The organism is Nonomuraea recticatena, assembly GCF_039533245.1.
Classification (GTDB): domain Bacteria; phylum Actinomycetota; class Actinomycetes; order Streptosporangiales; family Streptosporangiaceae; genus Nonomuraea; species Nonomuraea roseola.
Genome location: NZ_BAAATE010000002.1, coordinates 112,084 through 222,287 on the forward strand (window position 1 = coordinate 112,084; position 110,204 = coordinate 222,287).

Sequence of the window (110,204 nt, forward strand, 5' to 3'; positions counted from 1 at the left end):
CCAGCCGTCAGACGAAGACCGCCGCCGACTACTACGCGGGCGGCCGCTCCTTCACCGGCTTCCAGAACGGCCTGGCGATCGGCGGCGACTACATGTCGGCCGCCTCGTTCCTCGGCATCGCGGGCATCATCGCGCTGTCGGGCTACGACGGCTTCCTCTACTCCATCGGCTTCCTAGTGGCCTGGCTGGTGGCTCTGCTGCTGGTGGCCGAGCTGATGCGTAACTCGGGCAAGTTCACGATGGCCGACGTGCTGGCCTTCAGGATGAGCCCGCGCCCCGTCCGCACCGCGGCGGGTGTCTCCACGATCGTGGTGAGCATCTTCTACCTGCTGGCCCAGATGGTCGGCGCGGGCGCGCTGGTCGGCCTGCTGCTCGGCGTCACCGACCCGGCCCAGAAGAACCTGGTCATCGTCGGCGTCGGCGTCCTCATGATCATCTATGTGGTCGTGGGCGGCATGAAGGGCACCACCTGGGTGCAGATCGTCAAGGCGGTCCTGCTGATGGGCGGCGCGGCCCTGGTCACGCTGCTGGTGCTGGGCAAGTTCGGTTTCAACCTGTCGGCCCTGCTCGGCGACGCCGCCACGCAGAGCGGCAAGGGCGAGGCCTTCCTCAAGCCTGGTCTGAAGTACGGCACCGAGGCGCAGGGACTGGCCGGCAAGCTCGACCTGATCAGCCTCGGCCTCGCGCTCGTCCTCGGCACGGCGGGCCTGCCGCACATCCTCATCCGCTTCTACACCGTGCCCACCGCCAAGGACGCCCGCAAGTCGGTGCTGTGGGGCATCGGCATCATCGGCACCTTCTACCTGCTGACCCTCGTCCTCGGCTTCGGCGCCGCCGCCGTGGTCGGGACGAAGGCCATCACCGCGGGGGACAAGGCGGGCAACACCGCGGCTCCCATGCTGGCCCAGCGGATCGGCGAGGACATCTTCGGCCCCATCGGCGGCACGATCCTGCTGGCTCTCATCGGCGCCGTCGCCTTCGCCACCATCCTCGCGGTGGTCGCAGGACTCACCCTCGCCTCCTCCTCCAGCTTCGCCCACGACCTGTACGCCCACGTGTTCAGGCGCGGCACCGCCAGCGAGCGCCAGGAGGTCGTGGTCGCCAAGGTGTCGGCGTTCGTCATCGGCGCGGCCTCCATCGGCCTCGGCATCCTGGCCCAGGGGCAGAACGTCGCCTTCCTGGTGGCGCTGGCCTTCGCGGTGGCCGCCTCCGGCAACCTGCCCGCGATCCTCTACAGCCTGTTCTGGAAGAGGTTCAACACCGTGGGGGCGGTGTCGGCCATCTACGGAGGACTGGTCTCCGCGCTCATCCTGGTGATCTTCTCGCCGGTGGTGTCGGGCTCGGCGACCGCGCTGTTCAAGGACGCCAACTTCGCCTGGTTCCCGCTGTCGAACCCGGGCCTGATCTCCATCCCTGTCGGCTTCTTCTGCGGCTGGCTCGGCACCGTGCTGAGCAAGGAGTACAACGCCGCCAAGTACGCCGAGATCGAGGTCCGCTCGCTGACCGGTGTCGGCGCCGAGCAGGCGGTCAAGCACTGACCGTCGCCGCCTCGAAGGGCCGGGCTCACCGCGAGCCCGGCCCTTTCGCGTATGTCAGCGCGAGGCCCGGTCGAGCAGCGCCAGCTCGTCGGCTCCGAGCTTCAGGTGGACGGCCTCGAGCAGCGGCTTGAGCTGCTCGGCGTTTCGCGCGCTGGAGATCGGCGCGGCGACGGTCGGCTGGGCCAGCAGCCAGGACAGCGCGACCGTGGCCTGCTCGACGCCCCTGCCCGCGGCGACCGTGGCCAGCGCCTCCAGGACGCGGGGGCCGCGCTCGGTCTCGAGATACTCCGCCGCCTTTCCCGCGCGCGGGCTGTCGACGGCGGCGCCGCCGGCGTACTTGCCGGTCAGGAAGCCGCGGGCCAGGCCGTAGTACGGCGTGCTCGACAGCCCCTCACGGGCCACCACCTCGCGCAGCTCGCCCTCGTAGCCGCGCTCGACGAGGTTGTAGGGCTGCTGGAGCGCCATGTAGCGGGCCATGCCCTCGTCGTCGGAGATGCGCAGCGCCTCGGCCAGCCGTGCCGCGCCGTAGTTGGAGGCGCCGAGGTAGCGCACCTTGCCCTCGCGCACCAGCGCGTCGAAGGCGGCCAGCGAGTCGGCCAGCGGCGTGTCCCGGTCGTCGACGTGCGCCCAGTACAGGTCGATGCGGTCGGTGCGCAGGCGGCGCAGGGAGTTCTCCACCGCGGTGCGGATCGTGGAGGGCGACAGGCCCTCGAGGCCGGCCAGCATGCCGACCTTGGTGGCCAGGACGATCGAGTCGCGGTTGCCGCGCTCGGCCATCCACTCGCCGATGACGATCTCCGAGGTGGACTCTCCCGTGGCCCAGCTCGGGTACACGTCGGCGGTGTCGATGAAGTTGCCGCCGGCCTCGACGTAGGCGTCGAGCACGGCGAAGGAGGCCTCACGGTCGGCGGTCCAGCCGAAGGTGTTGGTGCCCAGGCACAAAGGGAACACGGACAGAGCCGTGGTGCTGATCGATCTCATCCGGCTATTATGCGCGGGTCTCATAAGGAGGCCCGATGGCGGCCAGGGTCCTGGCGGCGGGCGGCCTGCTCGCGCTGGTCGTGGCGGTCGCGGTCGTCCTGCTCCTGAACAACGGCGGCCGGCAGGAGCGCGGCCCGCTGAACCGCGACGTCCCCGCCGAACGCGACGCGGAGCCCGCCGTCACCGAGCGGCGGCTCGACGACCGGCGGATGGAGCTGACGATCGAGTCGGCGGCGCTCGGCGCCACCACCAGGGTCAGGCTGCTGCTGCCCAAGGGGTGGTCGCGCGAGGCCGACCGCACCTGGCCCGTGCTGTGGCTGCTGCACGGAGGGTTCGACAGCTACACCTCGTGGACCTCGAGGACCGACGTCGACGATCTCACCGAGGACACCGGCGTCATCGTGGTCATGCCCGACGGCGGCAGGTGCGGCAGCTACTCCGACTGGTGGAACGGCGGCAGCGGCGGCCCGCCCCGCTGGGCGACCTACCACCTCAAGGAGCTGCTGCCGCTGCTGGAGACGCGCTACAGGGCGGGCGGGCGGCGCGCCGTGGCCGGCTACTCGATGGGCGGGCAGGGGGCGATGCTCTACGCCGCCGAGGGCCACTTCCAGGCGGCGGCCTCCTTCAGCGGGGCCGTCCACATCCTGGCGCCAGGGGTGCCGCAGGCGGTCATGGCGGGCACCACGTTCGGCTGCCCCGGCACCGACTGGAAGCGCGTCTGGGGCGACCCCGACGAGCAGCGCGCGGTTTGGCGCGCGCACAACCCCTACGACCAGGCCGAACGGCTCAGGGGCGTCCGCCTGGTCGTCGCCTCGGGGACGGCCGAGCTGTGGGAGGACCCCGCCGAGCACCTGGCGGGAAAGGCGGGCAGGGCCTTCGCCGCCAGGCTCGGCGAGCTGGGCATCGAGGTGGAGACGCACTTCTACAGGGGCAGGCACGACCACGCCCACTGGCAGAGGGAGCTGCGCCGCGCCTACCCCACGCTGATGCGCGCTATCGGTGCTCGGTGAGGCTCAGCGCGCGGGGGGTGAGCCACCACACCGCGACGCCGGCGACCAGCAGCAGCGCCGCTCCCGCGGCCCCCGTGACCGCGAGCGACTCGGTGAAGGCGGTCTGCGCCTGCCGGGCCAGCTCGGCCCCCGTGGCTCCGGCCTCCCGCGCCGCCTCCAGCGCCGAGCCCAGGGACTCCTCGACGGCCTGCGCGGGCATGCCCTCGGGAACCGTCAGCCGCGACCGGTAGAAGGCGGTGGCGAGGCTGCCGAGCACCGCGACGCCGAGCGTGCCGCCCAGCTCGTAGCTCGTCTCCTCGATGGCGGCCGCGCTGCCCGCCTTCTCGGGCGGTGAGCCCGCCATGATCACCGCCGACGCGATGGCCAGCGAGCCCATGCCCGCTCCGACCAGCAGCAGCGCCAGCGCGACCGCGCCGTAGCCGAGCGGGCTCGGCGCGACGAACAGCACCAGGAAGCCCGCCCCCGCCACCAGCAGGCCGCCCGCCAGCACGGTGCGCGCGCCGATCCTGGCCGCCAGCGCGGGCGCCAGCGGCGACAGCACGAAGGCGCCGAGCGCGGTCGGCAGCATCCGCACGCCGGTCTCCAGCGGCGAGTAGCCCTGCACCAGCTGCATCCACTGCGCCAGCAGCAGCATCATCGCGGCCATGGCGATCGAGGTGGTCAGCGCGGCGACCGTGCCCGCGCTGAAGGACGGGCTGCCGAACAGGCGGATCTCCAGCAGCGGATCCTTCCTGGTCAGGCAGCGCCTGACGAACCAGCCCAGCAGGACGGCCGCCGAGGCCAGCGCGACCCAGCCGCCCACGTCGCCGGCGTGCTTGACGCCGTAGACGAGGGCGACCATGCCGGCGATCGACAGCAGGGTGCCGAGCGCGTCCCAGCGGCCGGGGTTCGGGTTGCGCGACTCGGGCAGCAGCATCAGCCCCGCCACGATCGCGAGGGCCATCACGGGCACGTTCACCAGGAACGCGGCGTGCCAGCTGAAAGCCTCCAGCAGCAGCCCGCCCAGGATCGGGCCGAGCGCGGCGCCGAGGGCGGCCATCGCCGACCAGATGCCGAGCGCGGTGGCCCGCTCCCTGGGGTCGGTGAACAGGGTGCGGATCATGGAGAGCGTGGACGGCATGATCATCGCGCCGCCCACGCCGAGCAGCGCCCTGAGCGCGATGAGGGCGGCGGGATCCCTCGCCCACACCACCGCCACCGAGGCCGCGCCGAACAGCGCGAAGCCGCTGATCAGCATCTTCCTGCGACCCCACCGGTCGCCCAGCGCGCTCACCGTGACGAGCAGGCCTGAGACCGCCAGCGAGTAGGCGTCGACCATCCACAGCAGCTCGATCGCGTCGGGCCGCAGGTCCTCGGAGATGGCGGGCAGCGCCACGTTGAGGATCGTCATGTCCATGACCACGAGCAGCAGGCTCACCGACAGGACGGCCAGTGCCGCCCACCGCCGCCTGCGGCTCAACAGGCCGCTGTCCTGCAGCTGGGTCATCGGCCCATGCCCTTGAGGAAGGTGTCGACGAGCAGGCCGGTCGCGTCCCTTCTGGCCACGTCACCCCTGCGCAGGCTCTCCCTGACCGCGACCAGCAGGCCGTACACCGCGTTGCCCACCCACCGCACCGGCAGCTCGGCGCGCAGCACGCCGGCCCGCTGGGCGGCGGCGAACAGCGCCATCTCGCGCCCCTCCAGCTCCTCGAGCTTGCGCAGCAGATCGGGGTCGACCTCCATGGCGGGGTCGGTGAGCGCGAAACCGTGCTCGTCGGCCATGTCCACGAGGTTGACGAGCAGGTCGCGCAGCGTGGCGGCCAGCCGCGCGGGGTCGCTCTCCTGGGCGGCTGAGGTGAGGTCGAGGGCGTCCTGCACCTGCTCCCAGCGCTCCAGCGCCCGCCTGCCGAGGGCGACGAGCAGGTCGTCGCGGCTGGAGAAGTGGCGGTGGAGGGTGGCCCTGCTGACCCCCGCCGCCTCGGCCAGCTCGGCCATGGAGGCGGTGGGGTGGGAGTTGAGGTGGTGGATCGCCGCCGTGACGATCTGCTCGGCGGTCACTGCCATGATACTTCCCCGTATCTTTTGCGACATTTATGTCTCAAACTATACACGAGTCTCTCATGAACGGTGATCTCCCCTTGACGGCAGGTCCTGCACGGCGAGGCCCCGGCTATCGTTCGGCTGTGGACCAGACCTCACCGCACCCCGACGAGCCAGGCCCACCCGCCAAGGAGTTCGCAGGAGGCGACTCCCGCACGCGGATCCTCGACGCGGCGGAGGAGCTGTTCGCGGGTGGCGGCTACGCCGCGACGCCCACCTCGCTGATCGCCAAGCTGGCCAAGGTCCCCAAGGGGCTGCTGTTCCACTACTTCCCCCGCAAGATCGACGTCCTGGTCGCCCTGGTCGACGAGCGGACGCTGGTGGAGGAGGGGCGTGAGGTCGAGGCGGTGCCGGGGGACGCGGCCCGCACGCTGTCCAGGCTCGCCAGGCGGCTGCCGCTTCGGGCCTCGCCCGCGATGCGGCGCATCCTGTTCAGGGAGGCCGACACGCACGGCTCGGTGCGCGAGCGGCTGGGGCGGCTGAACGGCGAGCTGATCGGGCGCTCCAGGTTCGCGCTGGAGCTGGCGCTGCCCGGGGCCAGGGGCGACAGGGCGCGGCTGGAGGTGGCCGCGGCGACCTTCGCCGCGGTGCTGCTCTACCAGGAGAACCTCTGCCAGCTCACCGGGCACCAGATCGACGCCGACGCCGTGGCCGACCTCATCGCCCACTCGCTCGCCTGACCGCCCCGCCCCCTCGCTAACCGCCGAGGTGCGGAGCGCGCGCGGCGGAGGAGCCGTCCCTGACCAGCTCGCCCGTCAGGTTGCCGTTGGCGCCCGAGCCCAGGAACACCACGATCCTGGCCACGTCGTCGGCGTCGGAGAGCCTGCGGGTGGGCGTCGCGGCGGCCAGCGCCTCGACGACGAACTCGGGGATGGGCGGGCGGCTCTCGGTCAGGGTGAAGCCGGGCGCCACGACGTTGACCAGGATCCCGTCCCTGCCGCCGTTCCATGCGAGGCTGCGGGCGAGCCCGTACAGGCCCGACTTCGCGGTGCCGTACGGGCCCGGTCCCGGCAGGCCCTCCTCCGCGACGCCCGAGGAGATCAGCACGATGCGGCCCCAGCCCTTGGCGCGCATGCCGGGAAGGACCGCGCTGACGGAGGCGGCGGCCCCGACCAGGTTGGCGTTGATCATCGCCTCCCACTCCTTCAGCGGCACGTCCTCGAACCGGACGCCCGGCTCCGGCGGTGCGTCACCGCCCCAGCGGACGGCGTTGGCCACCAGGACGTCGACGTCGCCCCAGTGCCCGGCGACGGCCTCGACGGCCCTGGCGACGCTCGGCAGGTCCTCGAGGTCGAGCCGCACGACGTACGCGTGCCCGCCCGCGGCCTCCACCTCGGCCGCCACCTTCTCGGCCTTGTCCCTGCCGCTCCTGTAGGTGATCGCCACCCGGGCGCCCTCGCGTCCGAAGGCGCGGGCGGTCGCCGCCCCGATGCCGCTCGACGCGCCGGTGACCAGGACCACGCGATCCCTGAGTTCGGTGTCCACGCTGATTCCTCTCAACTTCAGATGATCTGAGATTGAAATCAATATAAGCCCAGATGGTTTCAAGTCAAGATGATTTGTTCTTGCTATCATGGGCGTCATGACCGCCGCCCCCGCCGCCGACGACTCGCCAGGCAGCTGGCTGCACGAGGACCTGCACTGGTCGTTCGCCAGGTTGAAGCAGGGCCTGTCCACCGCCGAGAGCGCGGTGGTCAGGGAGCACGGGATGAGCCTGTGGGGCTACACGGTGCTGATGGCGATCGTCGAGGCCCCCGCCCGCACCCAGCTCGCCCTCGCCCAGGCGGTGTCGGTCGACAAGAGCAAGCTGGTGGTCATCCTCGACGAGCTCGAGGGCGCGGGGCTGGTCGTGCGCAGGCCTGATCCCGCGGACCGCAGGGCGCGCATCATCGAGGTCACACCCGAGGGCGGCCGGGCGCTCAAGGCCGCCAGAGGCGACATCGAGGCTGTCGAGGAGCGGCTCCTGGGCGGCCTCGACACCCAGGAGCGGGCCGTGCTGAGGAAGGCGCTGCGCCATCTCGTCGGCGCGCCCATCCTGGCGATCGAGGACGGCAGGCAGGCCGAGAGCGCCTGCCCTCCCTCAGGCCCCTAGACCGGCGCGAGATCCCTGGTGAGGAAGGTGAGCTCGTCCATCGCCGTGCGCAGGTGGTGCATCAGCCGCCACACGTCGTCCACGCGATCGGGGCAGGCCACGACGCCGAAGTCGAGCACGCCGTCGTAGGAGAAGCAGGTGATGTTGACCCCGCCGCTCAGATCCGTCAGCACCGACAGCGGGTAGTACGACAGCACCCGCCCTCCGCACAGGTACAGGGGGAACTGCGGCCCTGGCACGTTGCTGATGATCAGATTGATCGGCGGGAACGCCACCGAGGCCAGCCTGAAGACCGCGGGGGTCAGCGCGGAGACCGGCGAGGGCAGCATCGCGCACAGCTCGTGGAGCCAGGTCGCGGGAGACATCGCGAACCTGCGCTTGGCGGTGCTCATCGCCTCGGCCGTCGCCCTCAGCCGCTCGCCGGTGTCGGCGACGTGCGTGGCCATCGGAATGATCATCGCCGAGATCTGGTTGCCCGCGCAGTCTCGCGCGCTGGCCGTGCGCACGGCCACCGGCACCGCGGCGATCAGCGGCTGGTCGGGCAGCGCGCCGCGCTCGTCGAGCCAGGCGCGCAGCGCCGACGCGCACAGCGCCATGACGATGTCGTTGACGCTCATCCCGTAGCTCTTGGCGACGTGCTTGACCTCCTTCAGCGGCACCGAGCCGTAGGCGAACCTGCGCTCGGCGCTGATCGGCCCGTTGAACGGGGTGTGCGGGACGGCCAGCGAGGGCAGGTCGGGCCTGGAGCGCTCGTCGCCCGTGACGAAGCGGGCCGCCCTGGCGATCAGCCTGGAGCCCGGCAGCGTGGCCACCACGGGGATCGCGTCGAGGTCGCCTGCCGCCCTGACCAGCGAGCGCACCGCCCGCGCCGGGTGTGTCACCGTGCGCACGGCGGCGCCCGCCAGCATGTCGAGCACGTGCGGGGCCTCGGGCGGCGGGCACGAGGGCGGCTCCACCGAGCGCGGCTCGGGGGAGAGGTCGAGCAGCGCGGCCAGCGTCTCGGCGCCCGAGACCCCGTCGATGGCCGCGTGGTGGACCTTGGTGTAGACCGCGACCCTGCCGCCGGACAGCCCGGTGATCAGGTGCATCTCCCACAGCGGATGATCGCGGTTCAGGTGCCGCGCGTGCAGCCGGGCGACGGTGTCGGCCAGCTGGGTGTCCTCGCCCGGCGCCTCGAGCTCGGTCTCGAACAGGTGGTTGTCGATGGAGAAGTCGGGATCGGGCGCCCAGTAGGGATGGTCGAGCCCGAACGGCACCTCCGTCACCCGCAGGCTCAGCGCAGGAGACAGGTGCATCCGCTCCAGCAGCAGGGCCGCCAGACGCTCACGCGTGATCGTGCCCGAAGGTGCGCAGCTCGGGTCGAGGACGGCCACACCCGCGACGTGCGCGGCGGTCGTGGCGGACTCGGCGCTGAGGAACTGCGCGTCGAGCGCGGTCAGCTGCGTCATGGGGCCTCCCTTTCCGCGGTGGTGTCATGGTGACCCGCCAGGATTGCGAGTACGTTTCTGCGAGAGTCTTTCAGATGAATTCCAGAGCGCTTCCCAAGATTTCGGCTGACTTTTATGATGGTGCAGCTCAGCCGTCCGAAGTGATAATTCCCTATCCCCGGGTAACCATGATCGGATGTCTGACCACGGCGTCGAAGTGGTATCCGAAGGGGTGGCGCGCGGTACGCGGGGGCTGACCCGCGCCGGTCTCGTCGAGGGCTCTGGCGAGCAGGACGTGCGGCCCCACCTGGCGCGGGAACCAGGCGACGCTCCAGGTCAGCCAGGCGTCGCGCCGAGGACCCCGACGCTCGGCCGGGTGCCAGGTCGCGCCGTTGTCGGCGCTCGCCTCGACGTGCCCGACGCGCCCGTTGCCCGACCACGACCTGCCGCGCAACACGTGCGGCCGCCCCGCTTCGAGCACGGCCGGCCACGGCAGTTCGAAGGCGCTTTTCACCGTCATGGTCGTCACGCCGGGGTAAAAGAGGGTGTTCCACGGCGTGAACAACTCCGTGGTCGAGACCTCGAGGTCGCCCAGCCATTTCACCGAGGCGATTCCCGCCCACCCGGGAACGATGAGACGCGCGGGAAAACCGTGGTCCACGGGAAGAGGCTCGCCGTTCATCTCGTAGGCGACCAGGACGTCGTCCAGCGCCTTGCGCACCGGGATCGGACGGCGCACATGCCCGAGGTTCTCGCCCTCGTGGACGTAGGGCGCGTCGAGCCCGGTGGCCAGCACGTCCACGGCGCCCTCCCTGAGCCCCGCCATGGTCAGCAGGTCCCTGAGCGGCACGCCCCGCCAGCGCGCCACCCCGACCGCGCCGAGACCCCACTGGATGCCGGGGGCGGGCTCGTGCTGCTGGATGTCGTAGAAGCGGCGGGCGTTGCCCGCGCACTCCAGCGTCACGTCCACGCTGCGGGCGGGCATCGCGCGCAGCTGCCGGTAGTCCACCTCGACGGCGCGGCGCAGCCCTGGGCCGTGCAGGAGCAGCCGCCAGGTGGCCGCGTCGACGCGGGGGGTCGCGGTGTGGTTGCGGACGAAGAAGCGGTCGTTGGGCGTGTGGTACCCCTGACCCGCCATCGCCTCCCAGCGCGTCTCGGCGTTGCCGTCGTGGAGGGTGAACAGGTGGGAGGGCAGGGGTTTGACGATGGACTCGGTGGCCAGCCTCATGTATTCCCTATTCCCTACCAGTTAACCATCTAATCGTGGGTCAGCGCACCGCCACCAGGATCACGTCGTCGCCCATCTGCCAGACCGGCCCCACCTCGCCGAACCCCGCCTGCCGCAGCAGCTCACGATGGGTCCGCAGCGGCAGGTGGTGGTCGCCGCCGTGCGCGCCGAGCCTGCGCTCGCGTTCGGCGACCAGGTCGGCCAGCGCGGGTTCGGCCTCGACCGCGCGCCACCACGCCGACCAGTCCTCGCCCCCCGCCGTCATGGTGCGGCGCAGCGCCGTGGCCAGCGTGGCGACGGCCGGCTGCTCCTCCAGGACGTTGTCGGCGTTGACCAGCACCCCTCCGGGCCGAAGCAGCCCTCCCAGCTCCGCGTAGAGCGCGCCCAGCTGCTCCTTCGGCAGGTAGTGCAGGGCGGTGGTGGACACCACCGCGTCGACCTTGCGGTCGAGGCCGAGCGCGGCCGTCCAGCCGGGGGCGCGCAGGTCGGCGTCGACCAGACGGGAGATCTCCGGGTAGCCCGCCCTGCCGAGGGCCAGCAGCAGCGGGTCGACGTCCACGCCCACGACCTCGGCCGACGGCAGGCGCCGCGCCAGCCGTACCGACAGCGAGCCGGGGCCGCAGCCGACGTCGAGCACCAGGGGAGAGCCTGGCACCGCCTGGGCCACCACCTCCCCGATCGCGGCGAAGCGCGCCTCCCGATCGGCGACATAGCGCTCCTGCTGGGCGTCCCAGCGCTCCAGCCACACCTGGGCGAGCTCGGGTGTCATGACGATCCCCTCAAGTGGAAATGGTTTTCACTTTCGGGGAGCAGTCTAACGGCCGAAGAAGGCCAGCAGGCGCTCGAGCGGCCAGGTGTTGATCACGTCGTCGCCGGTGAGCCAGGCCCGCTGGGCGATGCCGATGCCGAAGCGCTGGTTGTCCAGGTGGGGGATGGCGTGGGAGTCGCTGTCGATGGAGAACTTCACCCCGTGGTGCCTGGCCAGCCTGACCAGGTCGGAGGGCAGGTCGGAACGGTCGGGGTAGGAGTCGATCTCCATCGCGGTGCCGGTGCGGGCCGCGGCGCGGAAGACCGCCTCCCAGTCGGCGTCGACAGAGGGGCGCTTGCCGATCTTGCGGGTGGTGGGGTGGCCGATGATGTCGACGTGAGGGTTCTCGCAGGCGGCGATGAAGCGCCTGGTCATCTCCTCGCGCGACTGCGTGAAGTGCGAGTGGACCGAGGCCACGCACACGTCGAACCCCTTCAGCACCTCGCCAGGCCAGTCGACCGACCCGTCGGGGGCGATGTTGAGCTCGGTGCCGTGCAGCAGCCGCATGTCAGGGTATTTCCGCTGCAGCTCCAGCAGGGCGCCGCGCTGGTCGAGGGCCTTGTCGAGGGTCATGCGCTGCATCGCCAGATCGGGCGCGTGGTCGGTGACCGCGTAGTAGGAGTAGCCGCGCGCGTGCGCCGCCGCCACCATGTCCTCCAGCGAGGCGATGCCGTCGGTCAGGTTGGTGTGGGTGTGGAGGTCGCCGCGCAGGTCGCCGAGCGTGACCAGGGTGGGCAGCTCGCCGCGCAGCGCGGCCCGCACCTCGCCGCCGTCCTCGCGCATGGCGGGCGGCACCCACTGCATGCCGAGCGCGGCGTAGATCTCCTCCTCGGTCCGCGAGGCGATCACCCGCTCGCCCTCGAACAGGCCGTACTCCGACAGCTTCCAGCCCTTCTTCACCGCCATCTCGCGGATGGTGACGTTGTGCTCCTTGGAGCCGGTGAAGTAGATCTGCGCCGCGCCCCACGACTCGGCGGGAACCCTGCGCAGGTCGACCTGCATGCCGCTGGTCGTGCGGATCGAGGTCTTCTTCTCGCCCGCCGCGATCACCTCGGCGACGTACGGCTGCGCCCTGAACTCCTCCATGATCGACTCGGGTGCCACGGCGAGGATGTCGATGTCGCCGATCGTGTCCTTCATCCGCCTGAGCGATCCCGCGTAGGCCAGCCGCTCGGCGCTCAGCGACGCCATGACGGTCTCGGCCAGCGACATCGCCACCCCGATGTGCACCCTGCGGCCCGACTGCTCCAGCTGCTCGACGCCCTTCACCAGGTTGGCGAGGGTCTTGGGGCCGAGGCCCTTGACGCCGTCGAGCCTGCCCGCGGCGATCGCCTCGGCCAGCCCTGCGGGGGAGTCGATGCCGAACTCCTCGAACAGCATGATGGCCGTCTTCGGGCCCAGCGACGGCACGCGGGTCAGCCTCCGCACACCGTCGGGCACCCTGCCGCGCAACGCGTCGAGCTGGCGGAAGCTGCCCCGCTGGAGGAACTCCTCCATCTTCAGCGCGATCGCCTCGCCCACCCCCGGCACGCTGCGCACGTCGACCTGCGAGATGTCCTCGGGGAAGCCGGCGATCGCCTTGGCCGCCTTCTGATAGCTGCGCACCCTGAAGGCGTCGCCGCCCGTGAGAGCGAACAACTCCGAATATTCCTGAAGGGCGGCAGCCGCCTCGTCGTTTGCCCGTGCCATGGGGCCAGCGTAGGGGAACGCTCTGACACTTCCAGATCACGGATCGGCGTGGATTGGATGTCACCCCTTGTGCCGCGTCGGGTGCGATCAGTACGAACAGAGCGTGCGCTTACGTGTCGTGATACCGCTGCTGTCCGTCCTTCTGCTGCCCGGCGGCACGGCCGCCGCCGACCCCACGCCCCCCGTACGCGACTTCGGCAACGGAGCCGACCGCAACGAGGAGGCCGCAGGCGTCGGCGAGTCCGCCGCCAAGACGCTGCGCGAGAGCGCGCCCGAACTGTCGTGGCGCCCCGACCACACCCGCGGCTACCCGCGCAGGACCACGCTCCCCGTCCCGCAGGAGAACCCCGCCGACGCCTCCATCAAGCTCGGCCTCGTCCCGCACCACGCCATCGCGGCCAAGCTCAACCAGCTGCAGGCCGTGGGTGACAGGGTCAGCGCCGAGGTGGTCGGCCGCTCGGCCGGCGGCAGGGACATGTACCTGGTCACCGTCACCGCCCCCGAGAGCGCCTCGGAGACCCGCAGGCAGGAGCGGCTGCGCCAGCAGATCGAGAACGGCCACCGCATCCAGGCCAGGACCTACAAGGCGCCCGTCTTCGTCAACGGCAACATCCACGGCAACGAGTGGGAGGGGACCGACGCCAGCCTGCGCGTCATCGAGGAGCTGGCCACCAGCACCTCTCCCCAGATCAAGGACCTGCTCGCCACCACGCGGCTGTACTTCAACATCACCGCCAACCCCGACGGCAGGGTGCTGGGCCAGCGGCCCAACGGCAACGGCTTCGACCTCAACCGCGACTTCGTCACCGCCTCGCAGCCCGAGACGCGGGCGATGCGCCAGATCATGATCGACAACCAGCCGGTCGTCATGATCGACCTGCACGGCTACGTCAACGGCACCCTGGTCGAGCCGACCACCCCGCCGCACGGCGCCAACTACGAGTACGACCTGTTCATCCAGAACGCCTACGCCAACGCGCTCGGCATCGAGCAGGCCATCCTCGCCCTCGGCTACACCTTCGAGAAGGACGGCACACACCCGCCGCAGATCCCCTTCCGCGACTCCGCCGAAGGCTGGGACGACTGGCCGCCGATCTTCACCCCGCAGTACGCCCCCTTCCACGGCGCGGTCGCCTCGCACACCATCGAGTTCCCGATGCGCGTCAACGGCACGGACTACACCACCCTGCCCCAGGCCGAGCTGCAGCGGCGCAGCCGCATCAACGTCGACATCGCCGCCGCCTCCATCAGGGCCACCTACACCTTCGTCCAGAACAACAGGGAGAGGCTGGTCGGCGACCAGATCGAGGTGTTCAGGCGGGGAGCTGCGGGTGAGCCCTCCAAGGAGGTGCCCCTCGGCATCGTCCCCGGCTTCGGCCCCGAGGACGTCTACACCACCACCTTCCCCCGCGCCTACGCCATCCCCTCGGGCACCCCCTCGGCCGCCACCCTGGTGGACTTCCTCCTCGCCAACGACGTGAAGGTCGAGCGGGCGCTGCTGCCCTTCCGCGCCGGCGGCAGGACCTACCCGCAGGGCACCTACGTCGTGGACATGCGCCAGCCCAAGCGCGGCCTGGCCAACGTCATGCTGGAGCCCGGCGCCGACATCAGCCCGAGGGTCGACGCCATGTACGACATCTCCGGATGGAGCCACGCCCTGCTGTGGGGCGCGGCGGTCGAGCCGATCACCGAGCGGCGCCTCCACGTGGTGGCCCAGCCGGTCAGGCTCGCCTCGCCCACCGGCCACGTGCCGCGCGGCGAAGGCCCCCTCTCGCTGAGGATCGACGACGCCAAGGCGGTGCGGGCCGTCAACGACCTGCTCGGCCAGGGTACGGCCGTCACCATGGCGGCCGACGGCAGCGCCGTCGTGCCCGCCTCGGCCCGGCAGGCGGCGAAGACGGTGGCCGACAGGTACGGCGTGCCGTTCACCAGGGCCGCCTCGACCGCGGGAACCCCGCTGTCCCGTGTCAGGATCGCCGCCGCGCTCTCCGCCGACGAGCTGTTCACGCTGCGCGAGCTGGGCTTCGCCGTCACGCCCGTCTCGACCACCGTGCTCAACAACGGTTTCGACTGGAGCGGCGTCGACGTGCTCTACGTCTCCAGCGGGCTGTCCTACGCCGCGCTCAACACCGCGGCCAGGACGGCGCTCGACGCCTTCATGACCAGGGGCGGTGTGGTCACCCGCGGCGGCACGGGCGCCGCCTTCAACGCCGCGGCGGGTCTGCTGACCGCCACCGCTGTGGCGGGCCGCTCCGACGCCAACGGCGTGGTCAATGTCTCCTCGGCCACGGGCCCCGTCGGCTCGGGCTCGCCCGCGCACTCCTTCGTCTTCTCACCGCGCTGGTTCACGGCGCTGGGCCCCGAGGTGCGGGTCGAACAGGCCTACGCCACCGAGGGACCGCTGGTGGCGGGCCACTGGCGGCCCAACCCCAGCGACGGCGGCGGCGGCCCCGAGGCCGCCAGAGGCCAGGCCGCGGTGGTCAGCGGCAGGGACGAGCGGGGCGCGGCCGTGGTGCTCTTCGGCACCGAGCCGATGTTCCGCAACCATCCGAAGGGCCTGTTCCCGCAGGTCGCCAGGGCGCTGTTCTGGACCTCCTCCACCGCGGACGTCCTGACCCCGTAGACGGGCTGCGTGGGCGTCCCCCCTCGCCCACGCCGCCAGCTCCGCGCGAGCCGGGCCGCTCCCCTCGAGCGGCCCGGCTCCCGCATTCCACCGGCTAGAACCGCACCTCACGGGCGCGGTACGGCTCGGCGAGGTAGTCGCGCTCCTTGTCGGTGAGGGCGACAGAGACCGCGGCCACCGCGTCGTCGATGTGCCTGTCCTTGGTCGCGCCCACGATCGGGGCCGTCACGCCCGGCTGTCCCAGCAGCCACGCCAGCGCCACCTGCGCGGCGGGCAGCCGGCGCTCACGTGCCACCTCGGCCACCCTGTCCAGGATGAGCGCGTCGTTGTCGGGGTCGTACAGGTAGTCGATCCTGCCGTCGGAGCCGCTGCGGGCGGTGCCCTCGCCCGACTGCCCAGCGCGGGCCAGCGTGCCGCGCGCCAGCGGGCTCCACGAGATCACCCCGACGCCCTGGTCGGCGCAGAGCGGCAGCATCTCCCTCTCCTTCTCCCTGTAGAGGAGGTTGTAGTAATGCACTTCATGCTAGATGTGGTCCATGACGCCGACAGCATCCCCCATCCCCGTCGTCTCCTACGCCCGCATCTCCGCCGACCTCAGGCGGGATGAACACGGTGTACAGGATCAGCACAAGGTCAACCGCCAGACAGCCGCGAGGTACGGCTGGACGGTCGTCCACGAGTTCACCGACAACGACCGATCGGCGGCCAAGGCGGACATCGTGCGGGTCGGCTCAACGAACCCTGGCTCGTCGCCGTCGATGACCATCCCCAACTCAACGACGTCGGCAGCCAGGCGGTCTGGATCGGTGCCCTCACGATAGCGGTAGCTGGACAGGCCGAAGGTGGTGATCAGGCGGCCATCCTCGTAATAGGCGAAGTCGGCCCTATTGATCGTTACGTGTACGGCTGCTGCGGATGAGCCTTCAGACAGTATGTCGGACTTGTTGTGGACAATGCCTCCCCAGCCGTATTCGATCAGGACTGTTCCTCCACGTGCTGGACATGCTGCGACGCCGAATCCCTCTCCGACCAAGGGGCTGCTGGGGATGACGTCGATCCGTCGCAAGGCTTCTTCGGGGGACATGTCCCGTACGAAGCTGACGCAGAGCCAGGTCTCTCCCACGCCATCTGTGAACTCCTGATAGAGCCACTCGTAGGTTGCCGCTGTCGCCTTGCTCATGGACGCGAGCCTCCCGTAGTTGGACAATCTCGACGATCTTTCCAGGCGAGTCCGACAAGTTCCTCGCCCGGGATCCGCCCGCACTTCACCTGTCTGATCGTCCCGTCACCGTCGTCCCACCCGTCAGGGAAGCGGGCCAGGGGCCAGAGGCGAAGGTGGAGCTCCCCACTGGAAGAACGACCTTCGCCTCTGGCCCCTGGTGTGCTGGGCTTGTCCTGGGGCGATGGTGACGGGACGATCAGGCTTCCACCTCAGCCACTGACAGCCTGACGCTCGTCACGATCATCCTTGATCCCGAGGCCCCCGCCGGAGGCTCTGTTTTGAGCGGCGTGCCATCACGCTGGCGACCCAGATAAGAAAGACGGCGGTCGGTAGGAGAAGGACGGTCCAGACGACGATCTGGCCGAAGAGAAGCGCGGCACCGCCGGGAAGGTCGATGTAGGCATCGTTCTCGTCCATGACGATGACCCTAATGGGCTGATGGAAGCCGGCGCCAAGGGCAGGCGCGGCCCGAGTGGCGGGCGCGCGCGAGAACGGCCCCCAGGCCGCACGCGCAGCGTGCGGCCCGCAAGCTCGGGCCGCGTGGCGGCGTGGAGCGCCGCCCTTGATTCCTATGAGCCCAATTCGGCAAGTTCGCCGAGCGCCAGAACGGGCGGATGCAGGGCGTAGGGGTGGCGGAGGGTGCGCGCGGCCTGGCCGGTGGTCAGGCGGATAACGCTGGTTCGGGGGGTACGACGGCGCGTCACTAAGCGGCGTCCTTTCCGGCCTGGGCCTTGCTCGGGGCGATGTGGCGGGGGGCGCGCATCTCGCGGACCTTGATCGAGTAGGCCAGACGGCCGTTGCCGTTGACGTAGGGCGTGACCGAGACGGTCTCGAACTCCACGGGCGTGAACGGCAGGCCCGGCATCGGCGCGGGCGGCACCGGCTGCACGGGGCTGAGGATCTTGACCGCGACGGTCTTCTGGGCGGGCTTGAGGGTCGGGTCACCGTCCATGACCGCGACCTGCCAGACCAGCTCTCCGGTCTGCTTGTCGCGGGCCTGCACGAACCGGCCGTTGGTCGAGGCGTCGAAGTCCTTGACGGGCTCGACCTCGCCGACGATGTAGCAGCCGTGCGGGAAGACTATGGGGAAGGTGACGGGGATCGGACCTTGCAGAGCCATAACGGCTCCCTTCTTGAGAGACAGTCACTTAACCTATCAAGTGATGCTCTGAGATTAACCCCGCGAAACTTGGTAGGTCAAGTGACTAGGAGAAGGTGACAGCCGTGTCACTGATCCGATAGACAGTCACATCGACACAGGGGGCTTCCATGCGGATCTTGACGGGATGCCTTACAGTCGCGGTGCTCGTTCCCTTAGCCGGAGTGCTCTTCCTCTTCGTGCCACCGATCTGGGAAGAGAACGCTCGACTCGACGAGTTCCACAACCGCGTCTCTGCATACCCTCTCCCGCCAAGGACACAGGTCAGCGACAGTGACACGGCGATCGGCCGGGCGCCCACCAACGGCGACTACTGCGAATACATCGTGCGCCTGACGCTTCAGACCGAGCTGTCGCCGGCAGACATCCAGGGTTACTACGGCAAGGCCGCCATTGTGGGAGTCTCCAGCCCTGCGCATATCTCTGCGGAGTCCCCCGCCAGCGGGTCCGTCGTTGTGGAGTTCTCAGACATCGACTCCAACCCCTGGGACCTGCGCTGCACATAGGCGACTACGCAACCGGGTAGGCGTCTTCCAGCTCGTGACGGTCGGCCGGGAGAAGAACCTCCACCACGACGAGAGGCCGGCCGGACGCATCCCGGACCGCCCCGAAGACCGCCAGCAGCGGCGTGTTCTTCGGCATGGCGAGCTTCTTGGCCTCATCCGCCGACGGCATGCGCGCGGTGATCTGCTCCACGACGTGATCGAAGCGGACGCCCTTGCGCGCCTTCAGGTGCTCGCGCAACCCCTGCGCCAGCGGCTCACCACTGGTCAGGTCGGTCCCCTCCGACAGCTCCAGAGGCAGCCACAGCGACACCAGCTCGGTCGGCCCGCCGTCACGGGCGATCAGCCGCCGCCGCAGGAACGCCTTGGCCTTCTGCGGCACGTCGAGCAAGGCGCCGATCCGGTTCGGCACGCCTACCGCGCCCGCTTCGAGCACCTCGCCGGGGGTGTCGGCCTCGGGAGTGGTGAGGTACGCCTGGCCGGGACGGTTGGATTCGACCGAGGCCATCGCCGGGCGGCCCCGCACGAAGCGGCCCTTGCCCTGCTGGGAGTCGATCCAGCCTTGCTCGCGCAGCATGCGCAGCGCGGCTACCACGGTGGGACGCGAGACGCCGAACTCTTGGATCAGCTGGTTCTCGCTGGGGAGGAGAGACCCTGGAGGGTAGTCTCCCGCCTCGATACGCCGTTGAAGGGTCTGCACGAGCTGCGCATACTTCGGCGGCACGGACTCTAGTGACATCATGACCGTCCTGCACCCAACAGGTTGTTTTACCAAGTGCGAGCGTAGCCCGCTCCGATGCGCATGTCCATGTGGCGTCCTCGCCAGAGCAAGAGACCCCGGTAGGCAGACGACGAGGCACCGCCGTACAGGCGTGGGATGGGCCACGAGCTGCCTACCGGGGAGAAAGAGGCGCGACGAGGCGGGCACCCGGAACATCGCAGGAACCCCTCCCTGCGGCTCAACACCGCCTCGCCGCGCCCGTCCTAGCGGCTCTTGATGTGGTCGGCCAGAGCCCCAGCCGCGCCTTCCGGGTCATCGACCCTGTGGCGCTTGTTGGCGTTCTGCCACGAGTAGTAGAGACCGCCGTACCCGACGAAGACCATCACCGGCAGCCCCGGCTCAGGCGTGTGCACCAACAGGGCACTGTTGCCGTCTCGCAGCTCGGCATTGATGCCGCGATCGATGAGGTGATCACGCAGTCGAACGAGCTTGTTCGTCTCGTCCTGCTTCGCCAGATCACCCATCGCCATGGCCATGGCCATGGCGATGGCGATGGCCATGGCCATGGCCATGGCCATGATCGAATTCACGTTCCGCTCCCTTCGGCCCGGCCGTCTCCGAGGCAGTCGAGACACGCCCGCTCCCCACCCATCTCTTGATCCGTACCGTCCTGCGCCACCAGCAGCGCACGACGCGAAATGCGCAGCTTGGACCCGACGCCCCGACACGAAGGGCAAGGGCGTGTCTCGCTCATCTCGTCTGGCCGGATCACCGTCGCCATCTCCTCGTCCATCCGGCGTTCCCTGTGGCGGGAGGCCGCTTGACGTACCGTGGTTGATTGATGGCAAGTCCACCGGCAAAACTGAACGGCGAGACCACCTAAGAGGCCCCCCTGATAGCCCCTTTTCGTCCCCCCCTCGAAAAGCAGGTTGCATATGGCAGAGGCGACGCCCAATGTTCAACTCCGTGCGTGGCGGGAGAACGCGCGTTTGACCCGAGCCGAAATGGCGAAAATGGTCATCCTCAGTACGAGCGGGGTGAAGCACAAGCTGGCCTGTGACGAGGAGCGCATCAGGCGGTGGGAAGCCGGGGAGGTCAAGTGGCCCCGCGAGCCGTACCGACAGGCGATCGCCGAGGTCACCCAGCTCAGCCCCGAGGATCTGGGATTCGTCCCGAATCGACGCGGTACTTCGTTCACAGCCCATCTCACCGACAGGGGAGAGAGTGACAGCGTGCGCCGCCGTGAATTCGTCGGCTTGACTGGAGCCGCTTTGTTCAGCGCCGTCCTGGGGCAGCCAGAGAAGGCATTGGACGCCAGTCGCCGTATCGAGAATCTCGCGGCAGTTCTGACCGACTACACCACGCCGGCGAATGGGCCGGCCGACTTGAAGGCCCTATCCTCCGCCGTAGTCGCCGCGAAGCAGAACTACCAAGCTTGTCGATATGCACAGGTTGTCGAAGCTCTACCCATGCTCCTCCGTAGTCTCCGCGCCGCTTGCGCCCAGCTGACCGGAGACGACCAGCTACGGGCTCACGCTCTGTCGGCCGAGGCTTACCACGTCGCGGCTTCCATCCTGTTGAAGCAGGACGACAAGGGCCTTGCCTGGCTCGCAGCTGATCGCAGCATGCAAGCCGCCCATGCCAGCCAGAGCCCGCTCATGATCGGCTCAAGCTCTCGCATCATCACTCACGCCCTGATGGACGGCGGGCACCATCGAGCGGCTACCCAGGCGACGCGCGCGTCACTTCATGTAGGAAGAAATCCTCTTACGTTCTTGCTGCTTGAGAGACGCGCTCATAGGGTCCAGACAAGCCTATTGACCTGCGCTTCCGCCATCGTGGCCGCCCGCCGCGTGTACTCCATTCAAGATCGAAAATGGGCGGCACAATGCCGGTTCGGCGACAAGTTTCTCTACAGGGTCAAGGGCTGTGCCGTTGAGCCGACCAGGGCAGTGCGTCCGTAACCACGCGTCAAGTGAACGCCTGTAGCTCGTTCCGCGAGGGCCAAGGCGGCGGAGGTCGGCTCAACGAACCCTGGCTCGTCGCCGTCGATGACCATCCCCAACTCAACGACGTCGGCAGCCAGGCGGTCTGGATCGGTGCCCTCACGATAGCGGTAGCTGGACAGGCCGAAGGTGGTGATCAGGCGGCCATCCTCGTAATAGGCGAAGTCGGCCCTATTGATCGTTACGTGTACGGCTGCTGCGGATGAGCCTTCAGACAGTATGTCGGACTTGTTGTGGACAATGCCTCCCCAGCCGTATTCGATCAGGACTGTTCCTCCACGAGCTGTACAAGCACCTGGAGGCCGAGACTCGAAGCCAGGTAGGGCTGAGACCGGTGAGGCTGCGAGGCGTCGCCTGACGCGAAGGCGGCAAGGCTGCGGGGGATGCCTCCCTCCATGGAGCTGGTACGGCGGCGCGGTTGATCTCCGGCCTTTCCGAGTGGCTGGGGGGCTCAGGCATCCCGCGCTGCCGTACCTACCTCCCGTTGGACGCCTGTACGATCACCTGGCTGTACCGGGGAACTCAGTGGCAACCCGACCCGGAGCACAGGGCCGTCAAGGCCCGAGCACCGGAAGCGGGGCGGCAGCTCTCTCGCGCTCCTGCGAAGACCGCTACAAAGTCGCGCTCCACACGCGACCGGTCGCGGTTCCGCGACCCGTCCCGCGACCAATAACACCCACGTGACCAGCTTCGATGTCTAGAGGTCGCGGGTAGCGGACATGTCCCGATCGCCTTAGAACGCCTCTCAAGGACCCGCCATGGGCCATCTAGCGCGACCGCGACCCAGCTGCCACCGTCCATCCAGCTCTTTCGCCGGGCCAATGGATCATGATCCGCATGGGCCGTCGCTCGTGGGGCCCGCCCGCCCGTGTGCGGTGGCGGGCGCGAACGGCCCCCAGGGCCGCACGCGCAAGCCCGCCAGGCCGCAAAGCGGGCGGGCGGGCCCGAGGCGAGCGAAGCGAGCCCTTGACCCTGTAGAGAAACTTGTCGCCGAACCGGCATTGTGCCGCCCATTTTCGATCTTGAATGGAGTACACGCGGCGGGCGGCCACGATGGCGGAAGCGCAGGTCAATAGGCTTGTCTGGACCCTATGAGCGCGTCTCTCAAGCAGCAAGAACGTAAGAGGATTTCTTCCTACATGAAGTGAACCACTTGTTGTAGTGCGGCTGCATGGAGACGAACCGCGTCCAGCCGTTGGCGGCGGCCACGTGCTGGGCCTTGGCGAACTGCCACGCCCACATCGAGGAGGCGCCGAGGTAGCGCGCCTTGCCCGCCTTCACGACCTCGTGCAGCGCCTCCATGGTCTCCTCGATGGGCGTCTCGTCGTCCCACCGGTGGATCTGGTACAGGTCCACGTAGTCGGTTCCGAGCCGCTCGAGCGAGGCGTCGATCGCGGCGTGGATGTGCTTGCGCGACAGGCCCCTGTCGTTCACGGCCGCACCGACGGGGAAGTACACCTTCGTGGCCAGGACATAGTCCTCACGCCTGGCGAAGATCTTGCGCAGCAGCCTTCCCGTCACGACCTCGCTGGCCCCGGAGGTGTAGACGTCGGCCGTGTCGAAGAAGGTGACGCCGGCCTCCGCCGCCCTGCGCACGATGGGCTCGGCCGCCTCCTCGGACAGCACCGAGTCCCACTCGCCCGGGTCGCCGTAGCTCATCATGCCCAGACAGATCCGGGAAACTTTCAATCCGGTGTTGCCAAGCCGTGTGTAGTCCATGAATGTCACTTTATGGGGGCCTGGTAGGCGTTCAAAGAGGATCAGAACCAAGCCCAAGTGAGGTGTCGATGGTCTCTGTCAAGCGCACAGCCGCCAGGATGCTGTTCGGATCCCGCTACAACAAAGTGCCGTGGGGGCAGCGGGTCTATGTCAGACCCGGCGAGCGCCTGATGCGCGAGGCGCAATGGCGCCTCAAGCTCAGAAGCGCGCGCGTGATGTCCCTGGAGGAGTACAAGGCCACCGTCCCGCTCGGCGAGATCGAGGAGTTCCTCTCCTGCATGATGTGCGGGGACTCTCGCCAGCAACCGCTGTTCGAGCCGACAGGGGGCAGGAACTGGCGCTACCACGTCGTGCGCTGTCCCTCGTGCGGCTTCCTCTACCGCAACCCCAACATCAGGCCCGAACGGCTCGGCGACCTGTACGCCAACTCCTACAGCAGCTTCCTGACCGGCAAGTACGCCGCCAACAGGCAGCGCCGCTACCAGCTGACCATGGACGCCTTCGCGCCGGTCTTCGAGCACGGCGAGGGACGGCGGCTGCTCGACTTCGGCTGCGGAGCCGGCCTGTTCCTTGAGCTGGCCGAGCAGCGCGGCTTCGACGCGGTGGGCGTCGACCTCTCACCCGACTCCGTCGAGCAGGCCAACGCCAGGCTCACCAAGGCCAGGGCCTACTTCGGCGCTCCCGAGGACGTGCCCGAGATCGCCGCCGGCGGGTTCGACGTGATCACACTGTGGTCGGTGCTGGCCCACCTGCCGAGGCCGCTGGAGGACTTCGAGCGGTTCAGGCACCTGCTGGCGCCCGGAGGGGTGCTGCTCATCCTCACGGTGAACGCCGGGTCGCTGCTGCTCAAGGCCTACGAGTCGGGGTGGAGCGGGTTCACCAAGAACCACCTGATGTTCTACTCCTCCGCCACGCTGCCCACGCTGCTCGGCCGTACCGGCTTCGGCGGGGTGGCCTACGCGCCGCACTACGGCGACACGATCGAGGCGGGCACCTCGCAGCTGCCCGGGCCGCTGCGCGCCAGGCTGCGGCGGGCGGTGGAGAACAGCGACGGCGGCAACATGATGCGCGCGCTGGCCTTCGCCGACGACGAGGCGATCAGCAGGTGGGGACAGCGGCTGCGGGTGCGCAGGCTGTGACGTCGGGCCCGGCTAGGGCACGATCATGGTCACGCCCGGCACCGAGCCGATCGAGGCGAGCGCCTTGCCTGCGTCGGCCAGGCCGATCGTGCGGGTGACGAGCTGGTCGGGGTGGAGCGTGCCTGCCCTGATCAGCTCCATCATCGGTGCGTAGGCGTGGGCGGCCATGCCGTGGCTGCCGAGCAGGCGCAGCTCGTGGGCGATCACCCTGCCCATGGGCAGCGGCGTGTGCCCGCCGGGCAGCAGTCCCACCTGCACGTGGCGGCCCCTGCGGCGCAGGCTCTCGATCGAGGCGGCCGCGGTCTGCGGGCTGCCCAGCGCGTCGATCGAGACGTGCGCCCCGCCCCTGGTCAGCTCCCTGACCTGGTCGGCCGCGTCACCCGATGAGGCGTTGACGAAGTGGGTGGCGCCCGCCCGCTCGGCCAGGTGCAGCGCGTCGGTGCTGACGTCGACGGCCACGACGCGCGCCCCGGCGGCGGTGGCGATCATGATGGCGGACAGCCCGACGCCGCCGCACCCGTGCACCGCCACCCACTCGCCCGGCCTGGCCTCCCCGACGTGCGCGACGGCTCTGAAGGCGGTGGCGAAACGGCAGCCGAGGCCCGCGGCGGTGCTGAACTCCATGTCCTCGGGCACCGTGATGAGGTTGACGTCGGCGTGGTCGATCGCGACGTAGTCGGCGAAGGAGCCCCAGTGGGTGAAGCCGGGCTGCGTCTGCCGTTCGCACACCTGCTGCTCACCGGCCGCGCAGGCGGCGCACGCGCCGCAGGCGCAGATGAAGGGGACGGTCACCCTGTCGCCCTCGCGCCAGCCGCGCACGTCGGCCCCGACGGCCGCCACCACGCCCGCCAGCTCGTGACCTGGCACGTGCGGCAGCACCTTGATGTCGGGGTCGTGCCCCTGCCATCCGTGCCAGTCGCTCCTGCACAGGCCCGTGGCGGCCACCTTGATCACGACGCCGTGGGATGCGGGAGTGGGATCGGGCAGCTCCCGCAGGTCCAGCTCCCCGCCGAACAGGTCAAACGTCACCGCGCGCATCTCATGAGCTTAGGGTCACCTCCCGCAACCTGCGCAAGGCCTGGTGAGAGGGGGAGCCAGGTTCGGTGGTGTAGAGGACCAGCCGCAGGTCCTCCCTGTCGGGCACCGGCAGGACCTGGCAGATCGCCTCGATCACGCCGACGGCCGGGTGGGCGATCTGCTTGCGCTGCTCCCTGCGCACCTTCACCTCGTGCTCGGCCCACAGGGCGGCGAACTCGGGGCTGAGCGCGAGCATCTCCGCGACCAGCGCCTGGATGCCGGCGTCGCCGGGGTAACGGCCCGCCGCCCAGCGCAGGTCGGCGACAGCGGCGCGGGCGAAGCGGCCCTTCTCCTCGTCGCTCAGGTGCTCGGCCAGGTCGGGGGAGCGGAACACCCAGCGGATGACGTTCAGGTCGTCGCGCGACCGGCTGTCGAGACCGCCCATGAGCGCGGCGGCCATGGGATTCCACGCCAGGATGTCGTACTTCGCGTCGAGCACGTAGGCGGGCACCTCCTCCAGGAAGGCGATCAGGTGCAGGATCGACCGCGGCACGTCGCCGCGCAGCCGCTCGGGCTCCAGCGCCTGCCCGGCCAGATGGAACAGGTGCGCGCGCTCGTCGGCGGACAGCATCAGCGCCCTGGACAGCGCGTTGAGCACCTGCCGCGAGGGATGCGGGCCCCTGCCCTGCTCGAGGCGGATGTAGTAGTCGATCGACATGCCCGCCAGCTGGGCGACCTCCTGCCTGCGCAGCCCGGGAGTGCGGCGGCGCCCGCTCTCGGGCAGCCCCACCTCGCGGGGTGTCACCCGCGCGCGGCGGCTGCGCAGGAATTCGGCCAGCTCCTCACGGTTCATGCCGCCAGTCTCGTCCACCCGGCCGAAGCGTGGGTGGTACCGCCGATCCCAGCCTCGCGGGGTCTCTCCCGCCCGGCCGCCGAGGCGACCAGCGTGGAGGCCATGACGACAGCTCTCATCACAGGCGCGAACAAGGGAATCGGCTTCGAGATCGCCAGGCGGCTCGGCGAGCGCGGCATCACCGCGATCGTGGGAGCGCGGGACGAGGAGCGCGGCAGAGCCGCCGCGGAGCGGCTCGGGCAGCCGTACGTGCGGCTCGACGTCACCGACCCCGGCAGCGCGCAGGACGCGGCCAAGTGGATCGAGCAGGAGCACGGCGGCCTCGACATCCTGGTCAACAACGCGGGCATCACCGTCTGGCAGGACGACGACAGGCCCAGCGCCACCTCCGCCGACGTGCTCAGGCAGGTCTACGAGGTCAACGTGTTCGGCGTCGTGACCGTCACCAACGCGATGCTGCCGCTGCTGCGGCGTTCACCGGCGGGCCGGGTCGTGAACATGTCGAGCGAGCTCGGCTCCATCGCCATGGCGATCGACCCCGAGAGCCCCTTCTGGCCCTTCAACCTGATGGCCTACAACTCCTCCAAGGCCGCGCTCAACATGATCACCGTCTCCTACGCCAAGGAGTTGTGGGACACCCCGATCAAGGTCAACGCCGCCAACCCCGGCTACTGCGCGACCGATCTCAACGGCCACACCGGCCACCGTACGGCCGAGCAGGGCGCCGAGATCGGCGTCCGCCTGGCCACCCTGGACGGCGAGGGCCCGAGCGGCGCGTATCTGCAGGACGAAGGGACACTTCCGTGGTGAGGTGTGGACACCTTCTGACCGGACAGTAACCGGGGCATGGGACAAGATGTGGACAAGGAGCGCTTCTCCGAGGCGGACTACCTTCGCTTCGGGGAGCGCCTCACCGAGCAGCTGGCCGAGCTTCGCGAGCTGCTCGATAGACCGGGCTTCGGCGACGGTGTCACCACCGTGGGCGCCGAGCTCGAACTCTTTTTGATCGACGAGCGCGGCAGGCCGCTGCCGCGCAACGCCGAGGTGCTCGACAAGCTCGGTGACGACCGGCTGGTCGTGGAGCTCGGCCGCTACAACGTGGAGGCCAACCTCACCCCGCTGCCGTTGGCGGGCAGGCCGTTCACGGCGCTCGCGAGCGAGATGCAGGAGCTGTTCAAGGCCGTCGACGGCGCGATCGACGGCGGGGGAGCGCTGCCCATCGGCATCCTGCCCACCCTCGGTACGGGCGACTTCACCCATGCCGCGATCAGCGACGAGGCGCGCTACCGCGCGATGGGCAGAGGCATGCGCAGGCTGCGGCTCGAGCCGTTCATCGTCCAGATCGACGAGCTCGAGCTGGAGGTGGAGGACATCATCCTGGAGGCGGCCAACACCTCGTGGCAGGTCCACCTGCGCACGCCCGCCTCCGATTTCGCCAGGCTCTACAACGCCGCCCAGCTGGCGATCGGTCCCGTGCTGGCCGCGAGCGGCAACTCGCCCCTCTTCCTGGGCAGACAGCTGTGGGAGGAGACGAGGATCGCGCTGTTCGAGGAGGCCTCGGACGACCGTGACGTCGAACGCCGCTTCCGCAGGGACGGCCGCGTCACCTTCGGCTCCGACTGGGTGCGCTCGGGCGCCTTCGAGCTGTTCGAGCGGTACGTGCGCGACTACGAGCCGGTCATCCCCGCGCTGTCGGACGAGGGTGAGCTGCCCGAGCTGCGGCTGCACCTGGGCACGATCTGGCAGTGGAACAGGCCCGTCTACGACCCGGCCGACGGCGGCCACCTCCGCATCGAGTTCCGTGCCCTTCCCGCCGGGCCCACCTGCGCCGACATGGCCGCCAACACCGCCTTCCTGATCGGCCTCACGCTGGCACTGGCCGAGAGGGACCTGACGGAGCTGCCCTTCGGCGACGCCTACCAGAACTTCTACCGCGCCGCCATGCGTGGACTGCAGGCCAAGCTCACCTGGGAGGGGCAGGAGGTGCTCGCCTCCGACCTGGTGCTGTCGCTGCTGCCCGAGGCGAAGGCGGCGTTGCTGCGGGCGGGCGTCGACCCCGCCGACGCCGACCTCGACGTCATCGCCCAGCGCGTACGGCTGGGCCGTACGGGAGCGGTCTGGCAGCGGGAGACGCTGGCCGAGCTGGGAGGAGACAGCGAGGCGCTGGTGCGCAGGTATCACGAGAACGCGCTGACGGGATTGCCCGTTCACATGTGGCGATAACCGAACCAGAAGCCCCTTTCGCCCGTCAAAGTATCGCAAAGACGGGATAAAGCGAGGGCAACGATGATGCTTCCTGCGGACAAGGGCGCTTTCACGCTGAGACGGGCCACGGGGACGCTGGCCGAGGGCGCCGACAAGCTGGCCGCCGACCTCGGCGCCGCGTCCGTGGAAGCGGTGCTGGCCCAGGCCAACAGGAAGGCGGTGCGCAAGGGGGCGCCCGCCGCGTTCGGCACCATGCGGCCGAGGCCGCACGAGTGGTACGCCTTCGACGAGAAGGACAACGACACCCCCGACTGGTATCCGCAGGGTCTGACCTGCTCCGAGGACGCGGGCTCCGCGGGGGTGCCGGCCTTCGTCGCCAGCTGGTACTTCAAGCCCCTGCCCCCCGTGGCCGAGCGGGGCATCAGGGTGACGTTCCTGAGCCCGCAGACCCTGCGCTACCAGCACGCGCTGCTCGTGGAGGCCAGGCCGGACGGCTCCTACACCCCGATCAACATCCACGCGGGCGGCATCGCGTGGTACGGCGAGCACCTGTACGTCGCCGACACCAAGCGCGGCCTGCGCGTCTTCGACGTCGGCAAGATCCTCGACCTGCGGACGGTCCAGAGCGACCTGGGCGACGGGGCGCGGGTCGGCCGGTCGGAGGGCAGGTTCCACGCCTTCGGCTACCGGTACGTGATCCCGCAGACCGACTTCTGGCGGGTCGTCACGCCGGGAGCGCACTTCTCCTTCGTCGCGGTCGACCGCAGCACCAGCCCGCACACGCTGATCTCCGGCGAGTACGACGGCGAGGCGCCGACCGGCAGGGTGGCCAGGTGGGCCCTCGACCTGACCGACGGGGTGCCGGTCGACGCGTACACGATGGGGCAGGCCAAGATCCAGGGGGTGGTGTCGCACGGCGGGAGGTGGTACCTCAGCCAGACCGTCGACGCCCGCTCGAACGGCAGGCTCGTCGTGGAGTCCGGCGGCAAGGTGTCGGTCAGGGCCTTCCCCGTCGGGCCCGAGGACCTGACGGTCTCGGGGAAGCGGCTGTGGAGCGTCACCGAGTTCAGGAACCGCAGAGTCATCTTCGGCGTCGACCTCTGACCTCCGGGCTTTCCGGCTCCGTCGGTCCGATTCTTCCCGATCGCTCATGCGGGAAGCGGGTCAGCGGGGGGAGGGCGGGGTCAGCTGTTGAGGTGGGCCTGCAGCGCCCTGCGGTAGTCGCGGTCGAAGTCGTCGTAGCGGGCCCGTAGCCGCGCCCCCGGCCAGTCCTGCGGCAGCAGTTCGGCGGGCAGCAGCGGGTCGGCCAGCAGATGCCGCAGCACCGCCGCCGACACCAGGAACCCCTCGGCCAGCCCCTCCGCCTGGCCGAGAGCCCGCTCCAGCCTGCGCGCCTCGGCCGCCCACCCGTCGAGGTCCCACAGCAGCGCCGTCGGATCCTCCCTCGGCCGCCCGTCGACGAGCGTGCACTGCGCGGTGACGACCTCCGGCCACCGCCTGATCAGGTTGGCGGGACGCAGCCAGGTGCCCTCCCGCAGCTCGGCCAGGCGCAGCGCCGTCATGGTGTGCCGCAGGGCCGCCCTGTCGGACGGCGCGCGCCGCTCGGCCGTCACGATCGCGATCTCCCACGTGCCGTCCCACGGCCTGGTGTGCGGGGAGCGGCTCTCGTCCTGCCTGGCCTGCCGCTCGCGCAGCCGCTCGGACAGCTCGTAGCGCCCGTCGTCCTGCACCAGGTCGCCGGCGGCGACCATGCGGGACAGCGCCACCCGCACGGTGCCCTCCGCGATGCCGAACACCTCCCCGACGCGCACGAGAGCCCTGCTCGGCAGGCGCGGAGGATGGCTGCCGAGCAGCGCGCTCAGGACGGCGGAGCGGGCGGTGAGAGTATTACGGTCTTCCATCGCGTGTCGAGTATATGTAACACTCCGAGAATGGCGAGCTATCTGATCGAACCCGTGGACGGCCCGAGCGGCCGCTACGACACCGCGCGCTACCAGGGCGCCGCGGGCCGCAACTGGTGGACGAGCGACCCCTCGCTGCAGTTGCCGATGCGCCGTCACCTCGGAGAGGGCTACGGCTGGGCCGAGCCCCACCTGTCCCGCCTCGGCGCGCTGATGGGCGGGCCGATCGCAGCCTACGCGGAGGAGACCGACCGCAACCCGCCCCGCCTGGAGAAGTACGACAGGTGGGGCCGCGACGTCAGCCAGGTCGTCATGCCGCCGTCGTTCACGTCGGCTCGCGAGGCGCTCATGGCCGACAACTTCACCTCGCCTGGCTTCGCCGCCACCGCGAAGGACAACGGCGCCGACCCCGCCGCGCTGGGCGCCGCCTGGACCTACCTGCTCGACCAGGCCGACATCGGGATGGGCTGCGCGCTGGGCACGGGCGGCGACATGGTGGTCTCCCTCGCCGAGAAGCACGCGCCCGCCGACGTCCTCGAACGAGTCCGCGCGATCTTCGCCAACGGCTTCTACTCCGGCGAGGCCGCCCAGATGTTCACCGAGCGGACCGGCGGCTCCGACCTGGCCGCGCTGGAGGCCGCCGCCACGCCCGACGGGCAGGCGTGGAGCCTCACGGGCCTCAAGTGGTTCGCCTCCAACGCCAACGGGTCGGCGTTCGTGGTGCTGGCCAGGCTCCCCTCGGGCGACGTGGCTCCCTTCCTCGTGCTGTGGGAGCGCAGGGACGGCGCGCGCAACGCCGTACGGATCAGGAGACTGAAGGACAAGCTCGGCACCAGGTCGGTCGCCTCCGCCGAGGTCGAGTTCACCGGGGCGGAGGCCTTCCTCCTCGCGGGCTCGGGGTCGGGCTCGGGGCTCGGCACGATGATGAAGCTCACCAACGCCTCCAGGCTCGGCGTGGCCATGATGGGTCTCGGCGTCGCGCGCAGGGCGCTGGTGGAGTCCCTGTGCTACGCCTCGGCGCGCGAGGCTTTCGGCAGGCGCCTGATCGACCAGCCGCTCATGCGGCGCAAGCTGGCCGAGCTCGTCGTGGAGGTCGAGGCCGTCCAGGCGCTGGTCTTCGACGGACACCTCGGCCCGCGCCTGCGTCTGGCCCCCGCGCTGGTCAAGCTGCGCGCCGCCAGGCTGGGGGTGCACGCCGCCAGCGACGCCATCGAGATCCACGGCGGCAACGGCTACATCGAGCAGTGGCCGGTCGCCCGCCTGCTGCGCGACGCCCAGGTGAACCCGATCTGGGAGGGCGGCGACAACATCCTCTGTCTGGACGTACGGCGGGCGATGCTTCGCGAGGCGGCTCACGAGCCGTTCCTCGAGCGCCTGACCGCGGCCGTCGAGCAGGCCCCGCCCGGCTCGGGAGACCTGGTCCGCGGCCGGATCGACGACCTCCGCAAGGCGATCACCGTCTGGTCCTCGCTCGACCCTGTCACGGCGGAGGCGCGGCTGTATCCGCTGGCCCAGTTCATGGCGGACGTCTACGCGGCGGCTCTGCTGCTGGAGCAGGCGGGCTGGGAGCAGCGCTCGGGGCACGGCGACCGCAAGGCCCTGGTCGCCCGTCTCTACGCCGACGCCCACCTGGCCGACCACGGCCCGCTGCGCGGCCTCGACCGCACGGCGGAGGACCTGGACCGCTTCGACGACCTTGTCGCGGGAGCCGTCACGCTCTGATCTGGGCGGGGCCGTTCTGAGCTAGGTTGCCGTCATGAGTGAAATCGGCTTCGGTCTGGTGCTCGATGTCGCCGACCCTGACACGCTCGCGCCCTTCTGGGCCGAGGCGCTCCATTACTCCGTGGTCGGCGGCGTGGGCAACTACGTCATGCTGCGGCCTGAAGGCCGCAGCGGCCCGCGTCTGCTCCTGCAGAAGGTGAAGGAGGGCAGGACCGGCAAGAACCGCATGCACCTGGACCTCGATGCCGCCGACATCGAGGCCGAGGTGAACCGGCTGGAGGCCCTCGGCGCCCGGCGGCTGGAGAACGGCGAGGTGGAGGAGCACGGTCACCGCTGGGTCGTCATGGCAGACCCTGAGGGCAACGAGTTCTGCGTGGGCGAGTCCTGAGCCACCTGCGCCTCCGAACGCGCCGCACAGGCCGCAGGCTCAGGAGTCGGCGAAGGCGAGCCCCCTGGCCGCCAGCTCCTCCTCGAGGATCCTGATGGCCTTGGGCCCCACGCCATGGATGCGCAGGAGCTGCGCGGGCGTCACGCCCGTCAGCTGGTCGTAGCGGGTGTAGCCGTTGAGGGCCAGCTCGCGAGGGGCCACCTTGCCCATCCGCGGCGGGAACTCCGTCGGCTGCGCGGCATCGTGAGTCGCCATCTCGCCCCTCCCTGGTCGCCGGCCGATGACCTGGATCACGGCGAGCCTAGACGACCGATCCTCTCGGCGCGGACGCGACGGACCCGCCGCCGGCGCTGGCTACGATCGGCTGGCCCGGGAGAAGGCGCCGGCCTGACGAACGGAGAAGCAGATGACCGTGCGCGTCGAGAGAGAGGGCGCCGTCACCACGGTGGTGCTCTCCCGCCCTGAGGCCCGTAACGCCGTCGACCGCGCGACCGCGGACGCGCTGAGCGAGGCGTTCGCCGCGTTCGAGGAGTCGGACGCCTCGGTCGCCGTCCTGTGGGGCGAGGGCGGGACCTTCTGCGCGGGCGCCGATCTCAAGCGCCTCGACAACCACGTCGGCGAGGAGGGCGGCGGCCCGATGGGGCCGACCAGGATGCGGCTGTCCAAGCCGGTCATCGCGGCCGTCGCGGGCCACGCGGTGGCCGGAGGCCTGGAGCTCGCGCTCTGGTGCGACCTGCGGGTGGCCGAGGAGAGCGCGGTCTTCGGCGTCTTCTGCCGCCGCTGGGGCGTCCCTTTGATCGACGGCGGCACCGTACGGCTGCCGCGCCTCATCGGCCTGTCCCACGCCATGGACCTGATCCTCACCGGCAGGCCGGTCCCCGCCGGCGAGGCGCTGCGCATGGGACTGGCCAACAGGCTCGTCCCCGAAGGGCAGGCCCGCCAGGCGGCCGAGGCGCTCGCCCGCGACCTGGCCAGGTTCCCGCAGGCGTGCATGCGAGGCGACAGGCTCTCCGCACTTGAGCAGTTCGGCCTGCCGGAGCGGGAGGCGATGGGCAACGAGCTGCGGCACGGCGTGGCCGCCCTCGGCGAGGCGGCGCACGGCGCCGCCCGCTTCGCCGAGGGCGCCGGCCGCCACGGCGACTTCTCCTGAGGGGGTCAGGGATCTTGTCGGGGGGCGCCGCGTAAGGTGAGGGCATGCCGGACATCGACGGTGTGACGATCACCAGCCAGGACAAGGTGATCTTTCCTGAGGGCGGGCGGACCAAGCTCGACCTGATCCGCTACTACCAGGCCGTCGCCGACGGCGCCCTGCGCGGCGTCTTCGGACGACCCATGATCCTCAAGCGGTTCGTGCACGGCATCGAGCAGGAGGCCTTCTTCCAGAAGCGCGCTCCCGCCAAGCGTCCTGACTGGGTCGAGGTCGCCGAGCTGCGCTACCGGTCGGGACGCAGCGCGGAGGAGGTCGTCGTCACCGACGTCCGCCAGCTGCTGTGGGTGGTCAACCTCGGCTGCGTCGACCTCAACCCGCATCCGGTGCGCGCCGCCGATCTGGCCCACCCCGACGAGCTGCGCATCGACCTCGACCCGGTGCCTGGGGTGCAGTGGGGCCAGGTGGTGGAGACCGCGCAGGTGGCCCGTGAGGTGCTCGCCGACCACGGCCTGACGGCCTGGCCCAAGACGTCGGGCTCACGCGGCTTCCACGTCTATGCCCGCATCACCCCCGACTGGCCCTTCGCCCAGGTACGGCAGGCCGCCGAGGCCGTCGCCCGCGAGGTCGAGCGCCGCGCGCCCGACCTGGCCACCAGCAGGTGGTGGAAGGAGGAGAGGCAGGGCGTCTTCGTCGACTACAACCAGAACGCCTACGACCGCACCGTCGCCTCGGCCTACTCGGTCAGGCCCGTCCGTGACGCCCGCGTGTCCACACCGCTGACGTGGGACGAGGTGCCCGGGTGCCGTCCCGAGGAGTTCACGATCGACACCGTGCCCAAGCGGTTCGCCGCCCTCGGCGACCCGTGGGAGGACATGGATCTGCACGCGGGCTCGCTGGCCCCGCTCCTCGAGCTGGCCGAGTCGCAGGGGCCGCCGCCCGAACGCGCCGAGCTGCCGCTGATCGAGATCGCCAGGGCGCAGCACAAGGACGAGGCGCTGGCCGGGCTCGAGCGCTGGAAGGCCCGCCACCAGCCGGTCGTGGAGTTCCTCGAACCCGCCGACGTGCTGGTGGACGGCATGCGCGGCCGCAGCAGCGTGTGGTACCGCATCAGAGTCAACCTGCAGCACGTGCCCGCCGACCTGCGTCCCGAGCAGGAGGCGCTGGAGATCGACTACAACCCGTGGCCTGAGGACTGGCGCCCGCCCGGCTAGACCCGCTGCTCGGCGTCGTGCCCGTGGTCCTGGACGTGGTCCTGGACGTGCTCCTGTTCGAGGTCGTGGTCGAGTTCGGCGATGACCGCCGTCACGGGCGTGCACGCCGGCAGCCTGGGAGAGCTGAAGTAGCCGGGCTTGTGCGCCCTCAGCAGCGCCTCGCCGTCGAGCTGCCAGGTGAAGCCGCGCCTGCCGAGCAGCGTGGCGAACAGCCTGCCTGCCCGTTCGGGATCGCGGGCGGCCAGGCGCCTGATCGGCACCGGTGAGACGGAGTCGCCGCGCAGGTAGCGGCTGATCGCGTCGCGGTAGCGGGCCCTGGTCACCAGCGAGGGGTCGGCGAAGGCCTCCTCCACCGCGCCGAAGTCGGTGTAGTAGCCGAGCCCGTCGCGCTCGTCGAAGATCAGCGCGACCGTCTCCTCCCGCGCCAGGTGGTCGGGAAAGCTCATCGAGGTGAACGCGCCCATCCGCGCGGCGACCTCGGCCCCCTGCATCACGACCAGGTCGGAGCCGAAGTGCTCGGTGAACTGCCGCCGCTGCGCCGCCTGGATCTGCCAGGCCTCGGCCAGCAGGGCGGGGTTGCGGAACACCCTGGCCGGGTTCCGCAGCGCGGCCTCGGCCGCGGCCCGCACCAGCTGCCTGCGCGCGTCGGGGGTGTAGACGGCGGGCGTGGCGCTGATCATCCAGTCGTCGAAGGTGACGGGGATGAGCCTGCCGACCATGAACATGCCGGGGTCGAGCGCCTCGAAGGCGTCCTCGCCCAGGTCGGAGTGGGCGGTGTAGGTGAGCTCGTCGATCAGGTTGTGCAGGATGAGCGCGGGGCCAGCGACGGTGCGGACCTCGAAGATGCCCTCGACGACGTCCTTCCAGCCGAGCACCATCGCCCGCTCGGCCTCGTGCAGCTCGGGCCGCTCGGCCAGGAACCTGTCGATCAGCAGGTCGCCGCCCGGCAGGCGGTACTCCAGCGCGAAGTGGTCGAGAGCGAGCGCGGAGGTCGCCTCGTCCGTGACGACCCCGTCGGGGAAGAATCGGCTGTACACCAGGCCGAGCTCCCTGGTGAACCTTCCTGACACCGCGAACTCCAGCAGCTCGGGTTTCAGCTCCGCGGCACGCGCGAGTAGATCCATGGGGCGACCTTAGCCGCGTGCCGTACCGGCTTGAGGTGATTTTCGGTAACCGGCCGGTCACGCGCGGCCACGTCAGGACGGCTGGCCGATGTCCTCGTTCCACACCTCCGGCCAGCGTTCGATAAAGGCCGCCATGAGCGAGCGGCACTCGGCGGAGTCGGCCACCACGACCTCCACCCCGTGCGCGAGGAGAAGGTCCTCTCGCCCCATGAAGGTGCGGTTCTCTCCGATCACCACCCGGGGGATCTCGTAGAGCAGGATCGCCCCCGTGCACATCGCGCAGGGCGACAGCGTGGTGTACATGGTCGCGCGCCGGTAGACCCGCGCCGGCCTGCGCCCTGCCCGCTCCAGCGCGTCGGTCTCGCCGTGGCGGATGACGCTGCCCTCCTGCACCCTGCGGTTGCGTCCCGCGCCCAGCACCTGGCCGTCGGCCACCAGCGCCGCGCCGACCGGCACCCCGCCCTCGGACAGGCCGAGCCTGGCCTGCTCGACGGCGATCTCCAGGAAGTCCATCAGGCCACCCTAGGCTGCAACCGGCGTGCAAGCCCGTGAGCCTACCTTTGGCGCGTGTCCAGACGCTGGTTGACCGGAGTGGCCGCCGCAGCGGCGGCCGCGACCTTGACGCTCCCCGCCGCCGCGGCCCTCGCCGCGGCACCGAAGCCGCCCGCCACCGCCAAGAAGCTGTTCGACGCGTGGCTGCGCGCCGACAGGACCGCCGCGGCCGAGGTCGCCACGCCCGCCGCGGTGAACGTCCTGTTCGCCTACCCGTTCAGGGCGCCCGACAGGTTCGCAGGATGCGTGGGCGGCGCCTGCCGGTTCACGCACACCAGCGTGCGCGTGCCGGGCGAGCTCAACGGCCTGCTGATGATCGTCTCAGGCGCCAAGGTGACGAAGGTCTATACCTCGCGCCACCTGCCGAAGGCCGCCGTGGCCAAGCACCTGTTCGACGCCTGGCGCAAGGGTGACCGCAACCAGGGCAGGGAGGTCGCGAGCGCGGCCGCGGTCAAGACGATCTTCAGGGTGAAGTGGGACCCCAAGGGCGTGCCGTACACCTTCCAGGGCTGCCAGGCGAGCGTCTGTGCCTGGTCCTACGAGGGCGGCGCGATGCTGATGCACGTCAAGGGCTCCAAGGCGTGGGGCTACGAGGTGCGCTCGATCGGCTACGTCGCCGACTGATCCGCGGGCAGGGCCGCCCACTGGTCGGCCCACGCCATCAGCGGGCGCATCGCCTCGACCAGGGCCGCGCCGCTCTCGGTGAGCGTGTAGCGGATCTGGACGGGCGTGGTCGGCGTCACCTCGCGGGCCACCACCCCCGCCTCCTCCAGTTCGCGAAGGCGCTGGGCGAGCAGCCGCTCCGACAGGCCGGGGACGTCGTCGCGCAGCTCGCCGTAGCGCGTGGCGCCCCTGGCGAGCGCCAGCAGGATGACGCCGTTCCACCTGCGCCCGACCAGCTCGATCGCGATCTGGAACCGCGGGCAGTGCCGGCTGAGCGCCTCGGGGAAGGACATCGGGCCTCCTCTACTTACCCTTCGTAAGCCACTTATGTAGTGTAGGTCCTATGGCTGATTTCCCGCATGACCTGTGGTTCGGCGCGTTCCTGACGCCCGCGGCGAAGGACGCGCACCCGCTCGTGCGCCAGGCCGTGCTCGCGGAGGATCTCGGCCTGGACATCATCGGGGTGCAGGACCATCCCTACCAGCCCTCCTTCCTCGACACCTGGACGCTGCTGTCGGTCCTCGCGGCCAGAACCCAGCACATCAGATTCTTCCCCGACGTGGCCAGTGTGCCCCTCCGTCCGCCCGCCGTGCTGGCCAGGGCGGCCGCCAGCCTCGACATCCTCAGCGGCGGCAGGCTGGAGCTGGGTGTCGGCTCCGGCGCCTTCTGGGACGGCATCGCCGCGATGGGCGGCGAGCGCCGTACGCCGGGGCAGGCGGTGGCCGCGCTCGAGGAGAGCATCGAGGTGCTGCGGGCGCTGTGGACGCCCGGCGAGGCTGTCTCCTTCGACGGCGAGTACCACCGCCTGCGGGGCGCGCTTCCCGGCCCCTTCCCCCCGCACCCGATCGGCGTGTGGATCGGCGCGTACAAGCGGCGCATGCTGGAGCTGACCGGGCGCGTGGGCGACGGCTGGGTGCCCTCCTCCGCCTACGCCGCGCCGTCCGAGCTGGCCGCGATGAGCGCCGTCGTCGACCGCGCCGCCGAGGAGGCCGGGCGCGACCCCGGGCTGATCCGCCGCGTCTACAACGTCAGCGGCCGCTTCTCGGCGCTCGCGGGCAAGGGTTTCCTTCAGGGGCCGCCCTCCCTGTGGGTCGAGCAGCTCACCGAACTGGCCCACGCGTACGGCATGAGCGTCTTCGTCATGGCGCCGGGCGAGGAGCGCGACCTCAAGATCTTCGCCGAGGAGGTCGCGCCCGCCGTCAGGCAGGCGGTGGGCCGTGAGCGTCCGCCGGCCGTCCAGCCGGCGGCGCGGGGGCCGCTGGAGGAGTCGACCAGGCCCAGGCTGCCCAAGCGCGACCTTGCCGCGCTGCCCGCCGCGCAGCAGGAGCGCGGCCTGCACCTGGTGATGATCCACGACCAGCTGCGCCAGGAGCTGACGCAGATCCGCGACGCCGTCGAGCAGGTCGCCGCGGGCCGCGGCGAGGTGGCGGCGCTCCGCTCGATGATCAGCCGGCTCACGATGCGCCAGAACTACTGGACCCTCGGCAGCTTCTGCGCCTCCTACTGCAGGATCCTGACCGTCCACCACACGATCGAGGACGAGCGGATGTTCCCCGCGCTCAGGAGCGCGCAGGCGTCGCTCGCGCCGGTCGTCGACCGGCTCCAGGAGGAGCACGAGGTCATCGCGGAGCTGCTGACCGACCTCGACGCGGCGCTCGTGGCCATGGTCGAGGACGCCGACGCCATCGACGGCGTGCGCGAGCGCCTCGAGGTGCTGTCGGAGGCCCTGCTGTCCCACCTCGCCTACGAGGAGGAGGAGCTGGTCGAGCCGATCGCCAGGCTCGACCTCGACATCTGACCCCCCGCACGGAGCCGCCCCGACAGGCCGGGCACGATGAGCGGATGACCTACACCTGTGCCGTCGCGACCCCTCACGTCCTGGCCACGGCCGCCGCCGAGGAGGCGGTCGCGAACGGCGGCAACGCGCTCGACGCCGCGCTGGCGGCGGCCACCACGCTGAGCGTCGTCTACCCGCACAACACCTCCGTCGGCGGCGACCTGATCGCCCTCGTGCGCGACCCCGAGGGCCGCATCACGTGCGTCAACGCCAGCGGCCCCGCCCCGGCCACGGCCGACCGCGCCGCGCTCGCGGCCAGGCACGGCGCCCTGATGCCCGTCACGGGGCCCGACACGATCACGGTGCCGGGCGCCGTCGCGGGATGGGCCGCGCTGCACGAGGCGGGCGCGGCGCTGGAGTGGAGCGCCTGCTTCGAGGCCGCCGTACGGCACGCCGACGCCACCCCCGTCGTCCCCGGACTGGCCGAGGCGATCGCGGAGGCGGCCGAGCTGATCGCCGCCGACCCCGGCATGCGTGAGGTCTTCAGCCCCTGCGGCAGGCCGCTGACCGAGAACGACACCCTGCGCCAGCCCGCGCTGGCCGCCACCCTGGCCGACCTGGCCGCCCACGGCCCCTCCACCCTGTACGGCGGGCCGCTCGGCCGCCGCCTCTCCGGCGTGCTCGACCTGGCCGACCTCGCCGCCTTCGAGGTGGAGCGCACCGCGCCGCTGAGCCGTCCCCTGCGCGGCCACGACGTGCACACCAGCCCGCCCAACACCCACGGCTTCCTGCTCCTGCAGGCCCTCGCGGCCACCGAGCCGCTCCCTCTGGCCTTCCACCGCGGCATCGCCGACAGGAACGCGCACCTGGCCGACCCCCGCTTCGTGCCGGTGGACGTCGACGCCCTCCTCGACCCCGCCCGAGCGCTCACCCCCTCGCCCCCACCGGCCGTCACCGGCAGGGCCACGGGCGACACCGTCGCCGTCGTCGCCGCCGACAGCGAAGGGTGGGCGGTCTCGCTCATCCAGAGCCTGTTCCACAGCTTCGGCTCGGGCGTGCTCGACCCCTCCACCGGCGTCCTGCTGCACAACAGGGGCTCGTTCTTCTCCCTCGACCCCGCCTCGCCCAACGTCATCGCCCCCGGCAAGCGGCCGGCTCACACCCTCATGCCCGTCATGGTCACCAGGCACGGACGGCTGGTCTGGGTCGCGGGCACGATGGGCGGCAAGGCTCAGCCGCAGATCCTCACCCAGGTGCTGCTGCGCCTGCTCGAAGGGGCCGACCCCGCCGCCGCGGTGGCCGCTGCGCGCTTCGTGGTCGGCGGTCTCGAGGCCGGGCAGCGGGAGGACACCGTCAGCGTCGAGGCCGACCACGAGGAGCTGGCCGCGCTGACCGCCTCAGGGGCGCCGGCGGTGACCCTTCCGCCTCGCTCGGAGTGGGTGGGACACGCCCAGGTGGTCGCGGCCGGCCCCTTCGCCGCGGGCAGCGACCCGCGCAGCGACGGAAGGGCGGCCGTGGTCCACCGGTGACGCACGAGGGCCGGTGGGGTCACGAGCGCGACAGCCGGTCGGCCGCTCTGATCGGCTCGGGCAGCCTGAAGTCCGGCGACAGTCGCAGCACGTGCGAGCAGGCGTTGTCGAGGCTGACGCGGTGGCCCTGCGAGACGAAGACGGGTTTCACCCCCTCGCGGGTGCGCAGCGCGCGGCCGACCACCTCGCCGTCGAGCAGGATCGGGCTCCACGACCCGCGTGCGGCGGGCGGGTCGTCGTGCCGTCCGACGAAGGCGGTCTTCGCGACGCCGATCGTCGGCAGCCCGGTCAGCACCCCGAGGTGGCAGGCCAGACCGAAGCGGCGGGGGTGGGCCAGGCCGTAGCCGTCGCAGACCAGCAGGTCAGGCCGCACGCTCAGCCTGTCCATGGCCGCCAGCAGCGGCGGCAGCTCCCTGAAGGCGAACAGGCCGGGCACGTAGGGGAAACCGGCGCGCTGACGGACGGCCACCTGGTCGACGACCTCCAGCGTGCCGGACCTCAGCACGACCACGGCCCCCGTCACCTCGTCGTCGCCGCCGTAGCCGACGTCGAGCCCGGCCACGAACTCCACCCGCTCGGGCCCCGGATCGTCCAGGTCGACCAGCGGGCGCAGCCGCTCCTGCTCGGCCTCTGCCTCCTCGATGGACATCACACCCCTATCCAACAGGACGGGCCGCGCTCAGGTGACCGGCACGATCCGCGCCTCCACCAGCACGCCCCGCTCGATGGTGAGCAGCCCCACCGTCCCGTGCGGCTGGCGGCGGCGGTCGGTGGGCGAGCCGGGGTTGAACAGCCGCACGCCCTCGGCCTGCTCGTCCATCGGGATGTGGGAGTGCCCGAAGACCACCAGCTCGGCCCAGGGGAAGCGGTGGCGCATCCTGACGCCCCTGCCCGCCAGAGGTCCGCTGTCGTGGATCATCGCCACGCGCAGCCCGTCCAGCTCCAGCTGGAGGGTCTCCGGCGCCACCACGTCGGGCCCGTCGTTGTTGCCCTTGACGACGTGGACAGGCGCGAAGGCCGCCAGCTCGTCCAGGACGGAGGGCACGCACACGTCCCCCGCGTGCAGGATCAGGTCGGCCCCGCGCAGGTGCGCCGCCACCCTCGGCGGGCACGACCGCCACCGGCGCGGCGCGTGCGTGTCGGACAGGACGGTGACGCGCATCGAAGCCCCTCAGGGCGTCGGGGAGGGGCTCGCCGGCGGAGCGACGCTGGAGAACTGTCCCACCCGCTCCTTCACCGGCACCTGCACCCGCACGTCACCCGCCCCGCTGAAGGTGAACGTCATCGGGACCGAGCTCTGCGTCCTCAGCCCCGAGACGGTGGCGATCGGCTTGTCCACGCCGACGGGCTGGTTCGGCGGCAGCTCGACGGGGGCCGTCAGCTGTACGGACCCGCCCTGGACGGTGATCCGCTCGAGCCTGTCGGCCGCGGCGCGGTTGCTGATCAGCACCGCGTACAGGGGCAGCTCGGCGGGGGCCTGCTGGCCAGGCGCGCCGCCGACCAGGTAGGCGTTGCGCAGGTGCAGGCCGTGCACGCTGGCGTTGGCCCCCTCGTTCTGCGGGTGATGGAACCTGGTCACGTCGTCGTAGTCGTTGCTCACCCCCGTACACGCGCCGGTGGCGAGGGCGAGGCACAGCACGGTGGTCGTGATGGCGCGCAGCGTCCGCACGGCAGACCTCCATTCACGCGGGGCCGGACCACCCGCGCTACCCGGGCACGGCCACATGTAACCAGCGTTTCACCAGGTCGGGGCCGGGTTAGCCGGGATCGGCGAGCCTGAAGGGGACACCCGCCTATCCGGACGGCCACATCATCTGCAAAGGTAGGACATCGACAGACAGACCATCAGGGGTGAGAGAGATGACGGTTGGCTCCCGGCACCAGCGTGCCGCGGATGTACCTCCCCCTTGGCCCGGTGATCGCTACGAGGTGCTGTGTCAGCGCCTGGCGCCGTTCAGCGGCACCAGGGACCAGTACCACTTCGCGCAGTACGCGATGGAATCGGCGAGGGCGCTGGAGAACGCGGGGCTCGCGACGAGGGTCGCGGTCGTCAGACTGGCCGACGACACCGTCATCTACGACCCTGTCGGGGGAGTGGAGCTACCGCAGGACCAGTGGTGAGCGCCCGCGGCGTCGCCAGGGGAGCCTGACGCCACTGACGGCGAACCCGCCGTACGGCGGCTTCCTCTTCATCGGCTCGACGCCAGCCGCCCGGCCCTCCTCGCAAGAACCGGGACCTTGTCGGGAAAAAGGGAAGAGGTGGGGCCATGAAGCTCCATCACCACACGGATCACGCCGACGGCGCCGGCCCCATCCTCCGACCGAGGCTGTACGAGATGGTGTCCGAGATCGGCTTCGCGGGACGGCGCCGCCTCGTCTCCATCCGGCTGGTCGCCCTGTCGGGAGCCCACCGCGGCGATCACGTCCTGGACGTCGGATGCGGCACCGGCTACCTGACCAGGCTGCTGGCCAGACGAGTCGGGCCCGAGGGGCACGTGACGGGCCTCGACGTCGCCCAGCCCATGATCGAGCACGCCAGGGCCCGCGCCCCCGGCACATGCGCTTACGTGCTGGGGGAGGGGCAGGCGCTGCCGTTTCCCGACGCCCGCTTCGACGTCGTCGTCTCCTGCCTCGCCGTCCACCACCTGCCGGCCGCGGCGCGCGGCACCGCGCTGCGGGAGATGTTCAGGGTGCTGAGACCCGGAGGACGGCTGCTGATCGTCGAGTTGAGACCACCGGCCAACCGGCTCGCGGCCCGCCTCGCCGGCGTGGTGGCCGGGCACGCCCTACGGCCGAGCATGCCCGACCTGCTCGCCGAACTCGTCCCCGCGGCGGGCTTCCGCGTCGAGGCGACGGGAGAACTACGCCCGCTGCTCCACTACGTCCTGGCGGTCCGCTGAGGGCGGAATTCGCCCTCCCGTTCGCGGCGACCCCGCTGCGCTCTGACCTCGGGTGTCGGCGCTCCGGTGGAGGATGGCTCCATGACACTGCGGCTGCGCCCCGTGATCGCCACCCAGGACACCGAGCGGCGGCGGCAGGACGCTGCGCGGCTGCCGGCCTGCTCGCCCTCGGCCGGACGGAGGCTCCGGCTCTGGCGCGGTTCACCGGCGCCCCACGTCCACGGCCAGGACACTCGGCGGAGGCGGCAGATCGGATCCATCCAGTCGATCTGCTTCTCCAGCCGGAGTGCCCCGGCGGTCCCCCTCCCAGGAAGGTCGCCGTCCGGTTCCCAGTCAATCCCGGGCGCGCCCGCGCGGAAACCGGTGAAAGCAGAAAAGCCCATCAGGCGGGCTCATCACCGGAGCCGACGACCGTCGGCTCCTCTCGCGCCGACGGCTGCTCGCCGGCCGCCAGCCAGTCCAGCCTGCGGACCAGCCGCCTGGCGCTGTCGATGACGGCGGCGACCTGAGCGGACGGCTCGCCGGCGCGCCAGAGCAGCGACCACGGATAGCGCGTCGCGGGTTCGACCAGCGGCCGCCATACGGTGCCCGGCCGGCTCGAGCTGCGGAAGGAGGAAGGGACACAGAGCACGCAGCGGTACTGCAGGACGAGGTCGGCCGCCGCGCGGGTGCTCTGGACGGTTCCCTCGTAGACCATGGGCGTGAATCCGGCGGCGCGGCACAGCTCGATGACGAACTGGTTGAGCTCGGGTGTCTGGGTGTCCTCGCCGAGCAGGAGGGCTTCGTCGGCCAGGCGGGCCACGCTCACGCCGTCCGTCTCGGCGAAGGGATGGTCGTCGGGGACCAGTACGCCGAGCGGATCGAGGCGGATCAGCTCGGAGGTGACGTGGGGCGGGGTCTGGGAGGCTCTTCCGATCCCGATGTCCAGGCGGCCGTCGGCCAGCTGGCGGTACTGGTCGGGCGTGCTGGCCTCCACCTGATGGATCGTCAGGCCGGGATGGCGCCGCTGGACGTCGCGCAGGATCTGCGGCATGGAGTCGTAGCCCGCGTCGATGATGCCGACCCGCAGCACGGGAGAGGAGGCGGAGGCGCTGCGCGCGGCGTGCGCGGCCCTGGCGACATGGTCGAGGATCTGGCGGGCCTCGACGAGCAGGGCGGCCCCCGAGGGGGTGAGCTCGACGTGGTGGGTGCTGCGGTTCAGCAGGCGCACGCCCAGCTCGCGTTCGAGCCGCTGGATCTGCTGGCTCAGGGCCGACTGCACGATGTGCTCGCGCGCCGAGGCCCGGCCGAAATGGAGCTCCTCGGCCAACGTCACGAAGTAGCGGAGCTGGCGTAACTCCATGTTCGCCGCCCCTCTCCAGCCGGGTAGCGCCGATGTGGATCGCCTTCCCTCACTGTAGGTCGTATCGGGAGAGTGCTCTCACACGGTTCTTTCGTGCACGTAGCACCATCGCCAGGTCGGTTCGGATTCGAGGGCCGTCACGACCGGATGATCGGTCTCCTGGTAGTGCGCCCGTGCGTGGCAGCCGGGCGATTCGTCGGAGCAGGCCACCCACCCGCAGGTCAGGCAGACCACCAGCCGCGTCCAGGCCCAGCCGAGTGCCAGGCACTCCTCGCATGCGGGCGGTCCACGCCGCACGGCCGAGAGCCGGTCGAGGTGATCACAGTGCGGCGCCCGGCCGTTCTGGCCTGCGCGGGCGGTGACGTTCGTGCCTGCCGCGTCCAGGGTCATCGCGGCCCCCTCCATGACAGCGACGCGAGATGCGCCCCTGATCACTGCTCAGTCAACGCGATGGGCGGCCAGAGGGAAACAGCCGATCCCAGCAAGCCCGATCACCTGGGGCGATGGCGGGGGAACGGAGGACCAGCCGCGGCTGGGACCTCTCGTGCCAGCGGGTGAGCAGGAGCAGGCGCTCCACCTGAGGCGGCGCCGACCACAGGGTCATCACGTGCCCGTCGTCGAGCAGGGCGGCGGCGGTGACCAGGGCGCGCAGCCCGCCGACGTCGATGAAGGTCAGGCCCTTCAGGTCGATGTCGATGTCGCCGGGGACGAGCGACGTCAGCGCCCGCCTCAGGGCGGGCAGGGTGGTGTGGTCGAGGTCGCCCTCGATCCTGAGTCCCTGCGGTTCGCCCAGGCGGGTGATCCGCAGGTTCCCGCGGACGGCCACGTCGGCGTCGAGGACGGAGGCGTGAGGAGGACGAGCGTCGTCCGTGAGGTCCATGCCGACTCCTCCAGGAGCACGCCGGGGCAGGTGACCGCGACGACCAGGCGGCGAGTGGGGGCTGTCGGCCTGATCATGGCGGTGACCTGATCGTGCAACAGCGCCGCCCCCGCGGCAACAGTCACTCACAGATGAGCTCATCTCGGGCGCGGCCAACCGCGCTGGAGGGAACGGCTCCCTGAGCGGAAGCCGTCCCCTCCGGTCGGGTCAGGGTGCTCGCGTGTAGCGGATGCGCGGCGCCGCGGGCGTGGTCATGCCCGCGCCGATGAAGAAGCCGGGGTGCGGCGGCTGGTTGTAGCCGATGTTCTGCCAGGCCACTCCGAGCCGGTAGACCGGGTCGTGCATCAGCGTGCGCAGCCGCACGTCGGTCAGGTCGACCGTGGTGTGGATGCGCAGCGCGGAGCTGTCCTCGGTGCGCCAGACGATCTCCTCCCGCCAGTCTCCGTACAGGTCAGCCTGGAGGGCGGGGGTGCCCTTGGTGGAGTTGTTCGAGGCGGTGCCCTCCGCTTCGAGCAGCGGTTTCGGCGTGCCGCTCGTCCAGTCCCACTTGCTGATCACGCCGACGCCCACGCCCCTGGCCGGGTCGTAGTCGTGGTCGACGATCTCGCGCAGCGGGTCGCCGTCCCACCAGGCGAGGAAGTTCGCCGGCGGGATGGCCTGCCCGATCAGCTCACCGGCCGAGGAGCGCAGCTCGCCCTCGCGGGCGTTCCACTCGCCCGTCGTGGTGACCGCCCAGCCCTCCGCGCCCGGATGGCGCGGGTCGATGTCGCCCGCGGCGGCGCGCCCGGTGTCCCTCGTGGCGGGCATCCCCCACAGCACCTGGCCCGTGGCCGCGTCCCTGAAGGTCGCGCCGCGACCGCCGCTGCTGCCCATGTCCTCGTGCGCGGCGAACGCCTCGAGTCCTGGCCTGCCCGGATCGAGGTCGCTGACGTGGAGCGCGTCGCCGTGGCCGAGGCGGGTGCTGTAGAGGCCCTCGCCGTCGTCGTCGACCGTCATGGAGCCGAAGACGATCTCGTCCTTCTGGTCGCCGTCCACGTCGGCCACGGACAGGTTGTGGTTGCCCTGGCCCGCCCACTGCGGACCCACCGAGGCCGAGTCGAACACCCAGCGCCGCTTCAGCTTCTCGCCGTCGAAGTCGAAGGCGGCCAGGACGCTCCTGGTGTAGTAACCGCGGGTGAAGACGGCGGAAGGGCGCTCGCCGTCCAGGTAGGCGACGGCGGCGAGGAAGCGGTCGACCCTGTTGCCGTAGCCGTCACCCCATGAGGCCACGTCACCGCGGGCGGGGACGTAGTCGATCGTGTCGACGGCCCTGCCCGTCGCGCCCTCGAAGGCCGTGAGGTACTCGGGACCCGACAGCACGTAGCCGCTGGAGTTGCGGTGGTCCTTGCTGGGGTTGCCGACGGCCTTGCCCGAGGCGTCGACCGTGCCGTCGGCGGTCTTCATGAGCACCTCGGCCCTGCCGTCGCCGTCCAGGTCGTAGACCACGAGCTGGGTGTAGTGGGCGCCCGCGCGGATGTTCCTGCCGAGCGAGACGCGCCAGAGCCTCCTGCCTTCGAGGGTGTAGGCGTCGACGTACACCAGGCCCGTGTAGCCGGACTGCGAATTGTCCTTGGCGTTGGTCGGGTTCCAGACCAGGACCACCTCGTGGCGACCGTCCCCGTCGAGGTCGCCGACGGAGGCGTCGCCCGCGGTGTAGGAGTGGGGCTGGCCGTCCTTGGTGTAGTCGTCGGCGGGCCTGTCCAGCGGGAGGTCCCTGTACTGCGCGCTCCACACGCCGAACTCGGCGGTGGACTCGCCGTCGCCTGCCGTCACCCGGTAGCGCGAGCGCGCACCGCCCTGCGGGTCGAGGACGTTGGTGGCGCCCCTGACGCTGCTGATCTTCCTGCCGTCGCGCCAGACGTCGAAGACCTGGTCGTCCTCGTCCAGCCCGAGCAGCCGCCAGCCGACGTAGACGCCGGCTCCGGTGGCAACGGCGACCGGAGCCCGGTCCAGGCGCTCCATCTGCCGCTTCAGCCTGGTGACCGCCCGCGAGGCGACGACCGCCGACCGCTCGGACACGCCGCCCCTGTTCACCGCCGCGACCCGGTAGTGGAAGGGGATCGTCGTCAGCACGCCGTCGTCGTTGAAGGAGGCCCGCTCGGTCGTCCCGATCCCGGTGTAGGGGCCCGCCTCCTTCTCCGCCCGGTAGACCCGGTACAGCAGCGCGTCAGGCACCGCTCGCCAGCGCAGCGCCACGCTGTTCTTGGCGACCCTGCCCGTCCGCAGGCCCTGCGGCGTGCCGGGCGGCGGCGTCGTGCCGTCCACGGTCGCGACGCTCGCGGTCGCGGAGGGCACGGACTCCTCGCCTGTCGGGTCGAGCGCGGTCACCGTGTAGGTGTAGACGCCGCCGATCCGCGCGGTGGCGTCGGTGTGGGAGGCGTCCCGCACCTTCTTCAGCAGGGTGGGGGAGGCGTCGCCCTCCTCGGCCCTGTACACGTTGTAGGCGGCCGCGCCGTCGACCTCCTGCCAGGTCAGCGGGACGCTGGCGGAGGTCGCCTCGAAGGTGACGGCTCCGGCCGTCAACCCGGTGGGCGCGGTCAGGACCGGCGTGATCTCCAGTCCGTTGAGATGGCCCGTCGCGCCGGTGATCACCACGTTCAGCTGGCCGTCGGTGACCTTCACGCCGGTGACGGCCCTGGTCGTGACGTTCCTGTTGGCAGAGAGCGCGACGGCCGTGCCTCCCTCGGCCGAGACGTTGGTGCGCACCGAGCCCAGCAGGTCGCCGACGTGCACGTTCAGCCCGTACAACCCGTTGGGCAGGTCCACCTTGAACTCGTAGCGGCCGTTGAAGTAGGCGAGGAAGTCCCTGCCCACGTCGTCCAGGCCCGCGCCCCTGTCCCTGTCGATCATTCCGGTGGCGTCGGTGAGACCGTGGCCGAGCTCGGCCGTGTAGAGGGTGGCGCGGGTGACCTGCGTGTACCCGGCCGCGACCGGCGAGGTGGCAGGGCCGAAGTCGTAGCGGTACTTGGCCTGACGCGTGGTGACCGTCACGGGGTCGGACGGCTCGGAGTCGCCGCGTCCGTTCACCGCCACCACGCGGAAGTCGTAGGAACGGCCCTCGGCCAGGCCCGAGAGCGCGGTCTGGGGGATCGTCGCCGTCGTGGCGAGCGTCCAGGCGCCGTCGATCCCCTTGCGGAAGACCTGGTAGATGTCGGCGGTCACCGCGGCGTCCCACTTCAGCACGGCGCCGGAGTTGGAGATGCCGCCCGCGACCAGGCCGGTCGGCTTGGCGGGTACGGCGGCGGGCGGCTCGACCTCCTTCACCAAGGCGGACAGCGGCAGCCCGAGGCCCTTGACCGCGCCCGCGACCAGGCGCGCCATCTGGATGGCGCCGTACTCCTGGAAGTGCGTGTTGTCGGCCGAGCCGTTCGGCCACGCGGTGTACACGCCCGCGGGGGTGTGCAGGAACACCGACCTGGCCGCCTCAGGCCCGATGGAGTCGAGGTAGGCGCGGCTGAGCGCCGACAGGTCGACCAGGGCGACGTCCTCCTCGGCGGCGAGCTCCTTCATCTTCGCCACGTGGTCGGGGAAGGAGACGTTGAACGCGCCGGTGGCCGGGTTGTGGTCCAGCCGGGAGACGGGCGTCACCAGGATCGGCGTCGCGCCGCGCTGCCGCGCGCCGTTGACGTAGACCCGCAGGTACTCCTTGTAGTCGGCGGGGGAGGCGTACCGGTCGGGGACGCTGACCGTCGCGTCGTTGTGGCCGAACTGCACCAGGAAGTAGTCGCCAGGCCTGATCTGGCGCAGGATCGTGTCCAGCCTGCCCTGGGTGATGAAGTTCTTGGAGCTCCGGCCGCCGATGGCGTGGTTGTCGAATCCGACGCCGGTGCCGAAGAAGCGCTCGACCATCTGGCCCCAGCCCGCCTCGGGCGCCCAGTACGGGTCGTAGGTCTGGACGGTGGAGTCACCGGCGAGGTAGGCGGTCGGGATGGTGCCAGGGCCGCGTTCGGCCTGGCGGGTCACGACCAGTGCGTTGATCTTCGGCGCGGCGCCGGAGAAGACCAGGTCGAGCCTGCCGTCCACCAGGGCGATGCCGAACGACATCTCCAGGTACTCGCCCGCCGCCTTGGCCGTCGCCTGGACCTTCTCCATGGACTCGGCGGAGATCGCGATGGTGGTCGCCTCGGTCGCGTCGCCCGCGACGAGCGAGACCGTGTAGTCGCCGTTGGGCAGGTCCACGCTGAAGGTGGCGCCGGTGGCGGTCACGAAGTCGGAGCGCAGCGCGTCGCCGGTGCCCCGGTCGGTGGAGGACAGCCCCGAGGGGTCGGCGAAGCCGTAGCCCTGCGCGCTGCTGTAGGCGGTCGTGTCGGTGACGCGCGTGTAACCGGCCTGTACGGCGCTGCCCGCGGCGCCGAAGTCGAAGGAGTAGGCGGACGGCGCGGCGGCCGCCTGCAGTGGTGTTAGCGTTAACAAAAGTAAGGCGAGCACGGTGGTCACTGCCCGGATTCGGCGCATGGGGGGTTCCGTTCTTTAAAACGATTTAGCAGATCCTCTGGCTTGATCACAACCCTGTCAAGAGGTGGTGAGGCGCCCGTCGCGCAGGCCCAGCTCCGCGACCCCCACCGCGCTGGTCCGCTCGCCCGTCGGGGGGAAGTAGTAGAGGAGGGCGCGCCCTTCGCGGACGAGCACGTCGGCGTGGTGGGCGCGCGGATCGTCGCGCAGGATCGTCCCCGGCTGCCTGGCCCAGGTCAGCGCGTCGTCCGAGCGGTAGACGGCCAGGCCGTCCCAGACGTCGACGACCATCCAGTAGCTGCCGCGCCACCTGAAGACGTTGGGGCCCTCGCCCGGCTGGTCGCCGACGGCCTGGCCCCGGTCGGACCACGAGCGCAGATCGGGGCTGTCGGCGAAGAAGGTCTGCTTGCCCGAGGGCTCGTCGTTGTACCAGAGCCGCCACGTGCCGTCCTCCAGCTGGTGGACGCAGGCGTCGATCACCCTGGAGCTGGACAGCTCCAGCCTCCGGGGCTCGCGCCAGTGGCGCAGGTCGTCGCTGACCAGGTGGACGATCGAGCGGTCCGCCTCCCAGTCGGTGAAGACGCCGGGCACCACGGTCAGGAACATGTGGCCCAGCCCTTCATGCACGATCACCTCCGGCGCCCAGAGCGTCGGCTCCGGCACGTCGATCACCGCGTGGCCGAGGTGATCCCAGGCGAACCCGTCGGCGGAGGTGGCGATGCCGACGGGGGTGCCGTGCACCCATGACACCCCTGGCAGGCCGGGGACGTTGGCCCGGCGGCTGGTGTAGAACATCCACCACGCCCGGGCCCACGGGTTCCATACGACGGTGGGATCGGTGGGGCCCTCGTGGACTGGATCGACATATCTCATGCCGATGATTAAAACGTGAAAACGCCGGAAGGTTTACGATCAGCCCATGAACGTCGTCCTCGCAGGGGCACATGGGTTCGGCCGGTGGCACCTGCGGAACATCCGCCGTCTCGGCCTGCGGCTCGCGGGCGTGTGCGACCTGGTCCCTCTCGAGGACGCCGACGGCGATCTCGACGGCGTGCCGCAGTCGAGCGACCTCGACTGGCTGCTGCGCCGTACCGGAGCGGAGGTGACGATCATCGCCACCCCGATCCACACCCACGCGGACCTCGCCCGCACCGCTCTGGCGCGCGGCTCCCACGTCCTGCTGGAGAAGCCGCCGGTGCGCACGCTCGAGGAGTTCGAGAACCTCTCCGACGCGGTCGCCGAGAGCGGCCTGACCTGTCAGGTCGCCTTCCAGAGCCTCGGCTCGCACGCGTTGGGCGCCGTCGCCCGCCTCGTCGCCGACGGCGCCGTCGGCCAGGTCAGGGGCATCAGCGTGACGGGAGCCTGGTCGCGCGAGCCCGGCTACTACGAGCGGGCCGCGTGGGCGGGGCGGCGTGAGGCGGGCGACGGAGCGCTCACGAACCCGTTCGCGCACGGCATCGCGACCGCGCTGTGCCTGGCGGGCTCCGAGCGGCTGGGCGAGGTGGCCGAGGTCGAGGCCGAGCTGTTCCGCGCCCACCCCATCGACGCCGACGACACCTCCAGCCTGCGGGTCCGCACCACGGGTGGCACGGTCGTCACGGTCGCGGTGACGCTCTGCGCCGAGCGTGAGGCCGACCCGTACGTCACGGTCCACGGCGAGGGGGGCCGGATCACGCTGTGGTACACCCGCGACGAGGTGCGCGTGGGCGAGGGCCCTGTCGTCTCCTACGGTCGCGACGACCTGCTGGAGAACCTCCTCTCGGGCGGGGAGCCGCTCGTGCCGCTCGCCCGCACCGGCGCCTTCACCCAGGTGATGGCCGCTATCCTGACCGCTCGCGACCCGCTGCCCATCCCCTCCGTGCTGGTCGGAGAGCGTCGCGTCGTCCAGGGGGTCGACGAGCTGGTGACCTCGAGCGCCGACGGGCTGGCCCTGTTCTCGGAGATCGGCCCGCCGTGGGAGGCCGGCTAGCCCGGCACGGTCAGCCGTGCTCGGCGAGGGCGGCGTCGATCATGGCGCGGATCCGCTCACGCCCCTCGCCGCCGAGCGCCCCGCCCAGCGCCTGGGCCAGCCTGTCGAAGGGGTCGTCGTACGGCAGGCGCTCCAACTCCGCAGCGAGCTCCTCGACCGTCCACAGCCCCTCCTTGGCCACGCGCGGGCCAGGCGACCAGCCCTTGTTGACCATGACGTCGCCGCCTCTGACGGTCAGCACCTGCCCGGTGAGCGGGCAGCCCGCCGCGGCGAGATAGGCGGCCACCGGGGCGCTGGCGGCGGGGTGGAACGGGTCGAACGCGCCTGGCGCCGGCCTCTCGCTCATGCCGGGGACCTCCATGGTCAGCCGGGTGCGCGCCATGGAGGGGGACAAGCAGTTGACCCGGACGCCGTAGCCGCCCAGTTCGAGCGCGTGGACGGTGGTCATGGCCGCGATGCCCGCCTTGGCGGCGGCGTAGGAGGTGTGCAGCGGCAACGGGTTGAGCAGGCCCGAGCCCGAGGCGGTGTTGACGAGGCAGCGGTCGACGCGGGCACCGAGGTCGTACTGCTCACGCCAGTGGCGGGCGGCGAACCTGCTGACGGCGAAGCTGCCCTTCAGGTGCACCGCGATGACCGCGTCGAACTCCTCCTCCGAGGTGGCGACCAGGCTGCGCACCCGTTCGATGCCCGCGTTGTTGACCACCACGTGCAGGTCGCCGAAGGTCTCCACCGCCGTGGCGACCATGCGCTCCGCGCCGTGCCAGTCGGTGACGTCGTCGAGGTTGGCGACGGCCTGCCCGCCCGCGGCGACGATCTCCTCGACCACGGAGTGGGCGACCGCGCCGTCTCCGCCCGTCCCGTCGATCTCCACCCCCGGGTCGTTGACCACGACCTTCGCGCCCTCCTTCGCGAAGAACAGCGCTTCTTCTCTGCCGATCCCACGCCCGGCTCCGGTGATGAGGGCGACACGCCCTTCAAGAGTTCCCATGCCTCTATGACTACACTCAATGTATTAATGCAGTCAATGTAGCGATTCAGGGGATGCAGTAATCTGCTCCTCGTGAGTCAGGACATGGGGTTGCGCGAACGCAAGAAGCGGCGCACGCGCGAGGCGTTGATCACCGCGGCCATGGGGCTGTTCAGGAGCCAGGGCTACGAGCAGACCACCGTCGCGCAGATCGCCGCCGCGGCCGAGGTGTCGGTCAGGACCTTCTTCCTCCACTTCCCCGCCAAGGAGGACCTGGTCATGGCCGAGGTCTCCGAGCGGGTGACGCTGGGCGTGCGCGTCTTCGAGCAGCCGCTGCCCGGCGAACACCTCACGGACCTGCTGCTGCGCGCGGTCAACCAGATGATCACCCACACGGGAGACACCGACCTGGTCAGCGGAGTCGCCTACAGCCGCGTCCAGCTCATCGTGTCGGTGCCCGACCTTCAGGCGCGGATGCTGCGACGTCTCGCGGAGGCGCAGGCGCTGATCGCCGACGCCCTGCGCAGGGCCTATCCCGAGGCGCTCGACCCCATCGCGGCCGCGGCGGTGGTCGGCTCCGTCGTGGGCGCCGTGACCGCGGCCGCGGCGGTGAGCGTGAGCCGGGAGGATCCGCCCGAACGCGTGGTGGCCGCCATGCGGCGCGCCGCCGGCCTGGCCGTCGGCGACTTCCGCGCCTTGATCGATCAGTAGGCGACGGTGACCGTCTGCCGCACCGCCTCCGGCCGGCCGACCAGCGCGAGCATGAGGTGCCCCGGTGCGGACGGGCTCCGCACTACCGCAGCTCCGGCGGGACCTCCCCCCGCAGCCAGCCCGCGAGCTGGTCGCGTTCGACGAGGATCAGCTTCGCCGCGCTCGCCTCGGCCATGGCGTGCCGGGTCAGGCGGCCCGAGGTGACCAGGACGCCGGTGTGCCCCGCGAAGGTGTGGGCGAGCGCGCCGAGGAAGTTGCGCACCTCGGGGGAGCCCACCGTCCTCGCGTAGCGCTTGCACTGGAAGGCGAACCGCCGTCCGTCGGGGCCGACGGCCGTGATGTCCACCCCCATGTCGCCGGCCCTGCCCAGCCCCCTGACGTGGCGGAAGCCGTCCCTGCGCAGCAGTTCGGCGGTCAGCGTCTCGAAGTCGGAACCCGACAGCTCGTCGACGCGGGCCAGTTCCAGATGGTCGGCGAACCACTGCCGCTGCCGCTGGGCGACCCTGCGGGCACGGATCAGGGGGAAGGCGACGGCGGCGACCGCCGCCACGAGCCCCGCCGCCGCGAACAGCGGCCAGTGCTCGCCGACGAAGCCGAACAGCGCTCTGGCCACCGCCACGGCGACGACCGCTCCGCCGCCCCACAGGACGAGATCGATCTCCCGCCCCTTCCGCTGACGCCTCCTGCCCTTCCGGCGTGCCATCGCGTCCGGCTCCCCTCTCCCAAGGCTGTTGATGGGAGTGTGAGCCAGAGGTCCGACAAAATCGGGCGGAGAGGCTACGAGGGGCGGTCGCGGACGTAGTAGTGGCCGAGGGTGTCGTCGTAGCGGCCGGTGGCCCGGCAGCAACGGCGGAAAGCGCCGCCCCGAGCCGCACGGGCACGGGTCGCCGCCGCCGAGCTTCTCGATCAGCTCGGTGTCGAGACCGACGCGGCGGTCGCCGCGCTTGACGTGGGTCTCGCTAGAGGGAACCCCCTGCGGCGCTTGCTGATGGGCTCAAAAGGACATCTCGTCGCGGTCCATGGTGGGCTCCTCGATTCGGGAACGAACGCGTCCGACGATAGATCGCCGGGCCGGTGGGGGCGATCGGTTTTCTCGCGGAAAGACGAAACGCGGGTCAGAGCGTGTCTCTGACCCGCGTTCGGGGATGGTGGACGATACTGGGATTGAACCAGTGACCTCTTCCGTGTCAGGGAAGCGCTCTCCCGCTGAGCTAATCGTCCGTATTGAGTTGGTGAAACTCAGAGCGGAAGACGGGATTCGAACCCGCGACCCTCACCTTGGCAAGGTGATGCTCTACCACTGAGCCACTTCCGCATGGCGCTCGCACTACTTTAGCGGATCCTGAAGGTTCCGCGTCACGCACCGAGGTGGAGACGGGATTTGAACCCGTGTAGACGGCTTTGCAGGCCGCTGCCTCGCCTCTCGGCCACTCCACCAGGAGATCGTCTCCGAGCGGAAGACGGGATTCGAACCCGCGACCCTCACCTTGGCAAGGTGATGCTCTACCACTGAGCCACTTCCGCGTGCGTTCCGGCGAGGTGCTCACCGGCCACGGGAAAACAATATCGCCTCTCGGGAGTGCGTGTGCGCATGGAAGGCGCGATTCTCAGGAGATCACCCGGACGTCGTCGGCCCTGACGAACATGACCCTGTGCCCCAGCTGGATCTGGTGGTAGCGCAGCTTCCCCCGCACCGTGACGTGCTTGGCGGGGTTGTAGGAGCCCGCCGCCAGATAGGAGCCCGTCAGCGTCTGGGCTAGGGAGTAGTACTGGCCCTTGCGCAGGGTGTAGGGCAGCGGCGCGTGCTCCTGGTAGCGCACGCCCGAGGGGTAGGCCGACCTCTCGGGGTAGGCCCTGCCGTACACCTTGACCTTGTCGGTGATGGGCGTGACGAGCGGGCCGTTCGCGCGGACCGCGGTGGGGCTGGAGGGCGGGTTCTGGAACCACGCCTTCTGGCCGAGGTACCAGATGGCCGTCCACTCGCCGCTGGTGCCCGCGAGGGCGTAGCGCTGTCCGGCGGTGGCGCGGGCGCTGTGGTCGTAGACGCTGAAGGTGGAGCCGGCGCCGGGGCGCTTGCCCGCGTCGTCGACCAGGGCCGCGTCGGAGCGGGGCTCGGTGTGCAGCCAGACGCTGGCGGCCCCCTGCGGCTTGCAGAGCTTGGCGGAGGTCTTGCTCACGCAGCCGGTGAAGGTGGGCTGGTGGGTAGCGTAGTCGGGATTGATGATCACCGACGTGCCCTCGCCCTCGCCTTCGCTCTCGCCGTCGCCCTGGATGGGGGCGTCCATGAGGGCGAAGAAGCGCGCCCAGTCCCAGTAGGGCCCCGGGTCCTCGTGCATGCCGGGCACGGTCTTGGCGGTGGTACCCGGCACGTTGTCGTGGCCGATGATGTGCGCCCTGTCCAGCGGCACGCCGTACTTGTCCGCCAGGTAGCGCACCAGGTCGGCCGAGGAGCGGTACATCGCCTCGGTGTACCAGGTGCCGCCCTTGGCCAGGTAGCCCTCGTGCTCGATGCCGATCGAGCGGGAGTTGACGTCCCAGTTGCCGGCGTGCCAGGCCACGTCGTTGGTGCGGACGTGCTGGGCGACGTGGCCGTCGCGTGAGCGGATCGTGTAGTGCCAGCTCACGTACTTCGGGTTCTTGACCAGCGTGGGGATGCCGCGGAAGGTGCCCTCGGTGTCGTGGATGACGATGTAGTCGACGCGCCGCTTGGAGCCGAGCCTGTCGTGGTTGCCGTAGTCGCCCTTGCCGAGACGTTCGTAGGCGGCGGGCATCCACTCGCAGGCCAGCTCGGAGGGGCACTCGGCCGCCGTGCCCGTCACCCCGGTGTCCGTCCTGAAGGCGGGCACCGGGGTGACGGGCAGGCGCACGAGCGAGCCGTCGTCGGTCCTGCGTCCCGCGCCCTCGCGCAGCACCTCGAACACCTCGTTGGCGAAGCCGGCGTTGGCGTAGCGGGTGAGGGCGCCGTGCCAGGCGACGGGGTCGGAGCTGAGCGGGGCGCCGAGCCTGCGCTGCTCGTCGGCCAGGAGCGCGGCGCCGCCCCTGAGGTTGGCGGCCCTGTCGCGCCGCAGCACGTCGGGCGGCAGCCCGGTCAGGCGCGCCGCCCGCTGCAGCGTCTGCTCTGCGGGCCGTGCGGGCGGCAGGGGAGCGGTCATGCGCATCGGCCGCGCGCCGTCTCCCCGCGGGTCGCCGACATGGTGATGACCGCCTTTCGGCACGGCGGCCGCGTCCACCAGGTGCATCGGGCCGTAACCTCCCGACACGCTCGGCCGGCCGCCGTGGGAGTCCCATCGCGACTCCAGGTAGGAGACGCCCAGAAGCACGCTCTCAGGAACGCCGTACTCGGCGGCCGCGGCCCGGGCGTCGTCCTGCAGCCCTCCCGCGGCACTGGCGGCGAGAACCGCGGCGGCCCAGAGCAGCATGACATCCCCCTACGTAGCGATATCAGTTAGCTACGTAGAGTAGTGCCGCGCTGGCCCGATCCTCCCGATTGGAGCTGCGTTTTTCGGCCGGAATCGACGGCCTCTCCGGCGGATCCGGCGGGATCGCCTGCGGCGTGTCGCGGTGAAGACGACTAATCCTGCCCGATTTCGGGCAGGATGTTGGCGTGACTGATGATCCCTGCGTAGTGTCCTGCTCTGTGTCCACGGCCCGGCCTCAACACGAGGACCTCATCGCGCACCTGACCAGGACGAGTCCGCTCGGTCCTGGAGAGGCCGCGCGCGTGGTGGCGGAGGTGCTGTCGTACTACTCCGAGACCGTCGAGGAGTTCGTACGGCGGCGCCACGGGGAGCTGAAGTCCCGTGGCCTCACCAACGACGAGATCTTCCCGAGGATCGCGGCCGAACTTCCGGCGCGCCGCATGGCGCCCCCGGAGTTGTCCCTGCGGCAACTTCGCCGGATCGTCTACGGATGACAATCAGAGGAGACTTGCATGTGCGGAATCGTCGCCTATGTCGGCCCCAAGGACGCGGCCCCGATCCTGCTGGAGGGACTCCAGCGTCTGGAGTACCGCGGCTACGACTCGGCTGGGGTGGTGGTGTCCAACAGAGGCCTCAAGCTGCGCAAGGTCAAGGGCCGCGTGGCTGACCTGGCCAAGGCCGTACCCGCCAAGTTCAAGGGGACGCTCGGCATCGGGCACACCCGCTGGGCCACCCACGGCGTGCCGAGCGACGAGAACGCCCACCCGCACCTGTCGACCGACGAGCGCATCGCCGTCGTGCACAACGGCATCATCGAGAACGCCGACGAGCTGCGCGCCAAGCTCGTCGCCGAGGGCGTGGAGTTCGTCTCCGAGACCGACACCGAGGTGCTCGCGCACCTGATCGCCCGTACGGTCGCCGAGACCGAGACTCTCGAGGAGGCGGTCAGGAAGGCGCTCAAGAGCATCGTCGGCACCTACGGCATCGCGGTCGTCGACTCCGAGCGGCCCAAGGAGATCGTCGTCGCCCGCAACGGCAGCCCGATCGTGCTGGGCCTGGGCGAGAAGGAGATGTTCGCCGCCTCCGACGTCTCCGCGCTGGTCCGCTACACCCGCCAGGTCGTCCACCTGGAGGACGGCGAGCTGGCGGTCCTGACCGCCGACGGCTTCCACACCTTCGCCAGCGGCGGCCGCGAGACCGCCAAGGAGCCGCTGACCGTCGACTGGGACGCCGGCCACTACGACACCGGCGGCTACGAGCACTACCTGCTCAAGGAGATCTCCGAGCAGCCCGAGTCGATCGCCCGCACGCTGCGCGGCCGGCTCGACGAGCGCTTCCACATCGCCCATCTGGGCGGCCTCAACATGGACGCCCGCGAGACCCGCTCCTTCCGCCGGGTGAAGATCATCGGCTGCGGCAGCGCCTATTACTCGGGGCAGATCGGCGCCCAGCTCATCGAGGAGCTGGCCCGCATCCCCGCCGACGCCGAGCCGGCCAGCGAGTACCGCTACCGCAACCCCGTCATCGACCCCGACACCCTGTACGTCGCGATCAGCCAGTCGGGCGAGACCTACGACACGCTCGCGGCCGTGCAGGAGATCAAGCGCAAGGGCGGCAGGGTCATCGGCATCGTCAACGCCGTGGGCAGCGCCATCGCCCGCGAGGTCGACGGCGGCATCTACCTGCACGCGGGGCCCGAGGTCTCGGTGGCCTCGACCAAGGCGTTCACCTCGACCGCGATCGCCTTCGCGCTGCTGGCCCTGCACTTCGGCCGCGTGCACGACCTGTCGCCCTCCGACGGCAGGCGCATCGTCGAGGGCCTGCGCAAGCTGCCCGACCAGATCGAGCAGATCCTCAAGCAGGGCGAGCGCATCGCCGAGCTGGCCAAGAAGTACGCCGACCACCCGAGCATGATGTTCGTCGGCAGGGTGCGCGGCTACCCGGTGGCGCGCGAGGGGGCGCAGAAGCTCAAGGAGATCTCCTACGTCCACGCCGAGGCCTACCCCGCCAGCGAGCTCAAGCACGGACCGCTCGCGCTGATCGGCCCCGACATGCCGACCGTCGCGATCGTGCCCGACGACGAACTGCTGGACAAGAACCTCACGACGCTCGGCGAGATCAGGGCGCGCGGCGGGCGGGTGCTGATGGTGGGGCACAGGCAGCCCGACGCCAAGCTGGCCGACGACGTGATCGTGATCCCGAAGAACGAGATCGAGCTCGACCCGATCCTGCTCACGATCCCGTTGCAGCTGCTGGCCTACCACGCCGCCGTCGCGCTGGAGCGCGACGTCGACAAGCCCAGGAACCTCGCCAAGAGCGTCACCGTCGAGTAGCACCCCGCGGCCCGCGGTCCTCACGGGAGCAGCAGGCCCCAGTAGAAGGCCCACGGGATCATCACCGCGCCGCCTGCCGCCAGCACGCCCAGCCGTACCCGCTCGGAGCGGCCGGACGCGCGCCGCCAGGCGAGCGCGGTGAGGACGGTGGCGACGGCCGCGGTGAGGGCCAGCGCCTGCAGCAGCAGCCAGAGCACCGGCCGCCCCGCCAGGACGGGGCCGGGCGCGGCCAGCTTGCCGCCCGTCATGAGCAGGTACATCACGTAGCCGAATCCGCCCAGGCTGACGGCGAGGCCGGAGAAGGCCAGCACCCGAGGCGCCCTTCCCGACGGCACGGAGGTGCCCCTGATCCTGCGGACCAGCGCGGTGATCGGGTAGGCCAGGAAGGCGACGACGAACAGCACGAGCGCGGCGGTCTGGACGGGAGCCGACTCCCACCAGGCCGGCGGCGGGGTCTCGACGGTCAAGGAGGCCTGGCTGGCGCGCGGGCCCTGGACGGCGTCCTGGGTGCGCGGCGCCCTGCCCTCAGCGGCCTGCTTCACCCATGAGCCGACCAGGTCGGCGTAGCCGGGGGCCAGTTCGGGGAGCCTGGTGACGCCGCCGTCAGGGCTCTGGTGGGCGGCGTGGTCGGCGCCGGCGAACATGCGCATGGTCACGTGCCCGTTGCCGCCGCGCGCCAGCGCCCCCGCCATCAGCGGCGGTGTCTCTGCGGGCGGGGTCAGCAGGTCGTGCGTGCCCCATACGGCCAGGACGGGCTGGCGCACCCGGCCGAGCGTCGGCAGCGGATCGAACCACGGCTCGGGGAACAGGCCGCCGTCGGCGATCGCCCTGTACATCGTCGGCACGGTCCTGTCGGCCAGCGGGCCGGACACGCCCGCCTTCTTCAGGCCCGCCGACACCGCCCACGCCTGCTGGCGCAGCGGCTGGTGCGCGTTGGCGCCGACCAGCACGACGAAGGCGACGTCAGAGGAGCGGCCGGCGGCCAGCGGCGCCACCCAGCCGCCCTCGCTCAGCCCCCACACGCCGACCTTGGCGGGATCGACGCCCGGCTGGGCACGCAGCGCCTTGACCGCGCCGAGCGCGTCGTCGGCGAGTGTCGAGTAGGAGCGCTCGAACAGGGAGTAGCCCTCCGACCGCTTGTCGTAGACCAGCACGCTGAGGCCCCGCCTGGCGAACTCGGTGGCCTCGGTCATCAGCTTCGTCCTGGGCGTGCCGGTTCCCGCCCCGTGGACCAGGACGAGGCCGGGTCTGCCGGCCGCGCTCTGTCCGGGGGACAGGACCGTCCCGTGCAGGGTGAGCCCGCCGCCGCCGGTGAAGCTCACCTCCTTCGCGACCAGCCCGTCGGGGACGGGCGCCGCCTGCGCGGCTGTCGTGGGCGCGGCCAGCGCGATCAACGCCGCCGCGATCGTCACCAAGAATCGGTTCATACCGCCGACAGTAGTCTGCAGAGATCTCTCGGCAAAGGTTTCTCTGCAGATATCCTTCTGGAGTATTAGGCTGCTCCTCATGAAGGATGACAAGCCGTGGGTGCTGGATGATCCGGGCAGACTGAAGGCGCTTGCCCATCCGATGCGCCGGGCGATGCTGCGCCACCTGGGGCTGCACGGGCCGGCGACCTCCACCACGCTCGGTTCGCTGCTGGACGCCAAGACCGGCACCACCAGCTACCACCTGCGCCAGTTGGAGAAGTACGGGTTCATCGAGGAGATCGTCGAGCGCTCGGCAGGACGTGAGCGGTGGTGGCGGCGCGTGGAGACCGGCGACATCCGGCTGCCGCTGCCTGCCGAGCTCGCGCCCGAGGACCGTCCCGTGCTGGCCGAGTTCCACAGGATCGGCTACGAGGAGGACAAGGGGATCCTGCTCGACCTGCTGCCCGCCGCCTACGAGGCCGATCCGGCCTGGGTGAAGGTCTCGAGAGGCCTCGGCAGGATGCGGCTGGAGGAGCTGGAGGCGTTCTTCGAGGAGTACGTGGCGCTGATGAAGAAGTACAGCCACGGGGCCGCCGACGCCCCGCCGGGCGCCAGGCCCCTGTACCTGCGGCTGCTGGCCCTGCCCGCGGACCTGCCCGCCCCGCCCGCACGGGAGGAGTGACCCGAACGGCCACCCCGCCGAGTGACTCGCTGTGATGTACCGATAACGTACTGTATGGGGCGATCGGGACCGGAAGCGGGGGAGGGCGCGCATGCGCCGTCGGGACTTCGTGGCGGGGGCACTGGGCGCGCTGGCGTGCCTGAGCGGATGCGGCACCGAGCCGGGCCGTCCCACGCCCAGGTTCTTCTTCGTGGCCGGGGGCGCCGCGTGGGAGCCCGTCGCCGAGACGCTCGCCGGCCTGCTCGACCCCGCCGACCTGGCGCAGGACGGCACCCGGCTCACCGTCACGGGGCTGCCCGCCCTGGCCGCCGCCGAGATGAACAGGGTCGGCGAGCGGGGCACCCCGCTGGCCAGGCTCATCGGGGACGTCGAGGTGCTGGTGGTCCCCAGGAAGTCCCGCTTTCGCGACTTCGACGCCTTCGCCGCGCACCTGGTGGCCTCGCCGGGAGAGACGGCCCTGGCGGGCAGGAAACAGGGCGAGTCGGACCACCTGCTGTTCGGGCTGGTCGCGCGAGGGCTCGGCGCCGACGCGAGAGTGCTCGACTACGCCGGCTACCCCACCTGCGCCGACGCGGCCGACGCGCTGCTGGCGGGGAAGGCGGGGGTGGCGGCGGGCCCGCTGGGCCAGTGGCGCGAGCGGATCGGCGAGGGCAGGCTGCGCGTGCTGGCAGTCTCGTCGGCCGAGCGGATCGACGGGATCGACGCGCCCACCCTGCTGGAGTCGGGGGCCCGCGTGGACTTCTCCGACTGGAGCGCGGTGCTCGGGCCCAACGACATGGGCGAGCGAGAGAAGGTCAGGGCGGTCGACCTGCTCGACGAGGTCGTCAGGTCCGAGCGGTGGCTGAAGGCGTGCCGCGTGAAGGGGTGGAGGCCGATCCCCCTCCTCGGCGACGACTTCGGCGTGTGGCTCGGATCCGAGACCGCGAGGACACGCACGGTGCTGGGCGAGCTCGGCCTGCTCGACACAACCTGTGGGCGTGGTTGCGTCGGCGGCCACTAGATGTAGGATCCTGGACGTCGCTGGTTCGCCCCCTCGCAAAGGGGCGGAGCAAAAGGGAACCTGGTGCGAGACCAGGACTGCCCCGCAGCGGTGAGCGGGAACGACCGCCGTCATGGAAGCGACGGCCAGTAGGCATGTGATCAGCGCCCGCGAGTCCGAAGACCTGCCAGCGGTATGACCTGTCCAGGGCCTCGAGGGAGGGCCCGGGGGTGACGCGGCATGCCCGCGTGCTCTCGCCTGCCCTCACGAGGATGAGCTCGCGAGGAGAGAGCGTGACACAGATCGTTGAGGTCGACCGCAGGCTGGCCATCGAGGAGGCCGCCGCCAGGGTGATCGCCGACCCTGAGAACTCGAAGGTCGCCGCCAGACTCCTGGCCGAGGAGATCGCCGACGAGGCCGCCACCCACGGCGTGCGCACCTTCTCCGAGTCGGTCGCCGCCACCCACGCGGCGGGCCTGCTGCAGGACGGCCTGGCCGCCTTCGTGAGCGCTCACTCATCCGAGCTGGACGCGCTGGTCGACGAGAGCGCCGACGACCGGTTCGAGTACTTCGGCCTGCGCACCGTCTACGACCGCTACCTGCTGCGCCACCCCGAGACCAGGCGGGTGCTCGAACGGCCCCAGCACTTCATGCTTCGCGTGGCGTGCGGCCTGTCCGCCTCCGTCGCCGAGGCCGCCGAGCTGTACGCGCTGATGTCCACGCTGTCGTACCTGCCGAGCTCGCCCACCCTGTTCAACTCGGGCTCACGCCGTCCGCAGCTGTCGTCCTGCTTCCTTCTCGACTCGCCGCGCGACGAGCTTGAGGGCATCTACGAGAGGTACGGCCAGGTGGCCAGGCTCTCCAAGTACGCGGGGGGCATCGGCATCTCCTGGACCAGGGTCCGCTCCCGCGGCTCCCTGATCAAGGGCACGAACGGCCACTCCAACGGCATCGTGCCGTGGCTGCGCACCCTCGACTCCAGCGTCGCCGCCGTCAACCAGGGCGGCCGCCGCAAGGGCGCCGCGTGCGTCTACCTGGAGACCTGGCACGCCGACATCGAGGAGTTCCTGGAGCTGCGCGACAACACGGGCGAGGAGGCCAGGCGCGCCCACAACCTCAACCTGGCCAACTGGGTCCCCGACGAGTTCATGCGCCGCGTCGAGGCCGACGCCATGTGGTCGCTGTTCGACCCGAAGCGCGTGCCGCACCTCACCGACCTGTACGGCGAGGCGTTCGACACCGCCTACCGGGCCGCGGAGGCCGAGGGCCTGCACACCCGCCAGATCCCCGCGCGCACCCTCTACGGCCGCATGATGCGCACGCTCGCCCAGACCGGCAACGGCTGGATGACCTTCAAGGACGCCGCCAACCGCGCCTCCAACCAGACCGCCCGCCCCGAGAACGTCATCCACCTGTCCAACCTCTGCACCGAGATCCTCGAGGTCACCAGCGACGGCGAGACCGCCGTGTGCAACCTCGGCTCCATCAACCTCGCCGCCCACCTGGCGGGGGAGTCGATGGACTGGACGCGGCTGCGCGCCACGGTCAGGACCGCGGTGCGCTTCCTGGACAGGACGATCGACCTGGGCTTCTACCCGACGCCCGAGGCCGAGGCCGCCAACCTGCGCTGGAGGCCGATCGGGCTGGGCGTGATGGGCCTGGCCGACGTCTTCTTCTCGCTGCGCCTGCCCTTCGACTCTCCCGAGGCCCTCGCGCTGTCCACGAGGATCGCCGAGGAGATCGCGCTGGCCGCCTACGACACCTCCGCCGACCTGGCGGTCGAGCGGGGCCGCCACCCGTCCTACGGCGACACGCGGGCCGCGGCGGGCGTGCTGCACCCCGACCACTACGGCCTCGGCTCCTCGCCCGCATGGACCGCCCTGCGCGAGAAGATCGACAGGACCGGGCTGCGCAACTCCCTGATGGTCGCCATCGCGCCGACCGCGACGATCGCCTCGATCGCGGGCTGCTACGAGTGCATCGAGCCCCAGGTGTCGAACGTCTTCAAGCGTGAGACCCTGTCGGGGGAGTTCCTACAGGTCAACAGGTATCTGGTGACCGATCTCCAGCGGCTCGGCCTCTGGACCCAGGAGATGCGCGACGCCGTCAAGCGGGCCGACGGGTCGATCCAGGACATCGCGGGCATCCCCTCCGAGCTGAAGACCCTCTACAGGACGGCGTGGGAGCTGCCGCAGAAGGCGCTCATCGACCTGGCGGCGGCGCGGACGCCGTACATCGACCAGTCGCAGTCGCTCAACCTCTTCATGGCGACCCCCACGATCGGGAAACTGTCGTCGATGTACGCCTACGCGTGGAAGCAGGGGCTGAAGACGACGTACTACCTGCGCTCGCGCCCGGCCACCCGCATCGCCCAGACCACCGTGCAGGCCCTGGTCCCCGCCGAGGCCGAGGCCGTCGCCTGCTCCCTTGAGAACCCCGAGATCTGTGAGGCTTGCCAGTAATGCTGCTCGACCCCGGCATGGACCTGACCCTGCGCCCGATGCGCTACCCCGACTTCTACGAGCGCTACCGGGCCGCCATCCGCAACACCTGGACGGTCGAGGAGGTGGACCTGCACAGCGACCTGGCCGACCTGGCCAGGATGACGCCGCAGGAGCGCCACCTCATCAACCGCCTGGTCGCCTTCTTCGCCACCGGCGACTCCATCGTCGCCAACAACCTCGTGCTCAACCTCTACCAGCACGTCAACGCGCCCGAGGCCCGCCTGTACCTGTCGAGGCAGCTGTTCGAGGAGGCGGTGCACGTGCAGTTCTACCTGACGCTGCTCGACACCTACCTGCCCGACCCCGACGAGCGCGTCAAGGCGTTCGCCGCCGTCGACAACATCCCCTCCATCCGCGACAAGGCGGAGTTCTGCTTCCGCTGGATCGACACCCTCGCCGACCTGCGCAGCCTGGAGACCAAGCAGGACCGCAGGGCCTTCCTGCTCAACCTCATCTGCTTCGCCGCCTGCATCGAGGGTCTGTTCTTCTACGGCGCCTTCGCCTACGTCTACTGGTTCCGCTCCCGCGGGCTGCTCAGCGGCCTGGCGACCGGCACCAACTGGGTCTTCCGCGACGAGTCGATGCACATGGAGTTCGCCTTCAGCGTCGTCGACACCGTCAGGGCGGAGGAGCCCGACCTGTTCGACGACAAGCTCGGCGAGCAGGTCACCCTGATGCTCGAGGAGGCGGTGGCCGCCGAGCTGGCCTTCGCCCGCGACCTGTGCGGCGACGGCATGTCGGGAATGAACGTCGACCAGATGCGAGAGTACCTTGAGTACGTCGCCGACCAGCGGCTGCGCCGCCTGTCCATGCCGATCAGGTACGGCACCGCCAACCCCTTCGGGTTCATGGAGCTGCAGGACGTCCAGGAGCTGGCGAACTTCTTCGAGCGCAGGGTCTCGGCATACCAGGTGGCGGTGGAGGGCAATGTGACCTTCGACGAGACATTCTGAGACATTAGGGGGCATGACTGTGTCGCCGACGGACTGGCTCCTCCTCATCGGGTCCGTCTTCGCAGCCGTCGTGGGAGTCGAACTGGTTCGGCGGCTGCTGCTGAAAGCAGGCCGAACCTGGGACTTCATCGGACACCTCGTGCGCAGGTGCACCTGGCCCGGGTTCGCGGTCGCCGCGGTGGTGGCCTTCAACGCCGCCTTCACCCCCAACATGGTCAGCAGGTCGGCCGAGCCGCTGGTCGAGCGGTTCATGGGCGTCATCACCATCGCCGTGGTCACGTGGCTGGTGATCCAGGCCGCCTACGCGGTCACCGACCTCGTCCTCGACCAGCTGGAGCGGGTCGAGGAGGACAACCGCAGGGCCAGGCGGACCAGGACCCAGATCGCCCTGGTCCGCAGGGTCGCCGCCGCGGTGATCATCGTCATCGCCTTCGGCGCGGCGCTGTTCAGCTTCCCCGAGGTACGGGCGCTCGGCGCAGGACTGCTGGCCTCGGCGGGCATCTTCGGAGCGATCATCGGCATCGCGGCGCAGTCCACGATCGGCAACATGATCGCCGGGCTGCAGCTCGTCTTCAGCGACGCGCTGCGGCTCGACGACGTGGTCGTGGTGAACGGCGAATGGGGCAGGATCGAGGAGCTCACGCTCACCTACGTCGTGGTCCGCTCGTGGGACGAACGCAGGCTGGTCTTCCCCGTCTCCTTCTTCACCCAGAACCCGTTCGAGAACTGGACCAGGCACGGCAGCAGGGTCATCGGACACGTCTACATCAGGGTCGACTGGTCGGTGCCGGTCCCCGAGCTGCGTGAGGAGCTGCACCGCTTCATCAAGGACCACCCGCTGTGGGACCAGAAGGACTGGACGCTCCAGGTGACCGACGTCCTGCCCAACGGCCTGGTGGAGCTGCGCGCGCTGATGAGCGCGGCCGACTCGGCCTCGGTGTGGGACCTGAAGGCCGACGCCCGCGAGCACCTGGTGGCCTACCTCAGGGCCAACCACCCGCACGCGCTGCCCCGTTTCAGGGTGGAGAGCTCCTCCTACGGCGCGTTCGCCGACTCAGGACCCGGGGGCTGGCCGAAGGACCCGCGTGGCGCCCGCGATCAGCGCGGTGGCCAGAACCCAGCCTGACACCACCAGCGTCCAGGCCACCCAGGCCGTCCACCCCGCCGGCTCGTAGGCGCCGCGCACCTCGAACACGCTGACCGGCACCAGCAGGTCGAGGCAGTAGACGAAGGGGGTGAACGTGCGCACCTCGTCGGGGTCCACCTGGACAGGCGGCACCCTGGTGAAGATCGCCGTTCCCGCGGCCAGCAGGAGCGCCGCCCACAGCCCCGCCAGCCATGAGCGGTAGCCGTAGCCGACCATGAGGTCGAGCAGCCGCCCCCACGCCCTGCCGGGCGCGCGCAGCGTGCCGCGCCGCTCGCGCTGCTTGGCCAGCAGCACCCGCCGCGCGTCGGGCTCGTGCCCGATGCGCCGGTACCACGAGGCCAGCTGCTCGTACGGCTGGGGCCGGTACCCGTCGGGGTCGCGGCTCAGCCAGTCGAGCCGCTCGGCCACGGTCCACTCGCCGCGCAGGGTCTCGTAGCTCAGCCCGTTGAGCTGCACATGGCCCGGGTAGGCGTCGGGCGCGTCGAGCAGCACCCCGAAGCGGGAGTAGCCCAGGTTGACCTCGCCCACGACCTCGTCGGGCCGCATGATCACCTCGTCGGCCTGCATGTGGCTCAGGTGCAGCGCCCGCCCCTCGGCCCGCACCGAGGCGTGGTGCAGCGAGAGCACCCCGTCGATCCGCGCGCCGCGCATCCTGACCGTGCCCTCCGCCGTGAAGCCCCGGCTGAGCTCGACCGTGCCGGCCGTCACGAAGTCGGCGTTGACCGCGCCGACGTGGGCGCCCTCCAGGTAGAGCCCGCCGGGGAAGTCACCGCCGATCAGCCGGAGGGCGCCGTCGGCGCGCAGGCCGCGCAGGAACGTGCCGCCGCCCACCGACAGCCCTCCCGCCCACAGCGCCCACTCGTGCATGGTGTTGCCGGTGTCGCCCTCCGGCTCGCGGACGTCGCCGAAGGCCGACTCGGAGGTCGTCGTGCGGCGCGGCGGCGCGGTCAGCACCGCCCTGGACAGGCGGCACTGCCCCTCGACGCGCGCGTTGTCGAGGCGCACGCCCGCGTGCACCGTGGAGCCGTCGAGCTCGAACAGGCCGTCCACCCGCATCCGCGAGCCTCTGAACCTGGCCAGCTCGCAGCCGCGCAGCCGCACGCCCCTGGTCGTGGCGTCGGTCAGGTCGACCGTCTCGGCCAGGTGGCAGTTGAGCAGGTAGAGCGTGGCGTCGATCGCCGCGTCGGACAGGTCGAGGACACCGGTCACGCGGGCGCCCGCCAGCCGTACCCCCGGCACCTGCCCTGGGGTGCGCTCGACCGCGCCGAGGAGCAGGGCGGCGATCACCTCGGCGCGCACCTCCCGCTCGCGCCCCCATCGGCCGGCCTGCGCGGGATCGTCGAGCTCCTTGTCTCCCTCCCGCAGATCGACCCACGCGCCGGTGGGGAAGGCCCGCCACAGGCGGCGTTCTGCGGGAGATAATCTGCGCACGCCAGAATTTTAATGTGTGGCGGTTTCGCGAATTGCGCTATTACCTTTGTGAGTGTTCGCGAGAGAGAAAGGTCCATTTCTTTCTCAGGTCTGACCGGCGGGAATGGCGCCCCCCGGCTGGATGTGAACTCCTTGAGCCCCGGGCCTGGACCCACGCCAGCCGTGCCCGGGGTCAGACGTCTGGTGGAACGGCGGGCCGGACCTTGAGGTCGGCGAGCAGTCCGGCCACCCGCCGGGCGCGCAGCGGGTCGACGGGCAGGACATGGCTCGTCCACCAGCGGGCCACCTCGGGGTCCGGCCCCTGCGCGACCAGGTCGAGATAGTCGCTCAGCGGCGGGTCGTAGACGAAGCCGGGCACGACGCCCCGCCGCTCCAGCTGGGCGACGACGGTGTCCCTGTCCTCGACCATCAGCGGCACCCGCAGCAGCGGCTGAGGTTCGGCGTGCCGTACCCCCTCGGCCGCCCACGGCGTCTCACGCAGCAGCCTGACGCCCGCCAGACGGGGCTCCCGCTCGCGGTCGATCATTCTGAAGCGAGAACGCTGGTACCGGCGCAGGAGCGGACCCTGCCGCATCCGCCAGTCGGCCAGATCGATGGACAGCCAGTAGTCGAGCGCGGTCAGCGCCTGCTCCATGTCGCCGTGTTCGCCGCCCTCACGGGGGTGGCCGAGGCCGTCGAGCGCCGCGCGCAGGTCGGGCTCGCGGGCGGGCAGGCGGTGTCCGGTCCACCGCACGAGGCCCAGACGCCGCAGAGCGTTCCACACCGGCCTGACCAGCCCGGTCCTGTAGATCGTCTCCCTGATCACCGGACGCAGGACCGCGGGCAGCTGGCGGCCGGGAACCAGCAGCTCGTCGCGCGCGGCCGTCAGGGCCCGCAGGTCCGCGGGGTCGGGGCAGGTGAGGAAGCCTCCCGACATCGCCCTGCCGTGCTTGGCGAGGCTGAAGACCCCCGCCGCCCCGAACGTGCCCGCGGGGCGGCTCCGCACGGTCGTCAGCATCGCGTGCGCGGCGTCGTCGATGATCGTCACCGCATGCCGCGAGCAGGCCGCCGTGAGCGCGTCCATCCGGTCGGGCTGGCCGTACAGGTGGGTGGTGAGCACCCCCGAGACGCCGCTCCAGTCGACGGCCTCGACGTCGAGGTTGCCGTCGCGCCACGAGACCGGCGCCATCACCGGGGTGAGCCCGGCCGCCAGCACCACGAACAGCACGCTCTCGCAGTTGGTCGGGGCGAGCAGCACCCGCTCGCCTGGCCTGAACCAGTGACGCAGCGCGAGGAGGAGTCCGAACCTGGCCGACGGCACGTGGAGGCAGTCCTGCCCGATCCTGTCGCGCATCATCGGCCCCTGGCGGACGTGCGTGTCCCGTACGCGCGAAGCAGCTTGTCGGCGGCCCTGTAGAGCACGGGGGTCTCGAGGACGAACCTGCGCGCGAGCCTCACGGGTTCGTGACGCGCGCGGTGCACGGCGGCGCCGAGGGTGCGGCGGCGCACGACACCCTCGCCGACCGGCGCGCCGTGGCTGCGCAACGCCTCCTTGTACTCCGAGCCCGTGCCGATGCCGAGGTCCATGGCGCCCAGCCCCGCCGCCGCGGCCGCCTCGGCCATGCGCAGATGCTGGATGAGGCCGGGGGAGTACTTGGCGAAGGAGGGGTCGTAGGCCGGGAACCAGCCCACGAGGACGGAGTCCGAGCGCAGGCCGAAGTGCCCGGCGACGGGCCTGCCGTCGACGTACATCATCGACAGCGGCCCCGCGAAGGACGGCGTGTCGATGGCGTGCAGCCGCTCGGTCAGCTCCACCACCCACGGCTTCGCGAAACGGTCGGCGCGGCCCATGCGGCGGTACTGATCTGACTTCCACCTCCGCAGCGTGCGGAAGTCGTCCGGCTCGCGAGAGGCGAACGTGAAGCTGACCTCGCCCGCGTCTCTGCCGAGCTTGCGCTCCTTGTACAGCGTGCTCTTGTAGAACTTGGGCGAGCGCCCGGCCAGCGCGCGGGCGTACTCGGCGTAACCCGCCGACAGGTCGAGGACCACGCTCTGCTGCGAGAGCGTCTCGTACGGCGCGAACCACGGCTGCCGCTCGACCAGGCAGCCGAACTCCCACACGTGCAGGCCCAGCCCCTGGAGCAGCGCGTCGGCGTCGAAGGCGGCGCCCGGCCGGTGGACCACGCCCTGGCACAGCGACACCCAGTCGCCGATCGCCGACCCCACTCCTCTCGCGCGTAACTCGAACGGCAGGAAGCCGGCCAGGCCCTCCTCGTCGCTCAGAATCCCGATCCGCGCGGACGGGCTGACCTCGCCCATGGCCAGGGTGAACTCGGGGCTGAGGAAGGGGTTGGCCAGATGTGGCTGCGCGGCCTGCATGCCGCGCCAGGCGCTGAGCTCGTTCTCGCCGAGCTCGTCGGGCCGAACAACCGATACGGAGTGGCGTTTCCTGTCGAGCTGCTGCATGACCCACCTTGTTAGGAGACGACGGCGACCCTGCGAAGATGTGGCACGACGGCGAGGGCCACCACGGCGTTGGCCGCCAGGACCGCGTAACCCACGCCGGTGACCCCCGCGAGGGGGAAGAGGACCGCGATCAGTCCCAGCATGATGACGGCGAGCCCGATCTGGACGATCGCCAGCCGCCTGGCCTGGCGCAGCGTCCTCAGCGTGCTGAGGTGGATCTCGATCAGGATGCCGGGCAGCACCGCCAGGGCCATCAGCCGCAGCAGCGGCGAGGTCGCCTCGGCCAGCTCCGCGCTGAAGACGGTCAGGATCAGCGGCGCGGCCAGTGTCACGATCGTCACGATCGGCACGACGATGAGCACGGTGCGGCGCAGCGCGTTGCGTACGCTGCGGGCCAGCTCGGCAGGGTGGAACGATCCTTCCACCGTGAGCGAGACCGCCATGTTGGCCGCCAGCAGGCCGATCATGCAGCCCAGCGTGTGGGTGACGGAGAAGTAGCCGAAGACGGTGGCGTCGTTGAGCCAGGCCGCGATCAGCACGGGCACCAGGTAGAGCGTCAGCAGTAACGACAGCGCGCCGGGGAAGTCGCCGGCCAGGAAGCGGCCGATCTCACGCAGGCGCGGCGGGTCGTCCTCGGTCCGCTCCACGTGCCGGGGGATGGCATGCCTGAAGATGAACCAGTTGATCGGGATCAGCGCCATCGCGGTCGGGATGATCCACGACAGGAAGATGCCGCCGAACAGCCCGCCCTCGGGCAGCGCGAACGCCAGGGCCGCCAGCAGGACCATCTTGACCAGCCCGAAGCCGAGGCTGTTGGCCGGGACCCAGACCGCCCTGCGCAGCCCCGCCAGCGTCACGTCCTGCAAGGTGAAGATCGTCCAGACCAGCACGGAGACGAGGAAGAACAGGCCGGGGCCGAACCCGCCGAGCTGGGCGTAGGCCGGGCCCCACAGCGGCAGCGTCAGCAGGAACCCCAGCGCGGCCACCACCCCCGTCGCGCCCGCCACGCCGTAGCCGCGCAGCACGAACTCGGAGGTGCGCCGCCCCGCCACGGGGATGAACCTCGCCATCGCGCCCACGAACGCCAGCCCGGTGAGGGAGGAGAACAGGCGCATCGCGCTGATCATCGTCTGCCCCTCGCCGAAGGCGGCGGGGGAGTAGAGCCTGGTGGCCAGCACCCAGTAGCCGAGTCCCAGCACGGCGGTGATCGCCGTGTTGATCATGAGCGCGTAGGCCTGGAGGAACAGGGGGTTGCGCAGGTCCTTGCGCAGCCGGTCGGCCAGCGTGGGGGTGGCGGCGGCGTTCGGCATGGACCCATCCTCACTCCGGCCGCTTGCGGCGGCCTTGCCCGGTACTTTCACCCGGTCGTCGTCGCCGGGGACCTCGCTCGCCATGTCGACCATCATGTCCGAAGATCGGCGAGCTGTAGCGCATCGTGAGCCACTCGTTATCCACCGTGATCCGGCGGCCCCGGCCGCCCTCACTCCTGGGCACCAGGCCGCGGTGCCGTACGGGGGCGCGACCGGGCGCCGTGGAACTCGAACGCCGGCTGTGGCCGACGCCGGTGGCCCTCACGCCGGGCCCGGTGGCCCTCAGCCGGGCCCGGTGGGGTGGCTCTCAGCCGGGCCCGGTGGCTTTCACGCCGGGCCCGGTGGCCGATGTCGCCGGCCACCGGGCCGCACCGCCTTTTGCCGCCCGGCTCCCGCGACCGGCAGCCGCCTTCCCGCTAACGGTCCACGATCTCGTTCTTGCCGATCACCACGACGCCGCCCTTGGTGACGGCGAAGCGGGTGCGGTCGTAGTCGAGGTCGAAGCCGATGCGCGCGCCGTCGGGGATGACGACGTTCTTGTCGACGATGGCCTTGCGCACGATGGCGCCCCTGCCCACCTTCACGTTCTCCATCAGCACGGAGTCCTCCACCAGGGAGTGGGAGTGCAGGACCACGCGGGGCGACAGGATCGAGCGCTCGGCGGTGCCGCCCGAGATGATGACGCCCGGCGAGACCAGCGAGTCGATCGCGCGGCCCACGCGGTCGCCCTCGTTGTGCACGAACTTGGCCGGCGGCAGCGGGTCGTGGCCGGTGTAGATCGGCCACCTGTCGTTGTACAGGTTGAAGACCGGGTGCGCGGAGATCAGGTCCATGTGCGCCTCGTAGTAGGCGTCGAGGGTGCCGACGTCTCGCCAGTAGCCGCGGTCGCGCTCGGTGGAGCCCGGCACGAGGTTGTCGGCGAAGTCGTAGACGTCGGCGCCGCCGGACTTGACCAGCATCGGGATGATGTTCCCCCCGAGGTCGTGCTTGCTGGTCGGGTCGAGCGCGTCCTCACGCAGCGCGTCGATCATGGCCTGGGTCCTGAAGACGTAGTTGCCCATCGAGGCGAAGACCTCGTCGGGGGAGTCGGGCAGGCCGACCGCGTCCTTCGGCTTCTCCCTGAACGCCACGATCCTGCGGCCCTGCGGGTCGGTCTCGATCACGCCGAACTGGTCGGCGAGCGACAGCGGCTGCCTGATCGCCGCCACCGTCACGTCCGAGCCCGACTCGACGTGCTGGTCGACCATCTGCCGGGGGTCCATGCGGTAGATGTGGTCGGCGCCGAAGACGATGACGTGCTCGGGCATCTCGTCGTAGATCAGGTTGAGGTTCTGGAACAGCGCGTCGGCCGAGCCTGAGAACCACCGCGGGCCCAGCCGCTGCTGCGCGGGGACGGGCGTCACGTAGTTGCCCAGCATCGCCGACAGCCGCCAGGTCTGCGAGACGTGCCTGTCGAGACTGTGGTTCTTGTACTGCGTCAGCACCACGATCTTGAGGTAGTGCCCGTTGGCGAGGTTCGACAGCACGAAGTCGATCAGCCGGTACATCCCGCCGAACGGCACAGCCGGTTTGGCCCGGTCGGCCGTGAGCGGCATCAATCTCTTACCTTCTCCACCGGCTAGCACGACTGCGAGAACCCTGGGCGACGTCATGGCGTGACGCTACCCCGAAATGGGCGGTCAACGCAGGTCCGGTCACCGGTGCGTTAGGGTCGCGGGTGTGCGCGTGGATCTGCTGAGTCGTGAATACCCGCCAGAGGTGTACGGCGGGGCGGGGGTGCATGTCGAGTACCTCGCCAGGGAGCTCCGACGGCTGGCCGACGTACGGGTGCGCTGCTTCGGCGCGGCCAGGGACGAGCAGGGCGTGTCCGCCTACCGGGTGCCCGGCGGCCTCGAGACCGCCAACGCCGCGCTGCAGGTGCTCGGCGTCGACCTGGAGATGGCCGCCGCCTGCGAGGGCGCCGACCTGGTGCACAGCCATACCTGGTACGCCAACTTCGCCGGGCACGTCGCCAAGATGCTGTACGGCACGCCGCACGTCGTCACCACCCACAGCCTCGAGCCGCTGCGGCCGTGGAAGGCCGAGCAGCTGGGCGGCGGCTACACGCTGTCGTCCTGGGCCGAGCGCACCGCGCTGGCCTCGGCCGACGCGATCGTCGCGGTGTCGGAGGGCATGCGCCGCGACGTGCTCGCGGCCTACCCCGAGATCGAGCCTGGCAGGGTCAGCGTCGTCCACAACGGCATCGACACCGTCGAGTACGCCCCCGACCGGGGGCTCGAGGTGCTGAACAAGCACGGCATCGACCCCGGCAGGCCGTACGTCGTCTTCGTGGGGCGGATCACCAGGCAGAAGGGGCTGGTCCACCTGCTGCGCGCGGCCCGCTCCTTCGACAGGGCGGCGCAGCTCGTGCTGTGCGCGGGCGCGCCCGACACGCCGGAGATCGCGGCGGAGGTGCGCGGGCTGGTCGAGGGACTGGGCCGCGACGGGGTGTTCTGGATCTCCGAGATGCTGCCCAAGCCCGAGGTCATCCAGCTGCTCACGCACGCGACCGTGTTCGTCTGCCCCTCGGTCTACGAGCCCATGGGGATCGTCAACCTGGAGGCGATGGCCTGCGAGACGGCCGTCGTCGCCACCGCGACGGGCGGCATCCCCGAGGTCGTGGCCGACGGGGAGACGGGGCTGCTGGTGCCGATCGAGCAGGGCCGCGACGGCACCCCCGACGATCCGGCGAGGTTCGAGGCCGACCTCGCCGAGCGCGTCAACGCGCTGCTGGGCGACCCGGCCAGGGCCAGGCGACTCGGCCTGGCAGGCAGGGCCCGCGCCGTCGAGCACTTCTCGTGGGAGCGCATCGCCGACCGCACCATGGAGCTGTATGCCACGCTCGGCGGCTGACTGGACATCCCGATCACCCGGGTATGTGATCGTAGTCTGACCGCCTCCTCACCCCCGGGAGCCGCCGTGACCGAGATCATGCGAATGCCCCTGGACGGCGGGGGCGCGCTCTACGTCGAGGTGCCCGAGCGCAGCGCCGGAACGCGCAGGGTCTCCCGCGCCGGCGAGGTGATCGACGCCTCCGTGGAGTCGCTGCAGGTGGCGCTGCGTCCCATCGGCGAGGCGGCCGCCGCGGCGCTCGACGTCTTCCGCCGGTCCTCACCCGACGAGGTGGAGCTGGAGTTCTCGGTCAGGCTCAACGCCGAGGCGGGCGCGGTGATCGCCAAGACCTGCGGCGAGGGGCACATCCAGGTGCGGCTGGCCTGGCGCAGCGGCGGATAGCCCGCGCTGCCGTACGCTTTCTCACGCCGAGCCGACGACCGGAGGGAGAGTACGTGCTGCTGGCCGAAGGCGTGCACGCCGTCATCACCGACAGGAACGGGGGAGGCAGCGCCCCGCCGTACGACAGCAGGAACCTGGGTGGCGCGGTGGGCGACTCCCGCGACAGTGTGGCGGCCAACCGTCGCGACACCGCCGTGGAGCTGGGGCTCGACCCCGGCAAGGTGGTCTTCATGCGCCAGGTCCACAGCGCGAACGTGGCCCAGGTGAGCGAGCCGTTCGGCGACGACCCGCCCGAGCTCGACGCGATCTTCACCGACCGGCCGGGTCTCGGGCTGGCGGTGCTGGTGGCCGACTGCGTGCCCGTGGTCGTCGCCGACCCCTTCGCCGGTCTGGTCGGCGTGGCGCACTCGGGTCGCGAGGGCACGTTCAAGGGCGTGGTTCCCGCGCTCGTGGAGGCGATGGCCGGCCAAGGGGCCAGGCCCGAGCGGATGACGGCGCTCGTCGGCCCCTCGGCCTGCGGCTCGTGCTACGAGGTCTCCGCCGAGCTGCGCGACGCCGCGCCGGGGGAGATGCGCTCGGTGACGCGCCACGGCACCCCCGCGCTCGACGTCCGCGCGGGAGTGTCGGCGCAGCTGGCCGCGGCCGGTCTGCGGGCCGTACGGCACGACGCCCGCTGCACGATCGAGTCGCCCGAGCTCTACTCCTACCGGCGCGAGCACGTCACGGGACGCTTCGCCGCCTACGCCTGGCTGGCCGGCTGACCCCGCCTCATCTGGCGATGTAGTGCAGGATCACGTTGTGCACGTGGTGGGCCTTGTTCTCGCCCCTGAACTCCACCTCGTAGGTGTGTGTCCCGACATGGATGGCGATGGCTCCCGAGGAGAAGAACGACCCGGCGAACGACTTGTTGCTCACCACGCTCACCGCTGAGATCTTGGCGTAGGGGATGCTCGTGATGGCGACCTTCTTGCCCACGAACGACTTGTCCTGCACGATCACGCGCCGATCGGTGAGGCCGAGGAAGCCCGTGCCCGCCCCGATGGCGTCGTAGACCGCTATGACCTGCTCGCCGGGGAGCAAGCCGCTCTGAATCTGCTGCAGTTGCTCTTGACGGTCGAAAGCGATGTCCATATTTGAGAAATGGGTCTTGCCGTCCTCTTTGTTACAGACAACGCTGGGTCATAGGGGGGTGCGCGAGCACACCAGGAGGCGCAGCATGACCGAAGTCACGCAGTCCAGACCACTCGGAGTCAGCCGCCCCGATCTCACCGTCACCGACCTGCCGCGGCCCGAGGAGGTCTTCGGCGTCCAGCGCATCGGGCCGAAGGAGCTGTTCAAGTACGCCGTCGGCCCCTCGCTCATCGCGCTGGGCATCTCCGTCGGCAGCGGCGAATGGCTGCTGGGGCCACAGGCCGTCGGGCAGTACGGCTTCGTGGGCGTCGGCTGGGTCATCACGATCTCGGCGCTCCTGCAGACCTTCTACAACGTCGAGTGCTCGCGCTACGTCCTGGCCACGGGCGAGGTGCCGGTCGTGGGCTGGGGCAGGGTGCCGCCCGGCTTCAAGTTCTGGGTGCCGCTCTCCGTCTTCGTGGTGATCTTCGCCTTCATCGCGGGCGGATGGGCCGCCTCCGCGGGGCAGGGCCTCTACGCGCTCGTCCACGGCGTCGCGCCGCCCCGGGGAGCCGAGGAGCCCAGGCTGTGGGCCATCGCCCTGCTCGTGCTCGTCTTCGTCATCACCGCGCTCGCCCGCCGCATCAGCAGGGTGCTGGAGCTGGCCAACTGGGTGATGGTCAGCGCCATCCTCATCACGCTGCTCGTCATCGACCTGTTCGTGGTGCCCTTCGAGCAGTGGTGGGAGGCCATCAGGGGCTTCGTCACCCCGGCCGCCCCACCGGCGGGGATCACCGCCACCCAGCTGGGCGGCCTGGCCGGGTTCACCGCGCTGGCCTCAGGACTGAACTGGTACGTGATGGGCCACTACCGCGACAAGGGCTACGGCATGGGCTACCGCGCGGGGTTCATCTCCGGCATGCGCGGCAGCCGCAGCGAGCTGCTGGCCAGCGGCGTCACCTTCCCCGACGACGCGAAGAACACAGCCCTATGGAAGCGGTGGTACCGCCTGCTGCTCGTCGACATGTGGGGCGTCTTCTTCGTCGGCGCGATGCTCGGCATGCTGCTGCCCACCATGCTGATGGCCCGTGCCGTCGAGATGACGGGGCAGCGGCCGACCACCGCCAACGTGCCGACCTTCGTCGCCACCGCGCTGAACGAGGAGTACGGCCGGCCGATGTTCATCCTGGTGCTGGTCATCGGGGTGCTGATCCTCTTCTCCACCCAGCTGGGCATCTTCGAGGCGATGGTCCGCGTCACCACCGACGCCGCCCACGCCACCAGCCCCCGGCTGCGCCGCCTGGTCGAGGGCGACCCCCGGCGCTTCTACTACCCGTTCATGCTCGCGCTGCTGGTGGTCATCGGCATCGTGCTGCACCTGGCGGTCCCCGTCGAGCTGGTGCAGTGGTCGGCCAACATGTCCAACCTCGGCGCGCTGATCTACCCGTTCCTGCTGATGTACCTCAACAGCAGGCTGCCGAAGGCGGCCAGGCCGCGCTGGTGGCACTACGTGATCCTGGTGCTGAACTTCCTGTTCTTCGGCTTCTTCTTCGTCAACTTCATCGCCGACTTCCTCGGAGAGCCACTGGTAACGTTCTGACGTGATCATTCGCCCGGCCGACAAGAAGACGGACGCCGCCCGCATCGGCGCGGTCCTGAGCCGCGCCTTCCACGACGATCCCGTCGTCCGCTGGCTGCTGCCCTCCGGTGAGGGCAGGGAACGGATGTTCGTCACGCTCGCCCGCCACGTCCACGCCCTCGGCGATCTGGCGATCGACGGCGAACAGTTCGTCGGTGCCGCGCTGTGGGACCCGCCGGGCTACCGGCAGCCGCCGCTCGAGACGCTGCGCTCGCTGCCCGGCTTCCTGATGGCGATGGGCGGCCGCGTCACCTACGGGCAGCTCCTGCAGACGGAGTTCCACCGGCGCAGGCCCCGGGTCCCGCACTGGTACCTGGCGGAGATCGGCACCGACCCCGCGGCGCAGGGCCGCGGGACGGGCAGCGCCATGCTGGCCGGCAGGCTCGCCCACTGCGACAGCGAGGGGACGGCTGCCTACCTGGAGAGCAGCAAGGAGAGCAACGTCCCCTTCTACGAGAAGCACGGCTTCAAAGTCACAGAGGAGATCCGCCTGCCCAAGGCAGGACCCACCGTCTGGGCCATGCTGAGAGAGCCGGTCAGCTGAGCCGCTCCAGGACCACCACGGGGATCTCGCGGTCGGTCTTGGTCTGGTAGGTGTCGTAGTCGGGCCAGACCCTGGTCATCATGCGCCACATCTCCGGCTTCTCCTCCGGCAGCGCGGTGTGCGCCCTGGCCCTGAACTTCTCGTCCTTCACCTGCACCTCGACCTCGGGATCGGCCTGCAGGTTGAGATACCACTCGGGGTGGCGGGGGTCGCCGCCCTTGGAGGCGACGACCAGGAAGGAGTCGCCGTGCCGCTGGTAGATCAGCGGGGTGGTGTACTTCTTGCCCGACCTGCGGCCTGTCGTGGTCAGGAGCAGTGTCGTGGTGCCGTTCCACTCGTGACCCTCGGCGCCGTCGGTCTCCTGATAGCGCTGCACGTGTTCTTTACCGAAGAGCATGTGCATCCCGTACCCGGCATCGGGTCAACACAGGGTCAGCGGTCTGGCTGGTCCTTGCCTGCAGGGTTTAGACTCCCGGGCATGACCTGGCGACATTGATCCACCACCAGAGGTCGACGAGGGGCGCGTGAGCGCGGACCCCCGGGCGCCGCACCACGCCCGACGTCCGTTCCCTCCGTCAGGAAGACCTCATGCCTCTGAAGCTCTACGCCTACGCGTTCCTGGGCGACTTCATCCTGCTCTATCCGGTCTATGCCCTGCTGTTCTCCGACAGCGGGCTGACCGTTCCCGAGATCACCTCGCTGCTCGTCATCTGGGCCGTGTCGGGCCTGCTGCTGGAGGTGCCGTCGGGCGCGCTGGCCGACACGCTGTCGCGCAGGGCGCTGCTCGTCGCGGCCCCCCTGCTCGGCGCCGCCGGTTTCGCGCTGTGGACCGCCGTGCCCGCCTACTGGGCGTTCGCGGTCGGGTTCGTGCTGTGGGGCGCCCGTGAGGCGCTGGAGTCGGGCGCGCTCGAGGCGCTCGTCTACGACCACCTCGACCACGACGGCGCGGCCGAGGAGTACGCCAAGGTCATGGGCAGGGCCCGCTCCGTCGGTCTGGTCGCCGTCGCGCTCTCGATGGCCGTGGCCGGCCCCGTCTTCGCCGTGGGCGGCTACACCGTGGTGGGCGTCGCCAGCGTGCTGGCCTGCCTGGCCTGCGCGCTGGTCGCCCTGACCTTCACCGAGCGGCGCGCCGCCGCACACGACGAGGACCCCACCGGCTATCTCGACACCCTTCGCGCCGGCCTCGCCGAGGCGCGCACCTCGCCCAAGGTACGGAGCGCGCTGCTGCTGGTGCCCGCCGTGACCGCGATCTGGGGCGAGCTGGAGGAGTACGTCCCGCTGCTGGCCAGGGAGAGCGGGGCGGCGACGACGGCCGTGCCCCTGCTGGTGCTGCTGGTCTGGGTCGGCGCCACCTCCGGTGGCCTGCTGGCCACGTACGGCAGCCGCATGCGCGCCCGCGGCTTCGCCGCCGTCCTCGCCGTCGGCGGCCTTGCTCTCAGCCTGGGCGCCATCACCGGGCATCCGGCGGGGTTCGCCGGCATCGCGGTGGCCTTCGCGATGTTTCAGCTCGGCGGCGTGCTGGCCGACGCCAGGCTGCAGGAGCGCATCACGGGACCGAGCCGCGCGACCGTGACGTCACTGGCGGGCCTGGTCACCGACCTGTGCACCATCCTCGCCCTCCTCGTGTACGGCGCGGCGTCGCTCGTGCTGCCGCACAGCGCGCTGTTCGCCCTGTTCGGCGTGCCGTACCTGGTGATCGCGCTGGTGCTGGCGAGAAGCGGGCGCCGGTTCCGACCGCGCGGGGAGGATCAGGAACGTGCCGAAGTGATCCCGTGAGTGTTCCGCGCATCGGCCTCAGCGAGGCCCTCGCGACCGCGCTCTGACGATCAGGCCGCCCGGCCCTACGAGGCGCGATCATGCCGCGTGCGGGCGGGCGCCGCGCCTCAGATGTAGGGCTTGGCGACGGCCACCAGCTCGGGGAGGGCGTCGGCGGTCTCGACGAACAGGGCGGGCGAGGGCGTGCGCTCCCGCACGTCCTTCACCCTGATCGCCATCACCGCGGGCGTCGCCGCGCCCACGTCGCCGTAGCGCGCGTCGACCGCGGCGCTGATCGCCCTGCGAGCGTCGGCCACGACCTCCCGCGCCGCGTGCGAGGGCCCCGAGGCGGCCAGGTAGCCGATCAGCGCCGCGAACCGCAGGTCGCCGCCCTTCGCCTCGGCCGAGCCGGGACTGTCGAGCCAGAACACCTTTCCGGCCAGGAACGCCGCGTAGCTCGAGCCCTGGCGATCGAGGGTCCGCGTGGCGTCGGTGAGCAGCTCACCGAACTCGGCCAGATCCGCCTCGGGCGGCAGGTCGGTGGTGACCAGGAGCGGCACGATCAACGAGTCGAGCATCAGTCAACATCCCTCCGTGAGGTCGCTCATGCTAGACCGCCCCACCGACAATCCGCGGCCGGTCGCTGTGTGTCGCCCGATCCGCGCGTCGCCCTAGGATCCGAGGATGCCCTCCGCCCTCCTGATCAACGGCACCGTCGGCTCCGGCAAGACCTCGGTGGCCGACGCGGCCGGTGACCTGCTCGCCGCAGCCGGGGTACCGAACGCCGTCATCGACCTCGACTGGCTGCGCCGCGCCTGGCCCAGCCCGCCGCACGACAGGTTCAACGCGGGGCTCACGCTGCGCAACCTGCGCGCCGTCGCGGGCAACTACCTCGAGGCGGGCTCCGAGCGGCTGGTGCTCGCGGGCGTGGTCGAGTCGCGCGAGGAGCGAGCGGGATACCTGGCGGCGCTGGGGGTGGACCTGACGGTCTGCAGGCTCCGCGTCGACCTGGCTGAGGTACGGCGCCGCCTGACCCGCCGCCACGAACTCGACCCGCAGGGCCTGCGCTGGCACCTGGACCGCTCGGGCGAACTGGAGGCGATCCTCGAACAGGCCAGGACCGAGGACTTCACCCTTGACGCCACCGGCCTCACGGCGCCGGAGGCCGCCGAACAGGCCCTCCGCCTGACGGGCTGGCTCCCAAGGGCGCGCTGAGGACCGGTGGTGCACTGTGCCGGATGATGAGCCCCTGCCCACGCCGGCGTGCAGGGTATGAGCGGCTTGAACCTCGGGGCCCGTCGGATTCCGGCGGGCCCCGAGGGGTGGATCAGAAGCGGACGCCCCAGTGGAGGTTGTCCGTCCGCCACAGCTCGGACTGGCGCTGCTTCAGCAGCGACCTGGATCCTCCGCCCACTGGGCAGCGGGTGCCTGGCGCGGGCACGACCAGCGAGATCAGGTACTGGTCGAAGGGCACGGTGGCGCACTCCTCCTTGCCGTAGATGCGGTGACCCCAGCCCTCGTAGGTGAGCAGCACTGCCTTGGGGCCGAGCTGGCGGGCCACGTTGGCCGACCAGCCGTACGGGGTGGAGGGGTCGTGCAGCGAGCTGCCCAGCATGATCGGTGCGGTGCCCCTGTAACGCAGCCGGTGCTGCGGGTTGGTGGTGGGGTGGTTGAGGCAGACGGGCAGGTCCTCGATCGGCATGGGGTTGTAGCGCATGTCGGGGGCGCGGCGGTTGGAGCTGCGCAGCAGCGCGGCGTACTGCTTGTAGTTGCGCACCCGCAGGTTGTAGTCCTCACAGAGGATCACGGTCGGCAGGTGGGCGAGTTCGCCCTCCACCGGCTGGCGGCCGGGCAGCGGCGGCACCCACGGCGGCAGCGGTCCGCCGCCGTCCAGGGCGCGGAGCATCTCGCTCAGCAGCTGCCAGGCGGGGCCTTCGGTGCCGAGCACGCCCTGCCACAGGACCTGCAGCTCGGTCATCGGGCGGTCAGGCACACCCGGGTAGTAGAGCTTTCCGCTCCGAGCCTTGGCCAGTAGCCTCTCCCACACCGCCCGGACGTCCTGGCCGTGCAGGGCGCAGCTGGGCTCCTGCGCGCACCAGCCGGCGAACTCGTCGAAGGCGTCCTCGACGGCGGCCGCCTCGGTGTCGAGGAATGCCTTGACGCCGAGGCTGTGGTCCATGTTGCTGTCCAGGGCCATGGCCCTGATCCGGTGCGGGAACAGCTCGGCGTACATCTGGCCGATCAGCGTGCCGTACGAGATGCCGTAGTAGGTGAGCTTCTCCTCGCCGAGGGCGGCGCGGAGGGCGTCCATGTCGCGCGCGACGTTGGTCGAGTCGACGTGGTCGTACAGGGGGCCGGTACGGGCCCGGCAGTCCTGGCGCAGCCGCTTGGCGTAGGCCGTCCACCTGTCGAAGTCGGCCTGGCTCGTCATGACCGCGGGCGGCATCTGGTTGTACACCGACGCCGAGCAGACGACCGGGTGGCTGCGGCCCACGCCTCGCGGGTCGAAGCCGACGATGTCGAAGCGCCGCTGGAGCTCCTCGGTGAAGAAGCCGGGGGCGCCGTAGGCGGCTTCCACGCCGGAGCCGCCGGGTCCGCCCGGGTTGATCACGAGGGAGCCGACGCGGGCCGCGGGGTCGGTGGCCTTGCGGCGGGCGACGGCCAGGTCGATGGTGGGCCCATCGGGCTTGGACCAGTCGATCGGGACGGCCAGCTTGCCGCACTCGGCGGTGGGCTCCTCCTCGCAGGGCGCCCAGGCGATGCCGCCGCTCCCCGGGGGAGCCGGGCTTCCGTTTCCTGCCGACGCACCGGCCGCGGGTACGGGCAGCACCGCCGCCACCACGACGAAGGCGGTGGCAAGGAGAGAAAGTCTTCTTCGCACATTGCTCCAATCATCGGTCGGCCGGCCGGATCGGTCGGCACTCGACCGATCTAGATCATTCCTGGTGGGCGGCACCGACGGAGCAAAGATGAGAAATTTCTTAAAACGACCAATTCCGGCAGTGGCCGGCTTCAGTGGGCGGGCCACTCGTCGGCCAGGGCGGAGTGCACGATGGAGTCGCGCCAGCCCGCGGGGGTGGGCACGTGATGGCGGATGCGCCCCTCCTCCACCATCCCCGCGACGAGCATCGCCAGCTGCGCGGCCGTGTTCGCGGGGGAGCGGGCGCCCCAGAGGCGGTGCAGCCCCAGGTCCTTGAAGCCGAACTTCAGCAGTAACCGGATCAGGTCCGTGCCGATGCCACGTCCCCACAGGTCGGAGCGCAGGCCGAGGCCGATCTCGGCGCTGTGCGGGTGGTCGGCCTCGATGTGCAGGCGGGCCACGCCGATCACCGCGCGCGTCTCGCTGTCGGTGACGGCCAGCACGTACAGGCGGCGAGGGGTCGCCGCGGCCGCCGTGATCGCCTCGGCGACGATCTCGGCGACCTCCTCGCGGGTGCGCGGGTCGAAGGGCAGATGATGGGTGGCGGCTGGATCCCCGTAGACGGCGTGCAGCGCGTCGACGTCGTCGACGGTCACCTCACGCAGGCCCAGCCGCTCGCCGGTGACGTGGACGCTGCGCATGCGCAGACGGTAACGCCTTGGCCGCGATCTTCACAAGAGCGGTCAAGTCGCCAGTTGACTGCCGTAAGCACGCGCGACAAGTTCGGCGACGGCCCCGTGCGCGCCCAGCGGGTCGGCGAATCCGGCCCCCACGCTCGCCGCGGCCGACGCCAGCACGGAGGCGTCGGCCTCGTGCCCGATGAGGCAGGGGGAGATCGCCAGGCGCTCGGCGCCCGCGGCGCGCAGCCGTACGGCGGCCACGTCGACGCCGGGCTCGCTGTCGAGCGAGGCCGCCACGACGGGCAGGGTGAGGCGCGAGGCGAGCAGCACGGCGGTGGCCTGGGCGGCGTGGACGGCCTGCTCGCCGCCGACGGTGCCGAGGATGACCGCGTCGACGGGGCTGGAGACGCTGAGCAGGCGCATCCTGTCGGCCCTGGCGAGATCCTTCTCGGCCAGCTTGATGTGCAGCGCCTCGGCCAGCAGCGGGTGCGGGCCGAGCGCGTCGGTGATGGTGGCGTCGGCGCCGGTGGCCGCGACGACCTTGGAGATCTCCTCGGTGACCGCCGGGTCGGGCCAGAGCGTCAGCGGCACCACGATCGCGGCGCGGTCCTGCGGGAGCTGGTCTGCGAGATCCTCGAACGTGGCCAGGCGCACCTCGATGTGCGGGTTGTCGACACGCACGAGGCCGACGATCTCCTCGGCGTAGCCGCCGGGGTCGGCGGGGCACGCCAGCACGAGGGCAGGGGCGTCCGGCGGCAGGGACGTGGGCACGGGCCGCCGATGGCGGCCGCCACCGGGCCGGGGGGAACGTTCACGTACAGGCAGGCTCACGGCGCGGAGTTTATGACTATTTGGAAAACCGCGTGCTCGGAATCGGCCGCGATTGCATTACAACCTCACCAGTCTCACCAGTCAGACAGCTTCAGGCTGTGAGCGAGATCACATCGTGACGTGACGAAACGTTGACGTCACGGCTCGCGGCGCGAAACTTTGAGAAATCTAGAAGCGCGTTCTAGAGCAACCTTCCACCGCTCGGAGGTTGGAGTGAAGCCGTTCTACGTCCGCGAGCTCACCGTCTATCCCGTCGGCACGCGGCGCGTCCGCCTGCTGGCGGTCGCCGTGCTGGCAAGCCTGGTGGCCAACTTCGAGACCACGCTGGCCACGATCCTCCCGCTGCTGCGCGAGGACCTCGACATGTCGCTGGAGGTCTACGGCCTCATCGCCGCCCTCTCCGTGCTGGTGGGCGGGTTGTCGGCCGGATTCGGCGGGATCCTGTCCGACCGGTGGGGCAGGGTGACGATCCTGGTTCCCACCCTGACGGTCACCGCCGCCTGCAACTTCCTGCTGGCCACCGTCGACACCGTCGGCGGGCTGATGTTCGTGCGCTGCCTCATGCTGTTCATCGAGGGGGCGGCCATCACGATCACCGCCAGCCTGGTGCGGGACTTCTCCCCTCGCGTGGGCAGGGCGCAGGCGTTCGGCTTCTGGACCTGGGGGCCGGTGGGCGCCTCCTTCCTGGCCTCGGCCATCGCGAGCCTGACGCTGCCGATGTTCGGCAACGCGTGGCAGTCGCAGGCGATCATCATGGGCGTGGTCTCGCTGGTGCTCTGCGCCGTCATCATCTGGCAGATCGCCGAGCCCTCGGCCGCGCTGAGGGCCCAGGTGATGTCGGCGGAGGTGGCGGTCGCCACCGAGGAGAAGATCGACCCCGGCAAGGTCCGCGAGCTGCTCAGGCACCCCCACCTGTGGGCCCACGTGTTCGGCAACACCGGCTGGCAGGTGCTCTACTGGACCTTCGCGATCTTCGGCCAGACCCTCCTGGTCGACTCCTTCGCGATGAGCGCCGCCCAGGCCAACGGCGTCGTGGCGTTCGGCATCGTGCTCAACGCGGCCGCGGTCATCGTCGTCGGGCGGGTGTCGGACCGGCTGCAGCTGCGCAAGCCTTTCACGCTCGCGGGCACCGTGCTGACCATCGCCATGCTCGGGGTGTTCGTCGCCCTCATCGGCTCGGGGGCCTCGGGCCCGGCGGTCGTCGCCGTCTACGCCGCGCTCTTCCTGGTGCTCGGCGTGGCCTACGTGCCGTGGATGGCGAACTTCTCCGAGGACGCCGAGGATGTGGAGCCCCGCCTGCAGGGGGCCGCGCTCGGCCTCTGGGGCATGGTGGTGCGCATCATGATCGTGGTCCTGCTCCTGGTGTCGCCGCAGGTCGTGGCCGCCGGCGGGTGGAGCGCGTGGCTGCTGGTCGGCCTCGCGGGACAGGTGGTCTTCCTGGTCTCCATGCTCGCCTTCAGGGGCAGATGGCGTACGGCCAGGCCCGCCTCCGCTCCCGTCTGATCCCGGCGGGCGCTGTGACCTGAATCACAGTGCCCGCTGTTTACATCCATGTAATCGATTACCTATGGTGATGTAATCGATTACATGGAGGACTCATGGCACGCATCAAGGACGTCGCGGCACACGCCGGCGTCTCCGTCGCCACGGTCTCCCGCGTCCTGAACGACAATCCGTCGGTCACCGAGGAGACCCGCGACCGCGTCTACGCGGCCATGAAGGAGCTCCGCTACGTCCCCAACGCCGTCGCGCGGTCGCTGCGCACCGAGGCCACCAGGACGCTCGGCCTGATCATCGGCGACATCCTCAACCCCTTCTTCACCGAGCTGGCCAGGGGCGTGGAGGACGAGGCCAGGCAGGCGGGCTACACCGTCATCATCGGCAACGCCGACGAGCGGGCGGAGGAGCAGGACCACTACGTGCGCACGCTGGTGGAGCAGCGCGTCGACGGACTGCTGATCTGCCCCACCGCCGAGGTCACCCCGCTGGTGGAGGAGCTGGTCCGCACGGGCAGGCCGCTGGTCTTCCTGGACCGCACGATCAGCGGCCTCGACGTGCCGTCCGTGCGCGCCGACGGGGCCACGGCCATCGCCGAGCTCGTGGCGCACCTGAAGTCGCGGGGGCACCGCAGGATCGCCTTCGCCTCAGGACCGGCCACGCTGTCGACGGGCCGCGAGCGGACCGAGGCCTTCGCCGCCGCCATGGCCGAGGCGGGCCTCGACCTCAGGGCCGAGTACATGGCCGCGGGCGACTTCCGCGAGGGCAGCGGCAGGGCCATCACGGCGCGCCTCCTGGACCTCCCCGAGCCGCCTGAGGTGATCTTCTTCGGGGACAACCTGATGACACTCGGCGGGCTGGACGAGATCAGGGCCAGGGGGCTGAGCATCCCCGGCGACGTGGCGGTCGCCTCGTTCGACGACGTGACGTGGTTCGTCCACGTCGATCCACCGATCACCGCGATCGCCCAGCCCACCGCCGAGATGGGGCGCACGGCCGTACGGCTGCTGCTGCAGGGCGTCGCGGGGCGCAGCGGGCAGTCGGTGGTCCTGCCCGCCGAGCTGGTCGTCCGCAGGTCCTGCGAGAGGAAGGGTGCATGAGATGAGCGAGGAGATCCTCAGGGTCGAGGGCCTGCGCAAGCGCTTCCCCGGCGTCCTCGCGCTGGACGGTGTGGACCTCTCCCTGCGCACCGGCGAGGTCCACGTGCTGCTCGGCGAGAACGGCGCCGGCAAGAGCACGCTGATCAAGATGCTCTCCGGCGCCTACCACCCCGACGAGGGCCGCATCCTGCTCGACGGACAGCCCGTGGAGGTCCGTACGGCAGGCGACGCCCAGCGCCTCGGCATCGCCACCATCTACCAGGAGTTCAACCTGGTCCCCGAGCTGACGGTGGGGGAGAACCTCGCGCTCGGCCGCCCGCCCCGCAGGTTCGGCTTCATCGACGTCAAGGCCATGCACCGCCAGGCCCGTGAGCTGCTCGACAGGGTCGGCCTCGACCTCGACCCGCGCAGGAGGATCGGAACGCTCGGCATCGCGCGCATGCAGATGGTCGAGATCGCCAAGGCGCTCGCGCTGAACGCCCGTGTGCTGATCATGGACGAGCCGACCGCGGTGCTGACCACCAGCGAGGTGGACAAGCTCTTCTCCATCGTCAGGCAGCTGCGCGACGAGGGCGTGGCGATCGTCTTCATCACCCACCACCTGGAGGAGATCGCCCAGATCGGCGACAGGGTGACCGTCCTGCGCGACGGGCGCTCGGTGGCCGAGGTGCCGGCGAACACAGCGGAGGACGAGCTCGTCAGGCTCATGGTCGGCCGCCCCATCGACCAGCAGTACCCCAGGGAACCCGAGCAGCCCGGCAGGGCCCTGCTGAAGGTGAGCGGGCTCGGCCGGCGCGGCGCCTTCGACGACGTCTCCTTCGAGGTGCGCGCGGGCGAGGTCGTCGGGCTGGCGGGGCTGGTGGGCGCGGGCCGTACGGAGGTGGCCAGAGCGATCTTCGGCGCCGACCGCTACGACACCGGCGAGGTCACGGTGGACGGCAGGCCGCTGCCCGCAGGAGACATCCACGCGGCGATGGCCGCGGGCCTCGGCCTGGTGCCGGAGGACCGCAAGGGGCAGGGCCTGGTGCTCGGCGCCGACATCGCCGAGAACCTCGGCCTGGTGACGCTCGGCGACGCCAGCCACGGCGGCTTCGTGGACCGCTCGGGCCAGCGCAAGGCGGCCGCCAAGGTCGCCGGCCAGCTCGGGGTCAGGATGAGCGGGCTCGGCCAGGAGGTCCGCACGCTCTCGGGCGGCAACCAGCAGAAGGTCGTCATCGGCAAGTGGCTGCTGGCCGACGTCAGCGTCCTCATCCTCGACGAACCGACCCGCGGCATCGACGTCGGCGCCAAGGTCGAGATCTACCAACTGATCAACTCTCTGACGGCCTCGGGCCACGCCGTCCTCATGATCTCCAGCGATCTCCCCGAGGTGATCGGCATGAGCGACAGAGTGCTCGTCATGGCCAGAGGCAGGCTCGTCGGCGAACTCCCCGCGGGCGAGGCGACACAGGACACGGTGATGGCGCTGGCCGTCACCGAGGTGGAGGGAACTCGTGTCCAGTAGAACGAAGGTCTGGTTCTCGGAGAACGGCGCGCTCGTCGCGCTCGTGGTCCTGGCCGTCGCGCTGTCGCTGCTGTCCAGCGACTTCCTGAGCGTGAGCAACCTGCTCAACGTCGGCGTGCAGGCGGCCGTCACCGCGATCCTCGCCTTCGGCGCCACGTTCGTCATCATCACCGCGGGCATCGACCTGTCGGTCGGCTCCGTGGCCGCCCTGTCGGCGATCACGCTGGCCTACCTGTCCACGACCTCGGGCCTGCCGTGGCCGCTGGCCACGGTGATCGCGCTGGCCGTCGGCGTGGTGTGCGGGCTGGCCAACGCCGCCCTCATCGCGTACGGCAAGCTGCCCCCCTTCATCGCGACCCTGGCCATGCTCGGCATCGCCAGGGGCCTCGCGCTGGTCATCTCCCAGGGCAGCCCGATCGCCATGCCCGACGCGGTCTCCCACGTCGGCGACACCATCGGCGGCTACCTGCCCATCCCGGTGATCGTCATGGTCGTCATGGGCCTCATCGCCGCCGTCATCCTCAACCGCACCTACCCGGGTCGCGCCATGTACGCCATCGGCGGCAACGAGGAGGCCGCCAGGCTCTCCGGCATCAAGGTCAACAGGCAGAAGCTCGTCACCTACGCCCTGTCGGGCGGCTTCGCCGCCGTCGCGGGCATCGTGCTGGCCAGCCGTCTGGCCTCCGCCCAGCCGCAGGCCGCCGCCGGCTACGAGCTCGACGCCATCGCCGCCGTCGTCATCGGAGGGGCCAGCCTGTCCGGAGGCAAGGGCCGCGCCTTCGGCACCTTCGTCGGCGCGCTCATCCTCGCCGTCCTGCGCAACGGCCTGAATCTCCTGTCCGTCTCCGCCTTCTGGCAGCAGGTGGTGATCGGCGTCGTGATCGCGCTCGCGGTCCTCGTCGACACCCTGCGTCGCAGGTCAAGCAATTAAGGGAAGAGAACTGTCATGAAGCTGAGGATCATCGCGGCCGGTGCCGCGCTCGCGCTCGGCCTGACCGCCTGCGGTTCGGCCGACACCACCGGGCCTACCGCCACGGGCGGCGGCTCGGGGGATATCAAGATCGGCATGTCGGTCTCCACGCTGAACAACCCCTACTTCGTCCAGCTGCGCGCGGGCGCGGAGGAGGAGGCCAAGAAGCTCGGCGTCTCGCTGACCGTCACCGACGCCCAGAACGACGCCTCGCAGCAGGTGAACCAGGTCCAGAACTTCACCAGCCAGAACATGAAGGCGATCGTCATCAACCCGGTCGACTCCGACGCGGCCGCGCCGGCCGTCAAGGCGGCCGAGCGGAGCAACATCCCGGTCATCGCCGCCGACCGCGGCGTCAACGGCGCCGAGGTCAAGCAGACCGTCGCCTCCGACAACGTCCAGGGCGGCAAGCTGGCGGCCGAGGAACTGGCCAAGCAGATGGGGGAGAAGGGCAGGGTCGTGGTGCTCCAGGGCGTCGCGGGCACCTCCGCCTCCCGCGACAGGGGACAGGGCTTCACCGAGGGCATCAAGGCCTACCCCGGCATCCAGGTGGTCGCCTCCCAGCCCGCGGACTTCGACCGCACCAAGGGCCTGGACGTCATGACCAACCTCCTGCAGTCGCACCCCGACGTCACCGGCGTCTTCGCCGAGAACGACGAGATGGCGCTCGGCGCGATCAAGGCTCTCGGCGCCAAGGCCGGCTCGGCGGTGAAGGTCGTCGGCTTCGACGGCACCCCCGACGGGCTCAAGGCCGTCCAGGCGGGCACCCTCGCCGCGACCGTCGCCCAGCAGCCCAAGGTCCTCGGCCAGCAGGCCATCGCCGGAGCGGTGAAGGCCGCCAAGGGCGAGAGCATCCAGCAGACGGTGGCCGTGCCGGTGAAGGTCGCGACCAAGGACAACGTCTCCGAGTTCGCGAGCTGACCATGGACGTGGTGGTCGTGGGGTCGGTCAACGCCGACCTCGTGGTCAGGGTCGGGCGCAGGCCCGCGCCCGGCGAGACCGTGATGGGCTCCGACCTCGACACCTTCCCCGGCGGCAAGGGCGCCAACCAGGCCGTCGCCGCCGCCAGGCTCGGCGCGGACGTCGCCCTGCTCGCCAGGACCGGCACCGATCAGTACGGCGCTCGCCTGGTCGAGGGGCTCGCCGCCGAGGGTGTCGGCGTGGAGCACGTGATGGAGACCGAGGGGGCCAGCGGCGTCGCGCTCATCACCGTCGACGCCGAGGGCGACAACAGCATCATCGTCTCGCCCGGCGCCAACGCGCGCCTCACCCCCGCGGACGTGACAGCCGCAGGCGATCTGGTGAGCGGGGCGGCGGTGGTCTCGCTCATGCTGGAGATCCCGCTCGACACCGTGACGGCGGCCGCCCGCGCCGCCCGCAGGGCGGTGCTGAACGCCTCACCGCCCCGCGAGCTGCCCGGCGAGCTGCTGTCGCTGGCCGATCCGCTGGTGGTCAACGAGCACGAGGCGGCGTTCCTGCTGGGCGCGGCCTCGGCTGATGCCGTCTCCGAGCCTGCCGCGATGGCGCGCGCGCTGCTCGCGCTGGGACCGCGATCGGTGGTGATCACCTTGGGGGCGGACGGCGCGGTGGTGGCCGAGCCCCCGACCGCGGGGCCGTCTGGTTTCGTGGACGCCGCGGCGGGCGTTCCGGAGGCCGCGCCGGGTGGTGTCGCGGCTCAGGGGAACGGTGCCCCTGGCCGTCCGGAAGGGGCGGTCGTGACGGTGGTGCCGAGCCCCGTCGTGGACGTCGTGGACACCACGGGCGCGGGCGACGCCTTCACCGGCGCGCTGGCCTGGCGCCTGGCCCTCGGCGACACCCTGCCGGAGGCGGCGGGCTTCGCGGCCAAGGTGGGCGCCGCCGCCGTCCGCAGGGAGGGCGCCCAGAGCTCGTATCCCCGCGGGGAGGAGCTGTGAAGCGCTCGGGGATACTCAACGCGGCCCTGGCCGGGCAGCTGGCCAGGCTCGGCCACACCGACCGGGTGCTGGTCTGCGACAGCGGGATGCCGATCCCCGCCGGCGTGGAGGTGGTGGACCTGGCCTTCGTGGCGGGCGTGCCGTCCTTCGCCGAGGTGCTGGACGGCCTGCTGGCCGAACTGGTCGTGGAGGGCGCGGTCGCGGCCAGCGAGGTCGGCGAGGCCAACCCGGCCTGCGCCGGCCTGCTGGGGGAGCGGCTGCCGGGCCTGGAGTACGTCTCGCACGAGGAGCTCAAACGCCTGTCGCGCGAGGTGAAGCTGGCGGTACGGACGGGTGAGGCCCGCCCGTACGCCAACGTGATCCTGCACTGCGGCGTCTACTTCTGACACCTGAGCCCTCGCCCCGTCGCCGGTCTCCCGAGCAGGAGGATGGGCGGCTGGAAAACTGTGTCGCATGCACGAGGTCGACCTGGATGACGGGATCGTTCGCCTGGAGCCCTGGGGCAATGGCGATGCGGCCTGGTACGCCGAAGCGGTGCGCGACCCGTTGATCCAGCGCTTCACCACCGATCCGCCCACCTTGGACGCTGCCCAGGTCCTGACGGCGATGCTCGCTCGGGCTGATGCCGCGTGCCTTCTTGAACCCGCTACATGCCGCACAAGGCGCACTGGGACGCCTGAACCGGTTCCGGCCCGGTGACTGACCTTTTGCGGCGTCCCCTGCTCAGGGTGGGCGGGACCCCGGTCGTTCGCCCCTCGCAGGTGCCGCCTGACCTGGAGGAAGACGAAAGGCGGTGGGGCTGGCCCCACCCCCCGAGGTAGCCGTTTCCTGCCCCCGTCGTGGGCCCGCGCCCATGGGGGCCGTGGCGGCCGAACGCGAGGCTGGACGGGCTCGATCGGAGCGAGCTGGGTCGAGCCCGGCCAAGCCAACGAGGGGGAGACGTGATCGAAGTCAGGGGCCTGACCATGCGGTACGGCCGCACGCTCGCCGTGGACGACCTGACCTTCACGGTCAAGCCGGGGCTGGTGACCGGATTCCTGGGTCCGAACGGCGCAGGCAAGTCCACGACCATGCGGGTCGTACTCGGGCTGGAGGTCCCTGCCGCGGGTGAGGCGCTGGTGGACGGGCGTGCCTACGCGTCGCTGCGGCGGCCCATGCTCACGATGGGGGCGCTGCTGGATGCCGGGGCGGTGCACGGCGGCCGTACGGCCCGCGCCCATCTCGGCTGCCTGGCACGCAGCAACGGCATCGACCTCCGGCGGGTGGCCGCCGTGCTCGACCAGGTGGGCTTGGCGGACGTCGCGGACCGGCGGATCGGGGGGTTCTCCCTCGGCATGAAGCAGCGGCTGGGCATCGCGGCGGCGCTGCTCGGCGATCCGGCGGTGCTGATGTTCGACGAGCCGCTGAACGGGCTGGACCCGGAGGGCATCCGCTGGATCCGCGAGCTGCTGCGCTCACTCGCGGCCGAAGGCCGCACCGTCCTGCTCTCCAGCCATCTGATGAACGAGCTGGCGATCACCGCCGACCACGTCGTCGTCATCGGACGCGGCCGGCTGATCGCCGACACGACCATGGAGGCGCTCGCCGCACGCTTCCAGCGTGACGTGCTGGTGCGCGCGGCACATCCGGAACGGCTGGCGCAGATCCTGCGCGCGCACGGCGCGACCGTAGCCGCCGAGACCGCCGCGACCGCCGAGCGGGCGGCCCCGCCGCCGCCCGGCACGCCCGGCACGCCCGGCACGCCCCGCTCGGCCCCGCCGACGCCCGAGACGGCCGCGGGCGGCGACCCGTCCGTGCAAGGCCTGTCCGAGCAGGAGCTGTCCGCACAAGGCCTCTCCGAGCGAGGACTGTCCTTGCACGGACTGTCCGTGCGGGGCATGGACGCCGCGGGGATCGGCGAGCTGGCGCTGCGGGCAGGGATCGCGCTGCGGGAGCTGACACCGCGCAGCGCCTCCCTGGAGGAGGCGTTCATGGAGCTCACCGAGGACAGCGTCGAGTACGGCGCTCGCCCCGCCGCCGCCGTCACGGAGGTGGGCCGATGATGGACGTGATGGCCTCCGAGTGGCGAGAGCTCCGCTCACTGCGCTCGAACGCCTACCTCCTGGCCGTCTCCCTCGTCGCCGTGCTCGCCTGCGCAGGCGTGGCGTACCTGATGGGCAGAGGGTTCGACCACCAGACGCCCGAGGAGCGGCTGCGCTTCGCCAGCAACGGCAACGGGCTGCCCGTCGCCTCCTTCGTGTTCGGCACGCTGTGCGCGCGTCAACCGCTACTTCACGAGTCTGAGGCTCCCCCCGCGGGGCACCACCTACCAGGCCACCGGATGACGACCGGCCGCGCGGCCCTTGCCGCGCCGGATGCGGCCTGCCGCACGAGTCGTCGAGTGTCGTCCTCACCCAAGCGGTATCGCCAGCAGCGGAACGAGGGCTGAGAGGTCACCCTGCGTGCCCGACCCTCGAGTGCGGAATGGGGAACCCGAGCGGGCAGTCGTCAGTCCGGCAATGGCGTCCTCACAGTCCTGGAGCCGTGATGACCGCACTGATCGCGGCGCCCAGCAGCAGAGTCGTGCCCATGATCGGTCCGGCTGCTCGGCTGCTCGGTGTGGGGGTGCTCCGCAGGTGTGGCACCACCGACCCGAGCGCGATCATCTGGACGACGCCGACGAGAGCCACACCGAGGTCGTTCAGCAGTAGCGCCAGCGGCAGGAAATGCGCCGCCACGACCACCGCGACCCACCACGCCATCCACCGGGGTGCTCCGCGCCTGGCCAGCACGAAGCACCCGGCCCCTGCGGCGACGACCTCGGCCGCGACCAGGACTCCGAACCAGACGTACCTGCCCTCCAGCGCGGTCGGCTGGTCCCAGTTCGCGGCAGTCAGCACCCCGAAGGCCACGGCCAGCCCCACGCCCAGCACCGCTCCCGCTCCCAGCCAGATCCGCCAGCGCCTGGGTGGGTCCTCCTGCGCCCAGCCGAACCACACGAAGGCCATCAACCCGAACCACGCCGTCGTGAAGCACTGGTCACGCAAGAACTCGCTAAGCATGGGCACTCATTTCACGGGTTGGCGATCCGGGGTTGAAGCGGAACGTTTATACCTCATATCCCTTTTGAGCCCCTGCCGTACGTCGGTCGCGGCGCCGGCCTACGCACGTCGGCGGGAGCGCAGGCGCTGGTTCACCCCACAGCGCCGGCGCATGGCGGTACGTGCCGGTGGCGGTGCCGCCGCTGCCGGCGGTCATGCGGGGCCGGGTTCGTCTCGAACCTCGTCACCGTTGCCGGGCCGAACTGCATCCGCTGGACCACCGCCCGCCGGTTCGTCCTGGCCGAGTGGGGCGCCTGGCTGCCGGAGTGCTTCTGGCCGATTCCCCCTCACGAGCGGCAGGCCCGGGAACGTTCGCTAGCGGGAGGGGATCACCACCGCCTGGGGGTTGCCGGGGGCGTACACCGTGATGCCCTTCGGCAGGGCTCTCAGCTTCTCGATCTCCGCGCAGGCAGGGCACTTGTCGTAGCCGTCCTGTCTGGCCCTGTTCGCCTCGGCCTCCGCCCTGGCCTGCGCCACCCTCGCCTGCGCCTCCGAGACGGCGGCGTTGGCCGCCAGCGAGCGGTCCACCGACTGCTGAACAGGCTCGGGCAGCGCCACCCTGGCCAGCGTGAACCGCAGCCCCGTCAGGTACTCGCCGCCGAGCGTGGCGGCCAGGTCGCGGGCCAGTGTCCTGTTGACGCCGTCCTGCACCTTGGCGATCGTGGCGTTGCTGTCCTGGGCCTTGAGCGTGGAACTGCCCAGCAGCGCGCAGGACGGCACGAGCTCCGCGCAGCGCATGCCCCCGACCTGGATGCGCAGCGCGTTGTCGATGACCGGCCGCACGGCTTGGCCGAAGAAGGCCGACCAGCCCTCGTCGCCCTCCCACGCGTACAGCTCGCCCTTGTAGGTGCGCGTGCCGTACCTGTCGTCGAAGGTCTTCAACGTCGCGGGGTCGAGATTGAGGGTGAAGTAGAGCGTGCCCTCGATGCCGAGGTTCACCCCGTCGCTGCTGGGGACCGTCACGACGTCCACGCCGAGGGCGGTGGCGCGCTTGGCGTCGGCGGTGATGGTGTAGAAGCGCTGCTGGGCGGGGTAGGTGTGGACGGCCGACCACCAGCCGGTCCAGGTCAGGCCGGAGCCCGGCTGGATGACCTGGCGGACCTTGTTGTCGTCGAGCGGCCCGCCGTCGCGCACGACGGCGACCTGGCCGCCGTCCGTGCTCTCCCACCCGCCGACCAGGCCGATCAGGACGGGTACCGCGAGCACGGCGGCGACGATGATCAGGATGACTCTCACGAGCACCTCCAGGTGGGCGGCGGTGGCAGCCGCCGCCCACGTCCCTTCGCGGCTACCTCGTGGCCTGGACGGCCTGAGCCTCCGCCTCCGCGCTCCTGGGCGCGATGGCGAGACCGAAGGCGGTGATCGCCAGCGCGATCACCACGTAGATGGAAACGGCGGTGGTCGTGCCGTAGGTGGCGTGGAGCTGCAGGGCGATGATCGGCGCGATGGCGCCGCCGACGATGCCCGCCACCTGGTAGCCCATGGACGCGCCGCTGTAGCGCAGGCGGGTGCTGAACAGCTCGGCGATGAAGGAGGCCTGCGGGCCGTACATCGCCGCGTGGGTGACCAGGGCGACCACGGCGGCCACCACGATGAGCGGGAAGGACTTCGTGTCGAGCAGCGGGAAGAAGAAGAACACCCAGACGGCGGCGCCGACCACGCCGGACAGGTAGACCGTGCGCCTGCCGTACCGGTCGGAGAGAGCACCGAACAGCGGGATCAGCAGCAGCTGGCAGGCCGAGCCGATGAGGACCGCGTTGAGCCCGACCGAGCGCTCCATCTTCAGCACGGTGGTGATGTAGAGCAGAATGTAGATCGTGAAGGTGTAGAAGGCCACGTCCACGCCGATGCGCGCGGTGAAGGCCGACAGCAGCGCGCGGGGGTGCGTGCGCAGCACCTCGATCAGCGGCATCCTGGCCTTGGCGCCCTTCTGCTCGATCTCGGCGAACAGCGGCGACTCGGTGATCTTCACCCGGACCCAGAGGCCGACCAGGACCAGCACGCCGGACAGCAGGAACGGCACCCTCCAGCCCCACGACAGGAACGCGGCCTCGGACAGGGTCGCGTTCAGGATGCCGAGCAGCGCGGTGGCCATGATGAAGCCCGCGGGCACGCCCACCTGGGGCCAGCTGGCGTTGAAACCGCGCCGGCGCGGGTCGCCGTGCTCGATCGACATGATGACGGCGCCGCCCCACTCGCCGCCCAGCCCGAGGCCCTGGACGAACCTGAGCACGCCGAGCAGGATCGGCGCGGCCACACCGATGGCGTCGTAGCCGGGCAGCAGGCCGATGAGGAACGTCGAGACGCCCATGACCAGGAGCGTCACCACCAGGACGGTCTTGCGCCCGACCCTGTCGCCGAAGTGGCCGAACACGATGCCGCCGAGCGGGCGGGCGACGAAGGCGACCGCGTTGGTGACCAGGGCGAGCAGGGTCGCGCTGAGCGGGTCGAAGGTCGGGAAGAACAGCTTGCCGAACACCAGCGACGCCGCCGTGCTGTAGAGGAAGAAGTCGTACCACTCCAGCGACGTGCCGATCAGGCTGGCGAGGATCACCCGCCGCGTCTGGTGCATGTCATGGCTCCTAGCTGCGTGGGGGGTATTACGATCGAATCTAAGGATCGTTCAACAATTCGACAAGAGTTTTGTTCGATGATTCTCTTTGGACTGTGGATAACGCGGTGGCAGCGCTGGAGCACGATCGATCCCGCCTGGGGCGCAGCAGTACGGCCGAGCGGGTGGCCGACATCCTGCGCGAGCGCATCATCGAGGGCCTGTTCGTGCCGGGCGAGCGCCTGTCCGAGGAGGCGATCGGCAGCGCGCTCGGCGTCTCACGCAACACCCTCCGTGAGGCCTTCAGACTGCTGGGGCACGAGCGCCTGCTTGACCACAAGCTGAACCGTGGGGTGTTCGTCCGCGTCCTGTCGGCCGCCGACGTCGCCGACCTCTACCGCATGCGCAGGGTCCTGGAGGGCGCCGCCGTACGGCGCTGCGCCGAGGCCTCGCCCGAGGCGCTGCGGCTGATCGGGGAGACGGTGGAGGAGGCCGAACGCTCGGCCTCCGACGACAGGTGGCAGGACGTCGGCACCGCCAACAGCCGTTTCCACCAGGCCCTCGTCGCTCTCAACCAGAGCCCGCGCCTGGACGAGACGATGCGGCAACTGCTGGCGGAGCTGCGGCTGGTCTTCCACGCGATGCGCAACCCCCGATCCCTGCACGAGCCGTTCGTCGAACGCAACCGGCTGCTCCTGGGGCTGCTGGAGGCGCGGCGGGCGGAGGACGCGGCGACCTACCTGGAGATCTACCTCGACGACGCCGAACGGTTGCTCCTCCAGGCGTACGAACCCGCCGGCTGACGTGGCGACGTGCCTGGAGATCTACCTCGACGACGTCGAACGGTTGCTCCTCCAGGCGTACGAACCCGCCGACGTCCTCGACCTCCGAGTCGGCCCCGATCGCCGCAGGGTGGCCGGTACGACGCGATACCGTCCCCTCTCCACGGATCCGACCGCTCGACTCGCCCTGCTGGATGGACTTCGCCCCGCCGGATGATGCCATCCGCTGGTGACGTCGACCCTAGGGATCTCGTCGCGCCCGATGGCGCCGGCTTGCCCCCGCTTGACCAACCTGGCCCCTGCGGTGTCCGCTGCCTCGATTGTGCCCCGCTCGACACCGCGCCCCCACTCTGATCGCCTGGGCGACACCCGCCCGCCCCGGACGAACGTGACGGCTTTTGCCGGTCGTACCGCAGCTGTGGCTGACCTGTGACCAACCGATCTCGCGATGGGGGAGTCCAACGGGTTGAAGAAGGAGAGGGGTCATGAAAAGGACACTTCTGGGAGCGGCGGCCGTGGCACTGGCCGTCGGCGGGACGACCGTCCCGGCACACGCGGACACGACCGCGACCACCATCACCAAGGCGACGGCCGCCGAGTCGGACGCCGCCACCGCCCGCATGGCGTGGGTGGGCGCGTGCAAGGACGCGGACGGCCTCGGCCACCCGTGCGGTGCCTGGCGCCTCAGGCTCAGGGCCGGCGGCACGGTCACGGTCGCCGGCGCCTCCGCCACCGCGGTGGACGCCCGCGGGCGCAAGGCCGACATCGTGGGCGCTTTCGCCATCAGCGGCGACGGCCAGTGGATCCTCTACGAGCGCGTCAAGGACCACCGGCTGGTCGTGCGGAAGGTCGCGGGCGGCAGGGGGACCGTCCTGCCGGCCTCGCTGACCAGGAAGGGCACCGACAGTCTGCGAGCCTGGCTCTCGCACACGGGGGACAGGGTGCTGGTGGAGCACAACGACGAGGCGGGCCGCGAGCCCGGCAAGATCGTCACGGTCGCCACGGGGAAGATCGTGAAGCTGCCCGCCGCCGACGATCTCGAGGGGTTCAGCGGCGACGGGGACGAGGCGCTGGCCACGCGCCACAACAACGACAACACCACCACGCTGGTCGCGCACGGACTGGACGGCCACAGCGTCGCCAAGGTCCCGCCGCAGGTGGTGATGAACGCCTCCACCCGCGCCCTGTCGGCCGACGGTCACACCGTCGCCGTGCTCATCGGCGGCAACGCCGACACGCGCGTGCCGCCCAAGCTGCGCCTGTACGACCTGACCACCGACCGGCTGTCGGCGGCGGTGACGCTGCCGCTCAGGCCGGACGCGACGGTCTACCTCGCCCACTGGACCGGCGAGGACAGGCTTACGGTCAAGGCGCACACGGGCGGGGACGAGAAGCCGACGGTGGTACGGGTGCTCACCGTCGACACCACGACGGGCGCGGTCAAGCCCGCCGACACGTTCACGGTCACCGTCAGGAACTACACCTGGCTGACGGCGGGAGAGTGACGAGATGAAGATCAGAATCCTGGCGGCGATCGCCGTCGCACTGGCGATGCTCGGGCTGCCGGGCACGGCGCTGGCCGACCCCGGGCACGGCGCGATCCGCTACGCCTCCGCGAAGGGCTGCGTGAAGAAGGACGGCGCCACCGTCCCGTGCGGCACCTGGCGGCTGGTCAGCCACGAAGGCAAGGTCACGCCGCTCAAGGACGCCCAGCTGCGGGCGGTCGGCGCGAACGGCAAGGAGGTCGACTACGCGGTGGCGCCGCTGGCCGTCTCCGGCGACGGGCAGAAGGTCGCCTACTTCAGGAAGGACGGCAGGCTGGCCGTCCGCACCGTGCACGGGGGCGTCATCCTGCTGCCGAAGGACGCGCTGCCGCCCAGGACCAACCAGTACGACGTGGTGCTCCAGCTCTCCGACGACGGCGCGCGGCTCGCGGTCGTCACCTCCAGGGTGCGGCTGTTCGACACGGCGACGGGGAACAAGCTGGGGACGCTGCCCAGGTACCAGAACTTCATCGGCTTCAGCGGCGATGGAGACAAGGTCCTGACCAGCGCCGACGGCGACGAGTCGGTGATGGAGATGCACGTCTTCGACCTGGCGGGCAGGCGGCTGCTGTCGGGCACGCCGCCGCAGCTGGTCGCCGGCAACGGCCCCTACGCGCTCAGCGCCGACGGCAGGACCATCGCGGTGCATGTGGCGGGGTCGAAGGTCGCGCTGTACGACCTGCACTCCGACCAGATGGTCAGCAGTCACCTGATCAAGCTGCCCAAGGAGGGGACGGTCCACAAGCTGGACTGGACGGGCGACAACCAGGTCACCCTGCACGTCTCGCAGTACCCGGAGGGCAAGGCGACCAGGATGACGGTGATGCAGCACGACGTGACGTCGGGGGCGACGCGCGTCCGTGACAGCTACTCGATGCTGAAGGACACGTTCGTCTTCGCCGCCTGCGGCGGCTGAGCGGCATCCCGGGCCCGCGGCGCGCTCCACGTGTGACGCCGCGGGCCTTGCCCTTCGCCGGACGGCAGGCGGGCGGCGGGCTCGTAGATGTGGATCCGAAGAAGGTCCCGGCCGCCCTGCGGCACAATGCCTGCATGAAGGACCGGACCGTGCGGATCTCGAAGTACCTCGCCAGGCACCTGCGCCACGATCCGGGCGCGATCGGGATCACGCTGGACGCGCAGGGCTGGGTCCCGATCGACGATCTGCTGGAGGCGGCGGCCCGCCACGGCTTCCCCATCACCAGGCAGGAGCTCTTCCTGGTGGTGTCGGACAACGACAAGCAGCGGTACGCCATCGAGGGCGACCTGATCAGGGCGAGCCAGGGGCACTCGGTGGCGGTCGATCTCGGGCTGGAGGCCGTCGAGCCTCCGGAGATTCTTTACCACGGGACCGCCCCTCTCAGCCTCGGCGCCATCAAGGCGTCGGGGCTGCTGCCGATGTCGAGGCAGTACGTCCACCTGTCGGCCGACAGGGAGACGGCCGTGCGGGTCGGCGCGAGGCGAGGGGTTCCCGTGGTGCTGGTCGTCGCGGCGGGGAGATGCACGAGGGCGGACACGAGTTCAGGGTCAGCGCCAACGGGGTGTGGCTGGTGACAGCCGTCCCGCCGGCGTTTCTCCGCTTCCCCGGCTGACACCGCCGGGTGTGACGGATTCCCGGCCGGGGCAGGGTGGGGGGATCTCCGGGGGAGTGTGACGAGGTGGCCAGGGCGCGGGGGCCTGCCCCGGAACGGGGTGACAGGTCGACGCGGGGCCCGTGGACGGGGAGGGCTTCGAGGGATCGTCGCCCGGAACGCGATCCGCCCCGGTCCCCCGGGTGTCATCCGCCGGTCAGGAGACCGGCAGGCGCACCCGGAGACCGGGGCAGGGGAATCGCGCGGGGACTACGCGCCCGAGTACTGCGGGTAGCCGTACCCGACGACCTGCGACTTCGGACGGACACGCTGCTCGACGGCGCCGTTTCCGGTGTTGCCCTCGACCGTGGTGATCGTGCCGTTGCCGTTGTCCTTCTCCACGAAACCGACGTGGTTGATGGAGCTGATGCTCTTGCTGCCGCTCCAGGAGAAGAAGACGACCGCGCCGGGCTTGGGAGTGGTGCCCCAGCGCTCGTTGCTCTTGAACCACTTGGCGTGGGCGACGGTGTAGGCGTCCCAGCCGACCTGGGGACGGGCGCCGGTCATCTCACCGACCCAGGAGACGAACATCGCGCACCACGCGGCGTTGGCGTACGCACGGGGGCTGCCGCCGTCACGGGCGACGGTCTCCCTGGCGCGCTGGGAGTTGACGTACCACTGCTGGAACTTGGTGCCGCCGCCGGAGGAGTTCTCCTTGACGCCGATCTGCTTCTTCGCCTCGGCCAGGACGGCGCTGGCGGTCGGCATGGCGGGGACGCGCTGCTGCTGCTTGACGGCGGCCTGCTTGCCGTCGGTCTTCGCGGCCATGGCGGCCACGTGGGACTTGTCCTGGGGGGCGGGAGCGATGTCGGCCTGGGCGGCCTGCGTGGGAACAAGAGAGCCTGCGAGAACCGCGGCGCCGAGGGCGGCGTGGGCGTAGGTCATCTTGGGGGCACGGCTGTGACGGTGCTTGGCCATGAAAAGGGGAGTCTCCTTGCTCAGCTTCATGCCGCTTACCGGGTTAGCTGACGGGTTCGGGCGTGAAGCTGCCCTACGGCACGGTGTGCCGATTCACCCCAGAAGGATTGGGTCCCCGGTTCCGCATGGTGCGGATTCAGCGGTCACAGGCATAGGACCTGTGAGTGTTTTGCAATGTCAGGCAATGTCCGGTTCGTCCGGTTTATGCCTGGAGTGACCCCAAGGTAATACATGAGGCAAGTTGGATACAAATTGATAAAGGTCGCGCGATCATCTACGGTCAGGTCATGTCGCCCCAGGACCTGTTCAACCACGGCCTGCAGGAGGACGGACGCCGTCCACGCGAAGCTCGAAGATGGTATCTCCTGGCCATCGAGTCAGGGCACCAGGAGGCCGCCCGCAGAGCGGCCTTCAACCTCGCCCTCATCGAGGATGAGGACGGCCGGATCGACGAGGCCCGGCACTGGTACGGCAGGGCCGCCACCCCCCGGGCGATGTTCAACCTCGGGGTCCTCGAGGAGGGCTGTGGCAACGCCGAAGCCGCTCGCCAATGGTACGCAAAGGCGGTGGAAAGTGGCCACCCGGAGGCCGCCCCCCGGGCGATGTTCAACCTCGGGCTGATGGAGGACCGGGCGGGCCGCCACGCCAGGGCCCGCGGCCACTACCTGATGGCCGTCGGCTCCGGCCATGAGGAGGCGGCCACGAGAGCCCGCGCCAACCTCGAGGCGCTCAGCGAGCACCCAGCCTGACCCTGGCCTCCTCCAGCATCCGCATCATCGCCAGGCTCTCGTCCAGCGGCATGATCGCGCTCTCCGTCATGCCCTCCGCCAGGGCCTCGCGCACCTCGCGGATCTCGCCCGCGTAGCCGTTCAGGGCGGGGTCGAGCACGTGCTCCTCGGTCTCGAACCCGGGGCCCGACAGCGTGATGCGCTGGGGCGCCCAGAACGGCGCGGCGATGTCGGCGCGCAGCCCCGTGCCCACCACCGTCGCGGTGTTGGCCAGCGGGCTGATGAGCGAGGTGTCGAGCAGCGCGCGAGCGCCGCCCTCGTAGGTCAGCAGCGCCCCCACCTCGGCGTCGACGCCCGAAGGAGCGAGCGATCCTGTGAGATGCGTCTCAGCGGGCTCGCCGAGCAGCAACTGCGCCAGTCCGAACGGGTAGATGCCCAGGTCGAGCAGGACCCCGCCGCCCAGCACGGGATTCCAGAGGCGGTGCTCCTCCTGGTAGGGCAGGACGAAGCCGAACGAGGCCTGGACCGTGCGCAGCGCCCCGAACCGCTCCTCTGTCAGCAGCCCCCTGATCAGCGGGTTGAAGCGCATCCACATGGCCTCCATGAGGAAGACGCCCGCCTGCCTGGCCAGCTTCACCATCCGCTCGGCGTCGGCCAGCGAGGCCGCCAGCGGCTTCTCGCACAGCACGGCCTTGCCCGCCGCGATCGCCGCCTCGGCCACCTCCAGGTGCTGGGCGTGCGGCGTGGCCACGTAGACCACGTCCACCGCGGGATCGGCGCACAACTCGGCGTAGGAGCCGTAGGCCGCCTCCGCGCCCAGGGTCGCGGCCAGCTGCGCCGCCCTGCCCCTGTCGCGCGAGCCCACCGCGGCCACCCGCATCCCGGGCTCGGCGGCGATCACCGCGCCGACAGTCCTGGCGATCCCACCGGTCGCCGCGATACCCCAAGCCAGATCAGCCATGAGAGCCTCCTTCAGAGGTCAATCATGAAGGATCGCGGGACGGCTCACGCCGGGCGGGGCGCCTGCCGTCCCGCTCATGGACGCTCAACCCATCCAGTCGAAGGTGGCGGGGTCGGGACCGATGCGCCTGCCGGTGTTCAGGGCGCCGATCGCCGCCATGTCCTCGGCGTCGAGTGTGAAATCGAACACGTCGATGTTCTCCCTGATCCGCTCGGGCGTGACGGACTTGGGGATCACCACGTTGCCGAGCTGGATGTGCCAGCGCAGCACGACCTGGGCGGGCGACTTGGCGTGCTTCATCGCGAGCTTGGCCAACCCCGGATCGTCGAGCAGGCCCTTGCCCTGGCCCAGCGGGCTCCACGCCTCGGTGAGGATGCCGTTGGCCTCGTGGAAGGCGCGCAGCTCCTTCTGCTGGAAGTGCGGGTGCAGCTCGATCTGGTTGATCGAGGGCACGATCTCGGCCTCGTTCATGAGCCGCTCGAGGGTCTCGATGGTGAAGTTCGACACACCGATCGCGCGGATCCTGCCGTCCCGGTAGAGCCGTTCGAGCGTCTTCCACGCCTGGACGTACTTGTCCTGCGAGGGCACCGGCCAGTGGATCAGGTAGAGATCGAGGTAGTCGAGGCCGAGCTTGCCCAGGCTGGTCTCGAAGGCCGCCTCGGCGTTGTCGTGCTCGTCGTTCCAGAGCTTGGTGGTGATGAACAGCTTCTCGCGCGGCACGCCCGACTTGGCGATCGCGCGCCCCACCCCCTCCTCGTTGAAGTAGAGCTTGGCGGTGTCGATGCTGGTGTATCCGGCCGCTATGGCGGTGCTCACCGCCCGCTCGGCCTCGTCGTCCGGCACCTGCCACACACCGAAGCCGAGCTGCGGAATCTGAACACCGTCGGTGTTGAGAAGCAGTGAGTTCATGTTCATCTCTCCATTGTTCACTCTGAGTTAGCTGACGCTTCGGGTGGGCGTCCTACCGTGGCGCGTGTCGTGAGAGAACAGGAATCCGTGGCCTGGGTGGAGTCGCCACTACAGATGCTGTGCGCGGTCGAGGCCCACCACGCCGGGCTGCTGGGGGACCGCACGCTGGTGGTGCCGCGAGCGGGCCTGCGTCCGCTCGCCGCGACCAGGCGCGAGCTGGTCGGGCTCGCCCTGCCAGAAGGGCTGGAGCTGGCCAAACCGCAGGAGCGCATGCCGCGCAGGCTCAACGCCGTCGGCGACGCCTTCTCCGGCAGGGTGCAGCTGCGCTGGATCACCTCACGCACCGGCCGCGTCGTGATCGTCGACGACGGCCTGGCCACGATCAGGCTGCTCGAACTGCTGTCCTCTGGACCTGCCAAGCCGCTGCTGCGGGCCCGCGCCACACCCAGCGCGTGGCGCGGCACGCTGGGCCTGCTCGCGGCGCTGCGGCTGCGCGCGGCCGCCAGGCGCGGCTCGCTGTCGGTCTTCACCGCCCTGCCCGTGCCCGACAAGCTGGCCGAGGCCGTACGGCAGGCGGGGGTGGGGCTCACCGGCCACGACTTCGGCTGGCTGCGCGATCAGCCGCTCAGCGTGCCCGGACCGGCCGAGCGCACCGTCGTGCTGGGCACCTCCCTGGTCAGGAACGGCCTGGTGCACCGCGAGCGCTACCTGCACTGGCTGCGGGAGCTGGCCGAACGCGAACCGTTCGCCTACTTCCCGCACCGCCGCGAGGACCCCGTCGACCTGGCCCTGATCCGCGAGAGGCCAGGCGTCACCGTCCACGCCGCTGGGGTGCCCGCCGAGCTGACGCTGCGCGGGCTGTCGGCCGGCCAGCGGGTGCTGAGCCTTCCCTCGACCGCGATCAGCTCGCTGCGGGTGCTGCTCAGCCCGCGCGGGGTCGCCGTCGAGCCCGTGCACGTGCCGGACGACTGGTGGACCAGCCGGGCGGCGCCTTCCCTCCGTTCGCACCTGCAGATGTTCTCGGGAGCTCCCAGTTGAAGGTTCTGGCCCTGGCCGACTCCGACTCCTACCTGAAGTGGGCGGCCAGCCTGCTGGACGACCTGCCGCCCGACTGCGTGACGGAGCTGGCGGTCGTGCGCACCCCGATCACCCCCTCGGCCGAGCAGATCGCCGCCGCCGTCGCGGGCACCCGCGCCTCCGCCGTCCCCGTGCTGTCGGCCAGGGCGCTGCGGAGGGCCGCCGAGCGGCTGAGGCCCGACGCGATCCTCGTGGCCTGCACAGGACCTGTCGTGGACGTGCTGGTCGCCGAGGTCTTCGACGGCCTGCGCCCTCGCCCGGTGTTCGTCACGGGGCTGCCCGGCATCTCGGTGCCCGCGACGGAGAAGGCGTGGCTCTACCGCAGTGGCTGCGACCTGTTCGTCGTGCACAGCGGGCGCGAGGTCGCCGAGTTCGGCGAGCTGGCCGCCACTCTCGGAGGGGGCGGGGCGGTGGGCCTGGCCAGGCTGCCGTTCCTGCGTGACGTCCCCGCCGTCGAGGGCGGGAACAGGGTGGTCTTCGCCACCCAGGCCAAGGTGCCCAGGCGCCGCGAGGACAGGGAGTCGATCCTGCGCGCCCTCGACAGGCTCGCCGTCTCCCGCCCCGACCTCGACGTCGTGGTGAAACTGCGAGCGCTCGAGGACGAGCGGCAGACCCACAACGAGCGCCACCACTACGAGCGGCTGTGGCGCGAGCTCGGCCTGACCGGGCCCGTGCGCTTCGCCGCGGGCCCCATGCATGAGCATCTGGCCAGCTCGGCGGGGTTCGTCACGGTCAGCTCCACCGCCGCCCTTGAGGCGATCGCCCAGGACGTGCCGCTGCTGGTGCTGTCCGACTTCGGGGTGAACGCCGAGATGATCAACCTGGTGTTCGAGGGCAGCGGGGTGCTCGGCACGCTGGACGAGTTGGCCCGCGGCGCCTTCATGACACCCTCGCCCGAGTGGTGCGCGCAGAACTACTTCCACCCTCAGGGCGGCAGCGACTGGGTCGCGCTGCTCACCGCCCTGGTCATCGGTCCTCGCACGCCCGCGCGCTCCCTGCTCGACGGAGCCGAGCACGTCGCCGCCCGCCGCAGGGCTCGCCTGCGCGTGGAGATCCCGCCGAAGATGCTGAGGGCGGGCTACCGGGCCAAGCGACGCGTCCGCCGCTACATCAGAGCGCTCACCTGACGCTGCGCGGCAATCGGCGATCGCCTTCAAAAGGCCGCCGACGCGGATAGGAGGGCAGCATCGGCTCACGCCACTGCCACTCCTCCGCTCGGAAAAACATATGAGGATTCAGGCGATCGCCACCGGTTGATCTGTGCCGGAGTATTGTCGACGTCCGTCAGATCACCCGGCATGAACGCCGTGGACGATGAGGAGAAGGGCTATGTCGCGGCCAAGAGGGACAGGCACGGTCTTCTCCAATCATTCGGCGTGAAGAACCTTGTGATTTTGAAGGTCGTGCCTGTTCGTTCATCCGGCCAGCGTCGCACTTCGTCTCATTATCTGGGGGACAGCCGGCGACCCTTGTACTGCGGGTGCTTGGTCTCCCAGTAACGCCAGCCTTCCACCCTGGCGGGCACGTTGGCGATTCCGCTGGCGACCTTGATGTGGCGGCACGAACCGAGCACCGACCATGACGACCAGCCGATGCGGTAACCGAACACGCGGTACCACATGTTGCCGTACATGCCCTTGCTGATCTCTCGCGTGTACGAGTGTCCGGCGAGGACCATGTGCCGCTGCTCGAGGTGGGGAACTCCCGCCCTGCGCAGACTGCGGACCAGGTCCCCCGTGGTGAGCGACCTCTCCCTTTCGCTCCCGGTCTCGACGTACGCGAGCACTTCGGACTCCCGCTCGACCGACGCCGTCATCGAGCCGCCGGGACCGTCGATGAAGCGCGTGCGAGGCACGAAGAAGTTCCTCGGCGAGAGTCGGTGGATCTTGTAGAAGAGGCGCGGCTTGCACCGCCTCTTGTCTGTGGCGGTCGTGGTGGTCGTGGTGGCGCTGGCCGCCGTCTCGTCGCCTGCGTCCCTGCTTGCCGCGTTCGCCGCCGAGGACAGGGGGGTGACCAGTGCCAGAGAAAGGGAGCCGGCCGTGGCGAGCATCACCATTCTCGTCATCGAGTAACGCGCCTTCGGCTGGGCTGGAATGGCTGTGGAGTTCGTTCGAGGAGTGGGCGTGAACATGTACCGTTCCTTTCAGAATGCGACCGTGATCGCGACTGGTCCGCAAGCTGTGATGCAGCCTGTGCCTACCCACAGAGCGAGCGCTGGGACCAGGACAATGGTTGCAGTCACCGCGAGTCGCTCCACAACGCCACGCCGGAGTTGAATTCCCCGTACCGGGAAAGATCCGGTAAATGAGTGACCCTATTGGGTCATCTATCGATATGGGGGATTCCCCCTTGAATGGTGACACCTTTTGGCGCCGGATCCTGGAGGGCTGAAGGAAAGCGGCCATTCATGGCGATGAAGGAATATTCGCCGAATTTCATAGCGGACACGGTCGCTTTGGGCCAAGTCGGACCAGACTGGGCACTCCAGACACCCAGAGACCCCAGACAGCCCGGACACGCCGACACCCCCGACACCGCCGATACCCCCGATACCAAGCCGGATCGGACCAGACGCTCAGGACGGGCGTGGGGCGCGGCGGTCCTTGCGCTGGGCGAGCTCTTCCTCGTCCACCAGCGTGAGCATCGGCTTGCCAGGCTCGCACAGCATGGTGACGGTGAACCGGAGCGGGATGTCGTCGCGGTTGTTGCCGTCCTGGTAGTGGATGACGTCGCCGCCCGGCTCCCAGAACGCCTCCCCTGCGCGTACGACCCGCTCCGGCTCGCCCTCCACCTCCAGCAGCATCTCGCCCTCCAGGACGAAGCCGAACGCGGGCCCGGAGTGCCGGTGCGGCGGCGTGCCGGGGTCACCGGGCGGAAACTCGATGACCACGGTCATGGCGTGCGCACCCGCAGGGATGAACGGCGGTTCGGCCTCCTGCAGCACGGTCAGCGCCGTCTGCCATGCGGTCGATCGCGGCTTGGGACGGCTGTCAGTCATGGGAACCACCTCTCGTGAGCTTCGGGCAGCAGCCAGGGCTACTTCCCTGTCGCGTTCCGGCCTGGCCAGTCGCTGTAGCGGATCTCGCCCAGGGTGGCGCCGTCACCCGGAACCAGCGTCCGCTCGCCCGGCGTGCTTCCGAAGTAGAGCGCGTGCGGGTCGGTGACCCCCTCGCGCGGATCGTTCCAACCGGCCAGCGCCTCGCGGAAGAACTCGTCCATGCGGAACTGCTCGGGCCCGGCGACCTCGACCCTGCCGTTCAGCGGTGAGCCCACCGCGACCCTGCCGACCGCCCGCGCGACGTCGTCGCCCGCGATGGGCTGGAAGCGCACGGGCGCGATCCGTACCTTGTCGCCGTCCGTGGCCTCATCGGCGATGCCCCGGACGAACTCGAAGAACTGGGTCGCGTGCACGAGCGAGAACGGCCTTCCCGACTTCTCGATCAGCTGCTCCTGGGCGATCTTCGCCCGGAAGTAGCCGTTCTCGGGCATCCGCTCCGTCCCCACGACCGACAGCGCGACGTGGTGACCGACGCCGGCCGTCGCCTCCGCCGACAGCAGGTTGCCGGTGGAGGTCTCGAAGAACTCCAGCACCGCGGCGGGCTCGAAGGACGGCGAGTTCGACACGTCGATCACCACCTGCGCGCCTGTCAGCACCTCGTCCAGCCCTTCGCCGGTAAGGGTGTCGACCCCGGTGTCCGGCGACGCCGCCACGGCCTCGTGACCGTGCTCGCCCAGCTTCGTCACGAGCTTCGACCCGATCAGGCCGGTTCCGCCGACTACCACGATCTTCATGGCAAACCCTCTCTGTCCGCCGGGGCACGTGTCGCCGACCGGTCGCCAGCTAAGACAGGGCAGCCCCCGGTCTTGTGACAACCGCCGCGAGATTCTTTTCCGTGCCGGGGACGAAGCCCTCGTCAACGACCGGGTTCCCTGCCTCGAACGCGCCCGCTGACCTGCGGCGAGACCGTCGTAGCGCGCTGTCCGTGACCATGGACGAGGAGCAGTGACGGCCCGCCCACAGCGGGCGGTCATGGGGCGGTCGGGGACGCCTTCGGCGCGGCCGCAGCCGCGGGGTGTCGCAGCGCCGTCCGCCTCGTGACCCTTCGGCCGCACCGCGGGGGAATCTCCCGGGACTGTCACTCCCGCTGGGCTGTCCTTGCTGCTCGAGGGGTAGACGGCAGGTGCCAGGTCCAGGATGGGGACTGGAAGGATGGGGTCGCCGACGGCGTGCGGCCAGGTGGGGGGCGAGGGCGATGGCGGTGACGGACGCCGAATCTGGCGGTCCTGAGGATCTCGAGCAGGCCACAGCGGTGTTCACCGGGGTGCGGCCGCGCCTGTTCGGGATCGCGTACCGCATGCTGGGCAGCGCGGCCGAAGCCGAGGATCTGGTGCAGGACGTCTGGCTGCGCTGGCAGGCGTACGACCGCGCCACGGTGGACAGC

At 70.6% G+C, this 110,204-nt stretch carries 108 protein-coding genes, 4 tRNA genes, 1 pseudogene and 2 riboswitches (2 of these 115 only partly in view); of the genes and pseudogenes, 54 read left to right on the forward strand and 59 right to left on the reverse strand.

From position 1 onward, the window contains the following. Positions 1-1,538: the 3' portion of a solute symporter family protein gene (locus ABFX50_RS03795; protein WP_346143222.1), read on the forward strand. 64 nt of this gene lie to the left of the window's left edge; 1,538 of the gene's 1,602 nt are visible here — the last part of the coding sequence; its start codon lies off the left edge, out of view; the stop codon is at positions 1,536-1,538. A 54-nt stretch (positions 1,539-1,592) separates the two neighbouring features. Here the strand turns inward: ABFX50_RS03795 and ABFX50_RS03800 are convergent, their stop codons facing one another. Further along, positions 1,593-2,519 carry an aldo/keto reductase gene (locus ABFX50_RS03800; protein WP_346143224.1) on the reverse strand — a complete coding sequence of 309 codons (927 nt, stop codon included), beginning with the start codon at positions 2,517-2,519 and terminating at the stop codon, positions 1,593-1,595. A gap of 35 nt (positions 2,520-2,554) precedes the next feature. Between ABFX50_RS03800 and ABFX50_RS03805 the strand changes: the two genes are divergently transcribed. Further along, a complete protein-coding gene (locus tag ABFX50_RS03805) occupies positions 2,555-3,529 on the forward strand; it encodes an alpha/beta hydrolase (RefSeq protein ID WP_346143226.1) in 975 nt (324 codons plus the stop codon). Here the strand turns inward: ABFX50_RS03805 and ABFX50_RS03810 are convergent. Continuing rightward, entirely contained in the window at positions 3,513-5,015 is a 1,503-nt protein-coding gene (locus ABFX50_RS03810) for an MFS transporter (protein WP_346143228.1), read from the reverse strand. The genes ABFX50_RS03805 and ABFX50_RS03810 overlap by 17 nt on opposite strands. Beyond that, entirely contained in the window at positions 5,012-5,572 is a 561-nt protein-coding gene (locus tag ABFX50_RS03815; protein WP_183645733.1) for a TetR/AcrR family transcriptional regulator, read from the reverse strand. Before ABFX50_RS03815 ends, ABFX50_RS03810 begins: the two co-directional genes overlap by 4 nt. 119 nt (positions 5,573-5,691) lie before the next feature. Between ABFX50_RS03815 and ABFX50_RS03820 the strand changes: the two genes are divergently transcribed. After that, positions 5,692-6,288 carry a TetR/AcrR family transcriptional regulator gene (locus ABFX50_RS03820; RefSeq protein WP_183645732.1) on the forward strand — a complete coding sequence of 199 codons (597 nt, stop codon included), beginning with the start codon at positions 5,692-5,694 and terminating at the stop codon, positions 6,286-6,288. Between the two features lie 16 nt (positions 6,289-6,304). Here ABFX50_RS03820 and ABFX50_RS03825 read toward each other — a convergent pair whose 3' ends face one another. Further along, entirely contained in the window at positions 6,305-7,093 is a 789-nt protein-coding gene (locus tag ABFX50_RS03825; protein ID WP_346143231.1) for an SDR family NAD(P)-dependent oxidoreductase, read from the reverse strand. A 97-nt stretch (positions 7,094-7,190) separates the two neighbouring features. On the opposite strand from ABFX50_RS03825, the gene ABFX50_RS03830 reads away from it, so the two are divergent. Further along, complete coding sequence (locus ABFX50_RS03830) at positions 7,191-7,700, forward strand: MarR family winged helix-turn-helix transcriptional regulator (protein WP_346143233.1); 510 nt, start codon at positions 7,191-7,193, stop codon at positions 7,698-7,700. Here the strand turns inward: ABFX50_RS03830 and ABFX50_RS03835 are convergent. The 4 genes from ABFX50_RS03835 to polX form a co-directional block, all read right to left on the reverse strand. Continuing rightward, positions 7,697-9,148, reverse strand: a complete 1,452-nt coding sequence (locus ABFX50_RS03835; protein ID WP_346143235.1) for a WS/DGAT/MGAT family O-acyltransferase — start codon at positions 9,146-9,148, stop codon at positions 7,697-7,699. The genes ABFX50_RS03830 and ABFX50_RS03835 overlap by 4 nt on opposite strands. A gap of 151 nt (positions 9,149-9,299) precedes the next feature. Beyond that, a complete protein-coding gene (locus ABFX50_RS03840) occupies positions 9,300-10,355 on the reverse strand; it encodes a sulfite oxidase (protein WP_346143237.1) in 1,056 nt (351 codons plus the stop codon). 40 nt (positions 10,356-10,395) lie between these two features. Then, positions 10,396-11,124, reverse strand: coding sequence for a class I SAM-dependent methyltransferase (locus ABFX50_RS03845; RefSeq protein WP_346143239.1), 729 nt, complete (start codon positions 11,122-11,124; stop codon positions 10,396-10,398). Between the two features lie 45 nt (positions 11,125-11,169). After that, positions 11,170-12,852: a DNA polymerase/3'-5' exonuclease PolX gene (polX, locus tag ABFX50_RS03850; protein ID WP_346143241.1), complete on the reverse strand. Its 1,683-nt coding sequence runs from the start codon at positions 12,850-12,852 to the stop codon at positions 11,170-11,172. A 103-nt stretch (positions 12,853-12,955) separates the two neighbouring features. On the opposite strand from polX, the gene ABFX50_RS03855 reads away from it, so the two are divergent. After that, positions 12,956-15,475 (forward strand): M14 family zinc carboxypeptidase, encoded by a 2,520-nt coding sequence (locus tag ABFX50_RS03855; RefSeq protein ID WP_346143243.1) that lies wholly within the window; start codon positions 12,956-12,958, stop codon positions 15,473-15,475. 94 nt (positions 15,476-15,569) lie between these two features. On the opposite strand, the gene ABFX50_RS03860 is transcribed toward ABFX50_RS03855, so the two are convergent. From ABFX50_RS03860 to ABFX50_RS03875, 4 genes are all read right to left on the reverse strand, one after another. After that, positions 15,570-15,992, reverse strand: a complete 423-nt coding sequence (locus ABFX50_RS03860) for an aldo/keto reductase (RefSeq protein WP_346143245.1) — start codon at positions 15,990-15,992, stop codon at positions 15,570-15,572. Between the two features lie 105 nt (positions 15,993-16,097). Further along, complete coding sequence (locus ABFX50_RS03865) at positions 16,098-16,655, reverse strand: DUF6461 domain-containing protein (RefSeq protein WP_346143247.1); 558 nt, start codon at positions 16,653-16,655, stop codon at positions 16,098-16,100. A gap of 282 nt (positions 16,656-16,937) precedes the next feature. Then, positions 16,938-17,114: a hypothetical protein gene (locus ABFX50_RS03870; RefSeq protein WP_346143249.1), complete on the reverse strand. Its 177-nt coding sequence runs from the start codon at positions 17,112-17,114 to the stop codon at positions 16,938-16,940. 286 nt (positions 17,115-17,400) lie between these two features. After that, the gene (locus tag ABFX50_RS03875; protein ID WP_346143251.1) at positions 17,401-17,817 is read right to left on the reverse strand and encodes a plasmid replication, integration and excision activator; all 417 of its coding nucleotides are present in this window, start codon (positions 17,815-17,817) and stop codon (positions 17,401-17,403) included. A 149-nt stretch (positions 17,818-17,966) separates the two neighbouring features. Between ABFX50_RS03875 and ABFX50_RS03880 the strand changes: the two genes are divergently transcribed. After that, the gene (locus tag ABFX50_RS03880) at positions 17,967-18,362 is read left to right on the forward strand and encodes a hypothetical protein (RefSeq protein WP_346143253.1); all 396 of its coding nucleotides are present in this window, start codon (positions 17,967-17,969) and stop codon (positions 18,360-18,362) included. Positions 18,363-18,366: 4 nt separating this feature from the next. Here the strand turns inward: ABFX50_RS03880 and ABFX50_RS03885 are convergent, their stop codons facing one another. Both ABFX50_RS03885 and ABFX50_RS03890 read right to left on the reverse strand, forming a co-directional pair. Further along, positions 18,367-19,296: a GntR family transcriptional regulator gene (locus ABFX50_RS03885; RefSeq protein WP_346143255.1), complete on the reverse strand. Its 930-nt coding sequence runs from the start codon at positions 19,294-19,296 to the stop codon at positions 18,367-18,369. Between the two features lie 47 nt (positions 19,297-19,343). Further along, positions 19,344-19,670: a hypothetical protein gene (locus ABFX50_RS03890; protein ID WP_346143257.1), complete on the reverse strand. Its 327-nt coding sequence runs from the start codon at positions 19,668-19,670 to the stop codon at positions 19,344-19,346. A 345-nt stretch (positions 19,671-20,015) separates the two neighbouring features. Between ABFX50_RS03890 and ABFX50_RS03895 the strand changes: the two genes are divergently transcribed. Beyond that, entirely contained in the window at positions 20,016-21,044 is a 1,029-nt protein-coding gene (locus tag ABFX50_RS03895; RefSeq protein ID WP_346143259.1) for a helix-turn-helix domain-containing protein, read from the forward strand. On the opposite strand, the gene ABFX50_RS51270 is transcribed toward ABFX50_RS03895, so the two are convergent. After that, on the reverse strand, positions 20,993-21,541 hold the full coding sequence (locus ABFX50_RS51270) for a DUF6461 domain-containing protein (RefSeq protein WP_428834681.1): 549 nt from the start codon (positions 21,539-21,541) through the stop codon (positions 20,993-20,995). The genes ABFX50_RS03895 and ABFX50_RS51270 overlap by 52 nt on opposite strands. Before the next feature lie 700 nt (positions 21,542-22,241). Further along, a pseudogene (locus tag ABFX50_RS03900) lies at positions 22,242-22,805 on the reverse strand (aldo/keto reductase); the annotation flags it as partial. Positions 22,806-22,873: 68 nt separating this feature from the next. On the opposite strand from ABFX50_RS03900, the gene ABFX50_RS03905 reads away from it, so the two are divergent. Next, positions 22,874-23,944 (forward strand): methyltransferase domain-containing protein, encoded by a 1,071-nt coding sequence (locus tag ABFX50_RS03905; RefSeq protein WP_346143261.1) that lies wholly within the window; start codon positions 22,874-22,876, stop codon positions 23,942-23,944. A 12-nt stretch (positions 23,945-23,956) separates the two neighbouring features. Here ABFX50_RS03905 and ABFX50_RS03910 read toward each other — a convergent pair whose 3' ends face one another. After that, positions 23,957-24,982 carry a zinc-dependent alcohol dehydrogenase family protein gene (locus ABFX50_RS03910; protein WP_346143263.1) on the reverse strand — a complete coding sequence of 342 codons (1,026 nt, stop codon included), beginning with the start codon at positions 24,980-24,982 and terminating at the stop codon, positions 23,957-23,959. A 1-nt stretch (position 24,983) separates the two neighbouring features. After that, positions 24,984-25,814 (reverse strand): helix-turn-helix transcriptional regulator, encoded by an 831-nt coding sequence (locus ABFX50_RS03915; RefSeq protein WP_346143265.1) that lies wholly within the window; start codon positions 25,812-25,814, stop codon positions 24,984-24,986. A 102-nt stretch (positions 25,815-25,916) separates the two neighbouring features. On the opposite strand from ABFX50_RS03915, the gene ABFX50_RS03920 reads away from it, so the two are divergent. From ABFX50_RS03920 to ABFX50_RS03930, 3 genes are all read left to right on the forward strand, one after another. After that, the gene (locus ABFX50_RS03920) at positions 25,917-26,624 is read left to right on the forward strand and encodes an SDR family oxidoreductase (RefSeq protein ID WP_346143267.1); all 708 of its coding nucleotides are present in this window, start codon (positions 25,917-25,919) and stop codon (positions 26,622-26,624) included. A 36-nt stretch (positions 26,625-26,660) separates the two neighbouring features. Beyond that, positions 26,661-28,037 carry a glutamate-cysteine ligase family protein gene (locus ABFX50_RS03925; protein ID WP_346143269.1) on the forward strand — a complete coding sequence of 459 codons (1,377 nt, stop codon included), beginning with the start codon at positions 26,661-26,663 and terminating at the stop codon, positions 28,035-28,037. Between the two features lie 63 nt (positions 28,038-28,100). Then, the gene (locus tag ABFX50_RS03930) at positions 28,101-29,123 is read left to right on the forward strand and encodes a hypothetical protein (protein ID WP_346143271.1); all 1,023 of its coding nucleotides are present in this window, start codon (positions 28,101-28,103) and stop codon (positions 29,121-29,123) included. Positions 29,124-29,203: 80 nt separating this feature from the next. On the opposite strand, the gene ABFX50_RS03935 is transcribed toward ABFX50_RS03930, so the two are convergent. Next, positions 29,204-29,920, reverse strand: a complete 717-nt coding sequence (locus ABFX50_RS03935; protein ID WP_346143273.1) for a PaaX family transcriptional regulator C-terminal domain-containing protein — start codon at positions 29,918-29,920, stop codon at positions 29,204-29,206. Positions 29,921-29,950: 30 nt separating this feature from the next. On the opposite strand from ABFX50_RS03935, the gene ABFX50_RS03940 reads away from it, so the two are divergent. Together ABFX50_RS03940 and ABFX50_RS03945 are read left to right on the forward strand one after the other, a co-directional pair. Next, a complete protein-coding gene (locus ABFX50_RS03940; protein ID WP_346143275.1) occupies positions 29,951-31,642 on the forward strand; it encodes an acyl-CoA dehydrogenase family protein in 1,692 nt (563 codons plus the stop codon). 34 nt (positions 31,643-31,676) lie between these two features. Continuing rightward, the gene (locus ABFX50_RS03945) at positions 31,677-32,030 is read left to right on the forward strand and encodes a VOC family protein (protein ID WP_346143277.1); all 354 of its coding nucleotides are present in this window, start codon (positions 31,677-31,679) and stop codon (positions 32,028-32,030) included. A gap of 39 nt (positions 32,031-32,069) precedes the next feature. On the opposite strand, the gene ABFX50_RS03950 is transcribed toward ABFX50_RS03945, so the two are convergent. Continuing rightward, positions 32,070-32,285, reverse strand: coding sequence for a helix-hairpin-helix domain-containing protein (locus ABFX50_RS03950; protein ID WP_346143279.1), 216 nt, complete (start codon positions 32,283-32,285; stop codon positions 32,070-32,072). Between the two features lie 151 nt (positions 32,286-32,436). On the opposite strand from ABFX50_RS03950, the gene ABFX50_RS03955 reads away from it, so the two are divergent. Both ABFX50_RS03955 and ligD read left to right on the forward strand, forming a co-directional pair. Beyond that, positions 32,437-33,180: a crotonase/enoyl-CoA hydratase family protein gene (locus ABFX50_RS03955; RefSeq protein WP_346143281.1), complete on the forward strand. Its 744-nt coding sequence runs from the start codon at positions 32,437-32,439 to the stop codon at positions 33,178-33,180. Between the two features lie 44 nt (positions 33,181-33,224). Beyond that, positions 33,225-34,391 carry a non-homologous end-joining DNA ligase gene (gene ligD / locus ABFX50_RS03960; protein ID WP_346143283.1) on the forward strand — a complete coding sequence of 389 codons (1,167 nt, stop codon included), beginning with the start codon at positions 33,225-33,227 and terminating at the stop codon, positions 34,389-34,391. Here the strand turns inward: ligD and ABFX50_RS03965 are convergent. Together ABFX50_RS03965 and ABFX50_RS03970 are read right to left on the reverse strand one after the other, a co-directional pair. Further along, a complete protein-coding gene (locus tag ABFX50_RS03965; RefSeq protein ID WP_346143285.1) occupies positions 34,388-35,515 on the reverse strand; it encodes a hypothetical protein in 1,128 nt (375 codons plus the stop codon). The genes ligD and ABFX50_RS03965 overlap by 4 nt on opposite strands. Positions 35,516-35,587: 72 nt before the next feature. Continuing rightward, complete coding sequence (locus ABFX50_RS03970; protein WP_183645711.1) at positions 35,588-36,028, reverse strand: nucleoside deaminase; 441 nt, start codon at positions 36,026-36,028, stop codon at positions 35,588-35,590. A 54-nt stretch (positions 36,029-36,082) separates the two neighbouring features. Here ABFX50_RS03970 and ABFX50_RS03975 point away from each other — a divergent pair, with 54 nt between their 5' ends. After that, positions 36,083-36,691, forward strand: coding sequence for a hypothetical protein (locus ABFX50_RS03975; RefSeq protein WP_346143287.1), 609 nt, complete (start codon positions 36,083-36,085; stop codon positions 36,689-36,691). On the opposite strand, the gene ABFX50_RS03980 is transcribed toward ABFX50_RS03975, so the two are convergent. Continuing rightward, entirely contained in the window at positions 36,676-37,023 is a 348-nt protein-coding gene (locus ABFX50_RS03980) for a winged helix-turn-helix transcriptional regulator (RefSeq protein WP_183645709.1), read from the reverse strand. The two genes, ABFX50_RS03975 and ABFX50_RS03980, sit on opposite strands and share 16 nt — an antisense overlap. Positions 37,024-37,073: 50 nt before the next feature. On the opposite strand from ABFX50_RS03980, the gene ABFX50_RS03985 reads away from it, so the two are divergent. Together ABFX50_RS03985 and ABFX50_RS03990 are read left to right on the forward strand one after the other, a co-directional pair. Beyond that, a complete protein-coding gene (locus tag ABFX50_RS03985) occupies positions 37,074-38,528 on the forward strand; it encodes an LLM class flavin-dependent oxidoreductase (RefSeq protein ID WP_346143290.1) in 1,455 nt (484 codons plus the stop codon). 44 nt (positions 38,529-38,572) lie between these two features. Further along, positions 38,573-40,036, forward strand: a complete 1,464-nt coding sequence (locus tag ABFX50_RS03990) for a gamma-glutamyltransferase (protein WP_346143292.1) — start codon at positions 38,573-38,575, stop codon at positions 40,034-40,036. 19 nt (positions 40,037-40,055) lie between these two features. Here ABFX50_RS03990 and nfi read toward each other — a convergent pair whose 3' ends face one another. Genes nfi through ABFX50_RS04005 form a run of 3 tightly spaced genes read right to left on the reverse strand, consistent with a single transcriptional unit; the run spans position 40,056 to position 41,705 of the window. Further along, positions 40,056-40,685, reverse strand: a complete 630-nt coding sequence (gene nfi, locus ABFX50_RS03995; protein WP_346144067.1) for a deoxyribonuclease V — start codon at positions 40,683-40,685, stop codon at positions 40,056-40,058. 30 nt (positions 40,686-40,715) lie between these two features. Beyond that, positions 40,716-41,198, reverse strand: coding sequence for a metallophosphoesterase family protein (locus tag ABFX50_RS04000; protein WP_346143294.1), 483 nt, complete (start codon positions 41,196-41,198; stop codon positions 40,716-40,718). Positions 41,199-41,207: 9 nt separating this feature from the next. Continuing rightward, complete coding sequence (locus ABFX50_RS04005; RefSeq protein WP_183645704.1) at positions 41,208-41,705, reverse strand: copper chaperone PCu(A)C; 498 nt, start codon at positions 41,703-41,705, stop codon at positions 41,208-41,210. Positions 41,706-41,965: 260 nt separating this feature from the next. On the opposite strand from ABFX50_RS04005, the gene ABFX50_RS04010 reads away from it, so the two are divergent. Then, positions 41,966-42,157 (forward strand): hypothetical protein, encoded by a 192-nt coding sequence (locus ABFX50_RS04010; RefSeq protein ID WP_346124061.1) that lies wholly within the window; start codon positions 41,966-41,968, stop codon positions 42,155-42,157. A 146-nt stretch (positions 42,158-42,303) separates the two neighbouring features. Next, complete coding sequence (locus ABFX50_RS04015) at positions 42,304-42,936, forward strand: methyltransferase domain-containing protein (protein ID WP_346143297.1); 633 nt, start codon at positions 42,304-42,306, stop codon at positions 42,934-42,936. A gap of 382 nt (positions 42,937-43,318) precedes the next feature. Here the strand turns inward: ABFX50_RS04015 and ABFX50_RS04020 are convergent, their stop codons facing one another. The 5 genes from ABFX50_RS04020 to ABFX50_RS04040 all read right to left on the reverse strand — a co-directional run bounded on the left by ABFX50_RS04020 (position 43,319) and on the right by ABFX50_RS04040 (position 50,522). Further along, complete coding sequence (locus ABFX50_RS04020) at positions 43,319-44,278, reverse strand: LysR family transcriptional regulator (protein WP_346143299.1); 960 nt, start codon at positions 44,276-44,278, stop codon at positions 43,319-43,321. A gap of 78 nt (positions 44,279-44,356) precedes the next feature. Then, entirely contained in the window at positions 44,357-44,668 is a 312-nt protein-coding gene (locus tag ABFX50_RS04025) for a UBP-type zinc finger domain-containing protein (RefSeq protein WP_346143301.1), read from the reverse strand. Between the two features lie 52 nt (positions 44,669-44,720). Continuing rightward, positions 44,721-45,158, reverse strand: coding sequence for an STAS domain-containing protein (locus ABFX50_RS04030; protein ID WP_346143303.1), 438 nt, complete (start codon positions 45,156-45,158; stop codon positions 44,721-44,723). A gap of 207 nt (positions 45,159-45,365) precedes the next feature. Then, positions 45,366-49,652: a rhamnogalacturonan lyase family protein gene (locus ABFX50_RS04035; protein WP_346143305.1), complete on the reverse strand. Its 4,287-nt coding sequence runs from the start codon at positions 49,650-49,652 to the stop codon at positions 45,366-45,368. 57 nt (positions 49,653-49,709) lie between these two features. Next, entirely contained in the window at positions 49,710-50,522 is an 813-nt protein-coding gene (locus tag ABFX50_RS04040) for a glycoside hydrolase family protein (protein WP_346143307.1), read from the reverse strand. Positions 50,523-50,568: 46 nt separating this feature from the next. On the opposite strand from ABFX50_RS04040, the gene ABFX50_RS04045 reads away from it, so the two are divergent. Beyond that, positions 50,569-51,618: a Gfo/Idh/MocA family protein gene (locus tag ABFX50_RS04045; protein ID WP_346143309.1), complete on the forward strand. Its 1,050-nt coding sequence runs from the start codon at positions 50,569-50,571 to the stop codon at positions 51,616-51,618. 10 nt (positions 51,619-51,628) lie between these two features. On the opposite strand, the gene ABFX50_RS04050 is transcribed toward ABFX50_RS04045, so the two are convergent. After that, positions 51,629-52,606, reverse strand: a complete 978-nt coding sequence (locus ABFX50_RS04050; protein ID WP_346143311.1) for an SDR family NAD(P)-dependent oxidoreductase — start codon at positions 52,604-52,606, stop codon at positions 51,629-51,631. Between the two features lie 72 nt (positions 52,607-52,678). On the opposite strand from ABFX50_RS04050, the gene ABFX50_RS04055 reads away from it, so the two are divergent. Then, entirely contained in the window at positions 52,679-53,296 is a 618-nt protein-coding gene (locus ABFX50_RS04055; protein WP_346143312.1) for a TetR/AcrR family transcriptional regulator, read from the forward strand. A gap of 82 nt (positions 53,297-53,378) precedes the next feature. Here the strand turns inward: ABFX50_RS04055 and ABFX50_RS04060 are convergent, their stop codons facing one another. The 6 genes from ABFX50_RS04060 to ABFX50_RS04085 form a co-directional block, all read right to left on the reverse strand. Further along, positions 53,379-53,999 (reverse strand): restriction endonuclease, encoded by a 621-nt coding sequence (locus ABFX50_RS04060; protein WP_346143314.1) that lies wholly within the window; start codon positions 53,997-53,999, stop codon positions 53,379-53,381. Positions 54,000-54,442: 443 nt separating this feature from the next. After that, positions 54,443-54,517: transfer RNA gene (locus tag ABFX50_RS04065), tRNA-Val, on the reverse strand. A gap of 22 nt (positions 54,518-54,539) precedes the next feature. Further along, positions 54,540-54,611, reverse strand: a tRNA-Gly gene (locus ABFX50_RS04070). 51 nt (positions 54,612-54,662) lie between these two features. Then, positions 54,663-54,733, reverse strand: a tRNA-Cys gene (locus tag ABFX50_RS04075). A 15-nt stretch (positions 54,734-54,748) separates the two neighbouring features. Next, a tRNA-Gly gene (locus ABFX50_RS04080) sits at positions 54,749-54,820 on the reverse strand. An 83-nt stretch (positions 54,821-54,903) separates the two neighbouring features. Beyond that, the gene (locus tag ABFX50_RS04085; RefSeq protein ID WP_346143316.1) at positions 54,904-56,715 is read right to left on the reverse strand and encodes an N-acetylmuramoyl-L-alanine amidase; all 1,812 of its coding nucleotides are present in this window, start codon (positions 56,713-56,715) and stop codon (positions 54,904-54,906) included. 218 nt (positions 56,716-56,933) lie between these two features. On the opposite strand from ABFX50_RS04085, the gene ABFX50_RS04090 reads away from it, so the two are divergent. Together ABFX50_RS04090 and glmS are read left to right on the forward strand one after the other, a co-directional pair. Then, positions 56,934-57,209, forward strand: coding sequence for a hypothetical protein (locus ABFX50_RS04090; RefSeq protein WP_183645693.1), 276 nt, complete (start codon positions 56,934-56,936; stop codon positions 57,207-57,209). A gap of 18 nt (positions 57,210-57,227) precedes the next feature. Next, the gene (gene glmS / locus ABFX50_RS04095) at positions 57,228-59,048 is read left to right on the forward strand and encodes a glutamine--fructose-6-phosphate transaminase (isomerizing) (protein WP_183645692.1); all 1,821 of its coding nucleotides are present in this window, start codon (positions 57,228-57,230) and stop codon (positions 59,046-59,048) included. Between the two features lie 20 nt (positions 59,049-59,068). Here the strand turns inward: glmS and ABFX50_RS04100 are convergent, their stop codons facing one another. After that, a complete protein-coding gene (locus ABFX50_RS04100; protein ID WP_346143318.1) occupies positions 59,069-60,475 on the reverse strand; it encodes an alpha/beta hydrolase family protein in 1,407 nt (468 codons plus the stop codon). A gap of 79 nt (positions 60,476-60,554) precedes the next feature. Between ABFX50_RS04100 and ABFX50_RS04105 the strand changes: the two genes are divergently transcribed. The 5 genes from ABFX50_RS04105 to ABFX50_RS04125 all read left to right on the forward strand — a co-directional run bounded on the left by ABFX50_RS04105 (position 60,555) and on the right by ABFX50_RS04125 (position 66,701). Continuing rightward, on the forward strand, positions 60,555-61,139 hold the full coding sequence (locus tag ABFX50_RS04105; protein ID WP_346143320.1) for an ArsR/SmtB family transcription factor: 585 nt from the start codon (positions 60,555-60,557) through the stop codon (positions 61,137-61,139). Positions 61,140-61,230: 91 nt separating this feature from the next. Continuing rightward, positions 61,231-62,139: a tripartite tricarboxylate transporter substrate-binding protein gene (locus tag ABFX50_RS04110; RefSeq protein WP_346143322.1), complete on the forward strand. Its 909-nt coding sequence runs from the start codon at positions 61,231-61,233 to the stop codon at positions 62,137-62,139. Between the two features lie 4 nt (positions 62,140-62,143). After that, positions 62,144-62,324: riboswitch (cobalamin riboswitch) on the forward strand. Between the two features lie 87 nt (positions 62,325-62,411). Further along, the gene (locus ABFX50_RS04115; protein WP_346143324.1) at positions 62,412-64,580 is read left to right on the forward strand and encodes a ribonucleoside-diphosphate reductase subunit alpha; all 2,169 of its coding nucleotides are present in this window, start codon (positions 62,412-62,414) and stop codon (positions 64,578-64,580) included. Continuing rightward, on the forward strand, positions 64,580-65,575 hold the full coding sequence (locus ABFX50_RS04120) for a ribonucleotide-diphosphate reductase subunit beta (protein ID WP_183645687.1): 996 nt from the start codon (positions 64,580-64,582) through the stop codon (positions 65,573-65,575). Before ABFX50_RS04115 ends, ABFX50_RS04120 begins: the two co-directional genes overlap by 1 nt. Positions 65,576-65,588: 13 nt before the next feature. Further along, complete coding sequence (locus tag ABFX50_RS04125; RefSeq protein WP_183645686.1) at positions 65,589-66,701, forward strand: mechanosensitive ion channel family protein; 1,113 nt, start codon at positions 65,589-65,591, stop codon at positions 66,699-66,701. Here the strand turns inward: ABFX50_RS04125 and ABFX50_RS04130 are convergent. From ABFX50_RS04130 to glgC, 5 genes are all read right to left on the reverse strand, one after another. Continuing rightward, on the reverse strand, positions 66,630-68,153 hold the full coding sequence (locus ABFX50_RS04130; protein ID WP_346143327.1) for a hypothetical protein: 1,524 nt from the start codon (positions 68,151-68,153) through the stop codon (positions 66,630-66,632). The genes ABFX50_RS04125 and ABFX50_RS04130 overlap by 72 nt on opposite strands. A gap of 172 nt (positions 68,154-68,325) precedes the next feature. Beyond that, positions 68,326-69,486, reverse strand: a complete 1,161-nt coding sequence (locus tag ABFX50_RS04135; protein ID WP_346143329.1) for a DegT/DnrJ/EryC1/StrS family aminotransferase — start codon at positions 69,484-69,486, stop codon at positions 68,326-68,328. After that, on the reverse strand, positions 69,486-70,598 hold the full coding sequence (locus ABFX50_RS04140; protein ID WP_346143331.1) for a GNAT family N-acetyltransferase: 1,113 nt from the start codon (positions 70,596-70,598) through the stop codon (positions 69,486-69,488). The genes ABFX50_RS04135 and ABFX50_RS04140 overlap by 1 nt, the downstream gene beginning before the upstream one ends. Before the next feature lie 11 nt (positions 70,599-70,609). After that, a complete protein-coding gene (locus tag ABFX50_RS04145; RefSeq protein WP_346143333.1) occupies positions 70,610-71,992 on the reverse strand; it encodes a lipopolysaccharide biosynthesis protein in 1,383 nt (460 codons plus the stop codon). Positions 71,993-72,324: 332 nt separating this feature from the next. Then, positions 72,325-73,560: a glucose-1-phosphate adenylyltransferase gene (glgC, locus tag ABFX50_RS04150; protein ID WP_183645681.1), complete on the reverse strand. Its 1,236-nt coding sequence runs from the start codon at positions 73,558-73,560 to the stop codon at positions 72,325-72,327. Between the two features lie 73 nt (positions 73,561-73,633). Between glgC and glgA the strand changes: the two genes are divergently transcribed. The 3 genes from glgA to pgeF all read left to right on the forward strand — a co-directional run bounded on the left by glgA (position 73,634) and on the right by pgeF (position 75,942). Further along, positions 73,634-74,800 carry a glycogen synthase gene (gene glgA, locus ABFX50_RS04155; protein WP_346143336.1) on the forward strand — a complete coding sequence of 389 codons (1,167 nt, stop codon included), beginning with the start codon at positions 73,634-73,636 and terminating at the stop codon, positions 74,798-74,800. Positions 74,801-74,866: 66 nt separating this feature from the next. Beyond that, positions 74,867-75,181, forward strand: a complete 315-nt coding sequence (locus ABFX50_RS04160; protein ID WP_346143338.1) for a CU044_2847 family protein — start codon at positions 74,867-74,869, stop codon at positions 75,179-75,181. 53 nt (positions 75,182-75,234) lie between these two features. Further along, complete coding sequence (gene pgeF / locus ABFX50_RS04165) at positions 75,235-75,942, forward strand: peptidoglycan editing factor PgeF (RefSeq protein WP_346143340.1); 708 nt, start codon at positions 75,235-75,237, stop codon at positions 75,940-75,942. A gap of 7 nt (positions 75,943-75,949) precedes the next feature. Here the strand turns inward: pgeF and ABFX50_RS04170 are convergent, their stop codons facing one another. Beyond that, positions 75,950-76,312 (reverse strand): PH domain-containing protein, encoded by a 363-nt coding sequence (locus ABFX50_RS04170; protein ID WP_183645677.1) that lies wholly within the window; start codon positions 76,310-76,312, stop codon positions 75,950-75,952. Positions 76,313-76,397: 85 nt separating this feature from the next. On the opposite strand from ABFX50_RS04170, the gene ABFX50_RS04175 reads away from it, so the two are divergent. Both ABFX50_RS04175 and ABFX50_RS04180 read left to right on the forward strand, forming a co-directional pair. Continuing rightward, a complete protein-coding gene (locus ABFX50_RS04175; protein ID WP_183645676.1) occupies positions 76,398-77,891 on the forward strand; it encodes an Nramp family divalent metal transporter in 1,494 nt (497 codons plus the stop codon). Between the two features lies 1 nt (position 77,892). Further along, complete coding sequence (locus ABFX50_RS04180; RefSeq protein WP_346143343.1) at positions 77,893-78,474, forward strand: GNAT family N-acetyltransferase; 582 nt, start codon at positions 77,893-77,895, stop codon at positions 78,472-78,474. On the opposite strand, the gene ABFX50_RS04185 is transcribed toward ABFX50_RS04180, so the two are convergent. Next, a complete protein-coding gene (locus tag ABFX50_RS04185; RefSeq protein ID WP_346143345.1) occupies positions 78,467-78,871 on the reverse strand; it encodes a nitroreductase family deazaflavin-dependent oxidoreductase in 405 nt (134 codons plus the stop codon). The two genes, ABFX50_RS04180 and ABFX50_RS04185, sit on opposite strands and share 8 nt — an antisense overlap. A gap of 191 nt (positions 78,872-79,062) precedes the next feature. Here ABFX50_RS04185 and ABFX50_RS04190 point away from each other — a divergent pair, with 191 nt between their 5' ends. After that, a complete protein-coding gene (locus ABFX50_RS04190) occupies positions 79,063-80,250 on the forward strand; it encodes an MFS transporter (protein WP_346143347.1) in 1,188 nt (395 codons plus the stop codon). Between the two features lie 107 nt (positions 80,251-80,357). Here ABFX50_RS04190 and ABFX50_RS04195 read toward each other — a convergent pair whose 3' ends face one another. Beyond that, entirely contained in the window at positions 80,358-80,807 is a 450-nt protein-coding gene (locus tag ABFX50_RS04195) for a hypothetical protein (protein ID WP_346143349.1), read from the reverse strand. Between the two features lie 106 nt (positions 80,808-80,913). On the opposite strand from ABFX50_RS04195, the gene ABFX50_RS04200 reads away from it, so the two are divergent. After that, complete coding sequence (locus ABFX50_RS04200; protein WP_346143351.1) at positions 80,914-81,444, forward strand: DEAD/DEAH box helicase family protein; 531 nt, start codon at positions 80,914-80,916, stop codon at positions 81,442-81,444. A 112-nt stretch (positions 81,445-81,556) separates the two neighbouring features. Here ABFX50_RS04200 and ABFX50_RS04205 read toward each other — a convergent pair whose 3' ends face one another. The 3 genes from ABFX50_RS04205 to ABFX50_RS04215 all read right to left on the reverse strand — a co-directional run bounded on the left by ABFX50_RS04205 (position 81,557) and on the right by ABFX50_RS04215 (position 84,540). Continuing rightward, on the reverse strand, positions 81,557-83,110 hold the full coding sequence (locus ABFX50_RS04205; RefSeq protein ID WP_346143353.1) for an alpha/beta fold hydrolase: 1,554 nt from the start codon (positions 83,108-83,110) through the stop codon (positions 81,557-81,559). A 131-nt stretch (positions 83,111-83,241) separates the two neighbouring features. Next, positions 83,242-83,790 (reverse strand): GNAT family N-acetyltransferase, encoded by a 549-nt coding sequence (locus ABFX50_RS04210; RefSeq protein ID WP_183645670.1) that lies wholly within the window; start codon positions 83,788-83,790, stop codon positions 83,242-83,244. Positions 83,791-83,832: 42 nt separating this feature from the next. After that, positions 83,833-84,540 carry a sirohydrochlorin chelatase gene (locus ABFX50_RS04215; RefSeq protein ID WP_346143356.1) on the reverse strand — a complete coding sequence of 236 codons (708 nt, stop codon included), beginning with the start codon at positions 84,538-84,540 and terminating at the stop codon, positions 83,833-83,835. Positions 84,541-84,813: 273 nt separating this feature from the next. Between ABFX50_RS04215 and ABFX50_RS04220 the strand changes: the two genes are divergently transcribed. The 10 genes from ABFX50_RS04220 to ABFX50_RS04265 all read left to right on the forward strand — a co-directional run bounded on the left by ABFX50_RS04220 (position 84,814) and on the right by ABFX50_RS04265 (position 94,012). Beyond that, positions 84,814-86,103: an MFS transporter gene (locus ABFX50_RS04220; protein WP_346143358.1), complete on the forward strand. Its 1,290-nt coding sequence runs from the start codon at positions 84,814-84,816 to the stop codon at positions 86,101-86,103. Positions 86,104-86,198: 95 nt separating this feature from the next. Next, the gene (locus ABFX50_RS04225; RefSeq protein WP_183645668.1) at positions 86,199-87,197 is read left to right on the forward strand and encodes a LacI family DNA-binding transcriptional regulator; all 999 of its coding nucleotides are present in this window, start codon (positions 86,199-86,201) and stop codon (positions 87,195-87,197) included. 1 nt (position 87,198) lies between these two features. Beyond that, on the forward strand, positions 87,199-88,701 hold the full coding sequence (locus tag ABFX50_RS04230) for a sugar ABC transporter ATP-binding protein (protein ID WP_183645667.1): 1,503 nt from the start codon (positions 87,199-87,201) through the stop codon (positions 88,699-88,701). After that, positions 88,691-89,632, forward strand: a complete 942-nt coding sequence (locus tag ABFX50_RS04235; protein WP_312895448.1) for an ABC transporter permease — start codon at positions 88,691-88,693, stop codon at positions 89,630-89,632. The genes ABFX50_RS04230 and ABFX50_RS04235 overlap by 11 nt, the downstream gene beginning before the upstream one ends. A 15-nt stretch (positions 89,633-89,647) precedes the next feature. After that, the gene (locus tag ABFX50_RS04240) at positions 89,648-90,592 is read left to right on the forward strand and encodes a substrate-binding domain-containing protein (RefSeq protein ID WP_281388153.1); all 945 of its coding nucleotides are present in this window, start codon (positions 89,648-89,650) and stop codon (positions 90,590-90,592) included. A 2-nt stretch (positions 90,593-90,594) separates the two neighbouring features. Next, positions 90,595-91,584: a ribokinase gene (locus tag ABFX50_RS04245; RefSeq protein WP_346143362.1), complete on the forward strand. Its 990-nt coding sequence runs from the start codon at positions 90,595-90,597 to the stop codon at positions 91,582-91,584. After that, positions 91,581-91,970 carry a D-ribose pyranase gene (gene rbsD / locus ABFX50_RS04250; RefSeq protein WP_346143364.1) on the forward strand — a complete coding sequence of 130 codons (390 nt, stop codon included), beginning with the start codon at positions 91,581-91,583 and terminating at the stop codon, positions 91,968-91,970. Before ABFX50_RS04245 ends, rbsD begins: the two co-directional genes overlap by 4 nt. A 67-nt stretch (positions 91,971-92,037) precedes the next feature. Continuing rightward, positions 92,038-92,283: a hypothetical protein gene (locus ABFX50_RS04255; RefSeq protein WP_346143366.1), complete on the forward strand. Its 246-nt coding sequence runs from the start codon at positions 92,038-92,040 to the stop codon at positions 92,281-92,283. 242 nt (positions 92,284-92,525) lie between these two features. Further along, entirely contained in the window at positions 92,526-93,626 is a 1,101-nt protein-coding gene (locus ABFX50_RS04260; protein WP_346143368.1) for an ABC transporter ATP-binding protein, read from the forward strand. Next, a complete protein-coding gene (locus ABFX50_RS04265) occupies positions 93,623-94,012 on the forward strand; it encodes a hypothetical protein (protein ID WP_346143370.1) in 390 nt (129 codons plus the stop codon). Before ABFX50_RS04260 ends, ABFX50_RS04265 begins: the two co-directional genes overlap by 4 nt. A gap of 79 nt (positions 94,013-94,091) precedes the next feature. Here the strand turns inward: ABFX50_RS04265 and ABFX50_RS04270 are convergent, their stop codons facing one another. The 3 genes from ABFX50_RS04270 to ABFX50_RS04280 form a co-directional block, all read right to left on the reverse strand. Then, complete coding sequence (locus ABFX50_RS04270) at positions 94,092-94,625, reverse strand: hypothetical protein (protein ID WP_346143372.1); 534 nt, start codon at positions 94,623-94,625, stop codon at positions 94,092-94,094. A gap of 354 nt (positions 94,626-94,979) precedes the next feature. Then, positions 94,980-95,900 (reverse strand): SPFH domain-containing protein, encoded by a 921-nt coding sequence (locus ABFX50_RS04275; protein WP_346143374.1) that lies wholly within the window; start codon positions 95,898-95,900, stop codon positions 94,980-94,982. Between the two features lie 52 nt (positions 95,901-95,952). Continuing rightward, positions 95,953-97,236: an MFS transporter gene (locus tag ABFX50_RS04280; RefSeq protein WP_346143376.1), complete on the reverse strand. Its 1,284-nt coding sequence runs from the start codon at positions 97,234-97,236 to the stop codon at positions 95,953-95,955. A 107-nt stretch (positions 97,237-97,343) separates the two neighbouring features. Between ABFX50_RS04280 and ABFX50_RS04285 the strand changes: the two genes are divergently transcribed. From ABFX50_RS04285 to ABFX50_RS04300, 4 genes are all read left to right on the forward strand, one after another. Next, a complete protein-coding gene (locus ABFX50_RS04285) occupies positions 97,344-98,018 on the forward strand; it encodes a GntR family transcriptional regulator (RefSeq protein ID WP_312895446.1) in 675 nt (224 codons plus the stop codon). Positions 98,019-98,482: 464 nt separating this feature from the next. After that, complete coding sequence (locus ABFX50_RS04290) at positions 98,483-99,502, forward strand: hypothetical protein (RefSeq protein ID WP_346143378.1); 1,020 nt, start codon at positions 98,483-98,485, stop codon at positions 99,500-99,502. A gap of 4 nt (positions 99,503-99,506) precedes the next feature. Continuing rightward, a complete protein-coding gene (locus ABFX50_RS04295; protein WP_346143380.1) occupies positions 99,507-100,457 on the forward strand; it encodes a WD40 repeat domain-containing protein in 951 nt (316 codons plus the stop codon). 134 nt (positions 100,458-100,591) lie between these two features. Then, positions 100,592-101,092, forward strand: coding sequence for an RNA 2'-phosphotransferase (locus tag ABFX50_RS04300; protein WP_346143382.1), 501 nt, complete (start codon positions 100,592-100,594; stop codon positions 101,090-101,092). Between the two features lie 287 nt (positions 101,093-101,379). Here the strand turns inward: ABFX50_RS04300 and ABFX50_RS04305 are convergent, their stop codons facing one another. Continuing rightward, positions 101,380-102,087, reverse strand: a complete 708-nt coding sequence (locus ABFX50_RS04305) for a CHAP domain-containing protein (protein WP_346143383.1) — start codon at positions 102,085-102,087, stop codon at positions 101,380-101,382. Between the two features lie 17 nt (positions 102,088-102,104). Continuing rightward, positions 102,105-102,239, reverse strand: a riboswitch (cyclic di-AMP (ydaO/yuaA leader). A gap of 135 nt (positions 102,240-102,374) precedes the next feature. On the opposite strand from ABFX50_RS04305, the gene ABFX50_RS04310 reads away from it, so the two are divergent. Continuing rightward, positions 102,375-102,836: a tetratricopeptide repeat protein gene (locus ABFX50_RS04310; RefSeq protein ID WP_346143385.1), complete on the forward strand. Its 462-nt coding sequence runs from the start codon at positions 102,375-102,377 to the stop codon at positions 102,834-102,836. On the opposite strand, the gene ABFX50_RS04315 is transcribed toward ABFX50_RS04310, so the two are convergent. Both ABFX50_RS04315 and ABFX50_RS04320 read right to left on the reverse strand, forming a co-directional pair. Continuing rightward, positions 102,817-103,776, reverse strand: coding sequence for a Gfo/Idh/MocA family protein (locus tag ABFX50_RS04315; RefSeq protein ID WP_346143387.1), 960 nt, complete (start codon positions 103,774-103,776; stop codon positions 102,817-102,819). The genes ABFX50_RS04310 and ABFX50_RS04315 overlap by 20 nt on opposite strands. Before the next feature lie 84 nt (positions 103,777-103,860). Continuing rightward, positions 103,861-104,685 carry an aldo/keto reductase gene (locus tag ABFX50_RS04320; RefSeq protein ID WP_346143389.1) on the reverse strand — a complete coding sequence of 275 codons (825 nt, stop codon included), beginning with the start codon at positions 104,683-104,685 and terminating at the stop codon, positions 103,861-103,863. A 69-nt stretch (positions 104,686-104,754) separates the two neighbouring features. On the opposite strand from ABFX50_RS04320, the gene ABFX50_RS04325 reads away from it, so the two are divergent. Both ABFX50_RS04325 and ABFX50_RS04330 read left to right on the forward strand, forming a co-directional pair. Continuing rightward, positions 104,755-105,723: a hypothetical protein gene (locus ABFX50_RS04325; protein ID WP_346143391.1), complete on the forward strand. Its 969-nt coding sequence runs from the start codon at positions 104,755-104,757 to the stop codon at positions 105,721-105,723. Beyond that, a complete protein-coding gene (locus ABFX50_RS04330; RefSeq protein WP_346143393.1) occupies positions 105,720-106,889 on the forward strand; it encodes a DUF6716 putative glycosyltransferase in 1,170 nt (389 codons plus the stop codon). Before ABFX50_RS04325 ends, ABFX50_RS04330 begins: the two co-directional genes overlap by 4 nt. Before the next feature lie 317 nt (positions 106,890-107,206). On the opposite strand, the gene ABFX50_RS04335 is transcribed toward ABFX50_RS04330, so the two are convergent. The 3 genes from ABFX50_RS04335 to ABFX50_RS04345 form a co-directional block, all read right to left on the reverse strand. After that, positions 107,207-107,827 (reverse strand): hypothetical protein, encoded by a 621-nt coding sequence (locus ABFX50_RS04335; protein ID WP_346143395.1) that lies wholly within the window; start codon positions 107,825-107,827, stop codon positions 107,207-107,209. 510 nt (positions 107,828-108,337) lie between these two features. Then, positions 108,338-108,760 carry a cupin domain-containing protein gene (locus tag ABFX50_RS04340; RefSeq protein WP_346143397.1) on the reverse strand — a complete coding sequence of 141 codons (423 nt, stop codon included), beginning with the start codon at positions 108,758-108,760 and terminating at the stop codon, positions 108,338-108,340. A 38-nt stretch (positions 108,761-108,798) separates the two neighbouring features. Continuing rightward, entirely contained in the window at positions 108,799-109,554 is a 756-nt protein-coding gene (locus ABFX50_RS04345) for an SDR family oxidoreductase (RefSeq protein WP_346143399.1), read from the reverse strand. 461 nt (positions 109,555-110,015) lie between these two features. Between ABFX50_RS04345 and ABFX50_RS04350 the strand changes: the two genes are divergently transcribed. Next, positions 110,016-110,204, forward strand: partial view of an RNA polymerase sigma-70 factor gene (locus tag ABFX50_RS04350; RefSeq protein ID WP_346143401.1) — the 5' end (the start) only. Its footprint extends 741 nt past the window's final position; only the first 189 of its 930 coding nucleotides appear in the window; it begins with the start codon at positions 110,016-110,018; the stop codon falls past the right edge of the window.

What these genes read in the sequence shown, in the direction of transcription:
- ABFX50_RS04230 (WP_183645667.1), top strand. Translation starts at nt 87,199, where the DNA reads ATGAGCGAGGAGATCCTCAGGGTCGAGGGCCTGCGCAAGCGCTTCCCC.
- ABFX50_RS03880 (WP_346143253.1), top strand. Translation starts at nt 17,967, where the DNA reads ATGCGGATCTTGACGGGATGCCTTACAGTCGCGGTGCTCGTTCCCTTA.
- ABFX50_RS04265 (WP_346143370.1), top strand. Translation starts at nt 93,623, where the DNA reads ATGATGGACGTGATGGCCTCCGAGTGGCGAGAGCTCCGCTCACTGCGC.
- ABFX50_RS04320 (WP_346143389.1), bottom strand. Translation starts at nt 104,685, where the DNA reads ATGAACTCACTGCTTCTCAACACCGACGGTGTTCAGATTCCGCAGCTC.
- ABFX50_RS03955 (WP_346143281.1), top strand. Translation starts at nt 32,437, where the DNA reads ATGACCGTGCGCGTCGAGAGAGAGGGCGCCGTCACCACGGTGGTGCTC.
- ABFX50_RS03980 (WP_183645709.1), bottom strand. Translation starts at nt 37,023, where the DNA reads ATGTCCTTCCCCGAGGCGCTCAGCCGGCACTGCCCGCGGTTCCAGATC.
- ABFX50_RS04100 (WP_346143318.1), bottom strand. Translation starts at nt 60,475, where the DNA reads ATGAACCGATTCTTGGTGACGATCGCGGCGGCGTTGATCGCGCTGGCC.
- ABFX50_RS03930 (WP_346143271.1), top strand. Translation starts at nt 28,101, where the DNA reads ATGATGCTTCCTGCGGACAAGGGCGCTTTCACGCTGAGACGGGCCACG.
- ABFX50_RS04120 (WP_183645687.1), top strand. Translation starts at nt 64,580, where the DNA reads ATGCTGCTCGACCCCGGCATGGACCTGACCCTGCGCCCGATGCGCTAC.
- ABFX50_RS04045 (WP_346143309.1), top strand. Translation starts at nt 50,569, where the DNA reads ATGAACGTCGTCCTCGCAGGGGCACATGGGTTCGGCCGGTGGCACCTG.
- ABFX50_RS04145 (WP_346143333.1), bottom strand. Translation starts at nt 71,992, where the DNA reads ATGGCGAGCGAGGTCCCCGGCGACGACGACCGGGTGAAAGTACCGGGC.
- ABFX50_RS03990 (WP_346143292.1), top strand. Translation starts at nt 38,573, where the DNA reads ATGACCTACACCTGTGCCGTCGCGACCCCTCACGTCCTGGCCACGGCC.
- ABFX50_RS04335 (WP_346143395.1), bottom strand. Translation starts at nt 107,827, where the DNA reads ATGACGAGAATGGTGATGCTCGCCACGGCCGGCTCCCTTTCTCTGGCA.
- ABFX50_RS03830 (WP_346143233.1), top strand. Translation starts at nt 7,191, where the DNA reads ATGACCGCCGCCCCCGCCGCCGACGACTCGCCAGGCAGCTGGCTGCAC.
- glmS (WP_183645692.1), top strand. Translation starts at nt 57,228, where the DNA reads ATGTGCGGAATCGTCGCCTATGTCGGCCCCAAGGACGCGGCCCCGATC.
- ABFX50_RS04280 (WP_346143376.1), bottom strand. Translation starts at nt 97,236, where the DNA reads ATGCACCAGACGCGGCGGGTGATCCTCGCCAGCCTGATCGGCACGTCG.
- ABFX50_RS03895 (WP_346143259.1), top strand. Translation starts at nt 20,016, where the DNA reads ATGGCAGAGGCGACGCCCAATGTTCAACTCCGTGCGTGGCGGGAGAAC.
- ABFX50_RS04290 (WP_346143378.1), top strand. Translation starts at nt 98,483, where the DNA reads ATGAAAAGGACACTTCTGGGAGCGGCGGCCGTGGCACTGGCCGTCGGC.
- ABFX50_RS04000 (WP_346143294.1), bottom strand. Translation starts at nt 41,198, where the DNA reads ATGCGCGTCACCGTCCTGTCCGACACGCACGCGCCGCGCCGGTGGCGG.
- ABFX50_RS04255 (WP_346143366.1), top strand. Translation starts at nt 92,038, where the DNA reads ATGCACGAGGTCGACCTGGATGACGGGATCGTTCGCCTGGAGCCCTGG.
- ABFX50_RS04210 (WP_183645670.1), bottom strand. Translation starts at nt 83,790, where the DNA reads ATGCGCAGCGTCCACGTCACCGGCGAGCGGCTGGGCCTGCGTGAGGTG.
- ABFX50_RS03920 (WP_346143267.1), top strand. Translation starts at nt 25,917, where the DNA reads ATGACGACAGCTCTCATCACAGGCGCGAACAAGGGAATCGGCTTCGAG.
- ABFX50_RS04135 (WP_346143329.1), bottom strand. Translation starts at nt 69,486, where the DNA reads ATGCGCGACAGGATCGGGCAGGACTGCCTCCACGTGCCGTCGGCCAGG.
- ABFX50_RS04015 (WP_346143297.1), top strand. Translation starts at nt 42,304, where the DNA reads ATGAAGCTCCATCACCACACGGATCACGCCGACGGCGCCGGCCCCATC.
- ABFX50_RS03925 (WP_346143269.1), top strand. Translation starts at nt 26,661, where the DNA reads ATGGGACAAGATGTGGACAAGGAGCGCTTCTCCGAGGCGGACTACCTT.
- ABFX50_RS03800 (WP_346143224.1), bottom strand. Translation starts at nt 2,519, where the DNA reads ATGAGATCGATCAGCACCACGGCTCTGTCCGTGTTCCCTTTGTGCCTG.
- ABFX50_RS03915 (WP_346143265.1), bottom strand. Translation starts at nt 25,814, where the DNA reads ATGAACCGTGAGGAGCTGGCCGAATTCCTGCGCAGCCGCCGCGCGCGG.
- ABFX50_RS04125 (WP_183645686.1), top strand. Translation starts at nt 65,589, where the DNA reads ATGACTGTGTCGCCGACGGACTGGCTCCTCCTCATCGGGTCCGTCTTC.
- ABFX50_RS04040 (WP_346143307.1), bottom strand. Translation starts at nt 50,522, where the DNA reads ATGAGATATGTCGATCCAGTCCACGAGGGCCCCACCGATCCCACCGTC.
- ABFX50_RS04195 (WP_346143349.1), bottom strand. Translation starts at nt 80,807, where the DNA reads ATGCTCGACTCGTTGATCGTGCCGCTCCTGGTCACCACCGACCTGCCG.
- ABFX50_RS04225 (WP_183645668.1), top strand. Translation starts at nt 86,199, where the DNA reads ATGGCACGCATCAAGGACGTCGCGGCACACGCCGGCGTCTCCGTCGCC.
- ABFX50_RS04140 (WP_346143331.1), bottom strand. Translation starts at nt 70,598, where the DNA reads ATGCAGCAGCTCGACAGGAAACGCCACTCCGTATCGGTTGTTCGGCCC.
- ABFX50_RS04170 (WP_183645677.1), bottom strand. Translation starts at nt 76,312, where the DNA reads ATGGACATCGCTTTCGACCGTCAAGAGCAACTGCAGCAGATTCAGAGC.
- ABFX50_RS04190 (WP_346143347.1), top strand. Translation starts at nt 79,063, where the DNA reads ATGCCTCTGAAGCTCTACGCCTACGCGTTCCTGGGCGACTTCATCCTG.
- ABFX50_RS03985 (WP_346143290.1), top strand. Translation starts at nt 37,074, where the DNA reads ATGGCTGATTTCCCGCATGACCTGTGGTTCGGCGCGTTCCTGACGCCC.
- ligD (WP_346143283.1), top strand. Translation starts at nt 33,225, where the DNA reads ATGCCGGACATCGACGGTGTGACGATCACCAGCCAGGACAAGGTGATC.
- ABFX50_RS04310 (WP_346143385.1), top strand. Translation starts at nt 102,375, where the DNA reads ATGTCGCCCCAGGACCTGTTCAACCACGGCCTGCAGGAGGACGGACGC.
- ABFX50_RS04345 (WP_346143399.1), bottom strand. Translation starts at nt 109,554, where the DNA reads ATGAAGATCGTGGTAGTCGGCGGAACCGGCCTGATCGGGTCGAAGCTC.
- ABFX50_RS04240 (WP_281388153.1), top strand. Translation starts at nt 89,648, where the DNA reads ATGAAGCTGAGGATCATCGCGGCCGGTGCCGCGCTCGCGCTCGGCCTG.
- ABFX50_RS03875 (WP_346143251.1), bottom strand. Translation starts at nt 17,817, where the DNA reads ATGGCTCTGCAAGGTCCGATCCCCGTCACCTTCCCCATAGTCTTCCCG.
- ABFX50_RS03835 (WP_346143235.1), bottom strand. Translation starts at nt 9,148, where the DNA reads ATGACGCAGCTGACCGCGCTCGACGCGCAGTTCCTCAGCGCCGAGTCC.
- polX (WP_346143241.1), bottom strand. Translation starts at nt 12,852, where the DNA reads ATGGCACGGGCAAACGACGAGGCGGCTGCCGCCCTTCAGGAATATTCG.
- ABFX50_RS04245 (WP_346143362.1), top strand. Translation starts at nt 90,595, where the DNA reads ATGGACGTGGTGGTCGTGGGGTCGGTCAACGCCGACCTCGTGGTCAGG.
- ABFX50_RS04025 (WP_346143301.1), bottom strand. Translation starts at nt 44,668, where the DNA reads ATGACCCTGGACGCGGCAGGCACGAACGTCACCGCCCGCGCAGGCCAG.
- ABFX50_RS03810 (WP_346143228.1), bottom strand. Translation starts at nt 5,015, where the DNA reads ATGACCCAGCTGCAGGACAGCGGCCTGTTGAGCCGCAGGCGGCGGTGG.
- ABFX50_RS04315 (WP_346143387.1), bottom strand. Translation starts at nt 103,776, where the DNA reads ATGGCTGATCTGGCTTGGGGTATCGCGGCGACCGGTGGGATCGCCAGG.
- ABFX50_RS04295 (WP_346143380.1), top strand. Translation starts at nt 99,507, where the DNA reads ATGAAGATCAGAATCCTGGCGGCGATCGCCGTCGCACTGGCGATGCTC.
- ABFX50_RS04085 (WP_346143316.1), bottom strand. Translation starts at nt 56,715, where the DNA reads ATGCTGCTCTGGGCCGCCGCGGTTCTCGCCGCCAGTGCCGCGGGAGGG.
- ABFX50_RS03945 (WP_346143277.1), top strand. Translation starts at nt 31,677, where the DNA reads ATGAGTGAAATCGGCTTCGGTCTGGTGCTCGATGTCGCCGACCCTGAC.
- ABFX50_RS04050 (WP_346143311.1), bottom strand. Translation starts at nt 52,606, where the DNA reads ATGGGAACTCTTGAAGGGCGTGTCGCCCTCATCACCGGAGCCGGGCGT.
- ABFX50_RS03870 (WP_346143249.1), bottom strand. Translation starts at nt 17,114, where the DNA reads ATGGACGAGAACGATGCCTACATCGACCTTCCCGGCGGTGCCGCGCTT.
- ABFX50_RS04340 (WP_346143397.1), bottom strand. Translation starts at nt 108,760, where the DNA reads ATGACTGACAGCCGTCCCAAGCCGCGATCGACCGCATGGCAGACGGCG.
- ABFX50_RS04060 (WP_346143314.1), bottom strand. Translation starts at nt 53,999, where the DNA reads ATGGCACGCCGGAAGGGCAGGAGGCGTCAGCGGAAGGGGCGGGAGATC.
- ABFX50_RS04270 (WP_346143372.1), bottom strand. Translation starts at nt 94,625, where the DNA reads ATGCTTAGCGAGTTCTTGCGTGACCAGTGCTTCACGACGGCGTGGTTC.
- ABFX50_RS04105 (WP_346143320.1), top strand. Translation starts at nt 60,555, where the DNA reads ATGAAGGATGACAAGCCGTGGGTGCTGGATGATCCGGGCAGACTGAAG.
- ABFX50_RS03840 (WP_346143237.1), bottom strand. Translation starts at nt 10,355, where the DNA reads ATGAGGCTGGCCACCGAGTCCATCGTCAAACCCCTGCCCTCCCACCTG.
- ABFX50_RS03940 (WP_346143275.1), top strand. Translation starts at nt 29,951, where the DNA reads ATGGCGAGCTATCTGATCGAACCCGTGGACGGCCCGAGCGGCCGCTAC.
- ABFX50_RS04035 (WP_346143305.1), bottom strand. Translation starts at nt 49,652, where the DNA reads ATGCGCCGAATCCGGGCAGTGACCACCGTGCTCGCCTTACTTTTGTTA.
- ABFX50_RS03950 (WP_346143279.1), bottom strand. Translation starts at nt 32,285, where the DNA reads ATGGCGACTCACGATGCCGCGCAGCCGACGGAGTTCCCGCCGCGGATG.
- ABFX50_RS03935 (WP_346143273.1), bottom strand. Translation starts at nt 29,920, where the DNA reads ATGGAAGACCGTAATACTCTCACCGCCCGCTCCGCCGTCCTGAGCGCG.
- ABFX50_RS03805 (WP_346143226.1), top strand. Translation starts at nt 2,555, where the DNA reads ATGGCGGCCAGGGTCCTGGCGGCGGGCGGCCTGCTCGCGCTGGTCGTG.
- ABFX50_RS04030 (WP_346143303.1), bottom strand. Translation starts at nt 45,158, where the DNA reads ATGGACCTCACGGACGACGCTCGTCCTCCTCACGCCTCCGTCCTCGAC.
- ABFX50_RS04200 (WP_346143351.1), top strand. Translation starts at nt 80,914, where the DNA reads ATGCCCTCCGCCCTCCTGATCAACGGCACCGTCGGCTCCGGCAAGACC.
- ABFX50_RS04305 (WP_346143383.1), bottom strand. Translation starts at nt 102,087, where the DNA reads ATGGCCAAGCACCGTCACAGCCGTGCCCCCAAGATGACCTACGCCCAC.
- ABFX50_RS03970 (WP_183645711.1), bottom strand. Translation starts at nt 36,028, where the DNA reads ATGGACTTCCTGGAGATCGCCGTCGAGCAGGCCAGGCTCGGCCTGTCC.
- glgC (WP_183645681.1), bottom strand. Translation starts at nt 73,560, where the DNA reads ATGACGTCGCCCAGGGTTCTCGCAGTCGTGCTAGCCGGTGGAGAAGGT.
- ABFX50_RS03905 (WP_346143261.1), top strand. Translation starts at nt 22,874, where the DNA reads ATGGTCTCTGTCAAGCGCACAGCCGCCAGGATGCTGTTCGGATCCCGC.
- ABFX50_RS03865 (WP_346143247.1), bottom strand. Translation starts at nt 16,655, where the DNA reads ATGAGCAAGGCGACAGCGGCAACCTACGAGTGGCTCTATCAGGAGTTC.
- ABFX50_RS03885 (WP_346143255.1), bottom strand. Translation starts at nt 19,296, where the DNA reads ATGTTCCGGGTGCCCGCCTCGTCGCGCCTCTTTCTCCCCGGTAGGCAG.
- ABFX50_RS03910 (WP_346143263.1), bottom strand. Translation starts at nt 24,982, where the DNA reads ATGCGCGCGGTGACGTTTGACCTGTTCGGCGGGGAGCTGGACCTGCGG.
- nfi (WP_346144067.1), bottom strand. Translation starts at nt 40,685, where the DNA reads ATGTCCATCGAGGAGGCAGAGGCCGAGCAGGAGCGGCTGCGCCCGCTG.
- ABFX50_RS04185 (WP_346143345.1), bottom strand. Translation starts at nt 78,871, where the DNA reads ATGCTCTTCGGTAAAGAACACGTGCAGCGCTATCAGGAGACCGACGGC.
- ABFX50_RS04020 (WP_346143299.1), bottom strand. Translation starts at nt 44,278, where the DNA reads ATGGAGTTACGCCAGCTCCGCTACTTCGTGACGTTGGCCGAGGAGCTC.
- ABFX50_RS03965 (WP_346143285.1), bottom strand. Translation starts at nt 35,515, where the DNA reads ATGGATCTACTCGCGCGTGCCGCGGAGCTGAAACCCGAGCTGCTGGAG.
- ABFX50_RS04175 (WP_183645676.1), top strand. Translation starts at nt 76,398, where the DNA reads ATGACCGAAGTCACGCAGTCCAGACCACTCGGAGTCAGCCGCCCCGAT.
- ABFX50_RS03815 (WP_183645733.1), bottom strand. Translation starts at nt 5,572, where the DNA reads ATGGCAGTGACCGCCGAGCAGATCGTCACGGCGGCGATCCACCACCTC.
- ABFX50_RS03845 (WP_346143239.1), bottom strand. Translation starts at nt 11,124, where the DNA reads ATGACACCCGAGCTCGCCCAGGTGTGGCTGGAGCGCTGGGACGCCCAG.
- ABFX50_RS04110 (WP_346143322.1), top strand. Translation starts at nt 61,231, where the DNA reads ATGCGCCGTCGGGACTTCGTGGCGGGGGCACTGGGCGCGCTGGCGTGC.
- ABFX50_RS04300 (WP_346143382.1), top strand. Translation starts at nt 100,592, where the DNA reads ATGAAGGACCGGACCGTGCGGATCTCGAAGTACCTCGCCAGGCACCTG.